Origin of the sequence: Microbispora sp. H11081 (genome assembly GCF_012999535.1) — a bacterium.
Taxonomy (GTDB): Bacteria; Actinomycetota; Actinomycetes; order Streptosporangiales; family Streptosporangiaceae; genus Microbispora.
This window is the reverse complement of the sequence record NZ_JABBWV010000012.1, coordinates 114601-203799: the sequence shown is the minus strand read 5'-3', so window position 1 is coordinate 203799 and position 89199 is coordinate 114601. Positions and strand designations below refer to the sequence as shown.

General features: G+C 70.6%; 86 protein-coding genes and 1 pseudogene (1 of these 87 only partly in view). 41 read left to right on the top strand and 46 right to left on the bottom strand.

Annotated features, from left to right (window positions below; all coding sequences use genetic code 11):
- A partial coding sequence (locus HHX31_RS26055) for a DUF4365 domain-containing protein (RefSeq protein WP_169951109.1) occupies positions 1-591 on the bottom strand: 591 nt, incomplete at its 3' end.
- Positions 592-835: 244 nt separating this feature from the next.
- Here HHX31_RS26055 and HHX31_RS26050 point away from each other — a divergent pair.
- The 3 genes from HHX31_RS26050 to HHX31_RS26040 are packed head-to-tail and all read left to right on the top strand — an operon-like array spanning position 836 to position 4906.
- Complete coding sequence (locus HHX31_RS26050) at positions 836-3337, top strand: DUF262 domain-containing protein (RefSeq protein WP_169951107.1); 2502 nt, start codon at positions 836-838, stop codon at positions 3335-3337.
- Positions 3338-3397: 60 nt separating this feature from the next.
- The gene (locus tag HHX31_RS26045; protein ID WP_311932243.1) at positions 3398-3916 is read left to right on the top strand and encodes a hypothetical protein; all 519 of its coding nucleotides are present in this window, start codon (positions 3398-3400) and stop codon (positions 3914-3916) included.
- Between the two features lie 48 nt (positions 3917-3964).
- Entirely contained in the window at positions 3965-4906 is a 942-nt protein-coding gene (locus HHX31_RS26040) for an HNH endonuclease (RefSeq protein WP_169951103.1), read from the top strand.
- Positions 4907-5010: 104 nt separating this feature from the next.
- Here the strand turns inward: HHX31_RS26040 and HHX31_RS26035 are convergent, their stop codons facing one another.
- From HHX31_RS26035 to HHX31_RS26020, 4 genes are all read right to left on the bottom strand, one after another.
- Positions 5011-5301 carry a hypothetical protein gene (locus HHX31_RS26035; protein WP_169951102.1) on the bottom strand — a complete coding sequence of 97 codons (291 nt, stop codon included), beginning with the start codon at positions 5299-5301 and terminating at the stop codon, positions 5011-5013.
- A gap of 202 nt (positions 5302-5503) precedes the next feature.
- Complete coding sequence (locus tag HHX31_RS26030; RefSeq protein WP_169951100.1) at positions 5504-6433, bottom strand: hypothetical protein; 930 nt, start codon at positions 6431-6433, stop codon at positions 5504-5506.
- An 87-nt stretch (positions 6434-6520) separates the two neighbouring features.
- Positions 6521-7606: a TerD family protein gene (locus HHX31_RS26025; RefSeq protein ID WP_211590329.1), complete on the bottom strand. Its 1086-nt coding sequence runs from the start codon at positions 7604-7606 to the stop codon at positions 6521-6523.
- A 67-nt stretch (positions 7607-7673) separates the two neighbouring features.
- Complete coding sequence (locus tag HHX31_RS26020) at positions 7674-8207, bottom strand: RNA 2'-phosphotransferase (protein WP_169951098.1); 534 nt, start codon at positions 8205-8207, stop codon at positions 7674-7676.
- Positions 8208-8257: 50 nt separating this feature from the next.
- Here HHX31_RS26020 and HHX31_RS26015 point away from each other — a divergent pair, with 50 nt between their 5' ends.
- The 3 genes from HHX31_RS26015 to HHX31_RS26005 all read left to right on the top strand — a co-directional run bounded on the left by HHX31_RS26015 (position 8258) and on the right by HHX31_RS26005 (position 10395).
- A complete protein-coding gene (locus tag HHX31_RS26015; RefSeq protein WP_169951096.1) occupies positions 8258-9151 on the top strand; it encodes a phosphorothioated DNA-binding restriction endonuclease in 894 nt (297 codons plus the stop codon).
- 19 nt (positions 9152-9170) lie between these two features.
- Positions 9171-9902 (top strand): helix-turn-helix domain-containing protein, encoded by a 732-nt coding sequence (locus tag HHX31_RS26010; protein WP_169951094.1) that lies wholly within the window; start codon positions 9171-9173, stop codon positions 9900-9902.
- A 115-nt stretch (positions 9903-10017) separates the two neighbouring features.
- A complete protein-coding gene (locus HHX31_RS26005) occupies positions 10018-10395 on the top strand; it encodes a helix-turn-helix domain-containing protein (protein WP_169951092.1) in 378 nt (125 codons plus the stop codon).
- 3 nt (positions 10396-10398) lie between these two features.
- On the opposite strand, the gene HHX31_RS26000 is transcribed toward HHX31_RS26005, so the two are convergent.
- From HHX31_RS26000 to HHX31_RS25990, 3 genes are all read right to left on the bottom strand, one after another.
- The gene (locus HHX31_RS26000) at positions 10399-10995 is read right to left on the bottom strand and encodes a ClpP family protease (protein ID WP_169951090.1); all 597 of its coding nucleotides are present in this window, start codon (positions 10993-10995) and stop codon (positions 10399-10401) included.
- A complete protein-coding gene (locus HHX31_RS25995; RefSeq protein WP_249346571.1) occupies positions 10992-11582 on the bottom strand; it encodes a ClpP family protease in 591 nt (196 codons plus the stop codon). Before HHX31_RS25995 ends, HHX31_RS26000 begins: the two co-directional genes overlap by 4 nt.
- Before the next feature lie 149 nt (positions 11583-11731).
- A complete protein-coding gene (locus HHX31_RS25990) occupies positions 11732-12013 on the bottom strand; it encodes a hypothetical protein (RefSeq protein WP_169951086.1) in 282 nt (93 codons plus the stop codon).
- A 215-nt stretch (positions 12014-12228) separates the two neighbouring features.
- On the opposite strand from HHX31_RS25990, the gene HHX31_RS25985 reads away from it, so the two are divergent.
- Positions 12229-13215, top strand: a complete 987-nt coding sequence (locus HHX31_RS25985; protein ID WP_249346568.1) for an alpha/beta hydrolase — start codon at positions 12229-12231, stop codon at positions 13213-13215.
- A 9-nt stretch (positions 13216-13224) separates the two neighbouring features.
- Here HHX31_RS25985 and HHX31_RS25980 read toward each other — a convergent pair whose 3' ends face one another.
- Positions 13225-14070, bottom strand: a complete 846-nt coding sequence (locus HHX31_RS25980) for a siderophore-interacting protein (protein WP_169951084.1) — start codon at positions 14068-14070, stop codon at positions 13225-13227.
- Positions 14071-14189: 119 nt separating this feature from the next.
- Between HHX31_RS25980 and HHX31_RS25975 the strand changes: the two genes are divergently transcribed.
- Both HHX31_RS25975 and HHX31_RS25970 read left to right on the top strand, forming a co-directional pair.
- The gene (locus tag HHX31_RS25975; protein WP_169951083.1) at positions 14190-14858 is read left to right on the top strand and encodes a GntR family transcriptional regulator; all 669 of its coding nucleotides are present in this window, start codon (positions 14190-14192) and stop codon (positions 14856-14858) included.
- A gap of 48 nt (positions 14859-14906) precedes the next feature.
- Positions 14907-16178, top strand: coding sequence for an MFS transporter (locus tag HHX31_RS25970; protein ID WP_169951081.1), 1272 nt, complete (start codon positions 14907-14909; stop codon positions 16176-16178).
- 21 nt (positions 16179-16199) lie between these two features.
- On the opposite strand, the gene HHX31_RS25965 is transcribed toward HHX31_RS25970, so the two are convergent.
- Both HHX31_RS25965 and HHX31_RS25960 read right to left on the bottom strand, forming a co-directional pair.
- On the bottom strand, positions 16200-16526 hold the full coding sequence (locus HHX31_RS25965) for an MmcQ/YjbR family DNA-binding protein (protein ID WP_169951079.1): 327 nt from the start codon (positions 16524-16526) through the stop codon (positions 16200-16202).
- A 133-nt stretch (positions 16527-16659) separates the two neighbouring features.
- Complete coding sequence (locus HHX31_RS25960) at positions 16660-16962, bottom strand: hypothetical protein (RefSeq protein ID WP_169951077.1); 303 nt, start codon at positions 16960-16962, stop codon at positions 16660-16662.
- Positions 16963-17359: 397 nt separating this feature from the next.
- Between HHX31_RS25960 and HHX31_RS25955 the strand changes: the two genes are divergently transcribed.
- Both HHX31_RS25955 and katG read left to right on the top strand, forming a co-directional pair.
- Positions 17360-17797: a Fur family transcriptional regulator gene (locus tag HHX31_RS25955; protein WP_169951075.1), complete on the top strand. Its 438-nt coding sequence runs from the start codon at positions 17360-17362 to the stop codon at positions 17795-17797.
- A 33-nt stretch (positions 17798-17830) separates the two neighbouring features.
- Positions 17831-20062 (top strand): catalase/peroxidase HPI, encoded by a 2232-nt coding sequence (gene katG / locus HHX31_RS25950; RefSeq protein ID WP_169951073.1) that lies wholly within the window; start codon positions 17831-17833, stop codon positions 20060-20062.
- A gap of 97 nt (positions 20063-20159) precedes the next feature.
- Here katG and HHX31_RS25945 read toward each other — a convergent pair whose 3' ends face one another.
- Complete coding sequence (locus HHX31_RS25945) at positions 20160-21146, bottom strand: alpha/beta fold hydrolase (RefSeq protein ID WP_169951071.1); 987 nt, start codon at positions 21144-21146, stop codon at positions 20160-20162.
- Positions 21147-21339: 193 nt separating this feature from the next.
- Positions 21340-21420 carry a hypothetical protein gene (locus HHX31_RS36030; protein WP_396711677.1) on the bottom strand — a complete coding sequence of 27 codons (81 nt, stop codon included), beginning with the start codon at positions 21418-21420 and terminating at the stop codon, positions 21340-21342.
- On the opposite strand from HHX31_RS36030, the gene HHX31_RS25940 reads away from it, so the two are divergent.
- The gene (locus HHX31_RS25940) at positions 21419-21739 is read left to right on the top strand and encodes a hypothetical protein (protein WP_169951069.1); all 321 of its coding nucleotides are present in this window, start codon (positions 21419-21421) and stop codon (positions 21737-21739) included. The two genes, HHX31_RS36030 and HHX31_RS25940, sit on opposite strands and share 2 nt — an antisense overlap.
- Before the next feature lie 78 nt (positions 21740-21817).
- Here HHX31_RS25940 and HHX31_RS34690 read toward each other — a convergent pair whose 3' ends face one another.
- The gene (locus HHX31_RS34690) at positions 21818-23368 is read right to left on the bottom strand and encodes a serine/threonine-protein kinase (RefSeq protein WP_249346566.1); all 1551 of its coding nucleotides are present in this window, start codon (positions 23366-23368) and stop codon (positions 21818-21820) included.
- A gap of 48 nt (positions 23369-23416) precedes the next feature.
- Here HHX31_RS34690 and HHX31_RS35820 point away from each other — a divergent pair, with 48 nt between their 5' ends.
- Positions 23417-23731, top strand: a complete 315-nt coding sequence (locus HHX31_RS35820) for a S1 family peptidase (RefSeq protein ID WP_211590328.1) — start codon at positions 23417-23419, stop codon at positions 23729-23731.
- Between the two features lie 244 nt (positions 23732-23975).
- On the opposite strand, the gene HHX31_RS33830 is transcribed toward HHX31_RS35820, so the two are convergent.
- On the bottom strand, positions 23976-24131 hold the full coding sequence (locus HHX31_RS33830) for a hypothetical protein (RefSeq protein ID WP_211590327.1): 156 nt from the start codon (positions 24129-24131) through the stop codon (positions 23976-23978).
- Between HHX31_RS33830 and HHX31_RS34675 the strand changes: the two are divergent.
- Positions 24061-24297 (top strand): annotated as a pseudogene (locus tag HHX31_RS34675) (AbfB domain-containing protein); the annotation flags it as partial. The gene HHX31_RS33830 and the pseudogene HHX31_RS34675 overlap by 71 nt on opposite strands.
- A gap of 155 nt (positions 24298-24452) precedes the next feature.
- Here HHX31_RS34675 and HHX31_RS34670 read toward each other — a convergent pair.
- Positions 24453-26873 (bottom strand): PHB depolymerase family esterase, encoded by a 2421-nt coding sequence (locus HHX31_RS34670; protein ID WP_169951067.1) that lies wholly within the window; start codon positions 26871-26873, stop codon positions 24453-24455.
- A 420-nt stretch (positions 26874-27293) separates the two neighbouring features.
- On the opposite strand from HHX31_RS34670, the gene HHX31_RS25915 reads away from it, so the two are divergent.
- Both HHX31_RS25915 and HHX31_RS25910 read left to right on the top strand, forming a co-directional pair.
- Complete coding sequence (locus HHX31_RS25915; RefSeq protein ID WP_249346563.1) at positions 27294-28004, top strand: sulfotransferase family protein; 711 nt, start codon at positions 27294-27296, stop codon at positions 28002-28004.
- A 654-nt stretch (positions 28005-28658) separates the two neighbouring features.
- On the top strand, positions 28659-30788 hold the full coding sequence (locus tag HHX31_RS25910) for a PQQ-dependent sugar dehydrogenase (RefSeq protein ID WP_211590326.1): 2130 nt from the start codon (positions 28659-28661) through the stop codon (positions 30786-30788).
- Between the two features lie 78 nt (positions 30789-30866).
- Here HHX31_RS25910 and HHX31_RS25905 read toward each other — a convergent pair whose 3' ends face one another.
- Positions 30867-31235, bottom strand: a complete 369-nt coding sequence (locus tag HHX31_RS25905; protein WP_311932242.1) for a cupin domain-containing protein — start codon at positions 31233-31235, stop codon at positions 30867-30869.
- Positions 31236-31561: 326 nt separating this feature from the next.
- Between HHX31_RS25905 and HHX31_RS25900 the strand changes: the two genes are divergently transcribed.
- From HHX31_RS25900 to HHX31_RS25885, 4 genes are all read left to right on the top strand, one after another.
- Positions 31562-32683: an FAD-dependent monooxygenase gene (locus tag HHX31_RS25900; RefSeq protein WP_169951065.1), complete on the top strand. Its 1122-nt coding sequence runs from the start codon at positions 31562-31564 to the stop codon at positions 32681-32683.
- 106 nt (positions 32684-32789) lie between these two features.
- Complete coding sequence (gene pflB / locus HHX31_RS25895; protein ID WP_169951063.1) at positions 32790-35057, top strand: formate C-acetyltransferase; 2268 nt, start codon at positions 32790-32792, stop codon at positions 35055-35057.
- Positions 35057-35890 carry a pyruvate formate-lyase-activating protein gene (gene pflA, locus HHX31_RS25890; RefSeq protein ID WP_169951061.1) on the top strand — a complete coding sequence of 278 codons (834 nt, stop codon included), beginning with the start codon at positions 35057-35059 and terminating at the stop codon, positions 35888-35890. The genes pflB and pflA overlap by 1 nt, the downstream gene beginning before the upstream one ends.
- Before the next feature lie 89 nt (positions 35891-35979).
- The gene (locus tag HHX31_RS25885; RefSeq protein WP_169951060.1) at positions 35980-36309 is read left to right on the top strand and encodes a hypothetical protein; all 330 of its coding nucleotides are present in this window, start codon (positions 35980-35982) and stop codon (positions 36307-36309) included.
- 34 nt (positions 36310-36343) lie between these two features.
- Here HHX31_RS25885 and HHX31_RS35815 read toward each other — a convergent pair whose 3' ends face one another.
- Both HHX31_RS35815 and HHX31_RS25875 read right to left on the bottom strand, forming a co-directional pair.
- Positions 36344-37114, bottom strand: coding sequence for a CPBP family intramembrane glutamic endopeptidase (locus tag HHX31_RS35815; RefSeq protein ID WP_169951058.1), 771 nt, complete (start codon positions 37112-37114; stop codon positions 36344-36346).
- Between the two features lie 129 nt (positions 37115-37243).
- Positions 37244-37750 carry a flavodoxin domain-containing protein gene (locus HHX31_RS25875; protein ID WP_169951056.1) on the bottom strand — a complete coding sequence of 169 codons (507 nt, stop codon included), beginning with the start codon at positions 37748-37750 and terminating at the stop codon, positions 37244-37246.
- 275 nt (positions 37751-38025) lie between these two features.
- Here HHX31_RS25875 and HHX31_RS25870 point away from each other — a divergent pair, with 275 nt between their 5' ends.
- Positions 38026-38601, top strand: coding sequence for a hypothetical protein (locus tag HHX31_RS25870; protein WP_249346560.1), 576 nt, complete (start codon positions 38026-38028; stop codon positions 38599-38601).
- Between the two features lie 156 nt (positions 38602-38757).
- On the opposite strand, the gene HHX31_RS25865 is transcribed toward HHX31_RS25870, so the two are convergent.
- Both HHX31_RS25865 and adhE read right to left on the bottom strand, forming a co-directional pair.
- A complete protein-coding gene (locus HHX31_RS25865; protein WP_169951054.1) occupies positions 38758-39399 on the bottom strand; it encodes a response regulator transcription factor in 642 nt (213 codons plus the stop codon).
- Between the two features lie 176 nt (positions 39400-39575).
- A complete protein-coding gene (gene adhE, locus HHX31_RS25860; protein WP_311932241.1) occupies positions 39576-42221 on the bottom strand; it encodes a bifunctional acetaldehyde-CoA/alcohol dehydrogenase in 2646 nt (881 codons plus the stop codon).
- Between the two features lie 270 nt (positions 42222-42491).
- Between adhE and HHX31_RS25855 the strand changes: the two genes are divergently transcribed.
- The 4 genes from HHX31_RS25855 (at position 42492) to HHX31_RS25840 (ending at position 46531) form a co-directional block, all read left to right on the top strand.
- Positions 42492-42776, top strand: a complete 285-nt coding sequence (locus HHX31_RS25855) for an HPF/RaiA family ribosome-associated protein (RefSeq protein ID WP_169951050.1) — start codon at positions 42492-42494, stop codon at positions 42774-42776.
- Between the two features lie 169 nt (positions 42777-42945).
- On the top strand, positions 42946-43911 hold the full coding sequence (locus HHX31_RS25850) for an Acg family FMN-binding oxidoreductase (protein ID WP_211590325.1): 966 nt from the start codon (positions 42946-42948) through the stop codon (positions 43909-43911).
- 328 nt (positions 43912-44239) lie between these two features.
- On the top strand, positions 44240-44548 hold the full coding sequence (locus HHX31_RS25845; protein ID WP_169951046.1) for a hypothetical protein: 309 nt from the start codon (positions 44240-44242) through the stop codon (positions 44546-44548).
- A 75-nt stretch (positions 44549-44623) separates the two neighbouring features.
- Positions 44624-46531, top strand: a complete 1908-nt coding sequence (locus HHX31_RS25840; protein WP_169951044.1) for a hypothetical protein — start codon at positions 44624-44626, stop codon at positions 46529-46531.
- Between the two features lie 5 nt (positions 46532-46536).
- Here the strand turns inward: HHX31_RS25840 and HHX31_RS25835 are convergent, their stop codons facing one another.
- Positions 46537-46995, bottom strand: a complete 459-nt coding sequence (locus HHX31_RS25835) for a hypothetical protein (RefSeq protein ID WP_169951043.1) — start codon at positions 46993-46995, stop codon at positions 46537-46539.
- Positions 46996-47189: 194 nt separating this feature from the next.
- The gene (locus HHX31_RS25830) at positions 47190-47996 is read right to left on the bottom strand and encodes an SAM-dependent methyltransferase (protein WP_311932240.1); all 807 of its coding nucleotides are present in this window, start codon (positions 47994-47996) and stop codon (positions 47190-47192) included.
- A gap of 168 nt (positions 47997-48164) precedes the next feature.
- On the opposite strand from HHX31_RS25830, the gene HHX31_RS25825 reads away from it, so the two are divergent.
- Both HHX31_RS25825 and HHX31_RS25820 read left to right on the top strand, forming a co-directional pair.
- The gene (locus tag HHX31_RS25825; protein ID WP_311932239.1) at positions 48165-48737 is read left to right on the top strand and encodes an NADAR family protein; all 573 of its coding nucleotides are present in this window, start codon (positions 48165-48167) and stop codon (positions 48735-48737) included.
- Positions 48734-49198 (top strand): GNAT family N-acetyltransferase, encoded by a 465-nt coding sequence (locus HHX31_RS25820; protein WP_311932238.1) that lies wholly within the window; start codon positions 48734-48736, stop codon positions 49196-49198. The genes HHX31_RS25825 and HHX31_RS25820 overlap by 4 nt, the downstream gene beginning before the upstream one ends.
- A 16-nt stretch (positions 49199-49214) precedes the next feature.
- Here the strand turns inward: HHX31_RS25820 and HHX31_RS25815 are convergent, their stop codons facing one another.
- Positions 49215-51959 carry a beta-L-arabinofuranosidase domain-containing protein gene (locus tag HHX31_RS25815; RefSeq protein ID WP_169951037.1) on the bottom strand — a complete coding sequence of 915 codons (2745 nt, stop codon included), beginning with the start codon at positions 51957-51959 and terminating at the stop codon, positions 49215-49217.
- Between the two features lie 729 nt (positions 51960-52688).
- Here HHX31_RS25815 and HHX31_RS25810 point away from each other — a divergent pair.
- The 4 genes from HHX31_RS25810 to HHX31_RS25795 all read left to right on the top strand — a co-directional run bounded on the left by HHX31_RS25810 (position 52689) and on the right by HHX31_RS25795 (position 58566).
- Positions 52689-54287 (top strand): lectin, encoded by a 1599-nt coding sequence (locus HHX31_RS25810; protein ID WP_169951035.1) that lies wholly within the window; start codon positions 52689-52691, stop codon positions 54285-54287.
- A 166-nt stretch (positions 54288-54453) separates the two neighbouring features.
- Positions 54454-55239 (top strand): SAM-dependent methyltransferase, encoded by a 786-nt coding sequence (locus tag HHX31_RS25805; protein ID WP_169951033.1) that lies wholly within the window; start codon positions 54454-54456, stop codon positions 55237-55239.
- 199 nt (positions 55240-55438) lie between these two features.
- Entirely contained in the window at positions 55439-56110 is a 672-nt protein-coding gene (locus HHX31_RS25800) for a FadR/GntR family transcriptional regulator (protein ID WP_169951031.1), read from the top strand.
- Between the two features lie 338 nt (positions 56111-56448).
- Positions 56449-58566, top strand: coding sequence for a glycoside hydrolase family 44 protein (locus HHX31_RS25795; RefSeq protein WP_211590324.1), 2118 nt, complete (start codon positions 56449-56451; stop codon positions 58564-58566).
- A 232-nt stretch (positions 58567-58798) separates the two neighbouring features.
- Here HHX31_RS25795 and HHX31_RS25790 read toward each other — a convergent pair whose 3' ends face one another.
- Entirely contained in the window at positions 58799-59161 is a 363-nt protein-coding gene (locus tag HHX31_RS25790) for a hypothetical protein (RefSeq protein ID WP_169951028.1), read from the bottom strand.
- Positions 59162-59309: 148 nt separating this feature from the next.
- Here HHX31_RS25790 and HHX31_RS25785 point away from each other — a divergent pair, with 148 nt between their 5' ends.
- Complete coding sequence (locus HHX31_RS25785; RefSeq protein ID WP_169951026.1) at positions 59310-59831, top strand: YbhB/YbcL family Raf kinase inhibitor-like protein; 522 nt, start codon at positions 59310-59312, stop codon at positions 59829-59831.
- 24 nt (positions 59832-59855) lie between these two features.
- Here HHX31_RS25785 and HHX31_RS25780 read toward each other — a convergent pair whose 3' ends face one another.
- From HHX31_RS25780 to HHX31_RS25745, 8 genes are all read right to left on the bottom strand, one after another.
- Positions 59856-60812, bottom strand: a complete 957-nt coding sequence (locus tag HHX31_RS25780; RefSeq protein ID WP_169951025.1) for a PDR/VanB family oxidoreductase — start codon at positions 60810-60812, stop codon at positions 59856-59858.
- A 50-nt stretch (positions 60813-60862) separates the two neighbouring features.
- A complete protein-coding gene (locus HHX31_RS25775; RefSeq protein ID WP_169951023.1) occupies positions 60863-61090 on the bottom strand; it encodes a hypothetical protein in 228 nt (75 codons plus the stop codon).
- Entirely contained in the window at positions 61087-62148 is a 1062-nt protein-coding gene (locus HHX31_RS35810) for an aromatic ring-hydroxylating dioxygenase subunit alpha (RefSeq protein WP_211590323.1), read from the bottom strand. Before HHX31_RS35810 ends, HHX31_RS25775 begins: the two co-directional genes overlap by 4 nt.
- On the bottom strand, positions 62145-63686 hold the full coding sequence (locus tag HHX31_RS25765) for a long-chain fatty acid--CoA ligase (protein ID WP_169951021.1): 1542 nt from the start codon (positions 63684-63686) through the stop codon (positions 62145-62147). Before HHX31_RS25765 ends, HHX31_RS35810 begins: the two co-directional genes overlap by 4 nt.
- A 12-nt stretch (positions 63687-63698) precedes the next feature.
- Positions 63699-65045 carry an MFS transporter gene (locus HHX31_RS25760; protein ID WP_169951020.1) on the bottom strand — a complete coding sequence of 449 codons (1347 nt, stop codon included), beginning with the start codon at positions 65043-65045 and terminating at the stop codon, positions 63699-63701.
- 112 nt (positions 65046-65157) lie between these two features.
- On the bottom strand, positions 65158-66102 hold the full coding sequence (gene speB, locus HHX31_RS25755) for an agmatinase (protein WP_169951018.1): 945 nt from the start codon (positions 66100-66102) through the stop codon (positions 65158-65160).
- Positions 66103-66169: 67 nt separating this feature from the next.
- Positions 66170-66628 (bottom strand): MaoC family dehydratase, encoded by a 459-nt coding sequence (locus tag HHX31_RS25750; RefSeq protein WP_169951017.1) that lies wholly within the window; start codon positions 66626-66628, stop codon positions 66170-66172.
- A gap of 143 nt (positions 66629-66771) precedes the next feature.
- Positions 66772-67686 (bottom strand): SDR family NAD(P)-dependent oxidoreductase, encoded by a 915-nt coding sequence (locus tag HHX31_RS25745; RefSeq protein WP_169951015.1) that lies wholly within the window; start codon positions 67684-67686, stop codon positions 66772-66774.
- 101 nt (positions 67687-67787) lie between these two features.
- Between HHX31_RS25745 and HHX31_RS25740 the strand changes: the two genes are divergently transcribed.
- The gene (locus HHX31_RS25740; protein ID WP_311932237.1) at positions 67788-68621 is read left to right on the top strand and encodes a PaaX family transcriptional regulator C-terminal domain-containing protein; all 834 of its coding nucleotides are present in this window, start codon (positions 67788-67790) and stop codon (positions 68619-68621) included.
- Positions 68622-68716: 95 nt separating this feature from the next.
- On the opposite strand, the gene HHX31_RS25735 is transcribed toward HHX31_RS25740, so the two are convergent.
- Complete coding sequence (locus tag HHX31_RS25735; protein ID WP_169951013.1) at positions 68717-70153, bottom strand: PHB depolymerase family esterase; 1437 nt, start codon at positions 70151-70153, stop codon at positions 68717-68719.
- Between the two features lie 190 nt (positions 70154-70343).
- On the opposite strand from HHX31_RS25735, the gene HHX31_RS25730 reads away from it, so the two are divergent.
- Positions 70344-70796: a MarR family transcriptional regulator gene (locus tag HHX31_RS25730; RefSeq protein ID WP_311932236.1), complete on the top strand. Its 453-nt coding sequence runs from the start codon at positions 70344-70346 to the stop codon at positions 70794-70796.
- 19 nt (positions 70797-70815) lie between these two features.
- On the opposite strand, the gene HHX31_RS25725 is transcribed toward HHX31_RS25730, so the two are convergent.
- From HHX31_RS25725 to HHX31_RS25695, 7 genes are all read right to left on the bottom strand, one after another.
- On the bottom strand, positions 70816-72054 hold the full coding sequence (locus HHX31_RS25725; protein WP_169951012.1) for an SGNH/GDSL hydrolase family protein: 1239 nt from the start codon (positions 72052-72054) through the stop codon (positions 70816-70818).
- Positions 72051-74144, bottom strand: coding sequence for an alpha-glucuronidase (locus tag HHX31_RS25720; protein WP_311932235.1), 2094 nt, complete (start codon positions 74142-74144; stop codon positions 72051-72053). The genes HHX31_RS25725 and HHX31_RS25720 overlap by 4 nt, the downstream gene beginning before the upstream one ends.
- Complete coding sequence (locus tag HHX31_RS25715; RefSeq protein WP_169951011.1) at positions 74131-74850, bottom strand: hypothetical protein; 720 nt, start codon at positions 74848-74850, stop codon at positions 74131-74133. Before HHX31_RS25715 ends, HHX31_RS25720 begins: the two co-directional genes overlap by 14 nt.
- On the bottom strand, positions 74847-76379 hold the full coding sequence (locus HHX31_RS25710) for a GH39 family glycosyl hydrolase (RefSeq protein WP_169951009.1): 1533 nt from the start codon (positions 76377-76379) through the stop codon (positions 74847-74849). The genes HHX31_RS25715 and HHX31_RS25710 overlap by 4 nt, the downstream gene beginning before the upstream one ends.
- 71 nt (positions 76380-76450) lie before the next feature.
- Entirely contained in the window at positions 76451-78112 is a 1662-nt protein-coding gene (locus tag HHX31_RS25705; protein ID WP_169951007.1) for an extracellular solute-binding protein, read from the bottom strand.
- Between the two features lie 54 nt (positions 78113-78166).
- Positions 78167-79039 (bottom strand): carbohydrate ABC transporter permease, encoded by an 873-nt coding sequence (locus HHX31_RS25700; protein ID WP_169951006.1) that lies wholly within the window; start codon positions 79037-79039, stop codon positions 78167-78169.
- Entirely contained in the window at positions 79036-80025 is a 990-nt protein-coding gene (locus tag HHX31_RS25695) for a sugar ABC transporter permease (protein WP_169951004.1), read from the bottom strand. The genes HHX31_RS25700 and HHX31_RS25695 overlap by 4 nt, the downstream gene beginning before the upstream one ends.
- 350 nt (positions 80026-80375) lie before the next feature.
- On the opposite strand from HHX31_RS25695, the gene HHX31_RS25690 reads away from it, so the two are divergent.
- Both HHX31_RS25690 and HHX31_RS25685 read left to right on the top strand, forming a co-directional pair.
- Positions 80376-81443 carry a LacI family DNA-binding transcriptional regulator gene (locus HHX31_RS25690; protein WP_169951003.1) on the top strand — a complete coding sequence of 356 codons (1068 nt, stop codon included), beginning with the start codon at positions 80376-80378 and terminating at the stop codon, positions 81441-81443.
- 152 nt (positions 81444-81595) lie between these two features.
- On the top strand, positions 81596-82108 hold the full coding sequence (locus HHX31_RS25685) for a PASTA domain-containing protein (protein ID WP_169951002.1): 513 nt from the start codon (positions 81596-81598) through the stop codon (positions 82106-82108).
- A 30-nt stretch (positions 82109-82138) separates the two neighbouring features.
- Here HHX31_RS25685 and HHX31_RS25680 read toward each other — a convergent pair whose 3' ends face one another.
- Positions 82139-82459 carry a hypothetical protein gene (locus tag HHX31_RS25680; RefSeq protein WP_169951000.1) on the bottom strand — a complete coding sequence of 107 codons (321 nt, stop codon included), beginning with the start codon at positions 82457-82459 and terminating at the stop codon, positions 82139-82141.
- Positions 82460-82731: 272 nt separating this feature from the next.
- Between HHX31_RS25680 and HHX31_RS25675 the strand changes: the two genes are divergently transcribed.
- Positions 82732-83106 (top strand): hypothetical protein, encoded by a 375-nt coding sequence (locus HHX31_RS25675; RefSeq protein WP_211590322.1) that lies wholly within the window; start codon positions 82732-82734, stop codon positions 83104-83106.
- Positions 83107-83294: 188 nt separating this feature from the next.
- On the opposite strand, the gene HHX31_RS25670 is transcribed toward HHX31_RS25675, so the two are convergent.
- The 3 genes from HHX31_RS25670 to HHX31_RS25660 all read right to left on the bottom strand — a co-directional run bounded on the left by HHX31_RS25670 (position 83295) and on the right by HHX31_RS25660 (position 84736).
- Positions 83295-83690 carry an SCO4402 family protein gene (locus tag HHX31_RS25670; RefSeq protein WP_169950999.1) on the bottom strand — a complete coding sequence of 132 codons (396 nt, stop codon included), beginning with the start codon at positions 83688-83690 and terminating at the stop codon, positions 83295-83297.
- A 198-nt stretch (positions 83691-83888) separates the two neighbouring features.
- A complete protein-coding gene (locus HHX31_RS25665; RefSeq protein ID WP_169950997.1) occupies positions 83889-84557 on the bottom strand; it encodes an NAD(P)-dependent oxidoreductase in 669 nt (222 codons plus the stop codon).
- Positions 84554-84736, bottom strand: a complete 183-nt coding sequence (locus HHX31_RS25660; protein ID WP_211590321.1) for a hypothetical protein — start codon at positions 84734-84736, stop codon at positions 84554-84556. Before HHX31_RS25660 ends, HHX31_RS25665 begins: the two co-directional genes overlap by 4 nt.
- 285 nt (positions 84737-85021) lie before the next feature.
- On the opposite strand from HHX31_RS25660, the gene HHX31_RS25655 reads away from it, so the two are divergent.
- The 3 genes from HHX31_RS25655 (at position 85022) to HHX31_RS25645 (ending at position 87590) form a co-directional block, all read left to right on the top strand.
- Positions 85022-86101 carry an ADP-ribosylglycohydrolase family protein gene (locus tag HHX31_RS25655; protein ID WP_311932234.1) on the top strand — a complete coding sequence of 360 codons (1080 nt, stop codon included), beginning with the start codon at positions 85022-85024 and terminating at the stop codon, positions 86099-86101.
- A 302-nt stretch (positions 86102-86403) separates the two neighbouring features.
- Positions 86404-87216: a hypothetical protein gene (locus HHX31_RS25650; RefSeq protein ID WP_169950993.1), complete on the top strand. Its 813-nt coding sequence runs from the start codon at positions 86404-86406 to the stop codon at positions 87214-87216.
- Positions 87213-87590 carry a GntR family transcriptional regulator gene (locus HHX31_RS25645; protein WP_169950991.1) on the top strand — a complete coding sequence of 126 codons (378 nt, stop codon included), beginning with the start codon at positions 87213-87215 and terminating at the stop codon, positions 87588-87590. The genes HHX31_RS25650 and HHX31_RS25645 overlap by 4 nt, the downstream gene beginning before the upstream one ends.
- Positions 87591-88319: 729 nt before the next feature.
- Here HHX31_RS25645 and HHX31_RS25640 read toward each other — a convergent pair.
- On the bottom strand, positions 88320-88742 hold the full coding sequence (locus HHX31_RS25640; RefSeq protein WP_169950989.1) for an Hsp20/alpha crystallin family protein: 423 nt from the start codon (positions 88740-88742) through the stop codon (positions 88320-88322).
- A gap of 289 nt (positions 88743-89031) precedes the next feature.
- On the opposite strand from HHX31_RS25640, the gene HHX31_RS25635 reads away from it, so the two are divergent.
- Positions 89032-89199, top strand: partial view of an RNA polymerase sigma factor RpoD/SigA gene (locus HHX31_RS25635; protein ID WP_169950987.1) — the beginning only. 774 nt of this gene lie beyond the right edge of the window; only the first 168 of its 942 coding nucleotides appear in the window; it begins with the start codon at positions 89032-89034; its stop codon lies beyond the right edge, outside the window.

The window sequence follows — 89199 nt, the reverse complement described above, 5'->3', positions numbered from 1 at the left end:
TGCCCAAACTCCGCAGCGCGCTTGACCGGCACGTCGCAGCCCAGAACCCGACCTCAAACTGCTACAACGAGAACGTCGCCTGACCGCGGGACCGCCGATCAAGTTCCACGAACGTCGGGACATCCTCTCCGGAACACGCACCTCAACCTTCCGCTTGCACTCGGGAGTCGTGAATCGCTGCTCGTTCTCCAGGGACAGCCAGTATGCGGCGTGACTCAGCCGCAGAGCGTGCTCATCCACCTCGGCGAAAGCACCAGTGTCGTCAGGCACGACGACGAGGAAGAGATACCGCGGGATGCGGCGCCGTCCGGCGAGCGCGTTGAAACGCTTTTCGGTGAGGCCACGATGGTGCCGGTGACCATTCCGCTTCTTCTGCATCGACCAAGTCTTGACCTGGACCTCCATCCGAGGAAAGTCCCCGTCGATCTCCCGCGGCAGGCAGAGATAGAAGTCGACACCGGTACAGTCCGGCGTGAGCGGGTTCGCCTGGAGGCCAGCGGCAGCGGCCAGCACCTGCACGAAGCACTCGCCGTACCAGCCCTGGTGGTTGTACTTGTCCAGACACCACTCGCAGCTCAGGACCGCCTCCACGCTCCCCCACCGCGCCCGCTCGGCGGACGCCATACAGACGGAACGCTACAAGTTCCAGTGAATACGAGAAAACCCTGACCAAATTGGTCATATCCGCATTGCCCATAAGGGATCCACCCTTATTGCTCGTTGTATGCCCTCGGCACTGTGTCGTCTTCGTCTGTGAGCGCTTCATTCGCCCGCGAATTGTCAGGGCGCTGTGCCATGATCGGCCAGTACTTGTTGTACCGGTCCAGGAGCTTGTGTGAAGGCCAACGAAACCACCCTGCGCAACCTCATCAAGGGCGAGATCCAGCTGATGGTCCCGCTCTACCAGCGTCCGTACGCCTGGGAACGCGAGCAGCTGAGACGGCTGTGGAGCGACATCGAGGTGCAGGCGGAGGCGCTGGCCAAGGAGCAGGTCGCCAGTCACTTCCTCGGGTCGGTGGTGCTCGCCCCGGGCCCCGACCTCAGCCCGAGCCTCAGTCAATGGGTGGTGGTGGACGGCCAGCAGCGACTCACCACGCTCCTGCTCGCGCTGTGCGCCTTACGCGACCATCAGGCCGCCGAGGACCCTCGGAGCGTTGAGCGCATCAACGAGCTCCACCTGATCAACAAGTACAAGGACGGCGACCTGCGCTATCGGCTGCTGCCGACCCAGGTCGACCGCGAGGCGTTCAAGGCCTGCATCGAGGGCTACCCGAACTCCGATCCGGACAGCAGGGTGGGGAGCGCCTACCAGTTCTTCCGCACGAAGCTGGTCGAGATCGACGACCCGGCGGACGACCAGGACGTGCGCCGCATCGAGACTGTCGTCCTCGACCGGCTCAGCCTCGTGCACATCCAGGTGGACAAGGACGACAACGCCTTCCGCATCTTCGAGTCCATCAACAACACCGGCATGGGGCTCAGCCAGGTCGACCTCATCCGCAACTACGTCTTCATGTGCCTGCCCCGCAAGAGCCGCCATGTGTACGACACCTACTGGCTCCCGATGCAGAAGCTCCTCGGCGCAAAGGGCCTCGACCAGCTCATGTACCTGGTCCTGGTGCTCGAATACGGAGACGAGGCCCAGTACAAGGACGCCTATCGAGGTCATCAGGACCTCCTCCGCGCCACCGGCGGCAGCGAGGAGCGCATCGAGCAGTATGTGAAGAACCTGGCCCGCAGGGCGCGCTATCTGCACCGCATCCTGGAGCCGAACGAAGACAACTCCATCGACGCCCGGCTGCGCTTCCTCAACGACTGGAAGGCGAACACGGTCTATCCCGTCGTGATGAGGCTGCTGGAGCTTCAGGACCAGGGGGATGCCACGGACGACGAGGTTCTCGAGGCACTCGGCTATCTGGAGAGTTTCCTCGTTCGGCGGCTCATCGGCGGAGTCACCTCGGGGAGCCTCAACAAGATCTTCATGCGGGTAACCCGCCAGTTGACCGGCGAGGAACCGGTGACGAAGGTGCTGCGGACCGCCCTGTCCGCACCCCGTCTCTACTGGTCGACCGACGAGCAGTTCCGCAGAGACATCCGGGAGAAGGCGTTCTACTGGCAGGGCCGTACTGTGCAGCAGAAGCTGATCCTTCGGCGTCTGGAGGAGTCCTACGGCTCCAAGGAACTCGTGGACCTGTCCGATAAGAAGATCACCATTGAGCACATCCTTCCGCAGAGCCCGGGTGTCGACTGGCTCAAGGAACTGGCCGGCGAAGGGGATCCCGAGACCCTGCACAAGGAGTTGGTGCACACGCTCGGCAACCTGACGCTCACCGGCTACAACTCCGAGCTGGGCAACATGTCGTTCGGCAAGAAGAAGGACTTCCTCTCCCACAGTGGCCTGGTGATGAACCAACGCGTCGCCAACCAAGAACGCTGGGGAAAGGCCGAGATCACCGCCCGCGCGGAGGAGATCGCGGACCGCGCGGTCGACATCTGGGCCGGTCCGGTGGAGACCGGGCCGGTCGGCCCTTCCCGCGATTGGAGCCTGCTGCACGCGGCGCTCGCCGCCCTGCCGCCCGGCACCTGGACGAGCTACGGTGATCTCGCGGAACTGATCGGCTCCCACGCAGTGCCCGTCGGCGCCCATCTTCGCGGCAGCCGCATCCTGAACGCCCACCGCGTGCTGAAGTCGACCGGAGAGGTGTCGGACAACTTCTACTGGGCGGACGAGAGCGACGAACGCGACGCATACGACGTCCTCGAGGCGGACGGCATCAAGTTCGACGAACGCGGCCGAGCAGAGCCCGCCCAGCGGATCAGCGCTCGTGAGATGGCCGAACTGCTCGGCCTGCCCGGAGCGGAGGACATCACCGAGGCGGACTCGGCATCGTCCGACGACGTGGGGGCGATCAACGAGTGGGAGCAGCGCTTCTTCCAGCAGGTGGGCGAGGCGAGCGGCCCGCAGGCCGCGGGCGCGGTGTCACGCCTGCTCGAATGGTGGAGGAACCGGGGCGGCGATGTGCAGTTCGGCCGTTCGGCCGGAGCGTCCTGCGCTCCCACGATCAAGGGATTGAGTGAGACTCTGCACCCTATTCGCTTCTACGCCAAGACCGTCGAGGTGACGTTCGGCGTGCTGAAGAAGCGCGTGCCCTTCAAGGACCCCGAACTCCGCGAAGAACTACGGCGACGGATCAACGAGGCTCCGGGAGTGGACATTCCTGCGGCGAAGCTCGAGCTCTATCCGTCCTTCCCGGTCACTCTTCTGGCCAACGAAGGAGTGTGGGACGTGATCGTGGCGGCCCTCGATTGGTGCGCCGATCAGGTGAAGCCTCATTAAGGCACTCCCGGCCCGCTTCGGCTTACGGCTCTGCCCCGGGCATCCGATACCGTGCCGATCGTGACCGCGTACCTGTTGATCCTCGGGGAGCGTGAGGCCGTCGCCTGGGTGCTACGCGAGTCCCGGATGGCCTTCCCGCCTACCAGTCGCAGCGAAGTGAACCGGCTCAAGGTAGGGGACGATCTCTTCGTGCTGACCACCCGTGGCTGCTGGCACAACCCGACCCGTGACCGGACGAGGATCATCGGCAGGGCCGAGGTCACCTCGCAGGTGACCTCCTACGACATGCCGGTCACGATAGCGAGCCGGGATTTCACCCGTGGGTGCGAAATCGGCCTGCGGTCGCTCACGCCGTACCTCACCGGGGTCGAACTGGCACCCCTCGTGCCACGGCTGGATGCCTTCCCCGATACCAAGTCCTGGTCCATCCGCCTCCGGCGTCCCCTGCTTGAGCTGAGCGCATCCGACGCCGCCCTGCTCGAACGCGAGCTCGGCGGCGTCGCCCGCGAACCCGCCTCGGTCGTCCCGGAGTACTTGTCCTCGATCCGGCCGGTGCGGCAGACGCCTGCTCGCGCCTGACTCCGCCACGCTGCGGCGCTCTGGAAACATTGATCACATAGGTGCAGAATGACCTTTGTGAAGGCGTACGTCGGGGTGACCGACGACAGCTGGTACCGCTTTCTTGCGGGACGTCCGGACCTCAGCGAGGTCAACTTCTGGCGGCCGTCCAGCGGCCGGGGGTTCCGCGCGATCGACCACGGCGAGCCGTTCTTCTTCAAGACCCACCACCCGCACAACCGCGTGGTCGGCGGCGGCTTCTTCAGCGGTTTCGCCCCCCTTCGCGTCTCCGAGGCGTGGGAGTTCTTCGGCGAAGGCAACGGCGCGGACAGCCTGGTGGAACTCCGTCAGCAGGTCGGGCGGTACCGCAGCCGGCCGATCGAGCCCGGCGAGGACCCGGTCATCGGCTGCGTCATCATCCGCGACGTCTTCTTCTATCCCGCGGACCGCGTCGCCGGCCCGCCACCGGAGTTCGCGCCGAACATCGTTCAGGGCAAGAGCTACGACCTGGCCGCCCACCCGGCCGCCGGCTACTTCTACGACCTGCTGAACCGCGCAGGGATCGGCGAAGACACCGACCTGTCTGAGCCGTGGCACCGCGACGGGCCCGTCTTCGGCGATCCTCGGTTGGCGCCGCGCAGGCTCGGCCAGCGAGCGTTCCAGGCCGTGGTGCTGCACGCGTACGAGCGGAGGTGCGCGATCACCGGCGATCGGATCAGGCCGGTCCTGCAGGCGGCGCACATCCGTCCGGTCACGGCGGGCGGCGAACACCGGCTGGACAACGGGCTCCTGCTCCGCTCGGACGTGCACACGCTGTTCGACCGCGGCTACCTGGCTGTCGACCCCAGGCACCGATTACTGGTCAGCCCACGTCTGCGCGAGGAGTTCGGCAACGGCGAGGAGTTCTACCGGCGGGCCGGGCAGGAGATAACCGTCCCCGCCCGCCCCGGCGACCGTCCGGACCGCGAGGCCCTCGAATGGCATCTCGACGAAGTCTTCCTCCGCGCGTAGACCAGGAACGCATGGCGCGCAGGTGAAGGCCGCGAATGCGAACCGCCGTGGGAGGACGTACATCGCAGAGCACTTCCGGCAGCCATGTCACCGGCGGCCGAGCGTCAGAGCTCCTCGTCGAGAAGTGCGTCCGAGGACTCGACCGTGACGGCGGCCTGGATCCAGGCGTCCAGCCGGTCGAGGTCGTGGCACTTCCGGATCTTGTCCTTGAACTCGTCAGGCACCTGGATGTCCCGGGCGGCCAACACCGTCATGATGGCCTCGGCCTTGGCCTGTGCCTGCCCCTCGGCTATGCCCTTGGCGATGTTCTCGCGGGCCCAGTCGCTGAGGTACTCGTAGGTCTCGACGTTCATGTGCTTCTCCAGGTCATCCCAGGGCTCCCCGGGCAGCGCCACGCACCATGTCCTTGCCCGAGCGGAGGTGTCGATCACGGGCTTCCTCCGCACGCAGGCTATGAAGGCACGCTCACGCTAGGGCCGTGGATGCGAGCCGCCGGGGACGAGATCCCTCGCGGAACATTTCCGCCTGGCTGACTCAGGCAGCACGGCGGTCTCGCTGACGTCCCCACAGCGGCAGCACGTCACCGGCGGCCGAGCGTCAGAGCTCCTCGTCGAGAAGTGCGTCCGAGGACTCGACCGTGACGGCGGCCTGGATCCAGGCGTCCAGCCGGTCGAGGTCGTGGCACTTCCGGATCTTGGCCTTGAACTCGTCAGGCACCTGGATGTCCCGGGCGGCCAGCACCGTCATGATGGCCTCGGCCTTGGCCACGGCCATCCCCTCGGCCTTACCCTCTGCCTTGCCCTGTGCCTGTCCCTCGGCTCTGCCCTTGGCGATGTTCTCGCGGGCCCAGTCGCTGAGGTACTCGTAGCTCTCTGTCTTCAAGTGCTTCTCCAAGTGATCCCAGATTTCCCCGGGCAGCGCCGCACGCACCATGTCAGCGTACATACCCGCCTGATCGCGGTCGAGATTGTGCAACGCCGTGAACAGGGCGTCGAGTATCTCCGGGCCTTGCGGCGTGTCCGCATGGTGGATCACCGACAGCACGGCGAGTTCGATGTCCTCGGCCGCCTGGCCGGGGTCGGTGATGACGGGCACCTCGTTCGGACCGGCGACCAGCGGCTTGAGCACGAGGCCCGGATGGCCCAGCTCAATCGGGCGGGCGCACCAGCGGGCGACCGACGCTTCGGGGCACACGACCAGCAGAATGACGGGGCATTCGAGCCGGGTACGCAGACTGACGAGGTACATCGGCCAGGACCAGAGCTTGCCGGCGTCCTGTCTGCGCTGGACCTCCACGATCACGGCGAGAACGGGCTGGGGATCGGCCTCCGGCCGTTTCCGGCGGAAGACGACGACCGAGTCGGCGCGACGTTCGGCGGGCGTGACCTGGGTGAGGTCGGCCGATTCGAGACCCGCGTAGTCGTAGTCGGGCAGCTCGACTCTGAGGGATCGGGTCAGCAGATCGGCGGCGAGGTCGGGTCGTTCGCAGAACAGGCGAACGAGCGCTTCGTGTTCGGCTAGTGCCACGGCGCGACCGTAGCCGCGCAGGGACGCACGGCAATGCCCTGTTCAACGCAACGTAATGACTTCGTTACTATCGGCCATGACTCGTTGTCACGACCGTCGCACAATCGCCTGGGTTCTGCGCTCCAAAGGCCGAAAAGGGAAGAAACCGCTGCCGACAGCCAGGCGGGTGAGGAGGGCTCGGGGGCTGATTTCGCCAGCAGGCCCGTACGGGCCTACCTGGAATCGAACCAGGTGAGAAGGAAGCCCTCCCATGGCCTCACCCGCCGGCGCCTCGCCGCGGAGGAAGACGAGCGGGAGCGCGACACGGCCGGATCCGCGCAGGTCGGACTTCATCCGGACGGTCCGCGGCTCGAACGGCCTGCCCTCCTGGGCGGCGTCCCTGGTCATGTAGCCGAAGAACGCCTCGGCGGCCTCGTGGAACGGCTCACCGTCGAAGATGTTGACCTGGGGGATGACGATCGGCTTGGTCGCGCCTGCCAGGCGCACGTCGATGAACTCCGACGCGCCGTCGGGCGCCTCTGTGAGGTCGCCCGAGTAGGTCGCGAAGTCGTTGGTGTAGGACGTCCACGAGATGTGCGTCGGGTTGTCATAGGTGGCGTCGAGCATCAGCGCGGACAGGTCGTAGTCGGTGCGCCTCTCGCGCTGCCGCCAGTGGACGAAGAACCGGAGCAGCTCACCGTCCACGGGCGACAGCGAGCCGCGGGGCAGCATCCCGAGCCCGGGTGCCACGGCCTTGCCCGACAGGGGCAGCGCCACGTCGAGTACGGCGGGGTCGACGATCAGCTCACCTAGGTCGGGCAGGCGGCCGGTGATCTCCTCGTCGAGGACGGCGAGCGTACGGCGCACCGCGTCCTCGTCGAGCGCAGGGCGTGTGTCGGGCGTCGTCCACGCTCTGCCGTGCCGGTTGGTGAAGACCCGGTCCACGGGGGCGAGCCGGTTCTGCAGGTGCTCGCGCAGGGACAGCAGCACGCGGCCGGAAGCACGGGCGGCGGCCCTCTCCGCCGCCTCCAGTACGGCGGAGCCGCCGCCCGCGCGCAGCAGGTGGTCGAGCCGGCGCAGCAGTGCGCCGGGCGTGTGCTCGAGCAGCGCGACGGCGTCCTCCGTACGGCCCTCGGCCAGCGCGGCCTCGACCCGTCCGCCGAGGCTCGCGGCCTGCCGCGCTCCCCTGGCCACGGCGAAGACCTGGGCCGCCCGAGCGAACTGCGGAACGCATGCTCCCCGGCCGTACGGCCTTGGCCTTTCACCACCGGATGAAGCCCGGCGGGACGTGGTCCACCAGCCAGACGCCGTTGGCGCTCACCCTGAACTCGTGCCCGGCCGCGTGCATCGCCGCCGCGTCCACCACCAGCACGACCGGCCTGCCCCGGCGCGCGCCGACGCGGGTGGCGGTCTCACGGTCCTGCGACAGGTGGACGTGGTGGCGGGCCATCCGCCGCAGCCCCTCCGCGCGGATAATCTCCACGTTGCGGGCGACCGTGCCGTGGTAGAGGACCGAGGGCGGCGCGACCACCGGCAGGTCGAGGTCCACGGGCACCGAGTGCCCCTGGCTGGCCCGGATCCGGCCGCCGTCGACCACGTAACGCCGTTTGTCGTTGCCGGCCACCACCTGCTCCAGCTCCGCCCGCGTGATCGGGAAACCGTGCGAGGCCGCCGCCGTCAGGAGCGTGTCGATGTCCACCCAGCCGTGCGCGTCGAGTTCGACGCCGATGTTCTCGGGCTGGTGCCGCAGATGCCTGGCCAGGTACTTCGAGACCCGCACCAGCCGCTCGTCCATCACCTGTCTTCCCTCCCCGCCGTCGCCGCGATCACCCTAAGGTGTCGGTCATGGACTGGGCCAAGCGTTTTGCGCAGATCCGCCGCTGGACGCGACAGGGTGAAAGGGCGCCGCACAAACCGCTCCTGCTGCTCTACGCACTCGGCCGTTTCCAGCGTGACGGCGGTCTGCCGATCCCGTTCAGCGCGGCCGAGGCGGAGCTCGATCTTCTGCTCAAGGAGTTCGGGCCGCCACGCAAGACCAGTCCTGGTTATCCCTTTCATCACCTGACGAACGACGACAATCTCTGGCTGGTCGAGACAGCGCATGGGCGGGGCAGTCCCGGCTCCGAACTCGGCCGGCTCAGGGAGACCGGGGCCACCGGGCGGCTCCACCCCGACCTGCTGCGCGCTCTGACCGACGACTCCCACCTCGTCGTACGGCTCGCGCGGCAGTTGCTGGACGCCAACTTCGAGCCGTCCCTGCACCCCGACATCTGCCGCCTCGCCGGGCTCGAACTGGCCGACCGGCCCGCCCCGGCCGCGGAGGCCGTGCCGTCCGCGGCCCGCCGCGACCGGGCCTTCCGGCAGAACGTCCTCATGGCGTACGAGTACCGCTGCGCCTTCTGCGCCTACGACGGGTGGCTGGACGGCGTCGCGGTCGGCCTGGACGCCGCGCACGTCCGGTGGTGGGCGTTCGAGGGACCGGACGACGTCGCCAACGGGCTGTGCCTGTGCGCGATCCACCACAAGCTGTTCGACAAGGGGGTCCTCGGGCTGACCTCCGACCGCAGGATCACCGTGTCCAGGAAGTTCGTCGGCCGGAGCCCGGCGGCCGAGGGGATGGTCCTCTCCCTGGCCGGCCGGCCCGTCACGAGCCCGCAGACCGGTCTCGACCCCGTCGCCGCGGACCACATCGAATGGCATGGCCGGCAGGTCTTCCGCGCCCCGGCCCGCCAGGGATAGCCGGTAGGCTTCGGACTCTATGGACATTTCGATCTTGGAGAAGGTCCGAGAGCTCCGCGGACAGGGCAACTCCCCCAAGCAGATCGCCCGAGCGCTGGGCATGACGCCCGCGGCGGTCGCACCGTACGTCAGGGCGGTGGCCGAGCGGACGGGCGGGCGGGCCGCCGAGCCCGAGCTCGCGGGGTGCTGGATCAACGCCGGCTGGAGCGAAGGGCTGGGTCTGCCGGACTCCTCCGGCTGGGCGGACGACGTCCCGGACGGCCAGGAGACGGCGGGCACGGTGAGCGTGCTGGTGGCGCGCAAGCACGGCTGGGACAAGCTGTCGGTCTGCGCCTATCTCGTCGACGTCTACTGCCTGGGCGTCAAGCACGTCCTCGGCCCCGACGTGATGAGCGAGATGGAACTGCACCGCTTCCTGCCCAGGTATTTCCGGATCTACGCGCACGGCTGGCGGGACGCGCCGCTCGCTCTGGTCAGGAACCTCGTCTTCGGCGCGGTCGACTACGCGCGTGACCTCGGCTTCGAGCCGACGGCGGGCTTCGCGGGAGCGGCCGGTCACCTCGGCGCGTGGGACGACAAGTCGGCCATCGCCTTCGGCAAGGACGGCAAGCCCTTCTACCTCGCGGGCCCCGACGACGACGTCCGGCACGTGGTGAAGACCCTGGAGCGGAGGGTCGGCCCGCCGCCCAACTTCGACTTCTTCGCCCCCATGCCCGAGACGCAGATCTCCCTGGGCGGCCACAGGCTCTGACGTCGCGTCCACATCGGTCAGCATGGCCCGAGCCGCGGCGGCGGCTCCACAGTCTCCTCTCACCTGTCCGCGAACAGACGGTCCGCGGCGCGCCCTGCCGTGCCAGACTGCGGGCATGACAGACTCGGGCCGATCGGTGGTCGTCGACATCCGGACGCGCAGGGCCGCCAAGGAGCGCGCCCCCGAGATCCCCGACGGCCCGGACCCGTTGCTGCGCACCGTGTACGGCGAGATCCTCCGGGACGAGCGGCTGGACCAGGACCGCTCGCTCGACGACGTCGCGCGTTCGGTGGGCATGTCCAAGCAGTACCTGTCGGAGGTCGAGCGCGGCCGCAAGGAGCCGTCGTCGGAGATGCTGCACTCGGTGTGCGACGCTCTCGGGTTGCCGATCGAGCAACTGCTCACCCGTGCCGTCCGGCGGATCACCGCGTCGCGCCGGCTCGCGGCGCACAGGCCCTCCGGGACGCCACGGGTGGAGCTGCTGGCGGCGTGAGCCCTACGACGGCTCGCGGGTGAAGATCAGCTCGTCGGCCAGGCCGTACTCGACGGCCTCCCGGGCGCCGAAGACCCGGTCCCTGGCGGTGTCCTCGCGCAGCCGTTCGACGTCCACTCCGGTGTGGCGGCTCAGGATCTCCTCCGTCTGCGCCCGCAGGCGCATCACCTCGGCCGCCTGCACGGCCAGGTCGGAGATGGTGCCCTGCCCCTGCGTGGACGGCTGGTGCAGCAGCACGCGGGAGTGGCCGAGCATGAACCGCCGTCCCGGGGCGCCGGCGGCGAACAGCACCGCGGCCGCGGAGGCCGCCTGTCCCATGCAGTACGTCGCGACCTTCGCTCGGATGAACTGCATGGTGTCGTAGATCGCGAGCATCGCGGTCAACGATCCGCCCGGCGAGTTGACGTAGAGGTTGATCTCCTGGTCCGGGCTTTCCGCCTCCAGATGGAGCAACTGCGCCATCACGACGTTCGCGACGCCGTCGTCGATCTCGGTGCCGAGGAAGATGATGCGCTCGTTGAGCAGCCGGCTGAAGATGTCGAACGACCGCTCCCCCACCGGGGTCTTCTCGACGACGTACGGAATCGTGTACTGGCTCATGACGAGAACCCCATCGGTTTGGCGACTGCGTACGGCGCGAGGTTGTGGAAGGCGTCGACGACCGTGTCGATGATCCCGTAGGCGCGGGCCTGCTCCGGGGTGAACCACCGGTCGCGGTCGCTGTCGGCGGCGATCTCCTCGACCGTGCGTCCCGTCTCGGCCGCGAGGATCTCCTCGGACTGCCGCTTCATGTACTTGAGGTTCTCGGCCTGGATGGAGATGTCGATCGCCGTGCCGCCGATGCCCGCCGACGGCTGGTGCATCATGATCCGGCTGTGCGCGAGGCTGGTCCGCTTGCCGTGGGTGCCGGACGCCAGCAGCACCTGCCCCATGCTCGCCGCCATTCCCAGCGCGACGGTAACCACGTCGTTCGGCACCAGCTTCATCGTGTCGTAGATCGCCAGCCCGGCCAGCACCGACCCACCCGGCGAATTGATGTAAAGGACGATGTCGCGCTCGGAATCCGCCGAGGCGAGCAGCACCATCTCGGCGCACACCCGCTCGGCCATCTCGTCGTCGACCTCTCCGGTCAGCAACAGGGTCCGTTGCTGGAACAACTGCTCGTTCAGTCGATCCCGGTAACTCATACTCGGTGAGACACGCATGCGCCTTTTGTAACCGCCGCGGCCCCGCGACCCGGCCCTGTGTCTGCCGAGGGCAGACGCATCGGTCCGGGCCGGCGCGCCCGGCGGCGGGCGGGCCCCTCAGTGAACGGGACCTGCCCGCCGCCGGCGCCTCACTTCGCGGACGTCGCCGCCTTCGGCGTGGCCGCGTCCGACGGCGCGTCCGACGGTGTGGCGGCGTCCGACGGCGTCGCCGACGGTTTGACCGGTCCTGCCGTCGAAGGAGACGGCGAGGCGTTCGCCGCGTGCGTGGCCGTGTTCGTCGCGTCGTGCGTGGTGAACACCAGCACCCCGGTCGCCACGGCCACCACCGACACGACGGCTGCGGCGGCGTACGTGATCCTGCGCGTCAGCCGCCTGCGCTCCTCGCGCCGCCTGGCCTCAGCGCGCCGCATGGCGGCGCGCGTCCTCTTCACCTTCCGCTGTGACATGGGCACTCCCGAGACCGCTCCCCGAGACGTCTTCGGGCGTCACCATAACCACGAGCGGATAACGCTGATCTAAAACGCTCGGGCGCCGTGGCGGGGGGGTAGTGTCCGCCGGGTGGCGCCGCAGCGCCGCCGCCTTCCTCACGATGGCGAAGACCGACCTGTCACGATGCGGAGGCCCTTTGAGCAGCGCTCTTCCCCCGGCCGCCACCCCGCCGCCCTTCGATCCCGAACTGGCCGCCGCGCTCGCCGCGCTGGGCGGGGCGCCGCCGTCTCTGACTCCGGAGATGATCCCGCTCCTGCGGGCGGGGACGGCGAACGGCCCCACCCTGCCCGACGAGACGCTCACCCGTGGCGGGGTCTTCGAGGTGGCGGAGCGGACGGTGCCAGGCCCGCCCGGCGCGCCCGGCGTCTCCCTGCTCGTCTGCCGCCCAGCGGGCGCCACGGCCCCGCTCGCCGCCGTCTTCCACGCCCACGGCGGCGGGATGATCGCGGGCGACAACCGCGTGGGCCTCGACCTCGTGCTCGACTGGGCGCGGGAGCTCCGGCTCGTCGTCGTGTCCGTGGAGTATCGGCTGGCGCCGGAGCATCCCCACCCCGCGCCGGTCGAGGACTGCTACGCGGGACTGGTGTGGACCGCCGCCCACGCCGCCGAACTGGGCGTAGACCCGGGGCGCGTCGTCGTCGCCGGGGCCAGCGCGGGCGGCGGGCTGGCCGCGGCGCTGGCGCTCATGGCCCGCGACCGGGGCGGCCCCGCCCTCGCCGGGCAACTGCTGATGTGCCCCATGCTCGACGACCGCAACGACACCCCGTCCGCCCACCAGATGGCCGGGCGCGGCGTCTGGGACCGCACGTCGAACGAGACCGGGTGGAGCGCCCTGCTCGGCGACGCCCGCGGCGGCCCGGACGTATCCCCCTACGCCGCGCCGGCCCGCGCGACCGACCTGTCCGGGTTGCCGCCCGCCTACATCGACGTCGGCTCGGCCGAGACCTTCCGCGACGAGGATGTGGCGTACGCCGCCGCGATCTGGCGGGCCGGGGGCAGCGCGGAACTGCACGTGTGGCCGGGCGGGTTCCACGGCTTCGACGTGCTGGTCCCGCAGGCGGCCCTGGCGCGGGACGCCCGCGCCGCCCGGCTGCGCTGGCTGCGTCGCGTGTTCGGCGGGTAGCCGGCCGGATCAGCCGTGGAGTGCGGCGGACTCCTCTTCCTCGATCTGACGGTTCCAGTCCCGCTTGGATGACTGCCAGCCGTCCTCGTCCCGCCCCCGCCGCCAGTAGCCGGAGATCGACAGCCATTCGAGCGGCAGGCCACGCTCCACCCGCAGGTGGCGGCGCAGTTCCTTGACGAAGGTCGCCTCCCCGTGGACGAAGGCGTGCACGACGCCCTCGGGGAACTCCAGTTCCCGTACGGCCCGCACCAGCGCCTCGCCCACCTGCGCGCCGCGGCGGTGCAGCCACACGATCTGCGCGTCGCCCCTGGTCGGCAGCTTCTGCTCCTCCTCCGGGCCCTCCACCTCGATGAAGACCCGGGCGTGGGCCCCTGCCGGAAGCCGTTCCAGGGCGGCGCCCATCGCCGGGAGCGCGCTCTCGTCCCCGGCCAGCAGGTGCCAGTCGGCCTCCGGGCTCGGCGCGTACGCCCCGCCGGGGCCGAGGAAGCGGAGCACGTCGCCCGGCCGAGCCTCCCGCGCCCATGGCCCGGCCAGCCCCTCGTCCCCGTGGTAGACGAAGTCGATGGTCAGCTCCCGCGCCTCCGGGTCCCAGGCCCGCACCGTGTAGGTCCGCGTCTTCGGCCACTGGTCCGGGGACAGTTCCGCGCGGATCACCGCCGCGTCGAACGGCTCTGGGTATTCCACTCCTGGCACCGGGAACAGCAGCTTCACGTAGTGGTCGGTGAACTCGCCGGCGTCGAACCCAGCCAGCCCCTCGCCGCCGAGCACCACCCGGATCATGTGCGGAGTCAGCTGTTCCTTACGCCGCACCACACCCGTGTTGATCCGGCGCGTGCGCTCTTTGGTCGTTGCCATGGGGACCCCCTAGCCAGACGGATTAGGTAAGCCTAACCTCATCATGACCTTGGCGGCCACACTCCCCGGCGCGGCAAGCATAGATACAAGCTTGCATCTATGGCTGCTAGGCTCCTCGCATGGCCGATTCCGCGAGGCGCCCGTCCGCCGCCCACACCGCGTACGCGGTGACCAAGGAGCTGATCCTCTCCGGCGAGCTTCCCGGCGGGAGCCTGATCAGCGAGGGCGAGATCGCCGAGCGGGTACGGCTGAGCCGGACCCCCGTCCGCGAGGCGTTCCTGCGGCTGGAGTCGGAGGAACTGCTGACGCTGCACCCCAAGCGCGGCGCGGTCGTCGCGCCGGTGCCGCCGGGAGAGGCGGCGGACGTGCTGGAGCTGCGGCTGGCGCTCGAACGCTCCGCGGCGGAGCGCATCGCGCGGACCGGCCTGCCGGACGCGCACCACGCGAGCATGCTCGAGCTGCTGCGGCGTCAGCGGGCACTCGCCGAGACCGCGGACGTCGGCGGGTTCGCCGAGGCGGACGAGGCGTTCCACCGGTGCGTCGTCGAGGCGTCGGGCAACCGGCTGGCCGGCCGGTTCTACGCCACCCTGGGCGACAGGCAGCGGCGGATGAGCATCTCGGCGCTGCGCCCCCGGCCGGAACGGCTGTCCGTGCTGGCCGACGAGCACGAGGCCCTGCTCGGTCATCTCCTCGCCCGCGACGCCGCCGCGTTCGCCTCGGCCCTGCTGCGCCACCTCACCGCGACGCACGGCTCGCCGCACCCTGCCGAGCACCGCGGCGAGAGCTGAGACGACGGCTGAGAACACCCGACATCCCTGTGAAGGTCCGACTCTCCCATGCCAGAAACACCGCAGGCGTGCCCGTCGCCTGCCATCGCCCCTCCCCGTGACTCCTGGCGGGCCGTCGCCGCGGCGATGTTCGCCTGCGGCTGGGGCGGCAACCAGTTCACCCCGCTGCTGCTGATGTACCGCCGCTTCGGCGGCTACTCCGCGCTGAGCGTCGACGCGTTCCTCGGCGCGTACGTCGTCGGGCTCGTGCCTGGGCTCCTGCTCGCCGGGCCGGTGTCGGACCGGCGCGGGCGACGCCCCGTGCTGGTGGCCGGAGCCGTCGTCTCGGCCGTGGCGAGCCTGGTGCTCTGCTTCGGCGGGCACAGCCCGTGGCCCATCTACGCGGGGCGGCTGCTCACGGGTTTCGCGGTCGGCGTCGCCATGGCGGTGGGCAGCAGCTGGGTGAAGGAGCTGTCGGCCGGGGCGGACGGCGGGCTGGCCGCGCGCCGAGCCGCGCTGTGCCAGACGGCGGGATTCGGGCTCGGCGCGGGGGTCGCGGGCGTTCTGGCCCAATGGGGGCCGTGGCCCATGGTGACGCCGTACGTCGTTCATCTCCTGCTCGCCGCGGCGATCCCATTGCCGCTCCTGCGGGTGCCGGAGACGCGGCCGCCGCTCCCGCACGCGACGGGGTCAATCCGCGAGCTCCTCACCGCGCTGGTGGACGACCTGCGGGTCCCCGCGCCTGCCCGCAGGCGGTTCCGGCTCGTGGTCCTGCCGATGGCGCCATGGGTGTTCGGCACGGCCGGGCTGGCGTACGCCGTCATGCCCCAGCTCGTCGGCTTCCGCGTGGGCGACTGGGGACTCGCGTACGCGACGGGGCTGACCGTGCTGACCCTGGGCACGGGCGTGGCCGTGCAGCCCGTGGCGAGGAGGCTGCACCGCGCGCGGGGCACCGGGACGGGACGGGCACCGGTGGCGGCGATGGCGGTGACGCTCGCCGGCGCGGCGTTGTGCGCGGCCGACGCGGTGCTGCTGTCGCCGTGGCTCGCGGCCGTCGCCGCGGCCGCCCTGGGGGCGGGCTACGGCATCGCGGTGGTCTCCGGGCTGCTGGAGATCCAGAGCATGGCGGGCCCGGACGACCTCGCGGGCCTCACCGGCCTCTACTACACGCTCGCCTACGCGGGCTTCCTGCTCCCGACCGTGCTCGCCACGTTGTCGGCGTGGCTCTCCTACCCCGTCATGCTCGCCGCGGTGGCCGCCGCGGCCCTCGCCTGTCTCGGCCTCGTCGTGACCGGCTCACGCGTCGCGGCGCCGGCGGCCCCGGTGGTCCCGGCGCGCTGACGGCGCCCGCGACCGGGAAGATCAGGGCGTCGGCGGGCGTCCGTCGAGGAGCCTGACCAGGCGTTTCGGCGCGATCAGCCGATAGCTGTCCTCGATCAGCCCGGCGATCTCGTCCCAGTCCTGGCCGACGTCCAGCCGGGCGCCCACCCAGCCGTTGCGGCCGACGTACTTCGGCACGAAGAAGCGCTCAGGGTCCGAGGCCACGAGCGCCTCCTGCACTCCCGGCCCGGCCTTGAACGTCAGCGACCGCCCGTCCTCGCCGGTCATCGCGAACAGCTTGTCGCCGACCCGGTACGAGGGGGCGGTGTGGCCCCCGAACGGCTTCTCCACGGCCTCCGGCAGAGACATGCAGATCTCCCGGATCCTGGCCGCCGCCTCCTCATCGCCCACGCGGCTCGCCCCCTCGCACGGTCGTCATGACCGATCAGGGTACGGGCCGCCCACCGGCCGCACCACCCGGCAGCGGCGGCGCGGGGCAGGGTCAGTGGTCGTCCCAGTGGCCGTCGTGGTGGACGTGGCGGTGCCCGTCGTGGATGTAGTCGACGTGGTCGCCGTGCGGCACGGCCACGTGCCCGCACCCCGGCCCGTGCTCGTGTTCGTGCGCGTCGTGGACGGCGTGCCGGTTCTCCTCGCACTCGTCCACGTGGTTCTCGTGCACCCGGTGCAGGTGGCCGTCGTGGACGTAGTCCACGTGGTCGCGGTGCGGCACCGCGACATGACCGCACCCGACGCCGTGCCGATGCTCGTGCTGCGTGTGCGGACGGTGCTCGGTCGTTGTGGTCATGCGAGGATTCCCCTCTCCCGAGAACCTCGGACTGCTGCGTTGGTACCCCCGTGCGTACGCCGGAGGCACCGCCTCGCCCGCTTTTGCGCAAGCCCGTGGGATGCTCTACCCCCCTTTGGCCGCCCCGGTCCGACTTGTGGGAGCCGCAGGTCGCCCCGGAGGGCGTGTCCGCTCGACCGGCGCGCCCCGCACCTGGTAGGGCCGTGGGACGACCGGTCCGGGGCGAGTCCCGCCGTGCTCGCCGCCTCTCCCGCTCCGAGCGGCTGCGCCCGCGTACGGCAGCCGCCGCCCGCCTGACGACCCACCATGGCGAAGAGGTACATTAGCTGAGGAAACAAGAAAACTGGTACGTTCGTTCTCTTGAATCGATCGTGTTTGGGGTTGTATGTTTGACGCCATGATCGCGCCCAGGACTCCGACCACGGCAGAGGAACTGCGCGGGGCCGGCCTGCGGGTCACGGCCGCCCGCGTCGCGTTGCTCGAAACCGTCCGCATGGGTGACCACCTCGACGTCGAGGCGATCACCTCCGGGGTCCGCGATCGCGTGGGCCACGTCTCCCTGCAAGCCGTATACGAGGCCCTCCACGCCCTGACCGCGGCGGGACTCGTCCGGCGGATCGAACCGGCGGGCAGCCCGGCCCGGTTCGAGGGCCGGGTCGGCGACAACCACCACCACATCGTGTGCCGGTCGTGCGGTGTCGTCGCCGACGTCGACTGCGCGGTCGGTGAGGCGCCATGCCTCACCGCGTCCGACAACCGCGGCTTCACGATCGACGAAGCCGACGTCATCTACTGGGGTCTGTGCCCCGGCTGTTCCACCCCCCGCGCTTCCTGAGCCCCATGATCTACTAGCTCCAGAAGGATTGCCTTGACCGAGAACCACGACGCAATCGTTGTAGACCCGAAGACGGAGGGTGAAGGCGGCTGCCCGGTCGCGCACACGAGCGCCCCGCACCCGACCAAGGGCAACGCCAACCACCAGTGGTGGCCCGAGCGGCTCAACCTCAAGATCCTCGCGAAGAACCCCGCCGTGGCCAACCCCCTCGGCGAGGACTACGACTACCGCGAGGCGTTCAAGTCGCTCGACCTCGCGGAGGTCAAGCGGGACATCGCCGAGGTGCTGACGACCTCGCAGGACTGGTGGCCCGCCGACTTCGGCAACTACGGCCCGCTCATGATCCGGATGGCCTGGCACAGCGCGGGCACCTACCGCATCAGCGACGGCCGCGGCGGCGCCGGTTCCGGTCAGCAGCGCTTCGCCCCGCTCAACAGCTGGCCCGACAACGCCAACCTCGACAAGGCCCGCCGCCTGCTGTGGCCGGTCAAGAAGAAGTACGGCAAGAAGATCTCGTGGGCCGACCTCATGGTCCTCACCGGCAACGTCGCCCTGGAGTCGATGGGCTTCAAGACCTTCGGCTTCGCCGGCGGCCGCGTGGACGCCTGGGAGCCCGACGACGACGTCTACTGGGGCCCCGAGACCACCTGGCTCGGCGACGAGCGCTACAGCGGCGACCGTGAGCTGGAGAACCCGCTCGCCGCGGTCCAGATGGGCCTCATCTACGTCAACCCGGAGGGCCCGAACGGCAACCCGGACCCGCTCGCCGCGGCCCGCGACATCCGTGAGACGTTCCGCCGCATGGCGATGAACGACGAGGAGACCGTCGCCCTCATCGCGGGTGGTCACACCTTCGGCAAGACCCACGGCGCGGGCCCGGCCGACAACGTCGGTCCCGACCCGGAGGCCGCCCCGATCGAGCAGCAGGGCCTGGGCTGGAAGAACAGCTACGGCACCGGCAAGGGCGGCGACACGATCACCAGCGGTCTCGAGGTGACCTGGACCTCGACGCCGACGCGGTGGTCCAACAACTTCTTCTGGAACCTGTTCGGCTACGAGTGGGAGCTGACCAAGAGCCCGGCCGGCGCCCACCAGTGGCGGCCGAAGCACGGCGCGGGCGAGGGCAGCGTTCCCGACGCCCACGACCCGTCGAAGCGTCACGCGCCGGCCATGCTGACGACCGACCTCGCGCTCCGGTTCGACCCGATCTACGAGCAGATCTCGCGGCGCTTCTACGAGAACCCCGACGAGTTCGCGGACGCCTTCGCCCGGGCGTGGTACAAGCTGACCCACCGTGACATGGGCCCGGTCTCCCGCTACCTCGGCCCGGAGGTCCCGGACGAGGTGCTGCTGTGGCAGGACCCGCTGCCCGAGCGCACGTACGAGCTCGTGGACGCCGCGGACATCGCCGCCCTCAAGGGCCAGATTCTGGCCTCGGGCCTGTCGGTGTCGCAGCTCGTGTCCGCCGCGTGGGCGTCGGCCGCGTCCTTCCGCGGCAGCGACAAGCGTGGCGGCGCCAACGGCGGCCGCGTCCGCCTGCAGCCGCAGATCGGCTGGGAGGTCAACGACCCCGACCAGCTCACGAGCGTGCTGCGCACCCTGGAGGGTGTCCAGCAGGCGTTCAACGCCGCCCAGACCGGCGGCAAGCAGGTCTCGATCGCCGACCTGATCGTGCTCGCCGGGTGCGCCGCCGTGGAGAAGGCCGCCAAGGACGCGGGCTTCGACATCGAGGTCCCCTTCACGCCGGGTCGCGTGGACGCGTCGCAGGAGCAGACGGACGTGGAGTCGTTCGCCGCGCTCGAGCCGGCCGCCGACGGTTTCCGCAACTACTACGGGAAGAGCAGCCGGCTGCCCGCCGAGTACCTGCTCGTCGACCGGGCGAACCTGCTGAACCTCAGCGCCCCCGAGATGACGGTCCTCGTCGGCGGCCTGCGCGTCCTCGGCGCCAACCACCGGCAGTCGAAGCTCGGCGTCCTCACCGAGACGCCGGGGGTCCTGACCAACGACTTCTTCGTCAACCTGCTCGACCTGGGCACGGAGTGGAAGTCGACCTCGGAGGACCAGACCACGTTCGAGGCGCGCGACGCCGCCACGGGCGAGGTCAAGTGGACCGGCACCCGGGCCGACCTCGTCTTCGGGGCCAACTCCGAGCTGCGCGCGGTCGCGGAGGTCTACGCGAGCGACGACGCCAAGGAGAAGTTCGTGCAGGACTTCGTCAAGGCGTGGGACAAGGTCATGAACCTCGACCGGTTCGACCTGATCTGAGCATGACCTGACGTCCGGGCCGGCCCACACGGGCGGGCCCGGACGTTCGCCGTCTCAGGCGGGCAGACAGAAGCCGAGGCGGGCGAGCAGGGGTTCATCAGGAGGGCAGGGAGGCGAGCCAGCCGGTGAGGATCTCGTTGACCTCGTCCCGGCGTTCCTGCTGGATCCAGTGGCCGCAACCGTCGAGCACGTGCGAGGAGAGCAGGCCCGGCAGGGTGACCGGGTAGGCCGCGACGGCGTCGGCCATCCAGGTGGTGGAGGCGTCCAGCGCGCCGCCGACGAACAGCGACGGCTGGGTGATCGGAGCACCGTCGAAGCCGGCGAGGTCCTCCCAGTCCCGGTCCATGCTGCGGTAGCGGTTCAGCGCCCCCGTCAGGCCCGTCCTTTCGAACTCGGCCGCGTAGACGTCGAGGTCGTCGGTGCTGAGCCAGGCGGGCAGCCGGTCGGCGGGGAAGCGGTCGCGCAGCCTCCCGCCCGGGGACACGAAGTGCGGGTCCGGAGCGCCGGCGGGCGGCATGGTGTCGGCGGACAGGGCGGCGTAGAAACCGGCGAGCCAGCCGCGGACGTCCGGCTCGATCTCGGCCTCGGCCCGGCCGGGCACCTGGAAGTAACTGACGTAGAACTCGTCGGTCCCGCCCATCCGCGCGAACACCTCGCTGGGCCGCGGCCCGCCGCGCGGGGCGTACGGCACGCTCAGCAACCCGACCGCACGGAAGACCTCGGGCCGTACGAGGGCGGAGTTCGCGGCGATGGCCGCGCCCCAGTCGTGACCCACGATCACGGCCGTCCGTTCACCCAATGCGTGCACGACGGCGACGTTGTCCTCGACCAACTCCAGCATCCGGTAGGCGGCCACGTCCGCGGGCCTGGAGGAGCGGCCGTAGCCCCGGACGTCCAGGGCGGCGGCCCGGTAACCGGCCGCGGCCAGCACCGGAAGCTGGTGGCGCCAGGAATACCAGGACTCGGGGAAGCCGTGGACCAGCAGCACGAGCGGCCCGGAGCCCTGCTCCACCACGTGGACGCGACCGGCGGGAGACGAGACCAGACGATGTGTGAGCGGCGCGGCGGACGCGGATAGCGCCATCGATTCCTCCAAGAATCCTGGTGGTTCCTGCGTGGATCATCCACCGGGCCGTGGCGCCGCCGTGAATCGCGTTGCCGGTTCGGCAAACCGCTCCGGGCTCCGATCAGACCGCCACCGGGTAGGTCTCCGGGACCTCGCTCCCAGCGGGCCGTACGCTCCAGGGGCTCCAGCGCGCCGGTCTCGTCGACGTGGATCACCGCGTGAACTGGTCGGGCAGGCGGGCCTGGAAGTAGTGGCCCCGCCGTTCGGTGCCCGGACGGTAGACGACCCCGATGGCCCGTTCGAGCAGCGCCCCGCGCAGCGCGTCCGCCGCGCCGGTCGGATACCCGCGCCCGCTTGTCCAGCCGCTCGTTGTGCTCGCGGGCCTCCCGCTCGGCGACCTGCCTGACGGTGCCGACGTGCAGGCCGAGCCCGCGTACGACGTCCTCGTCGAGCACGATCACACCGCCGCCGGCGATCGCCCGCATGGCGAGCCCCTCGCGGCCGGGCGTACCGAGCTTGCGCACCAGGAACACATCGAGCGGGTGGCCCCGGGCGGTCGCCATCTCGTACGCCACCGGCACGCCGCCGCGCGGCAGGCGAGGACGACGTAACGGGTGTCCTGCGGGTCCGCGAGAGCGCGCCAACCGCGATTCCCCTCGCCCTCGCCGCGCAGGGTCGCGTTTCTCCGGTCAGCGGTAGCCGTAGCAGTAGTTCGACTTGCCCTTGAACCGGTGGAAGGCCTGCGGGTCGTGGAAGCGCCAGCGGCAGCCCGCGTCGCGCCGGCCCTGGGTGAGATACATGGTGTCGCCCTTCCGCTTGACGCAGTAGGCACCGGGCGTGGGCGTCTCCCGGTACTCGACCCACTCCCAGCCCAGGCTCACGCAGTACTCGGTGAAGTGCCCGGGGCCCAGCTCCACGAGTCGCCTGGCCGGCGTGGGCGAGGGCTTCGGCGGCTTCGCGGCCGGAGAATCGGCGGGAACCGGCGCGGTCGTCTTCGAGCGGCGGACGGTCGGCCGTGCGGTGACGGTTCTCGCCGGGCGAGTGACATCCGGCCTGGCCGTCGACCGGCTCACCCGCGGCCGGTGTGAGGAGGCGGGCGACGCGGAAGGCGACATCGCGGTGGACGCGGGGGCGCCGGACGGAGACGAGCCGCCGCCGGTGCCCGCGGAGGCGACCGGTGCCGTGCCGGCCGCCGCCGCTCGCTCCGTCTCGGAGGCATCGGTCCGCGCGGCCGGCAGGTGCACGGATGGCAGCAGCGCGACGGCGGCGGACACCGTGGCCGCCACGGCCACGACCACGGCGGCGATGGCGGCCCGGACCCGCCTGCGCCGGCCACCGCCCGGCACAGGGGCCGGCCCGGACGGCGCGACCGGTACCGCCGGTGCGGGCGGCCCGGCGGGCGCGTCCGGGACGGCCGGTGTGGCGTTCGAATCGTGGCGCGGGCGCACGAGACGATCGAGGATCTCGCGCGCGGTCGGCCGCCGTCCCGGGTCCTTGGCGAGGCAGACCCCCAACAGCTCGCGCAGCGGCGCCTCGATGCCCTCCAGGTCGGGCTCGTGGTTGAGAATCCTGTTGATGATGGCGGGGATCGAGTCGGCGCCGAACGGCGCGCGGCCCGTGGCGGCGAACGCGATGGTGGACGCCCAGGCGAACACGTCGAGGGCGAAGCCGAGCTCACCGGCCGCGAGTTGCTCGGGCGCCATGTAGGCGGGCGTGCCGACGACCTGGCTGGTGGTCACCGTGCTCGTGCCCGCGAGAGCGCGGGCGATGCCGAAGTCGATGACCCGTGGCCCGTCCGGGCCGATCAGCACGTTCTGCGGCTTGAAGTCCCGGTGGACGACCCCGGCGTCGTGCAGGGCGACCAGAGCCGTGGCCGTCCCGATGGCGAGCCGTTCGAGCGCGCCGCCCGACAACGGCCCCCGCGTGGCCACCACCTGGCTCAGCGAAGGCCCCGGGACGTACTCGCTCACGATGTACGGACGGCCGCCGTCCATGCCGGACTCCAGCACCTGGGCCGTGCAGAACCGGGCGACCCGCCGGGCGAGCTCCGCCTCGCGGGTGAAGTCGGCGCGGGCCGCGGCGTCCTGGCCGAGCCGCGTGTGGAAGAGCTTGACGGCGACGGGTTCGCCGGACTCCGACTCGCCGAGGTAGACGACGCCCTGCCCTCCCGCACCGATCCTGCCGGTGATCCGACAGGAGCCCAGGCGTGCGGGATCGCTCGGCTCCAGCGGCTGCGGCATGACGCTCCGGGGGTGAGGGCGCGTACGGACCTCCAGTATTCCCTCTCCGTGAGGCGCAGCGACAGGCAACTCGACACCGTCAAGGCGGCGCTCGACCGGGCCGCAGGCACGGCCGGCACCGGCGTCTACGGCTGGTACGTCGACCCCGACGCCTCCTCGACACGGATCGCCGTCACCCCGGCTCCCCGCCTCGTGTACGACCTGCGGGGCGGCGACCAGTACGTCATCAACGGCAACGTGCTGACTACTGCGGCGGCACCGTCTCGGTGGCCGGCTCGCAGAAGGCCCCGGTCGGGGCGTCGATCTGCCGCTCCGGGCGCACCACCGGCCGGCGCTGCGGGGTCGTCCAGGCCAAGAACGTGACCGTGAACTACTCCGGCTCGACTGGTCTACGGGGTCACCCAGACCAGCGCCTGCGCCGAGGGGGCGACTCGGGCGGCGCCTACATCTCCGGGGACCAGGCCCAGGGCGTCACCTCGGCGCGTACGGCCTGAGCCTCACCACCACGGGCGGCGGCGGCACCAGCGCGCTGATCAGCAGCCTCAACGACAAGTGCATCGACGTGCCCGGCGCCGACTTCCGCGACGGCGCGCCGTTGCAGATGCGTCTACGTCGCGAAGCAGGGCGGCGCCAATCCCTGGGACGCCGCCGCGAGCTTCGCCGCCGACACGACGTGGGCGGTGACCGTCCCGCTGTGGCGCAGCGGCGCCGACCTGCCGCTCGACCAGGCCCGCTCGTTCCGGGTCACCACGCCGGGGTTCACCGATCGCTACCTGCGGCACCAGAACAGTCCGGCCCGCACCGACGTGGTCACCGCCGGGAGCGACGCCCTGCTGAGGTCGCACGCGACTTTCGTCGTACGGCGGGGTCTGGCCCAGCCGACCTGCTACTCGCTGGAGTCGCGCAACTGTCCGGGCCGTTACCTGCGGCATTCCAACTTCCGGGTCCGTCTGGACGCTCCGGACGGCGGCGAGCTGTTCCGCCGCGACCGCGCGCGACGAGCTGCTGGATCGGGCACCCCCACGGTGGTGGGGGTGCCCGTGGCGTTCCTCCTGGTCAGGAACGCGTCATTGGGTGTCTCCGGTCAGGAGGCACTGCAGGTGAGAGCCGGTGTCTCAGGGCTGTCGCCGCCACCGAGGAAACCGAAAGTGGTCGTGGCGCCCGCACCGAGAGTGCCGTTCCAGGACTCGTTGCGCACGGTCACCGAGGAGCCGGAGCCGGACTTGAGACCACTCCACAGCTGGGTGATCGTCTGCGAGCCGGACCAGTTCCAGTTCACGGTCCAGCCGCTGACCGCCGAGCTGCCGGCCTGTACGGTGACCTCGGACTGGAAGCCTCCGGGCCAGGAGTTGACCGTGCGCATCGTCGCGGTGCACCCGTCCTGCTGCGGCGACGGGCTGACGGACGGGCTCGGGCTAGGGCTGGGGCTGGGACTGGGGCTGGGGCTGACCGACGGACTCGGGCTCGGGCTCGGGCTGAACGACGGGCTCGGGCTCGGGCTCGGGCTGAACGACGGGCTGGGGCTCGGGCTCGGGCTGACCGGCGGGGTGGGGCTGGGCGAGGTGTCGGGAACCGCGGCGTTGAGCGCGTTCAGCACCGCGTCGTAGGCGGCCTTCTTGTTGCCGTTGCTGTCGAACAGCAGCGGGACGGTGTTGGCGCCGAGCCAGGAGTCGCTGTCGCGCACGCCCCACACGGTGATGCCGGTGCAGCGGGGCACTGCCAGACAGTCGTTGACCACGTTGGCGTAGGTCTGGGCCGAGCCGCCCTGGATGTCCAGCTCGGTGATCTGCACGTCGACGCCGAGCGCGGCGAAGCTGGAGATCGTGGTGCGGTAGTTGCTGTTGTACGGGCTCTGGCTGTTGAAGTGCGACTGCAGGCCGACGCAGTCGATCGGCACGCCGCGGGACTTGAAGTCGCGGACCATGTTGTAGACGCCCTGCGTCTTGGCCCAGGTCCAGTTGTCGATGTTGTAGTCGTTGTAGCAGAGCTTGGCGTCGGGGTCGGCGGCCCGCGCGGTGCGGAAGGCGACCTCGATCCAGTCGTTGCCGGTCCGCTGGAGGTTGGAGTCGCGACGGCCGCCGTTGCTGTCGTCGAACGCCTCGTTCACCACGTCCCAGGCGTAGATCTTGCCCTTGTAGTGGCTCATGACGCCGTTGATGTGGTCGATCATCGCCTGGCGCAGCGAACTGCCGCTGAGCGACTGCATCCAGCCCGGCTGCTGGTTGTGCCAGGCCAGCGTGTGGCCGCGCACCCGCTTGCCGTTCTGCACCGCCCAGTTGTAGACGCGGTCACCCTGGGAGAAGTTGAACTGCCCCCGGTTGGGCTCGGTCGCGTCGATCTTCATCTCGTTCTCGGCCGTGACCATGTTGAACTCACGGTTGGCGATCGTCGTGTACTGCGAGTCGCCCAGCCTGCTCGTGCTGATCGCCGTGCCGAAGTAACGCCCGCTGCGGGCGGCCGCCGCACCCAGGGTGGTGGCCGGCGGTCCTCCGCTCGGGCTAGCCGAAGGGCTGGGCGAAGGGCTCACCGGCGGGGTCGGAGAGGGGCTGGGTGACGGCGTCGGGGACGGCGTCGTGGTGCTGTTGAGGCCGAGGAAGGCGATCGCGTTGGAGATCATGCCGTTGAGCGGCAGCGAGTGGCCCTGGCCGGAGACGCTGACGCCCTCGACCGGAGGCTGGGTGCCGGTCCCGCCGTACCGGGTGCGGGTCCAGCCCGACGACGGGCTGTCGGTGGACGACGGCGTCTGGCTGACGCCGTGGAGGTTGGTCCACTGCTTGATCTCTTCGCCGAAGTTGTTGTAGTGCAGCGTCGTGTCGTTGGTGCCGTGCCACAACTGCATGCGGGGATAGGAGCCGCTGTAGCCGGAGTACATCGAGCGGGCCAGGTCGCCCCACTGCTGGGCGCTCTTGATGCTCTGGCCGCTGGAGCACTGGTTGTTCCAGGTGGAGCCGTCGTTGGTGGCGAAGCACCCCGCGGGAACGCCCATGAAGGCCGAGCCCGCCTTGAACACGTCCGGATACTCGGCCGCCAGCACGTTGGTCATCATCGCGCCGGAGGAGACGCCGCTGACGTAGACGCGGCCCGGGTCCACGTTGTACCGCGACTTGGCGTAGTCGACCATCGAAATGATGCCGACCGGGTCGCTGCCGCCGCCGCGCCGCAGCGCCTGGGGCGAGTACACGTCGAAGCACTGGCCGCTGCGCGTCGCCTCGGGGAACACGATCACGAACCCGTACTGGTCGGCGGCCGTGACGTAGTCGCGGAAGTACCCGCTGAACAGCGCCGACGCGGTGCCCGTGCAGTAGTGGACGGCGACCAGCAACGCGGGATTCGGGGCCACCCGGTCCGGCACGTAGATGTACATGTTCAGGTTGCTCGGGTTGTTGCCGAAGTTGGTCACCCGGGTCAGCGAGGCCGCCTCCGCCGGTCTGGTGGCCAGTAACGTGGTCGCCGCGACCACGGGCATCAGCACGGCGGCCAGCAAGGCCACGATGCGTCGTCTCACGTGGAATGTCCTTCCTCCGTTGCGCCGATCCCGACGTGCGTCATGGCACCCCGAAGACTCGGGCTCCCCGTACCGCTGTGAGATGGGGGACATCGGCCACGCTCCACCGGACCCGGCGACGCCTGATATTTCCGCAGCCTGCATAAAACTTTCAGTCCACTCAAGCCGCAGGTCCGCGCCCATCCGGCCGTGCGAAGGACCGGGAGGTCAGGAGTGGTCGGCACCGCTCTCCGCGCAGGGAGACGTGGAAAGTTTCATGCATGTCCCGAAATATTCCAGCCCGTACGCCGCTGGACCGCGGTGAGGAACGGCTCCTTGACGGGCATGGTCCCGAGAGTCGGGCGGCGCCGGCGGGAGGGGCAGGCACGCACAACGGGGCGCAACGCGCCACGTGGCACGGCGACGACGAGGAGCCTCGGCATGCTGGAGGTCATCGGCGCGGGACTTCCGCGCACCGGGACGACGTCCACGAAGACGGCCCTGGAACGGCTCGGCTTCGGGCCGTGCTTCCACACCTTCGAGGTCATGCTCCATCCCGAACTGGCCGGGCGATGGCAGTCCGCCGGCTCCGGCGGGCCCGTCGACTGGGACGAGGTCTTCAAGGGCTTCCGGTCCTGCGTGGACTGGCCCGCCAGCTTCTTCTGGCGGGAACTGGCGGAGGCCTACCCGCACGCCAAGGTCGTGCTCACGGTCCGCGATCCGCACAGCTGGTACGCCAGCTTCCGCGTGCTGAGCATGCTCAGCGCACGGGGACCGATGCGGGAGGACGAGACGCCGGAGGCCGTCCGCCCCGTCGTCGCCGCGATGACGACCCTGCGGCCGATCTTCGAGCGCATCAGCGGGTCGGTCTTCGGGGAGAAGTGGCCCCCCGTTCGACCGCCGGAGGAGGAGCGGGCGGTCGCGGCCTACCATCGGCACGTCGGCGAAGTGCGGTCCGCCCTGCCCTCGGAACGGCTCCTGGTCTTCGACGTGCGCGAGGGGTGGGGGCCCCTGTGCGCGTTCCTCGGGGTCGCCACTCCCACGGACGTCCCGTTCCCGCACCTCAACGACTCCGCGTCGATCCGCGAGATGTTCGAGCTCATGCGCACCGAGGGCCGCGTGCGCGTTCCCTTCCGGCCCGACGGAGAATGACCCGCACCGGACGGCAGGGCTGGTCGCGTCGTCCGGAGGCGTGCCGCCCGGGTGGCACTCGCACTTCCCCCGTCTCGGCGCGACGGCGGGCGGGCGACCGGGCGTACACCCCCGGACGACGCGCCAAGATCGACTACTCGGCGTGACGAGCCATTCGGGAATGGGTACGACTTCTGTCAACTTGACTGTATGTTTTGCGACGCTAGATCGAACTTACGCCAGTTGTCAACGAAAGTCGGTACTTTCCCGCACGAAACTTCCACCGTCCCGTACGTCCGTCGCCGGCTCGGACCGTCGACCTGGGAAGTCATCGCGCGCTATTGACCGCCCGGTAGCACCGTCGTAACAATGTGGGCGTCTCACGCTCGACGGCGGTGGCACGCCGGCGTAGCCAGGCAGCCTTCTGTCCAGTGTTCGACCAGTGTTCGACCACGACGCGTTCGGCGCACGCGTCCTCACCAAGGGACGATGCGTGCGGCCAGCCCTGGCGACCACTTCCGAGTGCGACCTCCATGGCCCTTACCTCGCCGCTTCGGCGTGGGCGCATCTCCCCGGAAACGAGCGGCCGGACCGCCACGCTTCCCTGCCGTTGCCGCGGCGCGGGTGGCGGCCCGGCCACCCATCTGACGCCCTCCGGCCAAGGAGAAGCATCACGTGAACAGTACCTCCAAGAGGACCAAGCTGATGGCGGCGGCCGCCGCCGCCGTCATGACGGGGCTCCTGACGACGCCGTCGGTGGCGACGGCGCAGGAAACCCAGGCGCCCCCGGAGTCCGCCTTCCAGAAGGTGACTCTGAACGACACTCCCGGTGAGCCCATGGACCTCGCCGTCCTTCCGGACGGCAGGGTTCTGCACACCACCCGCGCCGGCACCATCTGGCTGCACGACCCGGCGACCGGCCTCAACACGAAGGCCGGCGCCATCGACGTGTACCAGCACGACGAGGAGGGCCTGCAGAGCATCGCGCTCGACCCGAAGTTCGGCAAGGGCAACAACTGGGTCTACCTGTACTACTCGCCGCCGCTGGACACCCCCGTCGACGACCCCGCGACGCCCAACGTGAACGAGGGCGACGCACCGAACGAGGGCACCGAGGCCGACTGGGAGCGCTTCAGCGGCGCGATCCGGCTGTCCCGCTTCGAGTTCAAGAAGGGCCAGATCGACCCGGCGAGCGAGCAGCAGATCCTCGACGTCCCGGTCGACCGCGGCATCTGCTGCCACGTCGGCGGCGACATCGTCTTCGACGCCGAGGGGAACCTCTACCTGTCCACCGGCGACGACACCAACCCGTTCGCCTCCGGCGGCTACGCGCCGATCGACGACCGGCCGGGCCGTAACCCGGCGTACGACGCCCGGCGCACCTCGGGCAACACCAACGACCTGCGCGGCAAGATCCTGCGCATCAAGCCCAAGAACGGCGGCGGCTACACGATCCCCGAGGGCAACCTGTTCGCGCCGGGCACCCCGAAGACCCGGCCCGAGATCTACGCGATGGGGCTGCGCAACCCGTTCCGCATCGAGATCAACAAGGAGAACGGCGACCTGTACGTCGGCGACTACTCGCCCGACGCACGGCAGGCCAACCCCAACCGCGGGCCGTCCGGGACCGGCAAGTGGACGGTCATCAACAAGCCGGGCAACCACGGCTGGCCGTACTGCGCCACCGCCCAGCTGCCGTACAACGACTACGACTTCGCCACCTCCACCTCCGGCGCGCCCTTCGACTGCGCGGCGCCGGTGAACGACTCGCGGCACAACACCGGCCTGAGCGAGCTGCCCCCGGTCGAGCAGCCGGACGTGTGGTACACCTACGGCCTGTCCGCCCAGTTCCCCGAGCTCGGCACGGGCGGCATCTCCCCGATGGGCGGCCCCGTCTACCACTACGACAAGAAGGCGACACACGGCCGCAGCCCGGTGGCGTGGCCGGAGTACTACGACGGCATACCGCTGCTGTACGAGTGGTCGCGTGACTGGGTGAAGGGCATGCGCCTGGGCGAGGACGGCAGGCTCTCGCAGATCGAGTCCGTCCTGCCGTCGTTCGTCTTCGACAACGCGATGGACATGGAGTTCGGCCCGGACGGCGCGCTCTACGTCCTGGAGTACGGCGACGGCTACTTCAACGAGAACCCCGACGCCCAGCTCGCCCGCATCGACTACATCGGGGAGAACGGCAACCACTCGCCGTCGCCGAAGGCGTCGGTGGACAAGACGAACGGCACGGCGCCGCTCACGGTCGCGTTCTCCAGCGAGGGCACGGTGGACGCGGACGGCGACCGGCTCAAGTACGCGTGGGACTTCGACGCCGACGGCAAGGTGGACTCGCGTGAGGCGAACCCCACCTTCACCTACACGGAGAACGGCGTCCACCGCGCGACGCTGAAGGTGACCGACGTGGGCGGCCCCCAGCGGGGACGCTCGGCCACGGCCGAGGTCGAGGTCGTGGTCGGCAACCAGGCGCCGATCGTCGAGTTCGTCACACCGGTCGACGGGCAGGAGTTCCGCTTCGGCGACGTCGTGCAGTTCGAGGTCAAGGTGACCGACGACCAGCCGGTCGACTGCAGCCGTGTCCGGGTGACCTACATCCTCGGCCACGACAGCCACGGGCACCCGCAGACGACCGCGAGCGGATGCACCGGCAGCATCACCACCACCGTGCCGTCGGGCCACGACCCGGCGACCGACAACCTCTCCGGTGTCTTCAACGCCACCTACACGGACCCGGGCGCGGACGAGCTGCCCGCCCTGTCCGGCAGTGCAGAGATCGTGCTGAAGCCGGCCCGCTGATCCGGCCGCCGGGGCGGGCGCGTGCCCGCCCCGGCTCCCCGATGCCGTCGAGGAACTGCCGGCGGGGACGGCCGGCGGTCAGGGCCGCACGGCGTACACCTTGCGGAGCGTCTCGTGCACCGTCCACACGGTGCGCGCGCCGCCGGGCATCAGGACGACGTCCCCCGGGCCGACGTCGAGCACCGGGCCGCCCTCGACCGCGATCGTCGCTCTGCCGCCCAGCACGACGAAGACCTCGTCCGCCTCGGTGTCGGTGCTCACCCCCGGCCCGTGCTGCCAGACGCCCACCGCCAGGTCGGCGCCCGACGCCACCTCGAGATGCCGGACCTCCGGAGCTCCGGACACCACCTGGGCGGGGTCGAGCGGAGCCGGATCGAGATCGGCGTCGGCCAGGGCCGCCGCGCGCACTACGCGCGGGGTGACGGTGAACGATTTGTCGTCTTCCACCTGCGGAATTGTAGGACCCGGCCCTACGGTCCCCCGGAGGCGGTCCTCCACCGGACCATATGGCGCCAGAGGCGGAGGGGCCTCACGGCAGACTCCGCGGGCGCGTCCGCCCGCGACGGGACCGGCGGGGACGGCCGGCTTCGTCTCACGCTCCGGCTTGACAAGAAGATCATGCGAAATGTGATCGCCAAGGTTATGATCTTCGATATGGCGCGGCTGGTGGCGTACGCCTCGCGAACCGTCGAGTCGCTGCCCCGCGACCTCGTGCCGGCCGGCGGCCCCGGCCGGCTCCTCCCGTCAACCCCTCCCCCTCAAGTGAGTTCTCCATGCCAGCAGTAGACAACGTCCTCATCGTCGGCGGCGGCACCGCCGGATCGGCCCTGGCCATCCTGCTCGCCCGCGGCGGGGTCACCGTGGACATCGCGGAGATCCAGCCCGCGGTCACCACGCTCGGGTCGGGCATCACCCTGCAGGGCAACGCGCTGCGGGTGCTGCGCGACCTCGGCGTCTGGGACCGCGTCGCCGCCGCCGGATTCGCGTTCGACTCGCTCGGGCTGCGCGCCCCGGACGGCACGTTGCTCGCGGAGCTCCCCGGCCCCCGGACCGGCGGCCCCGACCTGCCCGCCACGCTTGGCATCAACCGGCCCGAACTGGCCGCCGCCCTCGCCGACGCCGTGGGCGCGGCCGGGGCGCGGACCAGGTTCGGGGTGACCGCCGAGGCCCTGACCGACACCGGCGACGCCGTCGTCGCGCGTCTCTCCGACGGCACCACCGGCACCTACGACCTGGTGGTGGGCGCGGACGGCATCCGCTCTGCGGTGCGCGCGCTGATCGGGATCGACGACGCCCCGAGGCCGACCGGCATGGGCATCTGGCGCGTCCACACGCGCCGCCCGGCCGGGATCGAGCGCACCGACCTCGTCTACGGCGGCCCCTGCTACATCGCCGGATACTGCCCGACCGGCCCGGACACCATGTACGCCTACCTGGTGGAGAAGGCTCGCCCGCGCGACGCGGTCGGCGACAGGGTCGCGCACATGCGGGCACTCGCCGAGGGGTACGGCGGGCCGTGGGAGGAGATCCGCGAGGACATCACCGACCCCGAGCGCATCAACTACACGTGGTTCGAGTCCCTGCTGGTGGACCGCCCGTGGAACCGCGGCAGGGTCGTCCTGATCGGCGACGCCGCGCACGCCTGCCCGCCCACCATCGCCCAGGGCGCGGCCCAGTGCCTGGAGGACGCCGCCGTCCTGGCCGAGTTGCTGCTCGCCGCCGACCGGCTCGACCGGTCGCTGTTCGACGCGTTCATGGACCGCCGCCACGCACGGGCGAAGGCCGTGGTCGAGGCGTCCCTGCAGCTGGCCGACTGGCAGCTGAATCCCGTGCCGGACGCCGACCTGCCCGGGCTGATGGGCCGGATCAGCGCACTGCTGTCGAAGCCCGCCTGATCACTCGCCGCATGACTTTGGTCCTCAGGAACGATGACTTCCGCGCGCGGAGGGCAGCCGCTTCGTGGACCACAGTGGAGACGGAACCCGACGAAGGGGGTAGGCGATGACCGTCACCGAGGTCAGACGACAGGAAGACGCGCGGGCGCACGAGGCGTGGCGCGGTTTCCGCGGCACGACCTGGCGCGGGACCGTCGACGTGCGCGACTTCATCCAGGCCAACTACCTGCCGTACGAGGGCGACGAGTCGTTCCTCGCCGGGCCGACGGAACGGACCCGCGCGGTCTGGGCGGAGGTGTCGGACCTGTTCCCGGAGGAGCGGCGGCGCGGGATATACGACGTCGACACCGCCACCCCCTCCTCGATCACCGCGCACCGGCCCGGTTACATCGACTCCGAGCGTGAGCTGATCGTCGGACTGCAGACCGACGCCCCGCTGAAGCGGGCGATCATGCCGGCGGGCGGGCTGCGGATGGTCGAGAGCGGCCTCGCCGCGTACGGGTACACGCTCGACCCGGGGGTCAAGGAGATCTTCACCCGGTATCGCAAGACGCACAACGACGGCGTCTTCGACGCGTACACGCCGGAGATCCGGGCGGCCCGCCGCGCCGGGATCATCACCGGGCTGCCCGACGCGTACGGCCGCGGGCGCATCATCGGCGACTACCGGCGGGTCGCGTTGTACGGCGTGGACCGGCTGATCGAGGCCAAGCGGGCCGAGCTGCGCACGCTGGACGGCGCGTTCTCCACGGACGCGGTCATCCGCGACCGGGAGGAGCTGGCCGAGCAACTGCGCGCCCTCGACGAGCTGAAGCGGATGGCGGCCTCCTACGGTTACGACATCTCCGGGCCGGCGACCACCGCGCGCGAGGCCGTCCAGTGGCTGTACTTCGCCTATCTCGCCGCCGTCAAGGAGCAGAACGGCGCGGCCATGTCGCTCGGGCGCACCTCCACGTTCGTGGACGTCTACATCGAGCGCGACCTCGCCGAGGGACTGCTCACCGAGCGGGAGGCGCAGGAACTGGTCGACGACTTCGTCATCAAGCTGCGCATCGTCCGCTTCCTGCGCACCCCCGAGTACGACCAGCTCTTCTCCGGCGACCCGACCTGGGTGACGGAGTCGATCGGCGGCATCGGCGCGGACGGCAGGCCGCTGGTCACCCGCACCAGCTACCGCTACCTGCAGACGCTGCGCAACCTCGGCCCCGCCCCCGAGCCGAACCTGACGGTCTTCTGGTCGCCGCGGCTGCCCGAGCCGTTCAAGCGCTTCTGCGCCCGCCTGTCCATCGAGACCAGCTCGATCCAGTACGAGAGCGACGAGCTGATGCGGCCGCGGTACGGCGACGACACCGCCATCGCCTGCTGCGTCTCCGCCGCCCCCGTCGGAAAGCAGATGCAGTTCTTCGGCGCCCGGGTCAACCTCGCGAAGGCCCTGCTGTACGCGATCAACGGCGGCCGGGACGAGATGACCGGCGAGCAGGTCGGCCCGGCCTACCCGCCGCTGACCGGCGACGTGCTCGACTACGAGGAGCTCGCGGCGGCCTTCGACCGGATGATGGACTGGCTCGCGAAGACGTACGTGAACGCGCTGAACGTCATCCACTACATGCACGACAAGTACGCCTACGAGCGCATCGAGATGGCGCTGCACGACTACCCCGTCCAGCGCACGCTCGCCTGCGGCATCGCGGGCCTGTCGGTGGCCGCGGACAGCCTGTCGGCCGTCAGGCACGCGACCGTCCGGGTCGTCCGCGACGAGACCGGGCTGGCCGTGGACTACGTGGTCGAGGGCGACTACCCGGCGTACGGCAACAACGACGACCGCGCCGACGCCATCGCCGTCGACCTCGTCAGGTCGTTCATGGACAAGATCCGCCGCAACCCGTCCTACCGCGACGCCGAGCACACCCAGTCGGTGCTCACCATCACCTCCAACGTGGTCTACGGCAAGCACACCGGCAACACGCCCGACGGACGCAGGGCGGGCACGCCGTTCGCGCCGGGGGCGAACCCGATGAACGGCCGCGACCGGCACGGCCTGGTCGCCTCGGCGCTGTCGGTGGCCAAGCTCCCCTACGAGCAGGCGCAGGACGGCATCTCGCTCACCAGCACGGTCACCCCCGACGGGCTGGGCCGCACGGCCGAGGACCGGGTCGCCGACCTCGTGGGCGTGCTCGACGGCTACTTCGACGCGGGCGGCTTCCACATGAACGTCAACGTGCTCGACCGGGCCACGCTGATCGACGCGATGGACCACCCCGAGAAGTACCCGCAGCTCACCATCCGCGTCTCCGGGTACGCCGTCAACTTCGTCCGGCTCACCCGGGAGCAGCAGCAGGACGTGATCGACCGCACCTTCCACGGGCGGCTGTGATGCGCGGCGGACCGCGGGACTGCTCTCCCCCCGGGCCGCGCGCGGACTCCACCGCGCGGGTCAGGGAGGAGGCCGCCGCCGAGCTCTGCCAGGCGGAGCCGGCGGTGGGCGGCGGCGTCATCGAGTCGTGGGACCTGTCGGTCGGCGTGGACGGTCCCGGCACCCGCTTCGTGGTGTTCACCTGCGGCTGCCCGCTGCGCTGCCTGTACTGCCACAACCCCGAGACCTGGCGCATGCGCGACGGCCGCCGGGTCACGGTGGACGAGGTCATGACCGAGGTGGGCCGCTACCGGCGGTTCATCTCGGTCGCGGGCGGCGGGGTGACGGTCAGCGGCGGCGAGCCGCTGCTGCAGCCCCGCTTCACCGGCGAACTGCTGCGCCGCTGCCACGACAGCGGCCTGCACACCGCGCTGGACACCTCCGGGTTCCTCGGCGACCGCGCGAGCGACGCGCTGCTGGCCGACACCGACCTCGTGCTGCTCGACATCAAGTCGTCCGACCCGCAGGGCTACCGGCGGCTCACCGGCGGGAGCCTGGAGCCGACCCTGCGCTTCGCCCGCCGGCTGGCCGACCTGGGCCGTCCGGTCTGGGTGCGGTTCGTCCTGGTGCCCGGCCACACCGACGCCGAGGAGAACGTCGAGAACCTGGCCCGGTTCGTCGCGTCGCTCGGCAACGTCGAGCGGGTCGACGTGCTGCCCTTCCACCGCATGGCCGCCGGCAAGTACGCCCGGCTCGGGCTGGCCTACCCGCTGGCGGACGTGCGGCCCCCTGATCAGGACCTGCTGGACCGGGTGCACGCCCAGTTCGCCGCGTACGGCGTGACCAGCGTGTGACGCATGCCTCCTCGGGAGACGACGACCGTCCGGGGGCCGGGGGACCTTCGGCCCTCCCCCGGGCGAACGCCGGGCGGCACGGTTGATCCATGACGATCCTGAGCACCGGCCCCCGCCCGATCCCCCTCCCGCAGGAGGGCGAGGAGACCCGGGAACATGCGAAGACCCCTCACGCGCGGCGCCCCGTCCGGGAGGCCGTCCGGGAGGCCCTGCAGGAGGAGTTCACCGAGACGGTCGACGACGTGCGCCTGGCCGACATCGACGGCATGGTGCACATCTACGTGTGCGTACGCCCCGCCGCGACCACCTGCCCGGAACTCATCCGCGCCGCCGCCCGCGAGGCGTACCGCCGGGCCGTGCACGGCGCGCAGGCGGTGGCCCACGTCGCGGCGGCCGGCGCCGGTCAGGGACGGCGGTGACGTCGCGCCACCGCCCTCGTGAGCGGCCGGGGTGTCAGCGCGGGGAGCGCGTGGGCCACACGGCCACGACGAGCAGGGCCACGACGGCGGCGACGGTCCCGCTGACGACCGGGTCGTAGTGCGACCCGTGGTCAGGGAAGAGGGACCAGCCGACGTTGGAGGCGGCGTGGCACACGACCGCCGCGAGCACGCTACCGCTGCGGTCGTACAGCCAGACGATGACCACCCGGAGCGCCACCGTGAACAGGCACTGCCCCGCGATCCACAGAGGGCCGTGACCGGCCTGCGCGTACGGGACGAGGTGCCAGACGGCCCACACCACGCCCAGGACGACGCCGGTGGCCGGCACGCTCAGCCGGGCGCGCAGCGGATCGGTGGCGTACGCGGTCCAGCCCGCCTCCTCACAGGCCGCGGCGACGAGGAACACGGCGAACAGCAGGGGGATCTCGACCGGCGCGATGCGCGGCTCGGGCAGTGACCGGCCCAGGAGGACCAGCACGCCGTAGGACGCGGCCATCACTCCCAGGGGCGCCGCGAGCGCGAGCGCGTACCAGCCGGGATCGGCGACGGCGCCCCGGTCCACGACGCGGCGCAGCAGCCGTCGCACGGCTCCGCGCGGCTCGCGACGCCACACGAGCGCCATCGCCGCCAGCAGTGGGCAGCACGCCATCAGCGCGCTGACGGGCAGGTTCTCCGACAGGCGGCCGATCAGGGCGCCGGCCAGCCAGAAGGGCGCGGACAGGGCGAAGGTCAGTGCGATCAGCCGCGCCGGCGACCTGTGGAGCGCTTCCGGCCACCCGCTCACGCGCAACTCCCCAAGGTCGCGGCCGATCCGTCCGTCAATTGTGCCCGCCGTTCACCGAGCCCGCGCCGGCCGGCCGTCGGACCGGACGCCCCCGTGTGGGCGTCGCCGCATCGCGTGGCGAGCAGAGGGTCAGGCCTCCGTCCCGTGCGTGGTCGCGACCTGCTCGGCTACCTGCCGCGCCCAGGCGCGCACCCGCTCGGGGTCGCGGTAGTCGCCCCCGGTCCTTTCCGCGATCCGCGCGGTGATGAAGCCCTTGGCGTCACGGGCGAGCCGCCCTCCGAACGTCCGGTGCCCCACCGCGTGCAGAGCCGCCGACGCCCGGGCCGCCTGGGGAACCGGCGGGATCTCGGCCTCGTCCGCGGACCGGTCGAGCGGGCCGCTGCTGAACAGCCACACCGGCCGGCCGGACAGGGCGGCGGCGTGCCGCCGGGCGAAGCGCCGGGCCTCCTTGTGCCAGCGTCCCTCGTACAGTGCTCCGCCCAGCACCACCGCGTCGTATTCGGTCACGTCGCGGACCGACCCGGCGTCCGCGACCTCGGTCTCGAGCCCCTGCCCGCGCAGGGTGTCACCGATCCAGCCCGCGATCTCCGCGGTCGAGCCTCGCTTGGATCCGTACGCGACCAGCACGCGTGTCATGGCCGGACCTCCTTCTCTTCTGGGGAACTGTCGATCGCAGCCTCCCGCCGCGAGGGTCGTGCGGGGTAGAGGCCCAGGGCCCGTCCCAACCGGTCGTAGGGCCGCCCTGGTCACGACGTCCGCCGTGGACCCGGCCGGGCCGAAGGTCCCACGATCACGGGACTTCGGGGCGCACGCGGCGTGCCGTACGGCACCAGCGGCGGGGGTGGCGAACGCGGTTTCCTTGAAATGTCAAAGAGAGAGCAAAGACGCGAAGTTACCGAAAGGGGCCGGTCATGGCCATCATCGAAGGGCGCACCCAGAGGAACCACCGCCTCTATGACGCCGCTCCCGGCACGGCCGGCGCCACCACGGTTCAGACCACCCAGGGTCCCGCCCGGTTCGCCTGGGCCGCCGCCCGCATCGCCCTCGGCTGGGTGTTCCTGTGGGCCTTCCTGGACAAGATGTTCGGCTTCGGCTTCGCCACCCCCGCCGCCAAGGCCTGGATCAACGGCGGCAGCCCCACCACCGGCTTCCTCAAGGGCACCGCCGACAACACCCTCGGCGGCCTGTTCAACGCCCTCGCCGGACAGGCCTGGGTCGACTGGCTGTTCATGACCGGCCTGGCCGGCATCGGCACCGCGCTCATCCTCGGCATCGGAATGCGCATCGCCGCCACCACCGGCACCCTGCTCCTGCTGATGATGTGGGCCGCCGCACTGCCCCTCACCACCAACCCCTTCATGGACGACCACATCGTCTACGCCATCGTCCTCATCGGCCTCGCCCTCGCCAACGCCGGCAACACCCTCGGACTCGGCACCATCTGGACCAACACCACCCTGGTCCGCCGCCTCCCGATCCTGAAGTAGACCCCGGCAAGCTCCGGTGCCCACCCCCAGCCCCCTGGGGGTGGGCATCGGCATGTCCGCGATCAGGCGCCAAGCGTCGCGCCGTACGAGCCGAGGTCCGCCCGCGTGTTCCCGGCGGTGCTCCCCGGTCAGTCCTGGCGACTCAGTCCTGGCGACTCAGTCCTGGCGGCCGGCCTTGAGGCGCGCGGCGAGCGCGGCGGCCTGGGTGCGGCGCTGCATGTCGAGCTTGCTCAGCAGGTTGGACACGTAGTTCTTGACCGTCTTCTCCGCCAGGAACATCCGCTCGCCGATCTGGCGGTTGGTCAGGCCCTCCCCGATCAGCTCCAGGATCTGCCGCTCCTGGTCCGACAGCGCGGCCAGCGGGTCCTTCTTCGTGGCCTGGTCGCGCAGCCGGTGCAGCATCGCCGCCGTGGTCTGCGGGTCCAGCAGCGACTGCCCGCCGGCCACCGTGCGCACCGCCCCGACCAGGTCGGAGCCGTGGATCTGCTTGAGCACGTATCCGGAGGCGCCGGCCATGACCGCGTTGAACAACGCCTCGTCGTCGGCGTAGGAGGTCAGCATCAGGCAGGCCAGGCCAGGCACCTTGGATCGGACCTCACGGCAGACGTCCACTCCGTCGCCGTCGGGCAGGCGCACGTCGAGCACCGCCACATCCGGCTTCAGCGCGGGAATGCGGGCCACGGCCGACTCCGCCGTGCCCGCCTCGCCCACCACCTCGATGTCGTCCTCGGCGTCCAGCAACGCCGCCACACCACGCCGTACGACTTCATGGTCGTCCACCAGGAACACGCGAATCATGCCCCCTACGCTAAGCCCTCCGGTCGGCGCGCGCATCGGGGGCGGAGCACCGGAACCGCCGGTGACGACGAAGATCCCCCGCCGCTCCCCTCCGGCCGGCTCTGCGGGAGAGCCGGCGGGGAGCGACGGGGGTCGCAGAGGCCCGGTACGGCCCCGCGTGCGCGGGGCCCCGGGCGCTAGCGCGGGGAACGCCCGTAGTAGGCGTCCCGCATCAGCGCCTGCATGTCGTCGAGCATCGGCATCCGGGGGTTGGCCGGCGCGCACTGGTCCTCGTACGCGTTGAGCGCCTGCTGCGGCAGCGCGTCCAGGAACGCCTGCTCGTCGACGCCCACGTCCCGGAAGGACCGCTCGATCCCGACGGCGTCGCGCAGGTCCTCGATGGCCGCCGCGAGCGACTCGACCCCCTCGGCGGGCGTGGCCGCGGGCAGGCCGAGCGTCTGGGCGATCTCCTGGAACCGCTCGGGCGCGCGGTAGTCCTCATACTTGGGCCAGCCCGACAGCTTCGAAGGGACCGTGCCGTTGTAGCGGATCACGTGCGGCAGCAGGATCGCGTTCGTACGCCCGTGGGCCACGTGGAAGGTGGCGCCGAGCGTGTGGGACATGGCGTGCACGATCCCGAGGAAGGCGTTGCCGAAGGCCATCCCGGCGATCGTGCCGGCGTTGTGCATCTTCTCCCTGGCCTCCGGGTCGGCGGCGCCGCGGGTCACCGCCCGCTCCAGGTAGCGGAAGATGATCCTGATCGCGTGCAGGGCCGGGCCGTCGGTGAAGTCGTTGGCGTACACCGACACGTACGACTCGATGGCGTGGGTGAGGGCGTCGAAGCCGCTGTCGGCGGTGACCACCCTGGGCAGGTCGGCGGCGAGGACCGGGTCCACGATCGCGACGCTGGGCGTGAGCGCGTAGTCGGCCAGCGGATACTTCTTGCCCGTCGCGGTGTCGGTGATCACGGCGAACGGCGTGACCTCCGCGCCCGTGCCCGAGGTGGTCGGCACGCACACCAGGCGGGCGAGCTCACCGAGCGCGGGGAACCGGAAGGCACGCTTGCGGATGTCGAAGAACTTCTCCCTCATGTCCGCGAAGACGACCTCGGGGTGCTCGTAGCGCAGCCACATGACCTTGGCCGCGTCCATGACCGAGCCGCCGCCGAGGGCGATGATGGTGTCGGGCCGGAAGGCGCGCATGAGGTCGGCGCCCTTGTCGACGGTCGCCACGCTCGGCTCGGGCTCCACGTCGTCGATGATCTGCAGCGCCACCGGCTCCCCGCGCCGCCGCAGCACGTCGGTGACGCGGTCGACGTACCCCAGCCGGGTCATCACGGCGTCGGCCACGATGGTGACGCGGTGCACGTCCGGCATGTCCGCCAGGTAGCGGATCGCGTTCGGCTCGAAGTAGATCTTCGCGGGGACCTTGAACCACTGCAGGTTGTTGTTGCGCCGCCCGATCCGCTTGATGTTGATCAGGTTGACCGCCGAGACATTGTTCGACACCGAGTTGTGCCCGTAGCTGCCGCAGCCCAGGGTCAGCGAGGGCAGGAACGCGTTGTACATGTCGCCGATGCCGCCCTGGGAGGCGGGGGCGTTCCAGATCACCCGCACCGCCTTGACCCTGATGCCGTACTTCTCGGCGAGGCCGGCGTCCTCGGTGTGGATGACGGCGCTGTGCCCGAGGCCGTCGAACTCGACCATGCGCTCGGCGAGGGTCAGGCCCTCCTCACGGCTGTGCGCCCGCAGCACGGCGAGCACCGGACACAGCTTCTCCCTGGTCAGCGGCTCGCGCGGACCGACCTCGTCCACCGGGACGAGGATGAGGGAGGTGTCCGGCGGCACGGCGAACCCGGCCTGCTCGGCGATCCAGTGCGGGGTGCGCCCGACGACGTCGGGGTTGAGCCTCGCCTCGGAGCAGGAGGCGCCGTGTGCCGTCGCCCCGAACACGAACCGCTCCAGCTTCGCCTTCTCCTCCGGCGTCGCGACGTACGCGTGCAGCCGGGCGAACTCGGCCAGCGCGGCGTCGTAGATCTCCTCGTCGAGGATGACGGCCTGCTCGGAGGCGCAGATCATGCCGTTGTCGAACGTCTTGGACAGCACGACGTCGTGCACCGCCCTGCGCAGCTTGGCCGTCCGCTCGATGTAGGCGGGGACGTTGCCCGCCCCCACGCCCAGCGCCGGCTTGCCCGCCGAGTAGGCCGCCCTGACCATGCTGTTCCCCCCGGTGGCGAGGATCACCGACACGCCCTCGTGCCGCATCAGCGCGCCGGTCGCCTCCAGCGAGGGTTCCTCGATCCACTGGACGCAGTGCTCGGGCGCGCCGGCCGCGACGGCGGCGTCCCGTACGATCCTGGCCGCCTCGGCGCTGCAGCGCTGCGCCGCGGGATGGAACGCGAACACGATGGGATTGCGGGTCTTCAGCGCCAGCAGCGCCTTGAAGATCGTGGTCGAGGTGGGGTTGGTGACCGGCGTGACGCCGCAGACCACCCCGACGGGGTCGGCGATCTCCACGATCCCGTTGATCTCGTCGCGGGAGACGACGCCGACCGTCTTGAGCCCGGCCATGCTGTGGGTCACGTGCTCGCAGGCGAAGATGTTCTTGACCGCCTTGTCCTCGAACAGGCCCCGGCCCGTCTCCTCGACGGCCAGCAGGGCGAGCGCGGCGTGCCGGTCCAGCGCGGCGACGGACGCCTTCTTGACGATGTGGTCGACCTGCTCCTGGGTGAAGGACTCGTACTCCGTCAACGCCTTCAGCCCGCCGGTCACCAACGTGTCGATCGCGGCGTGCACCTCGGCGGACAGGGCGGCTCCGGTCGGGGAGTCGGACATCTGGATCACCTCGTGGGCTCGGTCGGCCGACTTGCTGTCACCTCCATCCTTCTGCGGACGACGCGCGCCCGCCGCTGAAAAACGACCCCGTACGCCAGGACGAAGGTCACCGGTTCCACGGTGGGCGGCTCCCGGCGGGACGGCCGGCAAGGGAGATCGGTCCCTCGATCTCACGACGGAAGTCCTCACCCGTCAGGCCCCTAAAGGCCCTGTCCCGGGGCTGGAACGGCCAGAAGACTGACAACTGTGAACACGACATTCGATTCCGAAGCTGTGGTTGTGGCGACGACAGGAACGGTCCCCGCCGAGGCGGTCACCGAGGCGCGCGAGCGCGTCGCGGCACTGGCCCGCTTCACGGACAGGCCGATCCTCGCGGCTCGGGTCACGCTGACCTACTCGCCGGGGCCCGCCCCCCAGGATCGTTGCACCGCCCGTGCGGTGATCGACGTCAACGGCCGGCCGTTGTACGCGCACGCCGACGCGGCGACCATGGGCGGGGCCATCGCCGAGATCCAGGACAGGCTCAAGACCGAGCTGGAACGGCTCGGGAAGCGGAACTACTAGGGAATGCGCGGCCCCCGGCGCGCACCACACGTCGGCGTTCGGCGCCGGCGGGGCGACGCCGGGGCCCGTCCGGCTCGGTCGCGGTGTCCCTCACTTGGGCTGCCAGAGCGACGGCAGCGAGCCCTCCGCAGAAGACCTCCATGAAGCTCCATGAAGAAGGTGCGCCGTGATGTCTCCCCTCGCAACAGAACCCGCTTTCCAGCGGCTGCTCACCGCCGCGGGACAGGCGCCTTCTGTGCTCAACACCCAGCCCTGGCGGCTCAAGGCGGTCCGGGGAGAGTACGTCGAGCTGCTGGCCGACCCGGACCGGCGACTGCGGGTCAGCGACCCGCGCGGGCGCTCGCTGCACGTCAGCTGCGGCGCCGCCCTGTTCGACCTCCGGCTCGCCGTGCGGACCGCCGGTCATCGGCCGGTGATCTGGCTGCTGCCGAACACCGAAGAGGAACCCCGGCTCCTGGCCGCCCTGCGCGTGTCGCCGTACGGCCCGGCCCCTCACGGGACCCGCGAGCTCTACGACTGCATCGGCCTGCGCCGGACCAACCGGGAGCCGTTCAGCGATCGGCGGATCCCCGAGCACGTGCTCGCCGACCTGCGCCGCGCGGCCTCCCGCGAGGGGGCGGGACTAGAGGTGCTCGGCCGCTGGGCTTCGGCCGAACTGCTGGAGCACGTGGCCATCGCCGACGACGAGCTGTCCAAGAACGACGACTACCTGGCCGAGCTGCGGGCGTGGACGACGAGCGGAGGTCTCCGTGAGGGCCTCCCGTCCTACGTGCAGGGGCCCGGCTGCATCGAGGACCCGGCGCCGGTGCGGGACTTCGGAACGCACCGGGGGCGTGGGCCGGTGCACTTCGAGTCCCGCCCGCAACTGGCGGTGCTCACCACCGTGGGCGACGGCCCCGTCGACTGGCTGCGCGCCGGCCAGGCCCTGCAACGCGTGCTGCTGACCGCCACCCTCCACGGGGTGTCCGCGTCGTTCCTCAACCAGCCGCTCGACCTGCGCGACATGCGCCGGCGCAGCGACCCCCACCACCGGCGCGGCCACATCCAGATGATCCTGCGCCTGGGATACGGCCCCGCGGTTCCCCGCGCGCCGCGCCGCCCCGCCGGGGAGCTGAGGGAAACCGTCGCCGCCTGACCACGCCCGCGAAGCCGCTGTCCGATCAGCGACGGCGGCCTTCGCATGCGGGGGCCGCCGCAGGCATCGGACCGAAGCCCGCAGCGCGACACCGACCGGTTGTCGCCCCAATTAGTTTTTTGTTCCTGCTGGCCGCCCGGAAGAGGCGAGGATAAGTTCCACTCGGGGAGGGACTCATCCTCACGGAAATGAGAATGCGCCCGCGATCCGGAATCTGTTCCTGCCCGAATTAACCCGGATATTTCGGGGTTGCCGATGCTACAGGGCGCTGTCTACCTTTGACAGCGAATGCGACTCGGGGGCGAGTGGCGAGGGAAATGGGGGCGGCGTGGCGGAAGAGATGGTGCCCAACCCTCGCCACGCGCAACTGGTGGAACTGCTCAGGAGAGTCCAGACCAGGTCTCACGAGGTCGGACAGGCATACCAGCGCGTCTACGCGTCGATGCAGTCGGCCAAGGTCTGGACAGGCCCGACCGCCGCCAAGTGGACGAACGAGGTCGGTGAGCGGCATCACCGCCTGTCCCAACTCGTCCGGCAGATGACCCATGCCATCGAGGACGAAATGCACCGGCACCCCGCGATGGTGACCCGTTCCCAGGCCGAGCTCATCCGGCACCAGCTCACCGGGCGCCCCTGACACCCTGGCGGCCCCCTTGGGAAGGACGCGATGACATCCCCGAGCGGCGACTTCTGCGGCATCGACCCCACGGCGATGAACGCCATGGCCGCCGACCTGCGACAAGGGGCAGAACAGCTCACCTCCTTCGCCGACGACTTCGAAGGGCTCTTCCGCGCGAACGGCGTCAGCACCACGCCACTCGCCCAGATCGCCGCCATCGCCGACTGGGGCAGAGGCCAGGCGCCCGAACTGACCGAACGAGCCGAGCTGATCAAAGCGCTGAACGGCACAGGCGACGACACATTCGCCCGCCTGCCCGACGCGCTGGACAGCTTCGCCACCGGCCGCGGCCTCGGCCTCATGTACGGGACCGGCATCCTCGCGAACCCCGACTTCGACGTCGAGACGAAAGGCGACCTCGTCCATCGGCACATCGAGGAGATCGCCGCGCTGGCCAAGGATCCCGCCGCGGCGGCGGCGTTCTACGCCACGCTGCCCGCCGAAGTGCGCGACGCGCTGCCCAACCTCCTGATGAACACCGGTAGCCCGACCGCCGCCCAGGACCTCGCCGCGTTCGGCGCCGCCCTGGGCGCGGCGTTGCGCGCCCCCGGCCGCGTCCCGGCGTTCGAGAAGGCGAAGGCCGGGCTGCTCAGCACGCCGGCCAACCGGAGTGTGGCGTGGAACCGGCTGGCGCTGCTGGCCGGGGCGAAGGCACCGGCGGACGTCCGTGAGGCCGCCGCCCGTTCCCTGGCGTTGGACGACTTCACGAAGAACCCCCGCCAGGACTGGATCGGCGCGGGTCCCGACGAGACCAGGACCTACGGCTACTCCCCCGACACCGTCGCCCTCGCGCTGGGGCTCCTGGCCGGGGACGGCGGGGCCGTACGATCCGCCTTCGCCCGGATGGGCGGCGATGCCGTAAAGCTCACCCAGGTCGAGAAGATGAAGCGCTTCCTGACGTACGCCAAAGACTCCGGATCGGGCGACGACGTGGCCGCGGCCTTCGGCAGGGCGATGGAAGCGGGCAGCGGAGTCGTCACGGAGAAGCCGGGCGAGCACTCGGCCCAGGCCTCGGCGTTCGCCTTGGACGCGATGCTCGCCGCCGGCTCCTTCGGCAAGGACCTGCCGAACGCCGCCAGGGACTCGATGACCTCGATCGCCAAGTCGTACATCCACGAACTCGCTTCCGGCGCCCGCTTCGACAAAGCCATCTACCGGACGTCCGGCATGTCCCAGCCTGACAAGTGGCTGCCGATTCCCGGCGTGACCCCCTCCTTCTATCTGAGCCCCGGCGACACCTACCGCTTTCTCCAGACCTTCGCCGGCGAAGAACGGCTCACAGACGACTTCGACAAGACCGCCGCGCGGTTCCGCTACGACATCCTGACGAACGCCGCTCGCCTGGACGCCGGTGGCGATGAAGGCCGCTTTCAAAGCGCTACCAAAATGTTCGGTAATCTGGGCGGGCTAGAGTTCAAGGCGGCGCTCGATGTGCGCGGCGAGAAGGACGCCACGGACAGCCTGATCCGGGATGTCGTCAAGAACACGATGGCGCTGGGAATCGACAAGATTCCCGTCCCGTTCGCGGAAACAGCCTGGGCCCTTACCAAGGCCTACGCTGTGAGCAAGTGGTTGGACAACTGGGCCGCCGGCTTCGAGACCCGCGTTCAAGCGCTTACCGAAGGCCGGGCGAACTTCGTCCTCCGCCAGAGGTACGACATGGCATATCTGCTAGATAGAGCAGGTTATCCGGCGAGCAAGCCACCGGCCGAGCTGATGAGCGCGACAACAGGCCATCTCAAGTCGTTCGACGAGCTGATGACCGAGGCCGAACGAGAGGCGAAGCGCACCGGAAAGAGCTGGGAGAGCGTCCTGCGCGCGAAGCTGGTGCCATACGAACGATGGATGGACGGGAACACCGCTCTCGACCGAAAGGCCGAGGACGCCGCGGATCACATGAGCAGCGAACAGGCCAAGGAACTCATACGAGTCTGGGAATGACGGCTCTATGACCGCGGAAGGCAATCGGTCTTGGCCACCAGCCGCCACATAGGCGATTCCGGTACCACGACGACCTTGACGGTGATACCAGGGGTGTCCTTCCTGCCTTCCACCAGTCGAGCGTCCAGCCAGTCCATCTGGGACAAGTCGTAGGACATTTCGTAGTGGAGAGCCTGAGACAACGTGTTTTCCATCACCGTCTGAGCACGGTCGAGGTCACTGTCGAGATCCGACGTTTTCGGCCCGTACTCGGCCGTGGCCCGAAACACCCGCTGGAACTTGTCCTTGTCGCAGGGCAGATCCTTGTCCGGGCGTTCCACGATTTTCAGCTTGGTCAGCGGGTTCTTGAAGAACCTGTCGGCCTGCAGGCGGTAGAGGTCTTTCTGGAGTTCCGTGGTGGCCGCCTGGAGGGTCGGGGTGGATCCGCATCCGGAGGCCATTACGCCGGCCAGGAGAAACGCCACCGCGATCCAGGATCTCCGCACGCCCCCACCTCCACCAACCTGACAGACGGCCACAGCAATGGTGACGCAAACCCTGGCCCGACGTCATCCTTTCGGTAAACCGGCTGTACCGAGCAAACAGAATCTCTAACGCCCGGACGAGAGGATTGCCGCAGGAACAGGCCTCACCCGGCGTGCTGCGGAGGCCGGTCCTCTCAGGGGACGAGGCCCACGCCGCCGAGCGCGCCGGCCTTGCCGTCCCGCACGTAGGGGTGGTCGATGCGGGGCCGCCACTCGTGCAGCGGCACCACGCCAGGCTCGACCAGGTCGAGGCCCTCGAAGAACGCGAGGACCTGCTCGTACGACCGGGAGGTGGTGCCGGGGACGGAGGTCCGGCTGAAGACCTCGCGGCCCTCCGCCTCCTGGTCCGCGCTCAGCTTGCCGAGGGAGCCGTGCGACACGACCAGATAGCCGCCGGGCACCAGCGGCTCCCTGAGTGCTGTGACGATCCTCATGGCCTCGTCGTCGTCCGGGACGAAGTGCAGCACGCCGAGCAGGAGGACGGCGACCGGCTTGGAGAAGTCGATGTGCTCGCGGATCTCCGGATGCCGCAGCAGCGCCTCGGGGTGGCGCATGTCCGCCTCGACCGCGACCACCCGCTCGTTCTCGGCGAGGATGGCCCGCGCGTGGACGAGGACGATGGGGTCGTTGTCGACGTAGACGACCTTGGAATCCGGGGCCAGATCCTGGGCGACCTGGTGGACGTTGCGCTGCGTCGGCAGCCCCGCGCCGATGTCGAGGAACTGCCGGATGCCCTGCCGCGACAGGTGGCTGACGACCCGAATCAGGAACTCTCGGTTCTCCCTGGCGATGTCGGGAAGGTTGGGCAGGATCTCGATGATCTTCTGGGCGGCCTCGCGGTCCGCCGCGAAGTTGTCCTTGCCGCCCAGGTAGTAGTCGTACATACGGGCGACGCTGGGTGCGAATGGGTCGACACCGGCCGGTGCCTTACGCTCGTCCACAACTCTCCCCTCGTCGTACCTTCAGAAATCGTACGGGGTTGATCACAACGGGGAGACCTCGTCACCGGATCGTCACCAACCCGGAGAACCGATCGGAAAACTGCCGTGACCCGGTGCGGCGCCGAAACCCGATGGCCGGGACGAGGTCGTCTGTGGCACGGTGTGGACGTGTCCGAGCAGATCGTGTTACCGCGCAGCGTGGACGAGGCGGTCGCCGCGGAGCGGGACGGCCGCGTCCTCCGCTATCTGTACTTCTGGGGCCACCGGCCCGCGCGGGACGGAGGCGTCGGACCCGGCTGCCTGTCGCAGTGGTGGCCGGTCACCTTCACCGAGGACGGCCACACCTTCGCCTCCGCCGAGCACTACATGATGGCCCACAAGGCCTGGCTGTTCGGCGACGACCGGGCCGCCGGGCGCATCCTCGCCGCCGGTCATCCCGGCGAGGCCAAGGAGCTCGGCCGGGCCGTACGCGGCTTCGACGAGCAGGTGTGGGACGCCCACCGGTTCGGCATCGTGGTCCGCGGCAGCGTCGCCAAGTTCGGCCGGCACCGCGAGTTGTCGCGTTACCTCGTCGCGACCGGCGACCGGGTCCTGGTCGAGGCCAGCCCGTACGACCGGATTTGGGGCATCGGCCTGACCGCCGACGACGAACGCGCCGCGTCCCCCTCCACCTGGCAGGGCCGCAACCTGCTGGGTTTCGCCCTGATGGAGGCCCGGGACGCGCTGGGAGCCTGGGCGTGAGCGGCGCCGCCCACGGCCACCCGCCGCTGATCCGCCATGCCGGGCCCGGCGACGCCGGACACGTCGCCGAGGTGTTCCTCGCCGCCCGGGCCGAGATGACCTACCTGCCACGGCTCCACTCCGACGCGGAGAGCCGGGCATGGATCGCCGGCGTCGTGCTGCCGTCGTCGCGGGTGTGGGTGGCCGAACTGGGCGGCCGGGTCGCCGGGTTCGCCGCCGTGTCCGGCGACCTGCTCGACCACCTGTACGTCGCGCCCGGCGCCCAGAACGGCGGCGTCGGGAGCGCGCTGCTCGGCCATGCCAAGCGGGCGCGCCCCCACGGGCTCGACCTGTACGTCTTCCAGCGCAACACGGGAGCCCGGCGGTTCTACGAGCGGCACGGTTTCACCCTCGTCGCGGAGGGCGACGGCAGCGGCAACGAGGAGAACCTGCCCGACGCCCGTTACCGCTGGCGGCCCTGACGCCCTCGCGCCCCGCTCAGACGAACCGCCAGAGGCGGTCGTTCGCGCCGTTGTCGTCGGCGAGGACGACCTGGGCGCCCTGGGCGGTGGAGCCGCCGCTGAGGCCGAGGACCCTGCCGCCGTTGGCGCACTGGATGCGGAAGTATCCGTTGGCGCCGTGCCGCAGCCGCCACCGGTGGTCGGAGGTGCCGTTGTCGGCCCACTGGAGCACGCGCGACCCGGCGGCGGTGGCGGCGTTCTCCACGCCCAGCACCTTGCCGCTGTTGGAGTTGCGCAGGCGCAGGTAGCCGCCCGAGTCGGTCACCGCCGTCCAGAGGTGGTCGGCGGTGCCGGTGTCGCCCCACTGGATGACGAGCCCCCCGTCGGCGGTGGACATGTTCTGCACGCCGAGCACGAGCCCGCTGGCGAGGTTCTGGATGCGCCGGGCGCCGTTCGGCACGAACCGCCACTGGTTGTCCGCGCTGCCGTTGTCGGAGTCCTGCACGGCCTGGCCGCCGTTCGCGGTCGAGCCGTTGAGTATGGCCAGGAGCTTGCCGCTGTTGACGTTGCGGATCTTGTGGGAGCCGTCACCGGCGTCGGTGACGGTCCAGCGGTGGTCGGCGGTGCCGTTGTCGGTCCACTGCAGGACGCGGGCGTTGTCGGCGGTGGACATGTTCTCCACGCCGAGCACCTTGCCGCTGTTGACGTTGCGGAAGCGCAGCGCGTTGCCGTCCACGATGATCTCCCAGTCGTGGTCGGCGGTGCCGTTGTCTGTCCACTGCAGCGCGAGCCCGCCGTCGGCGGTGGACATGTTCTGGACGCCGAGCACCAGGCCGCTCGCCGCGTTGACCAGCCGGAAGCTCGCCGTCCCGCCTCCTCCGCCGCTGCCGCCGGTGTTCCAGTAGACGGAGTAGTTGTGGCCGTGCGCGTCGTAGAACGGGCCCAGGTTGACCGTAGAGCCGTTGGCCGTCGCGGTGAAGGCGAGCGCGGTGGTGCTCGTCCGGGTGAGCGACGCGGTGTTCAGGGCGGGCGGCGCCGACAGGGCGGTGTTCCCGTAGTTCCCCGACAGCACGACCGGGCCGTACGTGACGGCCGCGACGTTCGGGTTGTCGTTGGCGGCCTTCATGACGACGCGCATGGGCAGGCGGACCGTGACGGTGTCGCCCGACGCCCAGGAGCGGGTGACGACGGCGTACGTGCCGGGGGTGGTGTCCACGTTCTGCTGGACGCCGTTCACGCTGATCGTGGCGCCGGTGGTCCAGGCGGGGATGCGGACGCGCATCGACCACGACCCGCCGGCGTCGCCCGTGACGGTGAGCGTCGTGGTGTCGCTCGCCGGATAGGACGTCGTCTGCGTCAGCGTGATGCCGCGCTGCGTCCAGTTCAGCACCGACGGCGCGAACAGGTTCACCGTCAGCGTGGTGCCGTTGTAGAAGTAGATGGAGTCCATCAGGCGCGTGTTGACCTCCAGCCCCGTCCCCTGGCAGCACCAGAACGAGTTGTAGTCGGTGCTCCACGTGCCGCCGCCCCACGCCGGGCCCACCCCGCGGCGGCCGCCCGGCTTGAGCGGCGTGAAGTAGGTGACGTGCCCGTGGGAGTCGCCGGGGTTCTGCGCGCCGATGACGTGGTTGAGCAGCGCCTGCTCGTAGAAGTCCACGTACGCCACCCGATCGGGGTTGAGCAGCCACAGCTCCCTGGTCAGGTTGAGCATGTTGACGCTGTTGCAGTGCTCGCAGGTGTCGTTGGTGAGGTAGCCGGCGATGGCGTTCGGCGCCCGGAAGTGCTCGGCCTGGCTGTTGCCCCCGATCGCGTAGGTGTGCGCGCCGACCGTGATGTTCCAGGCGTTGGTGGCGATGTCGCGGTAGCGGGTCGTGCCGGTGGCCTTGAACTCCCTGGCCGCGCCGATCCACTTGGGCACCTGGGTGTTGGCGTGCAGGCCGTTCAGCTGGTCCTGGTTCGAGGCCAGCGGGTTGAACACGGCGGCGTGGTCGAACCGCTGGGCGACGGTGAGCCAGCGCCCGTCACCGGTCTGCTGGTAGATGTCGGTCAGCACCGCGTTCATGCCGCCGAACTCGGTGCCCAGCATGTTCTGCATCTGGCTGCCGCTCAGCCTGCCCGTACGCCAGTCGACCCAGCCGGCGAGCGCCAGCAGCACGTCGCGGGCCCGGTTGTCGCCGATGAGGCGCCACACGTCGAGCAGACCGGTGAGCGTCTTGTGCACGCAGTAGTACGGGACGTTGCCGTTGCTCAGCGTGCGCGCTTCGAGTGCGGTGAAGTCCGACTCGGGGAAGCCGGACAGGTATCCGGTGTTGAACCCGGCGGCGCCGTTGTTGGCCTGGCACTTGGCCAGTTCGGCGACCATGTAGGTCGCCTTGTCCCGGCACGTGGTGTCCCCCAGCACGGCGTACGCCTGGGCCCACGCCGAGAGGAAGTGCCCCTGCACGTGGGTGCGGAACGGGAAGCTCGGGGCGTCCCATCCCCCGTTCGCGGCGGCGCCGCCGGTGGACAGCCTGTGGTTGGCCCGGAAGTTGTACAGCAGCCGGTCGACGTCGACAAACCGCAGGTAGGACAGCGTCCGGTTCTGGTTGTCCATCAGGCGGCCCCCGGTCAGCCGCACCTGCCCGAGGTCGAAGGCGTACGCGGACACACCGATGTCGGGGCGCACCGGCGCGACCACGGCGCCGGCCGCCGTGGCGCCGGCGACCTCCCCGACGGCGGAGGCCACGACGGCGACTCCGGCGGCCTGGAGGAGCCGGCGGCGGCTGAAGGACGAGGGGGACACGTGGCCTCCTGGGCAGCTCACTTTGTTAGCGTTAACAATTCTTGTGGTGCCGCCATCCGGATCGGATGACGTCGAACGGGGACGCGGGACACCGCGCGGAACCGGCGCGGCCCGCTCCGGAGCCGCGTCACGGGCGGCGGTCCCGCCGTCCACCACCGCCCCAGCGGGATGCCGCCCGGCCTCAGTGTGGAAAACCGCCACGAAACATGTCAAGACCGTGTCGAGAAAGTTTCGCGCCCTCACTCGGCGAGCGATACGCCCTGCTGCGGCGATGAGCGCCCGGTCGCGTTAACGTTCCGAACCCCGCTTGCGGCGCCCCGCGATGAAAGTTTCACGACCGCCCGTCTTCCGATCCCCGGGCTGTTCCCCCATGAGGGCAGGCGGCGCCGGGTCCGGCCGAGCGCGCCCGCCCGGACCCCCCTTGACGGGATGGGCGGCGTCGTATTGGCTCCGCCGCACCACCACCGAACACCCGACGCGGGCCGGGAATGTTATCGCTATCAATCCGGCCGTCTCCCGCCGCCGGCCTTCACCGGCGGCGCTCCGACCGAACGCGGAGCGCCCGGTGCGGCGGCGCCCGGCCCGCGCCGCCACCACGCGTGCCCGACCACGCGCACCCCCCATAAGCCACATGACCACGCACGTCACAGCGCACCTCACGCGCGCTCACCACGCGCCCGCCGGACGTCCGCACCGCGGCGATCCGGCGACCCACGGCTAAGGAGTCACATGCACAGGATCGTTCGATGGACGCTGGCGGCGGTGCTGGCCGCCGGGTCCCTCGTCGCGGCCGGCGGCGCGACGTCACCGGCCGCCGCGCTCGACAACGGCCTCGCCCGTACGCCCCAGATGGGGTGGAACGACTGGAACACCTTCGGCTGCAACGTCAACGAGACGCTCGTGCGGCAGACCGCGGACGTCATGGTGTCCAGCGGCATGGCGGCGGCGGGCTACACGTACGTCAACATCGACGACTGCTGGTCCACCAAGAGCCGCAACGCGAACGGCGACCTGGTGGCCGATCCGCAGAAGTTCCCCAGCGGCATGAAGGCCCTGGCCGACTACGTCCACTCCAAGGGCCTGAAGCTCGGCATCTACTCCTCGGCGGGCACCACGACCTGCGCGGGCTACCCCGCCAGCCTCGGTTACGAGCGGCAGGACGCCGCCCTGTGGGCCTCCTGGGGAATCGACTACCTGAAGTACGACAACTGCGGCGACCACCAGGGCAAGAACGGCCAGCAGCGGTACACGGCTATGCGTGACGCGCTCGCCGCCACGGGCCGCCCGATCCTGTTCAGCCTGTGCAACTGGGGCCAGGAGAGCGTCTGGACCTGGGGGATGCAGACCGGCAACTCCTGGCGCACGACGGGCGACATCCAGGCGAACTGGAACTCGGTCATGGGCATCCTCGACCAGCAGGTGGGCCTGGAGGCGTACTCGGGACCGGGCGGCTGGAACGACCCCGACATGCTGGAGGTGGGGGTCGGCTCGCTGACGGCGACCGAGGGGCGGGCGCACTTCAGCCTCTGGGCGCTGCTGAACGCACCGCTCATCGCGGGCAACGACATCCGCTCGATGAGCGCCGAAACCCGCACGACCCTCACGAACACCGAGGTCATCGCGGTCAACCAGGACTGGGGCGGCAAGCAGGGCCACAAGATCAGCGACAACGGGAACCTGGAGGTGTGGCGCAAGCCGATGTCGAACGGCTCGGTCGCCGTCGTCCTGCTCAACCGGGGCACCTCCACCGCGACGGTGTCCACCACCGCCTCCGCCCTCGGGCTCGGTTCCGCCGCCTCCTACTCCGTGCGCGACCTGTGGGCGCACACGACCGGCTCCTCGTCCGGCACGATCAGCGCGCAGGTGCCCGCGCACGGGGCGGCCATGTACGTCGTGACAGGAGGGGGCCTGGTCACCCCGTCCCCCACCCCCACTCCCACCGGGGCCGGCGCGTTCAAGGGCGTCGGGTCGGGCCGGTGCCTCGACGTCACGGGCGCGTCGCAGGCGAACGGCGCGCAGGCGCAGATCTGGGACTGCAACGGCCAGACCAACCAGCGGTGGACGCCGACCGCCTCCGGTGAGCTTCGGGTCTACGGCACCAAGTGCCTCGACGTGTACAACAGGGGCACCACCGACGGCACCAATGTGATCATCTGGGACTGCAACGGCCAGGACAACCAGAAGTGGCGTCTCAACGCCGACGGCACCATCACCGCGGCCGGTGCGAACAAGTGCCTCGACGTGCCCAACAACGCCACCGCGAACGGCACCAAGCTCGTCATCTGGTCCTGCAACGGCGGCGTCAACCAGCGCTGGACCCGCGCCTGAACAGGATCTCAGGCGGACGCTGACCCGCGTGCCGGCTCGCCGGCACGCGGCCCGTCCCCGGCGACCGCTCCCATCTTGGGGGCGGTCGCCGCTCCGCCCGGGCTGCCGTACGGGTGCACCCTCGGATTATGATCACCGAAGGATCTCGGGGGGACGGGAGACGGCTGTGGCGAAAGTACCGGTCGGCACCAACCCTGAGGTGCCCAGTAGCGCCCGGGTGTACGACTACCTGCTGGGCGGCAAGGACAACTTCGAGATCGACCGGATGGTCGCCCGGAGGCTGCTGGCGCTGGCGCCCGACACACGATCGGTCGCGAGGGCGAACCGCGCCTTCCTGACCCGGGCCGTGCGGTTCATGGCCGAGCAGGGCATCCGGCAGTTCGTCGACCTGGGCGCGGGCATCCCCACGTCGCCGAGCGTGCACGAGATCGCGCAGGAGGTCCACCCGTCCGCGCGGGTCGTCTACGTGGACAACGATCCGGTCGTGAAGGTGTACAACGACGCGCTGCTGACGTCCGACTCCCTTGTGGCGACCATCGAGGAGGACATCCGCCGCCCCGGGGCGGTGATGGACCACCCCGCCCTCCGGGCGCTGATCGACTTCGCCGAGCCCGTCGGATTGTTGTTCGTCACCGTTCTCCATTTCGTCTCCGACGAGGAGGACGCCCACGGCATCGTCGCCCGGTGGCGCGACCGCATGGCGCCCGGCAGCCACGTGGCCATCTCCAACATGGCCGCGGAGAGCGACGCAGAGGCCGTCGAGAGCCTGAAGGCCGCGACGGCGAACACCCCCGCGCATTCGACGTTCCGCACCCGCGGCGAACTCCTGCGCTTCTTCGACGGCTTCGAACTGGTGGAGCCCGGCATGGTGCCGGTCCAGCGATGGCGCCCCTCCATGGACTCCGTGCCCACCCGGATGGTGGTGGAGGGCGGAGTCGGCCGCAAGCCGTGAAACGGTCCACGGACGGGCCGGCGGACCGGGAGATCGGAGGTGCCTTGGGACGCCCTTCCCCAACCTGACACCGTCTGACGGCGCGAAGTGAGGTCACGCCATTGGCGACCGGCCCCGCGCGGTCGCATCGCGCACCTCTACACTGCTGGAGATCGGATGTGTGCGCCTCGCTCGCGGGGAATACGGTGGAGGTGACTTCGTGGCGGTCACGGACGCGGCGATCGACAGGATCAAGCAGATGATCACGTCGGGTGAGCTCGCTCCGGGTGACCGGCTGCCGAAGGAGGCCGACCTGGCCGAACGGCTCGGCCTGTCCCGCAACTCCCTGCGGGAGGCCGTCCGCGCCCTCGCTTTGATCAACGTGCTCGACGTGCGGCAGGGTGACGGCACCTACGTCACCAGCCTCCAGCCCCACCTGCTTCTCGAGGCGTTGTCGTTCGTCGTGGACTTCCACCGCGACGACACCGTGCTGCAGTTCCTCGAGGTGCGGCGCGTCCTCGAACCCGCCGCGACCGCGATGGCCGCCCTCAACATGCCGGGCGAGGACGTGGAGGAGTTACGCGCGATCCTCGACGCCTTGCCGGGCGACCCCAGCGTGGAGGAACTGGTCGCCAACGACCTGCTGTTCCACCGCCGCATCGCGGCGGGATCGGGCAACCCGGTGCTCTGCTCGCTGCTCGACAGCCTATCCGGGCCGACGACCCGCGCCCGGGTGTGGCGCGGCCTGACCCAGGAGGGCGCGCTCGCCGACACCCGCGAGCAGCACGTGATGATCTGCGACGCGATCGCGGCCCGCAGGCCCGACGTGGCCAGCGCCTGGGCGACGGTCCACGTGGCGGGCGTCGAGGAGTGGCTCCGCCGCACCCTGTGACGCGTCCTGTCCGGCCGGGCGACGCGTCAGGCGTGGCCCCGGACGGCCACCGGCCGTCCGCCGGGCATCGTCAGGCCCTGAGGCGGTCGTGAAACTTCCATGCGCGGCTTCGGAGGCGTGGCTGCTCAACGCGCCCCCGCGACAATCCGTCAACTCCTCTTGTTGATCCCCCGCCGGGTCTTGGCCAGCGTGATGGGCCTGGCCGCGACAGGCTGCTCCCCCCTGGCATGCGGCGGCCCCGGCACCACGGCATCCCCAGCACCACGGCATCCCCAGCACCCCAGGGACTCGAGAGGAGACCCGTGCGAACGCGAACGCTTCCGATCGTCCTAACCACGGTGATCGCACTGTCGCTCGGCGGGGCAGGACAGCCGCCCGCACTCGCGGCCGCCGCCGCGGGCCCGGCGCTGACGGTGGACACGACCACAGGCCGGCACCCCATCAGCCTCTACGTCTACGGCATGAACTTCGCCGACGAGACGCTCGCCAAGGAACTGCGCCTCCCGGTACGCCGGTGGGGCGGCAACGCGACGACCCGTTACAACTACCTGTACGACACGAGCAACCGCGCCTCCGACTGGTTCTTCGAGAACATCGCCGAGGACAACCCCGACCCGTCGAAGCTGCCGGACGGCTCGACCACCGACCGGTTCGTCGAGCAGGACCGCCGCACCGGCACCGCCACGATCCTCACCATGCCGCTGATCGGCTGGGTGCCCAAGGGCCGCGACGCGTCCTGCGGATTCTCCGTGGCCAAGTACGGCCCGCAGCAGCGGACCGACCAGTGGCGCCCCGACTGCGGCGACGGCGTGCGGCCCGACGGCACGAAGATCACCGGCAACGATCCGAGCGACACGAGCGTCGAGGCCGGGGCGGCGTACGTGAAGGACTGGATAGGACACCTCACCGGCAGTTACGGCACCGCCGCGAACGGCGGGGTGAAGTTCTACAGCCTCGACAACGAGCCCGACATCTGGCACGGCACCCACCGGGACGTCCATCCCGAGGGCGCGAGCTCGGTCGAACTGCGTGACAGGGCCTATCTCATCGGCGCCGCCGTCAAGGCCGCCGACCCCGGCGCGAAGACGCTCGGCCCGGTGGGCTGGGGCTGGTCCTCCTGGGACTACTCCGGCCTCGACCAGGAGACCTGCGGCCGGACCAACTGCTGGTCGAACCCGCCGGACAAGGAGGTCCGCGGCGGCCTTCCGTTCACCACCTGGTATCTGCGGCAGATGAAGGAGTACGAGGACGAGCACGGCCTGCGCGTCCTCGACTACTTCGACGAGCACTTCTATCCGCAGGCGTCCGGCGTCGCCTTCGGCTCCGGGGGCGACCCCACCACCGACGCCCTGCGCCTGCGCTCCACCCGGGCACTGTGGGACCCCACGTACACGGACGAGAGCTGGATCAACACCCAGGTCAGGCTCATCCCCCGGATGAAGGAACTGGTGGCCGCCGAGTATCCCGGCACCAGGACCGCCGTCACCGAGTACAACTGGGGCGCGCTCGACCACATCAACGGCGCGCTGGCCCAGGCCGACATCCTCGGCATCTTCGGCCGCGAGGGCCTCGACCTCGCCACCCTGTGGGGACCGCCCACCGCGACCCAGCCGGGAGCGTACGCCTTCCGCATGTACCTCAACTACGACGGCGCGGGCGGCCGGTTCGGCGAGACCGCGGTCGGCGCCACCAGCGCCGACCAGGGCAGGCTCGCGGTGTACGCGGCCGAGCGGGCGTCCGACGGGGCGCTCACGCTCGTCGTGGTGAACAAGACCGGCGAGGACCTGACCAGCGAGGTCGCGGTGCGGGGACGCGACGGCGGGGCGACCGCCCAGGTGTACCGGTACGGCGCGGCGGACACGTCGGCCATCAGGCGCGACGCCGACGTGCGGGTGGGGGCCGGTGGTTTCACCGGCACGTTCCCGGCCAACTCGATCAGCACCGTCGTGATCCCCGAGGGCACCGGCCCGTCCCCCAGCCCGTCGCCGTCTCCATCGGCCTCGCCCTCCCCGAGCCCGTCGCCCAGCCCTTCGCCCAGCCCCTCACCCAGCCCGTCGCCGTCGCCGTCGCCGAGTCACTCGCCGAGCCCTTCCCCGAGCCCGTCGCCCAGTTCCTCGCCGACGCCGGCCTCCGCCTGCACGGTCACATACGCGGTCACCAACCAGTGGCCGGGCGGCTTCCAGGCCTCGGTCCGGATCGTCAACCGGGGGCCGTCCGCGGTGCAGGGCTGGCGGCTCGGCTGGACCTACGGCAAGGGGCAGATCGTGACCCAGCTGTGGGACGGCTCGTACACCCAGAGCGGGTCGAAGGTCACGGTGTCCAACGCCTCCTACAACGCCACGATCGGCGCGAACGGCGGCAGTGTGACCTTCGGCTTCCTCGGCCGCTGGGACGACGGCGCCAATCCCGCGCCCGGGCAGTTCACGCTCAACGGCTCGCCCTGCGCGACGAGCTGACCCGATGACCTGCGAGGGCCGGCCCTCCGGGGCCCGCCCTCGCGGGGAAGTCGCAGGGAGATCGCAGGGAGCCGGCGGGGAGTCAGTCCACCATCGCTCCCTTGTCCGGCCCGCACGCGCTGACGTCGTCGTGGCGGGCGCAGGCCCGGACGAGCGTGAAACGACTCCACAGGGCCATCGGAGAGGTGACCGCCCGGCCCTCGCCGGTGACCGGAAAGGGACCGCACCGATGTCAGGGGCCGCCGCCCGGCGGCCACACCTCAAGCCAGACCGCGTCGCCGGGACGGGTGCGTCCGGTCAGAGCGGCCCAGTAGTGCCACTCCCCGCGCGGGCCCGCGTCGCCGCGCCAGAGCGTCACGTCCACCGCGCCGCCCCACTTCCCGAGGGAGTACACGGGCTTGGTGTTCCGCACGGTGTGGGCCTGCGGCCAGGCCCAGTCGCGGCAGTCGATCGGCCGGCCACCGGCCGCACCGGACACATCGACCGCGCCGGGCGCCGCATCGGGGGCGGCGGCCCCGGACGAGGGCGGGACGGCGAGGAGCACGGTCGCCGCGACGATCCCCGCGAGCATCCCGCCATGCCTGGTTCGCACCATCCTGGACCCTCCCCCGGCGCAGCTGTCATCCCGACGAGTATCGATGACATGGAGTAGCCGTGCAATCGCGAGAAGTGAACAATCGTCGGCCGGGACGACGGCGTCTTTTCCGCCACGCAGGCGTGCTCGTGCCGCCTATCCTGGCCGCATGAAGATCGGTAAGCTGATCGGCCCCGCCCTGCTGGCGGTCGTCCTCCCCGGGTGCTCCGCCGAGGACGCGGCGCCGGCGGGCGCTCTGAAGGTGAGCAGCCCGGCCTTCGCCGAGGGCGCCGCGCTTCCCGGGAAACACGCCTGCGCCGGGCAGGGAGGCCAGGACGTCTCGCCTCCGCTGGCCTGGAGCGGCGTCCCCGATTCCGCTCGCGAGCTGGCGATCGTGGTGGACGACCCGGACGCTCCCGGCGGCACGTACATCCACTGGATGGTGACCGGCGTCCCCGCCACCGAGACGAGCGTGCCCGAGGGCCGGTCTCCTGGGGAGGTCCTGCCGGGCAGCGGGGGCACGGCCGCCTACGCCGGCCCCTGCCCGCCGAGCGGCGTGCATCGCTACCACTTCATCGTGTACGCGCTGCCGGGCCCGGTCACGGCGGACGGCGACGCGGCGACGACGCACCAGCGGATCAAGGACGCGGCGATCGCCTCGGCGGAGACCGTCGCCACCTGGGGCGGCTGACAGGCGGCCTCCGCCCCGGGCGGGTCACAGTTCGAGGACGAGGCGGGCGGACCTGGCCCGCGACACGCATATGAACATGACGTCCCCGGCCGCGCGCTCCTCCTCGGTGAGCAGGTGGTCGCGGTGGTCGGGGACGCCGTCGAGCACCGCCGTCTCGCAGGTGCCGCAGGTGCCCTCGCGGCAGGAGGACAGCACCGCGACCCCGGCCTCCTCCACCACCTCAAGGATCGAGCGGTCCGCGGGCACGGTCAGCGTCGTGCCGGTCAGGGCCAGCTCCACCTCGAACACGGCCGAAGGTCCGGTCTCGCCCGTGTCCGCGGGCGCGAAGCGTTCGACCCGCAGCGCGCCCTCCGGCCAGGAGGCGCACCGTTCCTGCGCCGCCGCCAGCAGCGGCTCGGGCCCGCAGCAGTAGACGAGGGTGTCCGCGCGCGGGACGCCGAGCAGCGCGTCGAGGTCGAGCAGGCCGGTCTCGTCCTGGGGGCACAGCTCCACCCGGCCCGGATGGTCCCGCGCGAGCCGGTCGGCGAACGCCATCGAGGCCCGGGTGCGCCCGCCGTACACCAGCCGCCAGTCGGCCCCGCACCGCGCCGCCTCCTCCACCATGGGCAGGATCGGGGTGATGCCGATGCCGCCGGCGACGAACAGATAGCGGGGTGACCGGGCCAGGCCGAAGCGGTTGCGAGGGCCGCGGACCCGGATCGTGTCGCCCTCCGCAACCCGGTCGTGCACGTACGCGGAGCCGCCCCGCCCGGCGGGCTCCCTGAGCACCGCCACCTGGAAGGCCGAGGAGTCGCCGGGGTCGCCGCACAACGAGTACTGCCTGACGAGGCCGGGCGCGAGCAGCAGGTCGAGGTGGGCGCCCGGCGTCCAGGCGGGCAGCGGGCCGCCGTCGGGACGTACGAGGCGCAGGAGGACGACGCCGTCGGCGGCGGGCGTCCTGCCCGCCACCTTCAGGTCGAGCTCCGGTTCCGTGACGGGCATGGTGGTCGACGTCCCCCTGTGTCCCTGTCGCTCAGACGTGTCCCTGTCGCTCAGACGAGCACGGCGGCCGGGGCGGGCGAGTCGCGGTCCCGCGCCTCCGCGCCGCCGGGACGGTGGCCCTCGGGATGGCCGAGCAGCCAGTCCCACAGGACCACCGGGTCCTCGAACTCCCGCTCGGCCCCGCAGAAGCAGGAGGCGTGCAGCCGGTCCGTGCCCGGCACCCAGCGGATGCGGTGGACGGTGCGGCCGGCCCGCGCGCCGGAGTCCCGCCCGTTCATCGGACGGCGGTCCGCGCGGGCGCCGGGGAGGCCATCCGGGCGAGGAGGCGGCGGGCGGCCAGGCCGCCGGTGTCGATGTTCACCGACAGCTCCTGGTATCGGTCCGGCTCCCGGGCGAGGACCTGCTCCAGCGTGTTCAGCGCCGCGACGTCCTGCAGCACGACGGTGCGGTTGCTGTCCCGCAGGAAGTCGGAGACCTTCTCGTCGCCGAGCGCGAAGTCGCGGGCCACGGCCCAGAAGTCGTAGGTGGTGTCCGTGGTCGACGGAGTGATCGCGTACACGACCTCGACGTGGAAGGCGTGCGGGTCCGAGCCGTCGGCGGCGGGCGGAGGCGACCCGACGGGGGCGACCCTGCTGTGCAGCAGGTACAGGCACGGCGGGTGATACTCGATGTCCTGCCAGCGGGTGATCCGGCCCTTGATGCCGGTCGACTCGGCGTAGAACGGCGGGCAGGCCGCGTCGTCCATGTGGCGGCTGACGTAGACGACGCCCGCGTCCTCGTCGACCTCCGTGGTGATCGGGGTCTCGGCCACCTCGGGAGTGCCGATGTACCCGCCGTGCAGGTACGTCTCGTGGGACAGGTCGAGGAGGTTGTCCACGAGCAGGCCGTACCTCGCGTTCAGCGGCTCCATCCCGCACACCGTGGCGTAGTCGGGCGAGGCCAGCCAGGGCGCGCGCGGCGGCAGCGTGTCGCCTGGCTCCCGGTCGCCGATCCACACCCAGACGAACGAGTCCTGCTCCACCACGGGGTAGGTGCGCAGCCGCGCGGTGCGCGGGATGCGCTGCTGGGCGGGCACTGCGACGCAGACGCCGTCAGGGCCGTAGGTGAAACCGTGGTAGCCGCACACGACCCGGTCGCCCACCAGGTGGCTGGGCGACTCCGACAGGGGGAACCGGCGGTGCACGCAGCGGTCGGCCATCGCCACGGCCCGCCCGTCCTCCGTGCGGTAGAGGAGGATCGGCTCGTTCAGAATGGTGCGGCCGAGCTGGGTCCGGCCCACCTCGTGGCCGTAGGCGGCCACGTACCACTGGTCGCGTGCGAATTCGGAGACGATCACGACTCACTCCTCGGGCCGGCGGACAGGGGCCGCCTGCGCAGGTCGGGTTTGCGGATCTTGCCGGACCCGGTCTTCGGCAGCGTGCCGACGACGTCGACGTAGACCGGGATCTTGTACTTCGCGAGCCGGGGACGCAGGAAGTCCCGCAGTTCACGCGGGGTGACGGCGGCGCCGGGGCGGGCCACGACGAAGGCCCGGCCGACCTCGCCCCACCGCTCGTCCGGCACCCCGACCACGGCGGCCTCGGCCACGGCGGGGTGCTCGAAGAGCGCGCTCTCGACCTCCGCCGGATAGACGTTCTCGCCGCCGGAGATGTACATGTCCTTCACCCGGTCGACGACGTGCAGGTGGCCCTCGTCGTCCAGGGTGGCGATGTCGCCGGAGCGGAACCAGCCGTCGTGGGTGAACGCGGCGGCGGTGGCCTCCGGGTTCCCCCAGTAGCCGGGGGTAACGTTCGGCCCGCGGACGAGCACCTCGCCGGGCTCGCCCGGCTCGACGGGGGTGAGGTCGGGCCGGACCACGCGCACGTCGGCGAAGAAGACCGGCACCCCGGCGGACCCCACCTTGCGCACGCTCTCGCCCGCCTCCAGGAAGGTCGCGCCCGGCGCGGTCTCGGTCATCCCGTAGCCCTGGCAGAAGACCAGGCCGCGCTCCTGGTAGGTGCGGATCAGCGCCACCGGGATGGCCGCTCCCCCGGACATGAGGGTGCGCAGCGAGGACAGGTCGGCCAATGGCCAGCGCGGCGACCGCGCGAACGCGGCGAACATCGTGGTGACCCCGAACATCCAGGTGACCCGGTGCTTCTCGATGAGGTCGTAACACCGGTCGACGTCCCAGAACGGCATGACGACGGAGGTGCCGCCCTTGAGGAAGGTCGGCAGCAGCGTCTGGTTGAGGGCCGCCACGTGGAACAGCGGGGCGCTGATCAGCGCGACCTCCGTGCTCGTCACGTCCACGCCGATCATGATGTGGAAGCAGTTCCACACGAGGTTGGCGTGGGTCAGCATGGCGCCCTTGGGCCGTCCCGTGGTGCCGGAAGTGTAGAGGATGAGGGCGACCTCGTCGATGGTCACCGCGGTGTCGATCGGCGAGGGGTCGCCGCGCGACAGCCAGGTCTCGTAGTGCCGCTCCCCCTCCGCCGGCGACTCCAGGGCCACGACCGTCCGCGGGGCGGGAGGCCGGGGGATCTCGCGGACCACGGCCGCGCATTCCGGTGCGTAGACGAGGACCGCCGCGCCCGAGTCCGCCAGCATGTACGCGATCTCGGGCGCGGCCAGCCGGAAGTTCAGCGGTACGAAGATCGCGCCGAGCAGGTGGGCCGCGAACATGGTCTCGGCGAAGGCGACGTGGTTGGGACCGAGGTAGGCGACCCGGTCCCCGGCCCGCACCCCCGCCTCGCCCAGCCGCGAGGCGAGTCTCGTCGTCCGGTCGTGGACCTCCGCGTAGCTGAACGACCTGTCCCCGTACACGAACGCGGTGCGGCCCGGGCTCATCTGGGCCCGGCGGGCCGGCCAGCCTCCCAGTCCTGCGTTGCGCATCGGCACCCCTCGTCAGGCGGAGGACGGTTTCGCCGTGTCGGCGACCTGACCGGCCGGCGCCCCGGGTGCGACCGTGGTCAGATCATGCCGGTGGGTCTCGCGCAGCGCCAGGACGCAGGCCACGGTCAGCAGGCAGCACGCGGCGACGATCACCGAGATCGTCGTCGTCGACCCGCCGGTCGACGCGTCGAGCTGCGCGAACAGCAGCGGGGCCAGACCGGCGCCGAGCCCGGCGATCTGGTAGCCGAGCGAGGCGCCCGTGTAGCGGCTCCCGGTGGCGAACAGCTCGGTGTACAACGCCCCGAGCGGGCCGTACATCAGGGGGTGGATGATCGCCTGGCCCAGCACGAGCGCGACGGCGAGCACGGCCGTGCTGCCGGAGTCCACCATGGGGAAGAGCACGAAGCCGAACCCCGCCATGAGCACCGCGCCCACCAGCACGACCGGGCGGCGCCCTATCCGGTCGGACAGCGCCGACCAGCCGATGATGCCCACGACGGCCAGGGCGGACGAGAGCGTGAGCGCGTTGAGCACCGCCGGCCTGGGGAAGCCGGCCCGCACGCCGTACGCGATGAGGTAGGTGGTGAGGGTGCCCTGGGCCACGAAGGCGGACAGTCCGACGCCCACCGCGAGCAGGAGGGTCTTCGGGTGGTCGCGGAACACGTCGAGCAGCGGCACCCGGGACACCCGCTGCCTGGCGGCCTCGAACACCGGGGTCTCCTCGACCCGCAGCCGGACGAACAGGCCGACCCCCAGCAGCACGATGCTGATCAGGAACGGCACCCGCCAGCCCCAGCTCAGGAACGCCTGCTCGTCCATGAGGGCGGCCGTGCCGGTGAGCGCCGCCGTCGAGAGCACCATGCCGAAGGGCGCTCCCGCGTTGGTGAAGCTGGCCCACAGGCCGCGCCTGCTGGTCGCGTGCTCGGCGGACATGAGCACCGCGCCGCCCCACTCGCCGCCGACGGCCACGCCCTGCAGGACCCGCAGGACGACCAGCGCGATGGGCGCGAGGCTGCCGATCTGCGCGTAGGTGGGGAGCAGGCCGATGAGGAAGCTGGCGACACCCATAAGCGTCATGGTCAGCATGAGCATGCGCTTGCGCCCCAGCCGGTCGCCGTAGTGACCGAAGATCACGCCCCCGAGCGGCCTGGCCAGATATCCCGTGGCGAACGTGCCGAAGCTGGCGACGGTGGCCGTGAGTGAGTCCAGGGAGGAGAAGAAGACCTTGTTGAACACGACCGCCGAGGCTGTGGCGTACAGCAGGAAGTCGTAGTACTCGATGACGCTGCCCAGGAAGCTGGAGGTCACCGCGCGCCGGAGCTGTGTCCGGTTGGGGGGTGCGACTGACAGGTTCGGCATGACCGAGCTCCTCGTCCGGGAGCGAGCCGAGACGCTCGCCTTCTCGTCCGGAGGTTAGGCAGATTGCTAACGGAGGTCAATACTTTGCCGAATATAGCGCTCCCCGTCCGGATCACCGCTCCGTGAGCGCGAGCAGGCCGATCAGGTCGTAGGCCACGTGGGAGGCGGCGATCGAGGTGATCTCGGCGTGGTCGTACGGCGGGGAGACCTCCACGACGTCAGCGCCGACGAGGTCGCACCCGGCCAGGCCGCGCAGGATCTCCAGCAATTCCCTGCTGGTCAGGCCCCCGGCCTCGGGGGTGCCCGTGCCGGGCGCGTGCGCCGGATCGAGCACGTCGATGTCGACCGAGACGTAGAGCGGGCGGCCGCCTATCCGCGCGCGCAGCGCGTCGGCGACCTCGTCGACGCCCCTGCGCATCACGTCCGCGCTGGTCACGATGCCGAAGCCCAGCCGCCGGTCTTCCTCCAAGTCCTGCTTGGCGTACAACGGCCCGCGGATGCCGACGTGGCAGAGCGCCTCGGTGTCGAGGACGCCCTCCTCGGCCGCACGGCGGAACGGCGTGCCGTGGGTGTACTCGGCGCCGAAATAGGTGTCCCAGGTGTCGAGGTGCGCGTCGAAGTGCAGCAGCGCGACCGGGCCGTGCCGCGCCGCGGCCGCCCGCAGCAGCGGCAGCGCGATCGTGTGGTCGCCGCCGACCGTGACCAGGCGCGTGCCGTTCTCCGTCAGCCCCGAGGCGGCCTCCTCGATGGTCTCGACGGCCGCGCGGATGTCGAAGGGGTTGCACGCGATGTCGCCCGCGTCCGCCACCTGCGCCGCCGCGAACGGCGAGACGTCCAGCCCGGGGTGGTAAGGCCGGAGCAGCCTGCTGGCCTCGCGGACGGCCGAGGGGCCGAACCTGGCGCCGGGACGGTAGGAGACCCCGCTGTCGAACGGCACGCCCACCACCGCGACGTCCGCCCGCCCGACCTCGTCCAGGCGCGGCAGCCGCGCGAACGTGGCAGGACCGGCGAACCGCGGAACCCGGGAGGAGTCGACAGGCCCCCTTGGCACGCTCATGACCGATCCCTTCCCTGCGGCCTCCTGAGCGAACCCGGCGGCCCGGGGGGTCGGACGGGAGCCGTGGTCAGGCGTAGTGCCGGTAGATGGCGCGGGCCACGCAGGCGGGCTTGGCGGAGCCCTCGGTCTCGACGGTGAAGTCGAGATGCATCTGCACGCCACCGCCGGGGACGTCCTCGACCGAGACGACGGTCGCGCCCAGCCGGATCCTGGCGCCCACCTTGACCGGGCTGGGGAAGCGCACCCTGTCCAGGCCGTAGTTGACGCTCATCGTCACGCCCTGGATGTCGAGCAGTTCGTTGAACAGCGGGATGACCAGGGACAGGGTCAGATATCCGTGGGCGATCGTGCCGCCGAACGGGCCGCCGGCGGCCCTGCCGGGGTCCACGTGGATCCACTGGTGGTCACCGGTGGCGTCGGCGAAGGTGTTCACCCGGTCCTGGGTGATCTCCAGCCAGCCGCTGTGCCCGAGATCCTTGCCGGCCAGCGCCTTGATCTCGTCGAGCCCGTGCACCGTCGTGGTCATGCCTCGGTCGTCCTCTCCCGCGTGCCGGGCCCGAGCGGGCGTACGGCGTTGTCCTTCCAGGTCTTCGGGCGGCCGGACGTGCCGGACGGCCCCGCGCCCGCCCACTCGTGCGCGCTCCCGCCGATCGCGACCGGGTCCCCGGCTCACCCGGCCTCCGGGACGACGGGCGCGGGTATGCCGTACGTCTCGGGGACGGCGCCGACACCCGTGTGCCAGGAGGCCGCGAGGGCCTCGGCCGTCCAGCCGCCTTCGGCGAACGCGACGGCCTTCTCCCGCGGGTGCGACCACAGCGCGAGCCGATCGCCCCCGATCCCGATCGCCTGGCCCGTCACCCCGGCCGCGGCGTCCGAGGCGAGGAACACGACCAGTCCCGCGACGTCCTCGACCGTCCCCAGCCCTTCGTCCCTGCGCAGCCATCGGGGCAACGCCCCACCGGTCCGCTCCGCCTCCTCGATCAACGGCGCGAAGGCCGGGATCGTCTTCGTCATCTCCGTCGCCGCCACCGGAACCACCGCGTTGACCGTGATCTTCGCCCGTGCCAGTTCCAGCGCCCACGTCCTGGCCATCGCCACCACACCGGCCTTGGCCGCCGCGTAGTTCGTCTGCCCGAAATTGCCCCGCTGCCCCGCGGGCGAGGACACCAGGATCAGCCGGCCTCCGCTCCCCTGCTCACGCATCCGCACCGCCGCCGCCCTGCCGCACGTGAACGTCCCGCGCAGATGCACCCCGATCACCGCGTCGAAGTCGTCGTCCGACATCTTCCACAGCACCCGGTCCCGCAGGATCCCCGCGTTCGTCACCATCACGTCCAGGCGGCCGAACTCCTTCACCGCGCGATCGACCAGCCGCTCGGCCACCTCGGCGGTCCCGACCGGCGCGACGACGCTCCGCGCGGCGCCGCCCCCGGCGGTGATGGCCTCGACGACCTCCTCGGCCGACTCGCCGTCCACGTCGTTCACGATCACCGCGGCTCCCGCCGCGGCCAGCGCCTCGGCGTACGCGCGGCCGAGGCCCCGCCCCGCACCGGTGACAACGGCGACCTTCCCCGACAGATCCATTGCCTCGCCCTTCGCCCGACAGCGTGCAGATCGAACGTATGGCACCTTTCTGACGGGCGTCAATGATGTGCATGACGTTGGGAACGGTCTACCCTTCTGCTGTGACACACGGCGGCGAAGACGACCAGACGGCGCCAACCCCGCGCCCGCAGTCCCTGATGTTCAGCTTCCTCGGGATCTACGTGCTGCATCGCGACGTCGCCGTCTACTCCGGGAGCGTCATCGACGTCTTCGCCCGTCTCGGCGTCTCCGAGGAGGCCGTACGGTCGACGCTCGCCCGGATGGCGAAGAGGAATCTACTGACCCGGCATCGGGACGGACGAAAGGTGTATTTCGGTCTGACCCCCCATGCCGTGGAGGTCCTGGAGGACGGGCGCAGGAGGGTGTGGGAGACCGGCGCGGTGAACCGCGACTGGGACGGCACCTGGACGGTCGTCGGGTTCTCCATCCCGGACAGCCGCCGCAGCACCCGGCACGACCTTCGCTCCCGGCTCGTGTGGCACGGGTTCGGCCTGCTGCAGAGCGGGGTGTGGATCGCGCCTGGCGCCAAGGACGTCACCGGCGTCCTCGCCTCCCTGGACCTCGGCGATCACGTGACCGTGCTGACGGCCAGGGCGTCCACGCCGACCGAGGCGGCCGACCTGGTCGGCAAGGCGTTCGACGTCGAGCAGATCGCCGCGCGCCACCGGGCGTTCCTCTCCCAGTGGGACGTCCCACGGCCGCTTCCCGGCGCGCCGGACGACCTCGCGCGGCAGTTGCTGCTGCACACCGACTGGCTGCAGCTCGTCCGGCAGGATCCGCACCTGCCGGCCGAGCTGCTGCCCGTGGACTGGCCGGCGATCCAGGCCGAGCGGACCTTCCAGACCCTCGCGCAGCGGTACGAGCTGCCCGCCGCCGCGCTGGCCGCCGCCGTCCTGGACACGCTGGCCGTCTGACCCGCCCCCGGCGGGTCGGACGGCGCCCCCGACTGCGCCCCGGACCGTGCCCCAACGGTGCCCCCGGCGGCACGGGCCGGGGGCGCCGGGCACGGTCAGCCGATCGTGCAGGCCGTGCCGTTGAGGGCGAAGCCGGCCGGTGTGCCGTTGGTGCCGCTGTAGGTCCCCTGGAAGCCGAAGTTCGTGCTGCCTCCGGCGGGGATGGCGGGGTTGTAGGAGACGTTGCGCGCGACGACCTGCGTCCCAGACTGGGTCACGGTGGCGTTCCACGCGTTGACGACCTGCTGGTTACCGGACCACGCCCAGGTGACGGTCCAGCCGTTGACGGGAGCGGCGCCGGTGTTGGTGATCGTCACCTCGGCGGTGAACCCGTTGTTCCAGGTGTTGGGCCTGTAGGTGATCCGGCACGCGCCCTGCTGCGGGTTCGACGGGCTCGCGGACGGGCTCGCGGACGGGCTCGGGGACGGCGACGGGCTGGGCGACGCCGAAGGACTCGCGGACGGGCTCGGGCTCGGGCTCGGGCTGGCACTGGGGCTCGGGCTCGGGCTCGGGCTCGGGCTGGCACTGGGGCTCGGGCTCGGGCTCGGGCTCGGGCTGGCGCTGGCGTTGAGGCCGAAGAACTGGATGGCGACGGCGGCCATGCCGCCCATGGGAAGGCTGTGACCCGCGCCCTGGATGGTGTAGGCCTCGACCTTCACCGTCCCCGAGCCGTCAATCCAGCGGCGGCGGTTCCACCCGGACTGCGGCGTGTCCGTCGCGGTCGGCGTCTGGCTCATGCCGTGCACGTTCGTCCACTGCTTGACCTCCTCCTCCAGCTCGGAGTACGCGACGACGTTGTCGGCCGTCCCGTGCCAGAGCTGCATCCGCGGCCACGGCCCCTGGTAGCCGGGGTTCGCGCCGCGCACCGCGTCGCCCCACTGCTGCGCGCTCTTGCCCACGCACGGGGCGGAGTTGCCCGCCGGGTTGTAGGCCGCCTCGTTGGGGAAGCACGTGAACGGCACGCCCATGAACGCCGCCCCGGCCTTGAACACCTCGGGATACAGGGCGAGCATGGCGTTGGTCATCATGGCGCCCGAGGACGCGCCGGTGGCGAACACCCGGTTCGCGTCACCGTTGTACTGCTGCCGGACCCAGTTAACCATCGACATTAGCGACACGGGGTCGGTCTGGCCGCCGCGCACCTTCGACGCCTCCGACCAGTTGTCGAAGCAGTTCATCTTCTTCGACGCCGACGGGTAGATGACGATGAAGCCGTATCGATCGGCGAGCGACGCGAACTCGGTGGACGAGTAGAAGCCCGGCCCCGAGCCGCCGCACGTGTGCATGGCCAGCACGATGCCGGGGTTCTGCTGGACGTTGTTCGGGACGTACAGGTGCATCCGCAGGTTGCCGGGGTTGGCGCCGAAGTTGGTCACCTCGGTCAACGTGGCCGCGGCGGCGGGGTGCGCGGGCACCAGCACCGAGACCAGTACCGTGGCGGCGCCCAGAACCGCCGCGCAGGCGCCGGCGAGCGCCGCGAGCAATCGCCTCATCCGCTCCTCCTCGTTATTCGCGACTACTGACGCCAGCCGGTATATGAGCGGGGCCGCCGGAGGTCAAGGAGCAGGAGAATGGCCCGCAGGCCGGCCGCGCATCCGCGCTGCATATCAAGCTACTTGCTATCAAGCAACTTGATACGACTGCGAAACTTACATCGAGACGATCACACGGTATGGTCGTCCGGTGACCGCCCGCCGCACCCGTTCCGCCGCACCCGCGGCGCGCCTGAGCTATCTGGTGTTCCGCCTGGAGCGCCGCATCCGCGCCCGTCTGGACGACGCGCTCGCCCGCCACGGAGTCACCACGACGGAGTACATGGCGCTCAGCGAGCTCCGCACCCGCGACGGGGTGTCGTCGGCGGAGCTGGCCCGCATCGCCTTCGTCACGCCGCAGGCGATGAACCTCGTCATCCGCGACCTGGAACGGCGCGGCCTGATCCGCCGCGACCCGCACCCGGACGGCGGCCGGGTGTTGTGCGCCCGGCTCACCGCGGAGGGGGCGTCCGTGCTCCGGCGCTGCGACAGCTCCCTCGACGCCATCGAGACGGTCATGCTGGAGAAGGTCGACGACGCGACGCACGAGACCCTCAGGGAGGGCCTCACCCTCTGCGCGCGCGCCCTGCGGCCCGGCGAATGACCGCCCGCCGCCGCCGGCGTCAGCGGAACCCGAAGCCCGGCGGCGGCGGTTCCCGCAGGAACAGCACGGCGGGCACGGCGTCGGCGAGCGCCTGGTAGCCCGCCGGGTTCAGATGCAGGTGGTCGCCCACGTCGTACGCCGCGAGGAGCCGCCGGGGGGCGGCCGGGTCGCGCGCGGCGTGGTCGAAGTCGAGGACGGCGTCGAACCTGCCACCGGTGCGGATCCAGTGGTTGACCTCCTGCCTGGCCGCCTCCCTGCACCCTCCAGGGTCGTCGTAGCCGAGGTTGCCGCCGAACGGCGTCAGCGTCGCGCCGTACACCCGGATGCCCCTGGCGTGCGCCCGGGTGACGATCTGGTCGTAGGCGAAGACCAGGTCGCCTGCCACCCGCTTCTGCGCGGCCTCGGTCGCCTCCGCCGTGCCGATGTCGTTGACCCCCGCGAAGAGGACCAGCCACGCCACCCCGTTCTGCGCGAGCACGTCGCGATCCAGCCGGGCCAGCACGCCGGGACCCAGGCCGTCGTTCAGCACCCGGTTGCCGCCGGCCGCCTGGTTGGCCACGGCCACGCCGCGCGTGCCGGGCAGCGACTGGAGGCGGTCGGCCAGCCGGTCGGGCCAGCGGTCGTCGCCGTTGGTGGTCGAGCCCCTGCCGTCGCTGAGCGAGTCGCCCACCACCGCGACCGCCGCGGCCGACGGCCCGGCCCACACCTCCAGTGCGCTCAGGAGATACCAGTGGTCGACGGGGGTCGCGCCGGGCAGGTCGGCGGCGCCGGTGTGGTCACCCGCCAGCAGATAGGAGGTGGTCCGCGAGCCCGGATGCGCGGTGACGCTCGCCGAGCGCTGCCCGTCGGCCAGGTAGACGGTCACGGTCAGGGCGGACCTGGGCGCGACCCCGACGTCCAGCGGGTCGGAGACCGCCTGCGCGCCGGGCGGGATCGTCACCGCCGGCTGCCCGTGGAAGGTCACCGCACGCGTGGTGCCCGGCCGGATCGCGCTCACCCCGGACCGTCCGGCGGCCGGGCGCGCGAGTGCGACCCTCGTGACGGGGAGCGCCGCCCCGCCGAAGGCGTTCGACAGGCGCAGCCGCACCTGCTCACCGCCCGCCGACACCCGGATCGTCTGCCGCAGGGTGGCATCGGCCAGGACCACGCCGTCCCGCGTGAACGGCGACGGCGGCATGTTGTCCGGCTCTGCGGCCTGCGGCATCGCCGTCCACGTGGGGATCCAGCACCCGTCCGCCCCCGGTCGTGCGTGCGTCATGGGATGCGCCGCCCGCGTGCGTCCGGGACACCCGACTTGCGGAAGAAGTAGGCGTTGACCTGGTCGCGCCACTCCTCCGCGCAGCGGACCTGCTCGTCGAGGAGGTCGCTCACCCTGGCGTGCAGGGCAGGGTCGAACAGCCCGGCCGCCTCCTGCCACCGCCGCCTGGCCTCGGCCACCTGCTCGGCCCCCGCGAAGTGCGTGTCGTAGATGTGCTGGATGACGGTCGCCCCGCTGCGCAGCACGTGCCCGTACGGGACGTGGTGGAAGAACAGCAGCAGTTCGTCGGGGCAGTCGGCGAGCGACTCGTAGACCTGCGACCACGGCGGCGGGTACTGGCCGGTGAAGCCGGTCCCGGTGGCGCGGGTGCGGTCCACGCCGACGCCGTCCCGGTCGGCGAAGTGGTAGGTGCCCCAGGGGGTGTACTCGTATCCGTCCACGTCGGGCCCGTAGTGGTGGCCGGGGCGGACCATGAACCCGACCCCGAGCGGCGCGGTGTACCGCTCGTAGACGCGCCAGGAGTCGTCCATGATCGCGTGCAGCGTGCCCCGTGCTCGCTCGATGTCGCCGTCCGCCACCGGCGCGAAGGTGAGGTCGATCCACTCGTCGAGGATCGCCGCCGGGTCCAGCCGCGGCTCCCAGGCGAGCCGTCCGAAGGCGTACAGGTTGGCCTGGGCGAGCGGGTGGCCGGTCCAGTAGGGGTCGTCGCCCACGTTGGATACGCCCACCAGACCTCCGCCTCCTCCGGCGACGTCCGCCACGGCGGGACCTCCCGCTCCCCGGGGGCGGAAGCCGAGCGCCTCGCGCCACATCGGGGCGAGGTAGCAGACGTGCCGCTGCTGGCCGGTGTACTCCTGCGTCACCTGCAGTTCCACGGCCACGCGGGTGGCGGGCATGGCCGCGATCACCGGCGACACCGGCTCGCGCGCCTGGAAGTCGATCGGGCCATGCTTCACCTGCAGGATCACGTTGTCGTGGAACCGCCCGTCGAGCGGCGCGAAGTGGTCGCAGGCGGCGCGGGCCCGGTCGGTGGACCGGTCGCGCCAGTCCTGCCGGTGGTCGTATACGAAGGCCCGCCAGTGCACGACCCCGCCGTACGGCGCGAGCGCCCCGGCCAGCAGGTTCGCGCCGTCGGCGTGGTCGCGCCCGTACGCGAACGGACCCGGCTGTCCCTCCGAGTCGGCCTTCACCACGTATCCGCCGAAGTCGGGGATCGCGTCGTAGACCCGGCGGGTGACCTCCGCCCACCACCCGCGCACGTCCTCGCCGAGGGGGTCGGCGGACGGCAGCCCGCCGACCGTGACGGGTGAGGCGAAGCTCACCGACAGGTGGACCCTGATCCCGTACGGCCGCAGCACGCCCGCGATCGCGGCGACGTCGCCGAGCCGGTCGGTCAGCAGGCGGGCCTCGGTGGCGTGCACGTTGACGTTGTTCACGGAGATCGCGTTTACCCCGCAGGCGGCGAGCAGCCGCGCGTAGGCCCTCACTCTGGCCAGGTCGCCGCGTGGGGCTCCGTCGCGCCAGAAGATCGACCCGCCCGCGTAGCCGCGTTCGACCTGGCCCATCACCGGGTGCACGTCGACGTTGTCCCAGTGGTCGAGCATGCGCAGCCGCGTCGCGGGCCGGTGGTGCTCGGCCGGCCGTTCGGCGGCGAACGCCCGCTCGCCGAGCCGCACGACGTGGAACAGGCCGTAGAGCAGCCCGGCGGGCTCGTCGGCGAGCACCACCGTGACGCCGTCCGTGCGGGCGATCACGTACCCCTCGTCGCCGATCGGCGCGCCGGGGCGCGCCCCGGCCGCCGCCTCCGGCAGCGGCTCCGCCACCGTGAGCGCGAGCACGAGGTCGTACGGCCCGTCGCCGGCGCGGCGCACGCTTCCGCCGTGCCGGGCGCACGCCCGCGCCACCTCCTCGTGGACCGTGCCGGCGAGCCGGCCCTCGCCGAGCACGAGCGTGCGGCGCGAGCCGACCGCACGGAACGCCTCCGGCGGCAGCCACGCGGCGTGGACACCGGCCATCCCAGGACCGGCCATCTCAGGAGCGGCCATCTCAGGACCGGCCATCTCAGGACCGGCCGGCTCAGGAATCGTCACGAGACCTCTCCGGGGAGTCGCCCTGAACGGTGAACCTCGCCGTGACCTCGGCGATCAGCGGCCTGCTGTTCCGCAGCAGCGCCGCCGCGAACACCGAGCCGAGCAGCGTCAGCGCCGCCTCGGTGGCGACGAACGTGACGCCGCCCGCGACGACGAGGAGGCACGCGTTGCCGAGCGCGACCCGGGGCGCGGAGAACAGGAAGTAGGCGGCCAGGCGGGCGACGTCCCTCGCCCGGAACGTGAACAGCGACGTGATCACGAGCGCGTTCGCGCCCCACAGGACCGTCGCGAGCGCGACGACGGCCAGCAGCGCCGCCCACCAGCCGGGGACCCCCGCCGCGCCGAAGTTGGCGAGCGTCGACCCGATGACGGTCAGCCACGCCAGCCACGGGACGTAGAGCTTCAGCACCCCGCGGACGTTCATCCGGTAGCCACGCCAGAACGCCGGCCCGGGGTGGAGGTCGGTCAGGTCCGGCCTCCGGCGGTGCACCGCGTACAGCGCGGCCGACAGCGCAGGGCCCGCGGGGAGCGCGCACGCCGCGGCCAGCGGGACGTTGCCGGCGTCCCGGCCGAGCAGGACGAGCCCGGCCAGGCCGGGCAGGGTGGTGGCCAGCAGCAGGAACTCGACCACCAGCAGGGTGTAGACCAGCGCGGAGACACGCGAGAGCGGTCCCTGGCCGAACCGCCGGATCGTCGTCTCGGTCACCGGGGGCCTCCCTGGTCGTCCAGGCCGAGCAGGCGGCGCACGTCCTGCCCGTCGTCCCAGGGCGGGGTCTCGTCCACCACGGGCGCGATCTCCAGCAGGGTGACCTCGTGGCGGTCGAGAGTGACGTCCAGGCGGACGCGCCCGTCCTCGACCGGCAGGCCGCGATGCCCGCGGACCGGCTCCGCAGCCTCCCGCAGCAGGTCGAGCTGCCTGAGGGTCGGAGAGGCCGGGCGGCCCATCTCGCGCCACGCCCGCCAGGCGTTGCCCTTCTCCTCGCTCACCGACGAACGCAGCAGGAAGGCCGACCCGGACGGCGACGTGACAGGGACCGTCAGCCGCACGGTGTGCCCGTCGACCGGCGGGCCGCCGGTGACGTCCACCGGTGCCCAGGCCAGCACCGTGACCCGGCCGTCGCCGTGCCGGGTGACCAGGTGGTCCTCACCGCGGGCCAGGACCGTCTCGCCCATCCGCGCCATGAACGCGTACAGGTGGTAGGCCGGTTTCTTGATCTGGCGGTGGGTCAGCAGGCCGAACCCGCCGTGGAACAGCGAGGCGGGCACGCCCGCCTCCTCGAACACGTCGCAGAAGGTCCAGTAGGAGAAGGAGTCGGCCAGGTCTCCCCCTGCGGCCAGCACCGGGGCGAGGTACGCCGCGTGGAAGGCCGTGTCGTGGATCGGGTTGTCGGGCCGGTAGGAGGAGTTGAACTCGGTGATGTGCACGGGTAGGTCCGCCAGCGGACCGCCCCGGAGCTGACGCCGGGGCGTGGCGAACTGCTCCAGCAGCCGCGACGGCGGGGCCAGCGTCTGGCGCGTGCCGAACGGCACGTGCCTGGCCGGGCCGGAGGTGTAGGCGTGCCGGCTGACGAAGTCGATCGGCAGGGACCGGCCTGCGACGAAGTCGGCGAAGCGCGGCAGCCACTCGTCGGAGCCAGGAGAGATGGCCGGCCCGCCCACCTGCAGCGAGGCGTCGACGTCCTTGATCGTATTCGCGGTCACCTCGTACAGGCGGTGGTAGGCGGCCTCGTCCGCGTCGAGCCAGAACTCCTTGAGGTTGGGCTCGTTCCACACCTCGATCGGCCAGGTGCGCACCTGTTCCAGGCCGTACCTGCCGATCAGGTGCGTCACCGTGGCCCGCACCAGCGCGGCCCACTCGCGCCAGTCGCTGGGCGGGGTGATGTTGCCGCGCCACCAGAACACGGTCCGGTCGCCGGACGCCAGCCCGGACGGCATGAAGCCCAGCTCCAGGAACGGCGCGATCCCGAGGCCGAGGTAGGCGTCGATCACCTGGTCCACGTAGGTGAAGGCGTGCCGCACGTGCCGCTCGCCGTCGTGGACGTACGGCCGGTGGACGCCGGCGCCGTCGCTCAGCAGCCCGTGCCCCCGGATGTGCCGGAAGCCGATCTCCCGCTGGACCAGCGCCAGCGACTCCTGGTAGTCCCGGCGCAGGGCCAGGTCGAAGCGGCCGGTGCCGACGCAGAAACGCCAGGCGTCCGGAAATCGGCTGGGCACAGCGGGGGCAGGGTCGCGCATCTAACGTCCTTCGCTCACCGTTTCGACAGGCGCGGGGCGGCCGTGGGACAGGCACGGCCGGCCCACGGCGGTCAGCCGTGCTCCTTCTTGTAGCGCTCGTACGCGCCGTTGACGAGGTTGACGTAGGACGTCATGCTCTTCGCCTCGAGTTCCTTGACGTAGGCGTCCCACTCGTCGAAGCTCCGCTTGCCGAGGATGAACTCGAGCGTGTTCTGGGTGGCGTGGTCCTTCAGCGGGGTCTGCCACAGCGCGGCCTGCTCGCGTTCCTCGTCGCTGAGCGGGCTCGGCGGCTTCGGCGGCAGCGCCTGCCTGGCGTTCATCGTCTTCTGCCATTCGATCTCCTCCTCGGAGAAGGTCGACTGGAGCAGTTCGGTGCTGCCGCCGTAGGCGAACACGCCGTTGGAGAAGCCGAAGTCCTTCTGCAGGTGCTTGGGTGCGCCGGCGTTGAGGCCGACGAAGTCGACGTCCTTCGCCAGTTGATACTTGCCAGCGGCGTCCTTGGTGTAGGTGGTCCCCTCGACGCCCCACTTGGCGAACACCTGGCCCTCGTCGGAGTACCAGAGCCAGTCGATGAACTGCATCATCGCGACGAAGTTCTTGCTGTCCTTGGCCTTCTTGGAGATCATGATGCCGTTCTCCAGGCGGCTGTCGTTGGCGTCGGCCTTGACCGGCCCCTGGGGCCCGATGGGCACCGGGATCTTGATGAGCTTCGCCTTCGGGTTGGCCTTCTCCAGCGGCGGGCGATACTCGTTCACCAGCGTCTGGGCGTTGCCGCTGATCACGAAGGACTTGCCGGACGCCAGCTTCTGGATCGCCTGGTCGTCCTGCTGCGTGAAGCTCTCCGGGTCGAGCAGCTTCTCCTCGACCAGCGTGTGGAGGAACTGCAGCATCTGCTTGTACTGGTCCATGGCGCCGGTGAAGGCGAACTTCTGCGCGTTGGGATCCCACGTGATGCCGGTCGTGAAGCCCCAGCCGCCGCGTGCGCCGCTGCCCAGCCCGAAGACCTGGTTCAGCATGGCGCCGCCCGGCGTGGGGATGCCCCATCGGTCGGAGTAGGGATAGGAGTCGGGATACTCCTTCTTCATCGCCTTGAGCATGTTGTGCACGTCGTCCCAGGTCTGCGGGATCTCCAGCCCGAGCTTGTCGAGGATGTCGCTGCGCACCACGAGCGTGTAGTCCGTCCAGTAGTCCTCGTGGAGACCGGGAAGCAGGTAGAAGCGGCCGTCCGCCTGCCGGAGCGTGTCAAGGTCGGGCTGCAGGTTCCACTTGGCGATCTTCTCCTTGAAGTTCGGCATCAGGTCGAGATAGTCGCTGACCGGCAGGACGCTGCCCGAGGCGACGAAGGGGGTCTCCTGGCCGGGGTAGGTCTTCGGAATGATCATCGGGGCGTCGCCCGCGCCGATCAGCAGGCTGCGCTTGTTCTCGTAGTCGCTCAACGGCACCACGTTCGGCTGCAGCGTCACGTTCGTGCGCTTGCTCAGCTCCGACCAGAACAGCCAGTCGTTCTTGATCGGGTAGAACGGGTGGTTGTTGTAGAGGATGTCGAACGTCAGCGGCGCGGTGGCCGTGAACTGCTTGCCGGCGGCGTAGTCGGCCATCGCGCCCTCGCGGTTCGCCGAGAGGGCGTCGCCGCTCTTCTTCCCGCCGCCCGCGACGTCGTCGGTGCTGCAAGCGGCGAGCGCGAGGAACGCACCCACGGCGACCATCGCCTGGCGCCGGTTGATCTCATACATGGGGGGTGGGGTCCTTTCCCTGGTTGCGGAGGGTGAGAGCAGGCGAGGGGGCGGCTATCCCTTGACCGCGCCGAGCATGACGCCCTTGACGAAGTACCGCTGGACGAAGGGGTAGACCACCAGGATCGGGATGACGGTGAGCACCATCGTCACCGCCTTGATGTTGGTGGCCACGGTCATGTCGGTGGCGTCGGCGCCGACGGACGTGCCGGTGGTGGCCCCGGCGACGAGGTTGCGCAGGTAGACGGTCACCGGGAACAGGTCGGACTGGCTCATGTAGAGGAAGGCCGCGAACCACGAGTTCCAGAACGACACGGCGTAGAACAGCACCATCGTCGCCAGCACCGCCTTCGACAGCGGCAGCACGATCCGCAGCAGGATGCCGTACGTGCTCATGCCGTCGATCGCGGCGGCCTCCTCGAGCTCGGCCGGCAGGCCCTCGAAGAACGCCTTCATCACCAGGAGGTTGAACACGCTGATCGCGTTCGGCAGCACGATGGCCCAGATGCTGTTTCTGAACCCGAGGCTGGAGATCAGGATGTAGTTGGGGATGAGCCCGCCGGAGAAGAACATCGTGAAGACCGCGATCCCGATCAGGAACGTGCGGCCCTTCAGGTGCCTCTTCGACAGCACGTACGCGTAGCACGTGGTCATGAACATCGCGATGGCCGTGGCGACTACCGTGTAGACCACGGTGTTGCGGTAGTTCGTCCAGAACGTCGGGTCAGAGGCCACGTACTCGTACGTACGGAAGGTGAACCCGACGGGGACGAGGTTGACCTTGCCGGCGCGGATGGCGAACTCGTCGCTGAGCGACCGGGCGACGATGTTGACGAACGGGTAGAGGGTGACGGCCACGACGACGGCCAGGACGACGGCGTTGACCACCCGGAACACCCGGTAGCCCCGGGTACTGTCGACGGTCACCACAGACTCGTCCCCACCGTGCGCCGGGAGATCAGGTTCGCCGACAGGACCAGGGCCAGCCCGATCACGGCCTCGAACAGGCCGATCGCCGCGGCGTAGCTGAAGCTGTTGGACACGATGCCCATCCGGTAGAGGTACGTGGAGATCACGTCGGCGGTGGGATACGTCAGCGGGTTGTAGAGCAGCAGGACCTTCTCGAAGCCGACCGCCATGAACGTGCCGATGTTGAGGATCAGCAGGGTGACAGCGGCCGGGCGGATGCCGGGGAGCGTGACGTGCCAGACCTGCCGCCACCGGCTCGCGCCGTCGATCCTGGCCGCCTCGTACAGCTGATCGTCGATCGTGGTGAGCGCGGCGAGGTAGATGATCGTCCCCCAGCCGACGGTCTGCCACATCTCCGAGGAGACGTAGATGGTGCGGAACCACTCCGCCTCCTGCAGGAACGCCACCGGATCGTTGCCCATCGCGCGCAGGAGCTGGTTGACCGGACCGTCCACCGACAGCATCTCCATGACGAGCCCGGCCACGACCACCATCGACAGGAAGTGCGGCAGGTAGGACACCGACTGGACGAACCGCCTCACCCGCCGGCCGCGCAGCTCGTTGATCAGCAGGGCCAGCACGATCGGCGTCGGAAAGCAGAACAGCAGCGTCAGCAGGCCGATGATCACGGTGTTGCTGAACACCTGCCAGAACGACGGGTCGTTCAGGAACATCTTCACGTACCGCAGGCCGACCCATTCCTCGCCGAGCACGCTGCCGCCTGGCTCGAACTTCCGGAAGGCGATGACGTTGCCGATCATCGGCAGATATCGGAAGACCAGGAAGAACAGCAGCGGAAGAACCGCGAGCGAGTAGAGCTGCCAGTCGCGGCGCAGCGCCTGACGCCAGGTGCGCCGCGGTGGCCGCGCGCGGGAGGGGCCGGGTCTCACGCGGCCCTGCTCCCCGGTGCCCGGTGACACGCCGATCGCTTCGGTGGTGCTCATCGTTGTGCCTCCGGTGCCCTCCGACAGATCACGCCCGACAGATCACGCCGACGGCCGAGGCCACCTCTCGTGTCCCCGCGCCGGGGCCACGAGAGCCGCGGCGCCGTCGTGTCGCCCATGCCAGGCGACGCGGTACGCGCCCGCGACGATGCGATACGACGGGACAGAAATTTTCGGTGATCGCCGGTAATATTGCGGAAATATAGGCGGAGGCCAGGACCCCGGTCAAGAGGGGAGTCAACCGTGGTCACAGCTGGATTAGGCCGCTCCTTCTGACCTGGTCTCGGCTTATATCCGACGCTGTTCGATGCTAGAGTTTCGCGAAAATTTCGGAAACAACGAGCGGAACGATGAGCAGCCCTCCCCCAGCCCGCGGCCCTCGCCCGACGACCATCGCGTCCATCGCCGCGGAGCTCGGCGTCTCGGTGACCACGGTCTCCAAGGTCCTCAACGGCCGCCCCGACGTGTCGCCCGAGACCCGCGAACGCGTCGAGGCCGGCCTCGCCCGTCACCAGTACCGCCCCCGCCTGCGGCGCAGGCCGCTCAAGGGGCAGATCGACCTCGTCTTCCACGAGCTGAACTCCATGTGGTCGATGGAGATCATCCAAGGGGTCGACACCGTCGTCTCCGCCGCGCGGATCCAGGTCGTCCTTTCCCAGCTGAACGGAGCGCACCGGCCGCCGGACGAATGGCTGGACGGCGCGCTCGACCACCGGCCCCTCGGCGTGCTGTTCGTCATGTCCGGCCCGTCGCCTTCGCAGCAGCGGAAGCTGCGGCGGGCGCAGGTGCCGTTCGTGGTCGTCGACACCGACGGCGAGATCGCCGAGTCCGTGCCCGTGGTCGGCTCGAACAACTGGGACGGCGGCCTGCTCGCCACCCGCCACCTCCTGGACCTCGGCCACCGCCGCATCGCGGTCATCTCCGGCCCGAAGGACGTGATGTGCAGCAGGGCGCGGGTCGCCGGATTCCGGGTCGCCCACGACGAGGCGGGGCTCACCGTCGACCCCGCCCTCGTCAGATACGGCAACTTCTATGTCGACGCGGGATTCGAGCACGCGATGGACCTGCTGTCGCTCCCGGACCGGCCGACCGCGATCTTCGCCGGGTCGGACCTGCAGGCGCTCGGCGTCCTGCGCGCGGCCCACCGGCTCGGCCTCGACATCCCCGGGGAGCTGTCGGTGGTCGGCTACGACAATGTGCCCGTCGCGGGCTGGGTCGAGCCCGCCCTCACCACGGTGGGCCAGCCGCTGCGTGACATGGCGTCGGTCGCCACCCAGATGCTGCTCGACCTGGCTCGCGGCGTGGAGCCGGCCACGAGCCGGATCGACCTCGCCAACGAACTCGTCGTACGCGAGAGCACCGCCCCGCCGGGGACCGGGCCCCGGCCACGCCCGCCGCTCCGGGAAGAGGCAGGGTGATCCCGCGAACCCCGTGGACGACGCCATACCTCTGCCCGCCGGGCCCGCAGGCACATCGCGAATCAGGCAGCACCCAGGAGCGGCACAGGCTATGCCACTCGAGATACTCGACCTGCTCGGCCACATACCTCGTTTTGTAATACCTATCGACTATGGACAGCTCTTCGATGGTGCGGCTGATAACGATTCTCGTCCTGGTTATCGGGCTTGCCGGCGCCGCAGCCGTGCTGTTGGTTCTTTCCGACCCCGGCTCCGATAGACCTTACCCCGTGTCCAATTCGGCGCCGGATTCTGCGACAGCATCGACCGTCCCATCTCCCGCCAGCACCCTGCACAGGATGCCCAAACTCTGGGACCAGGACGTGGCGACAGCCGAAAGAACCATCGCCGCCCTGGGGTTCAAGCTGGAGATCTATTCCCTTACCGGGGATGACATCACGGACCCGGTTGATTGGGTTGTCGTCGGCCAGTCGCCGAGGCCGGGGGACCCTCTCAGAAGCACTACTCCGATTAGGGTTGATGTCCTACCCAAGGACATGCCCGTGCCCAAAATCACGATGTCAGGCTCACCCTGGTCTCCTCAGACGAGAGCGACAAGCGCCGCGGAGTTCGACCCGAGCATGCCAGGCGATCGCAAATCGATAACGCCAGGAAGCATAACTTGAGTGCGCCCCGCAATGCCTCCCGGGGACTTTCTAAAAAGCGTTGATCGCCTCCAGTGCTGCAATCATCCGGCCTATTGCGAACAGCAGCATGAGAGCGGAGGCCACCCAGGCCTTCCATGATCGACGCAGAACTAGTCCGGCGGCAAGGCCGAAGCCAAAACCAACCATGGAGAAGATGAGCGAACCCAGTGCGACATCAGGGTCGACAACATCCTCGCCACCCGGCTGCCACCAGTACGGATGAATATCACCAAGATAGCTGTACATCGTAGCGAGGAACGACAGGACATATAACCCGAGATATATGGCGACGTGGATCGCCGCCACCCGCTTTCCTGTATTCGCCATCATCTCAGCACCTTCTCGACTTCGCGCCGGTTCCGGAGCACCCAACTTGTATCCAGAGTTGCAGCTCTGGGCGATGTTAGCCCACATCTCGTCGTTCAGATTTGCCCCGGATGGTTCCTCAGATAATCATCGGGCAGCGTCGTCAGATACTGGGCGGCGATGAAGATAGCTCGAGCGTAGCGCCGTCAGATCGTCGATCAACGGGTCGAGCTCGGCTGATCGGGGTCGTGTCGTCCCATCCATGGGCGGCATCCGCTGTAGCTGGAGAGTGACCGATGACCGATGACCTTGCCGAGCCGCTTCCCTTGGACAAGCTGAATGCGCTTCGGCTCGGCCGACTCCTCGTCGCCGAGGTGGAGACGAGTCGGCCGGGGTGCCGGGCATGGGTCGAGATTCGCCCGATCCTGACGGAGGCCGATGCCGCCGCTCGACGGGAGGGATGGACGCGAAGCGATGCGGGACGCGCCTTCCGACTCGTGCATCGTGAGTTCGTCATCGAGTACCTCGACGGCTGGGACTACGACATGGGGAGCGGCGAGATCAAGCAGGGGTTGGCTCAGGATGAAGCAGGGCTCGTAGTGCGGCTTCAGGCATGGGGTGTGTCGCCCGAGCACCTCGCCTACCCGTGGAACACCGACTACCCCGCGTAATGCGCTGTCAGCTTGGGGATTGCATGGATCACGCGTCGTAGGGCGATGAGGAGATCGCCAACCTCGCCAGACACGCTGGGGTGACTTTGGAACGGACCCGCACAGCCGCGCCGGACTGACGCTCCTATGTGCAAGAGGTCTGGCGGGGAGATACCTCATCGTTGCCTTGGGTGCGTTCGGGGAGGCCGTTACGAGTTCTCCTTGCCCGGCGACAGAACCTGGAGGGCGGCATTGGCCGCGTGCAGGACGCTGATCCATGTGGGATGGTCGAGGTAGGCGGGGTCTGGGGCGGTGGGTCCAAGGTCATCGAGAACGCGAAGGAGGGCGTCAACCACGAGTTGCACGCGGTCGGCTTCTTGCTCATCCCGGAAGAGTTGCGGGATCAGTGCTCGTACGCCGGCTTGGTCGATGAAAGTGTCGTCGATCAGCCAGTGAACGGCGGCGATAAGGTCTGGCCACCCCTGTCCTGATCGCCAGTGTTGCTCTTGATAGTCGCGGTCGCCGAGGGCTCGTAACGCGTTCAGAACGTCTTCACGTTGCTCTGGCCAGTGAACCTGCCGCGCCGCGGAGGCGTGTTCGTTCACGACGCCACGCTACTGAGAGCCGGTACTTGGTAGGGGAAGCCTGGCGATATGCGACAAGACACCCCCTGGTGATCAGGCTCCTACCTCAGCCAGCTACGGCTGGCCATAGTGAGCAGGCTTAGCGATCACCCCGGAGCAGGAGCACCCCCGCCGGAGGCGCTCCGGCCGCTCCCACGGCATTATCGGCCGTTTCGCGGATCAGGTCGCGATTCCTACGATCTGCCCGATCGTCTCCGGCTGGTTCACCATGGCGAGCATGTGGTGGGCGACGTCGGCGCGCGGCACGGAGAAGCCGCCCCGGATGTTGCGGTTCAACGCGGTCCGATACCTGCCGGTCAACGGCTTGTCGGTGAGCTTGGGCGGGCGCGACACCGTCCACTCCAGACCGCTGTCGCGCAGGATCTGCTCGGTCATGGCGAGGTCGGCGTAGTGCCGACCGAAGATCATCCGAGTCAGCGGAGCACCCACGTACCGCATGAGGATGCCGTCACCGGGGTCGTGCCTGGGCGGCTTCGGCCGGCCGGGCACCGCCACCGGTCCGACGGGTGCGGCGCTGACGATGATGATCCGCCGCACGTGCTCGGCCTGCATCGCCGTGACGATCGCGCGGGTGCCACCCGAGGTGATGCCTGCGTCCCCGCGGGGGTTTCGCGGGCCGAGCGCGGACAGTACGGCGTCGGCTCCGCGTACCGCCGAGGCTAGGGCAGGCATGTCCGGCCGGGCGAGGTCGACGGCGACAGCCCGGACACCGTCCGGCAGTTCACGTGGGCGGCGGGCCACAGCCGTCACCTCATGCCCGCCGGCCACCGCCTGCTCGACCAGGTGCCGTCCGATTCCGCCGGTGGCGGCCACGATCGTGAATCTCATCGTTGTCCTCCTGCGGCGAAGGCGCCGCGGTGGTCGATCGCCCAGGTGGCGTACGTCCCCGCCGGGCGACCCAGCAACCGCCGTACGGTGTCGGTGGTCGGTCCGGCTTCGCGGTCGTAGTCGGCCAGCGAGCCGAGCAGCCGGTCGGGCACCTCGTCGGGCAGGCCGGCGTCGAGCATGCCGTGGCGTATCTCCCGGCTTCCCCGCGGGTACAGCTCAAGCTGATCGCCGACTTCCTCCGCAAGACCACCGACGCCGGACTTACCGCAACTCGCGGGCTTACGGCCGGCGGCGATGCCTGACTACGCGCCTGCGCACCCGGCAGGGCGCGGTCGTCGGGGACGACGTCATGGCGTCGGCGGGGCCGGTCGCGGCTGCGACGCCTGTCCAGCGAGGTCACGCCCGATCGGCGATCTCACGAGAAGACCGGCTTCCGACCAACTCAGCCCGCTACGGTGCACAACGTGAAAGATGTTCCGTTCGGTGCACGGGTACGCGGCTGTCTGCTGGGCGGGGCGATCGGCGACGCCCTCGGCGCCCCCGTCGAGTTCGACTCGATCACCGTCATCCGCCGCGACCACGGTGAAGCGGGGCTGACCGACCTCGCGCCCGACTGGCGCGGCGCGACCGGCCTCATCACCGACGACACCCAGATGACGCTGTTCACCGTCGAAGGGCTGATCCGCGCCCGCGTACGCACCAGTGAGAGGGGCATCGGCGGCGGCGAGGTGCAGGTGGTCCGCCACGCCTACCTGCGCTGGCTGGACACCCAGGAACATCGCGTGCCGCCGCCCGCGGACGACCTCGTGCGCACCGGGCGGCTGCGCGAGCAGGACTGGCTCTACCACCGCCGCGCGCCCGGCAACGCCTGCATGTCGGGGCTTCGCGCCGGTCCCGGCCCGCTCGCCGCCCCCGGCATGCCCGGACCGGTCAATCCCGGTTCGAAGGGCTGCGGCACCGTCATGCGATCCGCCCCGTTCGGGCTGGCCACCCGCGACCCGCGCGAGGCCTTCACGCTCGCGGCCGGCTGTGCGCAGATCACGCACGGGCACCCCACCGGGTATCTGGCGGCCGGGGCCTTCGCCGCGCTGATCTGCCTCCTGGCCCAGGGCGCGCCGCTCGCGGAGGCCGTACGCGACGCGCTCGGCCTGCTGGGCGAGCGACCCGCGCATGAGGAGACGTCGGCCGCGATCGAGGCGGCGGTCGCCCTGACCGGCACGGCGGAGCCCTCGCCCGAGACGGTGGAGTCGCTCGGCGGCGGATGGGTGGCGGAGGAGGCGCTGGCGATCGCCGTCTACTGCGCGCTGGTGAGCGGCGACGACGTCGAGCGGGCGCTGCTGCTCGCGGTCAACCACTCCGGCGACAGCGACTCGACCGGCTCCCTCTGCGGCAACATCCTCGGCACGCTGCACGGAGAAGCGGCATTCCCCCAGCGCTGGCTGTCCCGGCTGGAGGGCAGGGACACCGTCGTCGAGCTCGCCGACGACTTCACCACCGCTTTCACGGGTGGCCGCCTCGCGCCGGACAAGTACCCCGGCTGCTGACCCGCACCCTGCGCCGTGTCCGCGGCCGGCTCGGGCCGCCATCGTCCGCACTCCGCGTGGGAGGTGCGCACATCACCGATGAATCCCACGCGTTCGACGAGTCCGGCAACTCGGCCAGGGTCCGTCCGGCCCGCCGAAGAGCCGGCGGAGAACGGGCACCCCGACGCCTGATCCTCATACAGCCCGGCTGCGCTCACCGCATGGGCCGAACGGCCACCTCCCGGCGAGTGCCGCATGGCGTTGACTTTGTCGCAATGCATGTCTCATGCTATTGATACAAACATTGCGACAAAGGAGGAGCCATGACCCATGAGCCGTTACCGGACGGCAGCGCGTCGCGTGCGTCCGACCTGCGACTGGCGGAGGCGTGGCTGGCCCGGCACGACCTGTCCGGTGCGCGCCCGACCCCACTGCTGGCCAGCCGGCTCGCGGTCCGGGGACGTGCCCGCCTCGCCGCCGCGGCGATTCCGGCCGTGCTGATCATCGCGAGCGCGCTCGCCGCCGTTCCTGCCTTCGACGGCCGTGAGTCACATCGCCCGCTGCCGCTGCTGGCCCTGACCGCGCTGGTGGCCGGCCTGCTGCTGGCACAGTCGCTGCTCGACTGGTGGGTGCGACGCGTCGACCAGCGGGCGGGCGCGACGCTGTCCCGCAGGGCCGCCCATCCGATCCAGCCCAGCTGGCGGGCCGTGCTCGGCCTGCCGTACGCCGTCTTCACGGTCGCCACGTTCGCCTGCGCGATGGCGCTGGCCGGGAGCGCCCTGGCCGTTGCCGACCCCACCGTGCGGCAACTGGCCGTCGTCCTGCTGATCGGCCTGCTCGGCGTGACGGCCATCACCGCCGTGCAACTGCGGCACCTGCTGCGGCGCCCGGTCGTGGCGGACGACGAGGAATCGCTGACCGCCGACGTCATCATGCGCGTCGAGGACGCGCGCGACCTCACCACGCCAAGCGTCCAGTGGTCGCTGCCCATGGTGCTGCTGTTCGGTACCGCGCCCGGCTGGTTGAGCGCCGCTGTGGTCGCCAATGTGATCTTGGGCATGGTCGCGTACGTCGCGCTCCGTTTCAGGACGGCGTCGAGCGCGACGGTGGCCCGGCGGGTGATGAGCATCCGATGATCGTCATCGACTCGGACTCACCGGTGCCGCCGTTCGAGCAGCTGCGAGCCCAGCTCGCCCGGCAGATTCAGGACCGCACGCTGGCCGTGGGCACCCGCCTGCCGACGATCCGCCAGCTCGCGGCCAACCTCGGCCTGGCCGTGAACACGGTCGGCCGGGCGTACCGGGAGCTTGAGGAGGCGGGGCTGATCGAGACGCGCGGGCGGGCGGGTTCGTTCGTGTCGGCCGCCGGCGAGGACGGCCTGGAGCGAGCCCGCCAGGCGGCCGCCGACTACGCGGCCGTGATCGCCAGCGTCGGCATCGACACGGGCGAGGCCATCCGCATCGTGCAGGCGGCGCTGACCTCGGGCACAGCGACACCGGCCTCGTCATGATCGTCATTGCGGGCGGCGCAGCCCGTCCACTGCGGCTCCTTGGTCCGCCGCATCCCACAGCCGAACCCGGTCGCACCGGTCGACCGACTGCCGCAGGCAGGGGACGGCGTGGTTGACGCCGGACAGCGGCTCGTGAATCGTCGGCGACGTACCGACCGGGCATTCTTTGCGAAAGGGTCGAGCCGATGGCGATGCCGACCGTGATTCGAATCGTCTCCGACGAGGAGTACCGCCCCGAGCGGCACAAAGCCGGCTCGGCCCCTCGTCGCGGCATGTGCAGCTGGCACGGCGGGGCTCATCAGATCACCCGGTCAATGCGACTCGAGGAAGTGCGCGCGAACGGCGTCCGGGTGGCGTTGTACGGCGTCTGCGACGCGGCGCACGCCGAGATCACCGAGCACGTACGGCGGAACACCGGCAACTGAGCGATCACGAGAGGGCATGGGAACGCCCGGAAGGACACGCTCAGGCCGGCGACCCTCGACGCCCGATCATCGGCCTCCCTGACCGGCGCCCTCTGTATCCCCTGGCCGAGCCGGGAGACGAGTTCACCATGACGGCGCAACGCCACGAACCGGGGCACGGGCGGACCCCCGAGGAGATCCGTGTATCGCTCCGTGACGACGGCAGCCCCCGCGCCATTCGCGCCGGAAAGGGCGGGGAGCCGGCCGGCTCCCTGCCCCGTTTGCTGCGATTCCCGCCGGCGTCGCGACGCGCCGTCCCGCGGGGTCAGTGCTGGACGAGAATCCTGCGGTCCGCGGTCTTGGCCTCCTCCTTGAGACCGACCGTGATCTCCAGGATGCCGTCACGGTAGACGGCCGTCACGTCCTCGGCCTTGGCCGTCGGGGGAAGCGTGATGGTGCGGGAGAACGCGCCGTAGGCGATCTCGGTGCGGCGCGGCTCGGTGGTGTCCGTGGTCTCCTTGGTCTTCTCGGCCCGGATGTGGAGCATCCCGTGGCCGACAGTGACTTCGAGGTCCTTGTCGGGGTCGATGCCGGGCAGCTCGGCCCGCAGCGTGTAGTGCCCGTCCGCGACGCGGTCCTCCACTCTGATGATCTGGCCGAACGGCCGGAACCCGTAGACCGGGCTCTCCAGCAGTTCCAGCAGTTCCGGGAAGGGGAACCGGCCCTGGCCGCGCTCCGTAAGGTTCATCGTGACCTCCTTGTCTCGATGACGACTCCTCAAGCACACACCCGGCGCCTGCTGTCCGGCAGGGCCGGACGTCCCGTCCGGAGGACCTCTGATCACCCGCCGCCCGGGGGCCGTCGGTCCCTTCCGGCGGGGACGTTCGGCGACGCTTACCGCCGTCCGGCCGCCGCGCGACGACCGGGGACCTGTGTCACACCGATCGGGGTCCATCGCCGCGTTCGCCGCGTCCGCCGCCGCGTCACCGTGGAGGTGCCGCGAACCACCCGGGCGTACGGCGGCCGGAGGGATGACGATGGACGAGCGTGGACACATCGCAAGAGCGTTCGGGCCAGGCCCGCTGGACGCGTACCTGTCTCGCATTGGCAGGACCCCGCTGCTGACCGCGCGCGAGGAGGTCGAGCTGGCCCGGCGCATCGAGGCCGGTCTGTACGCCCGCCATCTGCTCGACGAGGACCCCGGC

Coding starts and splice junctions, on each gene's coding strand:
- HHX31_RS26040 (WP_169951103.1), top strand. CDS start 3,965: ATGACCTTTGTGAAGGCGTACGTCGGGGTGACCGACGACAGCTGGTAC.
- HHX31_RS26020 (WP_169951098.1), bottom strand. CDS start 8,207: ATGGACGAGCGGCTGGTGCGGGTCTCGAAGTACCTGGCCAGGCATCTG.
- HHX31_RS26015 (WP_169951096.1), top strand. CDS start 8,258: ATGGACTGGGCCAAGCGTTTTGCGCAGATCCGCCGCTGGACGCGACAG.
- HHX31_RS26010 (WP_169951094.1), top strand. CDS start 9,171: ATGGACATTTCGATCTTGGAGAAGGTCCGAGAGCTCCGCGGACAGGGC.
- HHX31_RS26005 (WP_169951092.1), top strand. CDS start 10,018: ATGACAGACTCGGGCCGATCGGTGGTCGTCGACATCCGGACGCGCAGG.
- HHX31_RS26000 (WP_169951090.1), bottom strand. CDS start 10,995: ATGAGCCAGTACACGATTCCGTACGTCGTCGAGAAGACCCCGGTGGGG.
- HHX31_RS25995 (WP_249346571.1), bottom strand. CDS start 11,582: ATGAGTTACCGGGATCGACTGAACGAGCAGTTGTTCCAGCAACGGACC.
- HHX31_RS25990 (WP_169951086.1), bottom strand. CDS start 12,013: ATGCGGCGCGCTGAGGCCAGGCGGCGCGAGGAGCGCAGGCGGCTGACG.
- HHX31_RS25980 (WP_169951084.1), bottom strand. CDS start 14,070: ATGGCAACGACCAAAGAGCGCACGCGCCGGATCAACACGGGTGTGGTG.
- HHX31_RS25975 (WP_169951083.1), top strand. CDS start 14,190: ATGGCCGATTCCGCGAGGCGCCCGTCCGCCGCCCACACCGCGTACGCG.
- HHX31_RS25970 (WP_169951081.1), top strand. CDS start 14,907: ATGCCAGAAACACCGCAGGCGTGCCCGTCGCCTGCCATCGCCCCTCCC.
- HHX31_RS25965 (WP_169951079.1), bottom strand. CDS start 16,526: ATGTCTCTGCCGGAGGCCGTGGAGAAGCCGTTCGGGGGCCACACCGCC.
- HHX31_RS25960 (WP_169951077.1), bottom strand. CDS start 16,962: ATGACCACAACGACCGAGCACCGTCCGCACACGCAGCACGAGCATCGG.
- HHX31_RS25955 (WP_169951075.1), top strand. CDS start 17,360: ATGATCGCGCCCAGGACTCCGACCACGGCAGAGGAACTGCGCGGGGCC.
- HHX31_RS25945 (WP_169951071.1), bottom strand. CDS start 21,146: ATGGCGCTATCCGCGTCCGCCGCGCCGCTCACACATCGTCTGGTCTCG.
- HHX31_RS25940 (WP_169951069.1), top strand. CDS start 21,419: ATGGCCCGTTCGAGCAGCGCCCCGCGCAGCGCGTCCGCCGCGCCGGTC.
- HHX31_RS34690 (WP_249346566.1), bottom strand. CDS start 23,368: ATGCCGCAGCCGCTGGAGCCGAGCGATCCCGCACGCCTGGGCTCCTGT.
- HHX31_RS25915 (WP_249346563.1), top strand. CDS start 27,294: ATGCTGGAGGTCATCGGCGCGGGACTTCCGCGCACCGGGACGACGTCC.
- HHX31_RS25900 (WP_169951065.1), top strand. CDS start 31,562: ATGCCAGCAGTAGACAACGTCCTCATCGTCGGCGGCGGCACCGCCGGA.
- pflB (WP_169951063.1), top strand. CDS start 32,790: ATGACCGTCACCGAGGTCAGACGACAGGAAGACGCGCGGGCGCACGAG.
- pflA (WP_169951061.1), top strand. CDS start 35,057: ATGCGCGGCGGACCGCGGGACTGCTCTCCCCCCGGGCCGCGCGCGGAC.
- HHX31_RS25885 (WP_169951060.1), top strand. CDS start 35,980: ATGACGATCCTGAGCACCGGCCCCCGCCCGATCCCCCTCCCGCAGGAG.
- HHX31_RS25875 (WP_169951056.1), bottom strand. CDS start 37,750: ATGACACGCGTGCTGGTCGCGTACGGATCCAAGCGAGGCTCGACCGCG.
- HHX31_RS25870 (WP_249346560.1), top strand. CDS start 38,026: ATGGCCATCATCGAAGGGCGCACCCAGAGGAACCACCGCCTCTATGAC.
- HHX31_RS25865 (WP_169951054.1), bottom strand. CDS start 39,399: ATGATTCGCGTGTTCCTGGTGGACGACCATGAAGTCGTACGGCGTGGT.
- HHX31_RS25850 (WP_211590325.1), top strand. CDS start 42,946: ATGTCTCCCCTCGCAACAGAACCCGCTTTCCAGCGGCTGCTCACCGCC.
- HHX31_RS25840 (WP_169951044.1), top strand. CDS start 44,624: ATGAACGCCATGGCCGCCGACCTGCGACAAGGGGCAGAACAGCTCACC.
- HHX31_RS25810 (WP_169951035.1), top strand. CDS start 52,689: ATGCACAGGATCGTTCGATGGACGCTGGCGGCGGTGCTGGCCGCCGGG.
- HHX31_RS25790 (WP_169951028.1), bottom strand. CDS start 59,161: ATGGTGCGAACCAGGCATGGCGGGATGCTCGCGGGGATCGTCGCGGCG.
- HHX31_RS25785 (WP_169951026.1), top strand. CDS start 59,310: ATGAAGATCGGTAAGCTGATCGGCCCCGCCCTGCTGGCGGTCGTCCTC.
- HHX31_RS25780 (WP_169951025.1), bottom strand. CDS start 60,812: ATGCCCGTCACGGAACCGGAGCTCGACCTGAAGGTGGCGGGCAGGACG.
- HHX31_RS25775 (WP_169951023.1), bottom strand. CDS start 61,090: ATGAACGGGCGGGACTCCGGCGCGCGGGCCGGCCGCACCGTCCACCGC.
- HHX31_RS25765 (WP_169951021.1), bottom strand. CDS start 63,686: ATGCGCAACGCAGGACTGGGAGGCTGGCCGGCCCGCCGGGCCCAGATG.
- HHX31_RS25760 (WP_169951020.1), bottom strand. CDS start 65,045: ATGCCGAACCTGTCAGTCGCACCCCCCAACCGGACACAGCTCCGGCGC.
- speB (WP_169951018.1), bottom strand. CDS start 66,102: ATGAGCGTGCCAAGGGGGCCTGTCGACTCCTCCCGGGTTCCGCGGTTC.
- HHX31_RS25750 (WP_169951017.1), bottom strand. CDS start 66,628: ATGACCACGACGGTGCACGGGCTCGACGAGATCAAGGCGCTGGCCGGC.
- HHX31_RS25745 (WP_169951015.1), bottom strand. CDS start 67,686: ATGGATCTGTCGGGGAAGGTCGCCGTTGTCACCGGTGCGGGGCGGGGC.
- HHX31_RS25735 (WP_169951013.1), bottom strand. CDS start 70,153: ATGAGGCGATTGCTCGCGGCGCTCGCCGGCGCCTGCGCGGCGGTTCTG.
- HHX31_RS25725 (WP_169951012.1), bottom strand. CDS start 72,054: ATGACGCACGCACGACCGGGGGCGGACGGGTGCTGGATCCCCACGTGG.
- HHX31_RS25710 (WP_169951009.1), bottom strand. CDS start 76,379: ATGCGCGACCCTGCCCCCGCTGTGCCCAGCCGATTTCCGGACGCCTGG.
- HHX31_RS25705 (WP_169951007.1), bottom strand. CDS start 78,112: ATGTATGAGATCAACCGGCGCCAGGCGATGGTCGCCGTGGGTGCGTTC.
- HHX31_RS25695 (WP_169951004.1), bottom strand. CDS start 80,025: ATGAGCACCACCGAAGCGATCGGCGTGTCACCGGGCACCGGGGAGCAG.
- HHX31_RS25690 (WP_169951003.1), top strand. CDS start 80,376: ATGAGCAGCCCTCCCCCAGCCCGCGGCCCTCGCCCGACGACCATCGCG.
- HHX31_RS25685 (WP_169951002.1), top strand. CDS start 81,596: ATGGACAGCTCTTCGATGGTGCGGCTGATAACGATTCTCGTCCTGGTT.
- HHX31_RS25680 (WP_169951000.1), bottom strand. CDS start 82,459: ATGATGGCGAATACAGGAAAGCGGGTGGCGGCGATCCACGTCGCCATA.
- HHX31_RS25675 (WP_211590322.1), top strand. CDS start 82,732: ATGACCGATGACCTTGCCGAGCCGCTTCCCTTGGACAAGCTGAATGCG.
- HHX31_RS25665 (WP_169950997.1), bottom strand. CDS start 84,557: ATGAGATTCACGATCGTGGCCGCCACCGGCGGAATCGGACGGCACCTG.
- HHX31_RS25660 (WP_211590321.1), bottom strand. CDS start 84,736: ATGCTCGACGCCGGCCTGCCCGACGAGGTGCCCGACCGGCTGCTCGGC.
- HHX31_RS25650 (WP_169950993.1), top strand. CDS start 86,404: ATGACCCATGAGCCGTTACCGGACGGCAGCGCGTCGCGTGCGTCCGAC.
- HHX31_RS25645 (WP_169950991.1), top strand. CDS start 87,213: ATGATCGTCATCGACTCGGACTCACCGGTGCCGCCGTTCGAGCAGCTG.
- HHX31_RS25640 (WP_169950989.1), bottom strand. CDS start 88,742: ATGAACCTTACGGAGCGCGGCCAGGGCCGGTTCCCCTTCCCGGAACTG.